The organism is Desulfovibrio piger, assembly GCF_951793255.1.
Lineage (GTDB): Bacteria > Desulfobacterota > Desulfovibrionia > Desulfovibrionales > Desulfovibrionaceae > Desulfovibrio.
The window spans coordinates 1,808,465-1,923,807 of the sequence record NZ_OX636706.1; the positions used below are offsets into that span (position 1 = coordinate 1,808,465).

The window sequence follows — 115,343 nt, forward strand, 5'->3', positions numbered from 1 at the left end:
TCCAGGATGATGGCCTGGGCCAGTTCCGGGTCCTGAAGCAAGATTTCATCCATTCTACCGCTCTCCCTTTGGGGCTAGTCGTTCCACTTCTTCAGGATCAGGCTGGCATTGGTGCCGCCGAAACCGAAGGAATTGCACATGGCGTATTCACAGGGGATATGGGCGGAACCGCCGGCCATGTAATCCAGATCGCAGTTGGGATCGGGATTTTCCAGATTGATGGTGCCGGGCAGCCAGCCGGTATGCAGGGCCATGGCGGTGAACACGCTCTCCACACCGCCCGCGGCACCCAGCAGGTGACCGGTCATGGACTTGGTGGCAGAGATCTTGATCTTGGAAGCGTGCTCGCCGAACACCAGTTTGATGCCCTTGGTCTCGGTCTTGTCGTTGAGCTGGGTGGAGGTGGCGTGGGCATTGATGTGCCCGATGGCCTCGGGGGCCAGACCGGCGTCGCGCAGGGCGTTCTGCATGGCGCGGGCCATGCCTTCGCCGGAATCGGCGGGAGCGGTCATGTGGAAAGCGTCGTCGGAGGCGCCGTAGCCCACCACTTCGGCGTAGATCTTGGCGCCGCGGGCCTTGGCGTGTTCCAGTTCTTCCAGCTGCAGCAGGCCGGCGCCTTCACCGATGACGAAGCCGTCGCGGTTGGCGTCGAAGGGACGGGAGGCCTTGGCAGGCTCATCATTGTAATGGCTGGAAAGGGCCTTCAGGGCCGTGAAGCCGGCCACGCCCAGAGGCGTCACCGTGGCTTCCACACCGCCGGTGATGGCCGTGCTGATGCGGCCCAGCAGGATCTCGCTGAAGGCGGTGCCGATGCCGTGGATGGCGGAGGCACAGGCGGTGGTGGTCACGATGTTGGGGCCTTTGGCGCCGGTGAAGATGGCGATCTGGCCGGGGCCCATGTTGGAGATGAGCATGGGGATCAGGAAGGGAGAAACCTTGCCGGGACCACCCTGCAGCAGCTTGGCGTGGTAGGTCTCGATGGTCTTCAGGCCACCCAGGCCGATGCCCAGGATGACGCCCACGTCGTAGGCGTTGTCGTCATTGATGACCAGGCCGGAGTCTTTGAGGAGCTGCTGGGCGGCCACCACGGCGAACTGGGTGAAGCGGTCCATGCGGCGGGCCTGTTTGGCCGGGATGAAATCTTCGGCAACGAAGTCTTTCACTTCGCCGGCAACGCGCGAGTCATAGTCGGTGGCATCGAAAAGGGTGATGGGGCCGATACCGGATTCGCCGGCAAGCAGGCGCTTCCAGGTAGTTTCAAGGTCATTGCCCAGAGGGGTGATGGCGGAAAGACCAGTGATGACAACGCGCGGACGACTCATGGATACTCCTTGGACAGGCGGGGGCTTGTGCCTGGAAAAAATACTCGTGTTGAGGCCGGAAGGGGAAAAACGCACCGGGCAAGCCCGGTGCGTTCCAATTTTCCGGCAGACAGGGAAAAACTTAGCCCTGCTTGCTTTCGATGTAGCTGATGGCGTCCTGCACCTTCAGGATCTTCTGGGCGTCGTCATCGGCGATTTCGATGTCGAATTCTTCTTCCATGGCCATGATCAGTTCGGTCAGGTCCAGGGAGTCAGCGCCCAGGTCTTCCACGAAGGAAGCTTCGGGCTTCACTTCTTCAGCGCTCACACCCAGCTGGTCCACGATGATTTTGGTCACTTTGGCTGCAACTTCAGACATGGTTATCCTCCAACTCGCTTTGTGTTTTCCGGTAGCGGGAGCGGCAGCGTGCGCGGCCGCAGTTTTTAGCAGTACATGCCGCCGTTGACGGCCAGCACCTGGCCGGTGATGTAGGCAGCCTTGTCCGAAGCCAGGAAGGCCACGGCATCGGCGATCTCCTGGGCGGTGCCCATGCGTTTCAGCGGGATGGCGGCTTCATAGGAGGCGCGCACATCGTCGCTCAGGGCGGCGGTCATGTCGGTTTCGATAAATCCGGGGGCCACGGCATTGACCGTGATCTGGCGCGCGGCCAGTTCCTTGGCGCAGGACTTGGTCAGACCCAGCAGGCCGGCCTTGGCGGCGCTGTAGTTGGCCTGTCCGGCGTTGCCCATCTGGCCCACGACGGAAGAGATGTTCACGATGCGGCCGTGACGGGCCTTGGTCATGATCTTGGCGGCTTCGCGGGTGCAGATGAAGGCACCGCGCAGGTTGATGGTGATGACGCGGTCGAAGTCATCGTCCTTCATGCGGACCAGGAAGCCGTCCTTGGTGATGCCGGCATTGTTGACCAGCACGGCCAGATTGACCTTGCCTTTGATATGTTCGGCAAAAAAGGCAGCCACGGCTTCGCCGTCGCCCACGTTGAGGGGCAGGGCCAGGGCACGGCCGCCGGCAGCCTCGATCTCCGCCACGGTCTTCTCGGCTTCTTCGGGACGGCTCACGTAGGTGGGGATGACCTGATAGCCGTCACGGGCCAGGGTCAGGGCAACGGCGCGACCGATGCCGCGGGAACCGCCGGTAACCAGCGCGGTAGGAGTGGTGGAATCAAGATTGCTCATGATGCTGCCTCAATGGATTTTATGATATAGCAGAAAGGGGCCGAGTTCAACGCCGCGGCAGCCTAGAACTGCAGCAGGGCCGCGCCCCAGGTCAGGCCGCTGCCGAAGGCGGTCACCAGCACACGGTCCCCGGCCTTGATGCGGCCCTGGGCCATGGCTTCCACCAGGGCCAGCGGCACGGAGGCGGAAGAGGTGTTGCCGTATTCGGCCACGTTGGTGAACACGTGATCCAGACCGATCTTCAGGCGGCTGCCCACGGCCTCGATGATGCGCATGTTGGCCTGGTGGGGCACGAAAAGATCGACGTCAGCGGCCGTGAGGCCGTTGCGCTCCAGCAGTTCCTGGCAGATGCCGGACATCTGGCGCACGGCATGCTTGTAGACTTCACGGCCCTGCATGGAGATGAAAAAGTCGTCGCCCACGGGATCGCCGGGCTTGTACCGGCAGCTGGTGCCGCCGCCCACGATGATGAGGTCGTGCAGGCTGCCGTCGCTCTTGCAGATGCTGTCCTGCACGCGGGCCAGGGCGTTCTCGGGATCGCTGTTCAGGATGCAGGCGCCGGCGCCGTCGCCGAAGAGCACGCAGGTGCTGCGGTCGCTCCAGTTGACGCGGCGGGTAAGGGCCTCGGTGCAGACGAAAAGGATCTGGGAAGCCGGATCCTGGCAGAGCAGGGCGTCCGCCAGATGCAGGCCGTACAGGAAACCGGAGCAGGCGGAGCCGAAGTCGAAGGACATGGCCGGGCCGGCACCGATGTTGCCGCCGATGATGCAGGAAAGCGAGGGGCTGAGATGGTCCGGCGTACAGGTGGCCGTGAGGATGTGGGTCAGCTTGGCAGCATCGAGACCGGCATCTTCCAGAGCCTTGCGGGCGGCATGGGTCCCGAGGTCGGAAGCATTCTCTTCCTGGGGCAGGCGGTGACGACGCTTGATGCCGGTACGGGTGGTGATCCACTCGTCGTTGGTCTCCACCAGTTTGCTCAGATCATCGTTGGTCAGGACCTCGGCGGGAACGTAGCTGCTGAGGGCGTGCAGATAGCAGTTTGGCTTCATAGAAATACCCGTGGCTTAAATGGCGCGTGAGAAGCGGGTGAGTTCCTCGTTGGCCAGGATGGTTTCGGCGAGACGGTCGTTGGTGCCCTTGCGTACGAAGGTACCGGCCATCTTGATGGCGTTCTGCATGGCGCGGGCGCTGGAACGGCCGTGGCAGACGATGGCCAGGCCCTGCAGGCCCAGAAGGGGGGCGCCGCCGTATTCGGCGTAGTCGATGGTGGTGGCGAATTTTTTGAAGGCGCCCTTGGCCAGCATGCCGCCCAGGGCGGGCAGGAAACCGGAGGTGAACAGGCGCTTGAGCATGCGGACCAGGGCCGAGGCCAGGCCTTCGCTCATCTTGACCACCACGTTGCCCACAAAACCGTCGCAGACCACGACATCGATATCGCCCGTAAAGATGTCGCGGCCTTCGGCATTGCCCACGAAGTTGAGATTCTGGGCGAGTTTGAGCAGTTCGTAGGCTTCCTTGACCTGGCTGTTGCCCTTGCCTTCCTCTTCGCCGATGCTCAGCAGGCTGACACGCGGGGCCGCATAGCCCAGCAGGTCACGCGCGAAGGCGTCGCCCATGAGGCCGAACTGGAAAAGATGATAGGGCCGGCAGTCCACGTTGGCGCCGGCGTCCAGCACGACCACGGGATTCTTTTCCGTGGGCAGCAGGGCAGCCAGCGCCGGGCGTTCGACGCCCGGCAGCCGACCCATGATGAACATGCCGCACGCGACCGTGGCGCCGGAATGACCGGCGCTGACCACGGCATCGGCCTTGCCGTCCTTGACGAGACGGCAGGCCACCTGGATAGAAGCGTTTTTCTTGCGGCGAAGGATGTCCGAAGGCTTTTCATTCATGTGCACCACATCATCAGCCTGGACGATGTCGAAATGCACGTTGGCAAGGTCGAGCTTGGCGAGTTCCGCTTCCACCTTGGGGGTATCCCCCACAAGGAGGACGTGCAAGTCATGAAGCCTGGCGGCGTCGATGGCACCAGGAACAACCACGGAGGGGCCAAAGTCCCCTCCCATGGCATCAACGGCTATGATGGGGCGCGCGTTCATTACTCAGCTTCGGTCTTGGCGATCACCTGACGGCCCTTGTAAGCGCCGCAGTTGGGGCACACGCTATGGGGCACGGTGGGCTCGCCGCAGGAGCAGTAGATGACGGTGGGGGTGGCCACGCGGTCGTGGGAACGACGCATGCCCTTGCGGGAACGGGACTTTTTGTTTTGCTGGACAGCCATGATGTTCTCCTTCTCCGAGAGATCGGAAATGATATGCTTTTTGGGCGTGAGTGACCCTATGGGCCAAGCTCAAGAGGCAAGAGCCTAGCAGAAAAAAATTTTGATGTCTAGTTTTTGCGCAATTTCAGCCCGCGCAGGACGGCCATGCGCGGGTCGCCCTCTTCCGGGGCGCACTGGCAGGGGCCGTCATTGAGGTTGGCGCCGCACTGGGGGCACAGGCCTTTGCAGTCAGGGCGGCACAGGGGATTGACCGGCAGGGCCAGGACGAATTCTTCCCAGCAGATGGCGCCCAGATCGAGATACGACACGCCATTCTCCACGACGACGCGACTTTCCAGCAGGTCTTCACCGGTGGTCGCGGCCTCTTCGTCTTCGGGTTCGGCGGCGGTCTCCTCAAAATTTTCGAAATGCGAATCCACGGTCACGGTCACGTCTTCGGCGCAACGGTTGCAGGGCAGCACCACGGTACCGGTGATGCTCCCGCGCACCAGATAGCCGCCTTCCAGGGGCATGATGCCGAGCTCGGCCTTCAGGGGATCGATGATGCGGCAGTCCATCTGGAACTCGGCCAGCGGTCCCTGCCAGATGGCGGGATCGTCCAGCGTCATGTCCTTGCCGGAAGGGGAAATCTCACTGAGCGGGATACGATAGTTCTGCATGGTCACCTCAATGCGGCCTTCTTACTCGGCGCTCAAGCCTGTGTCAAGCCCGGAAGGGGCGGCGTCACAGGCCTTTGCGCGGCTCAGGCCACGCAGGAAAAGATCAGCATCACGGCCAGGGCCACGAAGACCAGACCGGCCACACGGTGCATGAGCATCTGGCCGCGCGGCGAGCTGTTGAACCAGTGGGCCAGGCGGCCGCCCAGGGCCGAGACGGCCGTGAAGACGAGGAAGGCCGCCAGCATGAAGAGCAGGCCCAGTTCCATGACCTGCAGCGCCACGCTGCCGCGTTCCGGCGCGCAGAACTGCGGCAGGAAGGCCAGGAAGAAGAGCGTCACCTTGGGGTTGGTGATGTTCATGATGACCCCGCGGCGGTACAGGCCCCAGTAGCCCAGGAACCGGCTTTCCTGCAGATGGGCCATGCTGGCCCCGGCCCGGAAGGAGAGCCAGGCCAGATAGAGCAGGTAGGCCGCCCCGACGACGGTCAGCAGGGTGAAGGCCAGCGGCGAGGTCATGAAGATGCCCGCCACGCCCACGGCTACTATTGTTGTATGGAAGCACAGGCCGGAGATGAGCCCCAGGGTGGTGGCCACACCGGCCCGCATGCCGTAAAGGGCGGACTGGGTGAGGACGAAGATAATGTCCGGTCCCGGGGCAAGGGCCAGCATGAGGGCAGTCACGAAAAACGTCAGGACAGTATCCAGGGGCAGCATTGGGGAAACTCTTTCAGGGCCTGTTCCTTGCGGGAGCGGGGCAGTCGTTTGATATGATATTCCAGGCGCAGGGCCTCCTGCCGGGACGTGCAGGCCCGGGAGAGCAGCAGGGCCACGGGCCTGCGCGGGCGCGTATAGCGGGCCCCGCCGGCCAGGCGGCCGTTGTGCTGGGCCAGACGCCGGTCAAGGTCGGTGGTCACGCCGCAGTACAGGGTGTCATCAGCGCAGCGCAACAGATAGACATGCCATGTGGCATCACTGGAAGCCACCGGAGAGCCAGCCTACCAGCAAAAAGCTGATGGTCCAGCTGAGGATGCGGCCGGGCCACGGGTTGGGGGGATTGCCCGCCAGCATGGAGCGCATCTCGCGCATGGAGTTGAGGACAGAGCCGATGGCATGGAAGACCATGAAGCCGATACTGGCCAGCAGACCGAACTGGATCCCGGCGATGATGATCAGGGCCAGGGTGATGCCGGGCGCCAGACCGGCCTGCCGGCTGCCGCCCGAGGTCCAGATGGTCTGGAAATGGAGACCGCCGTTCCAGGGGCTGCGGCTGCCGCGGAACTGTTCCTGGCCGTAACCGCCCCGACAGGAGCGGCCGTAAGGCCCCTGGCCCCTGCCGTCGTCACAGCCGTCGTGGATGATCTCGGCCTCGATGACGCGTTCGTCATCGCGGGACTGACCGCTGTCGCTCCGGGGAGAGGGGTATCTGTTCTGGGAATCGGGATTGAAGGGGGACATGATACTCCTGTATCAGGTAGGAAGGTTATAGCGGGCGGCTATGGCCCGCAGCACGCCCCTGCCCAGGCAGCGGGCGCGTGAGGAAACTTTGTCCAGGGGCACGTGGTCCAGCGGCTCGATGTCGCACACCTTGGCCCCTGCACGCACCGGAAGACCGGAGCGCAACAGGCCGCGCAAACGGCCGGACAGGGGAGCCGGGACGGGAACACCGTCCACCCGGCCCACTTCCTGGCCCTGAAGGACATGGCTGCCCAGAGGCAGGGGGCTTGCGAAGACACCGGCACACGGGGCACGACCCACGCGCTGTTCGGAGCGGCCATGCTCGCAGGGGATGCCGGTATTGGCCAGGGCCTGTCCCTGCCGGAGGCAGCGGCCCATGTCCGGGCCGAAGCTTTCGATGACGCAGTGGACGTCCCGCCCGGCTTCGATGCCCGGGCCAAGGGCGATGACCAGATCCGCCATATTCGGGGAAAGGCCGCGGGCCTTCTTGCTCATGGTGGCGTCCACGAAGACCTGCGGACAGAGCTCGTGCAGGCTCGCGCCGTCTTCGTCCACCAGCAGGGGCAGGGCCTCTCCGGTCTGCCAGAGGGCACGGCAGGCGGCCGCATCGGGGCACAGACGGGCTTCGAGTCCTTCCACCCGGGCCTTGCCTTCGAAGACCGCCTCGGAAAAGACCACCAGACGGCGGATGGCACGCGGCCGGGCGCACTCCAGCAGCACGAGCCTGTGCAGGCCCGCGTGCCACAGTTCCAGGGCCACACCGGTGCCCATGTCTCCGGCACCCCGGATGACGATAAGGGGACAGAATCCTTTTTGCATCATGACAAAAATGCATCTTGCCGGGCCAGTCGTCAAGGGCCGGGGACGCGCGGACAGGATGCTTGTGTCCCGCCCCGGGGCGGCGTATGGTGGCCTGCACGCGTGTCCCCGGTCTGATGCCGGAAGAGGAAACGACACGCAAGGAGAGATCATGAACAAGATACTTGCGACAGGCCTGCTGGGCCTTGCCCTGGTGAGCGCCATCCCTGCCGTGGCCGCGGACAGCAAGGCGGACAAGACCTGGCAGGAAGCCTGGACGGCCTACAATATCGGCCAGTACAAAAAAACGCTGCGCCTGCTGCAGCCCCTGGCCTCGGACGGCGATGCCCGCTCGCAGGTGCTGCTGGGCCGCTGCTACGAGAACGGCCTGGGCGTCCCGCAGGATCTGGCAACGGCTTTCAAATGGTATATGCTGGCGGCGGAACAGAACGATGCCGAAGCCCAGACCCTGGTGGCCTATATGCTGCGTTCCGGTGCGGGCGTGCCGCGCGACACCAATGGCTATCTGCAGTGGATGCAGCGTGCGGCCCAGAGCGGTTATGCCGAGGCCCAGTTCAACATGGCGCTGATCTGCGCCGACGGCGAACTGGTGACCAAGGACCCCGAACAGAGCTTCGACTGGGCCAAGCGTGCCGCCGAACAGGGCAATGGCCAGGCCCAGCGCTTCCTGGGCGCCTGCTATGAAGTGGGCTTCGGCGTGCCGCAGGATGCCACGGAGTCCGCCCTCTGGTATGCCAAGGCCGCCCAGCAGGGACTGGAACGGGACGGCAGCATCTTCTCGCATATCCGCCAGTATCCCAAGCCGTAGACCGTGCTTATCCGTCACTGCGGCACGTCCGGTACCGCATCTGACGGACAGATAAAAAACAGGGCCAGTCTCCCTTGTGTGGGGACTGGCCCTGTTGCGCAGGCGGTCCAAAAAAACGATGGCCGGCAACATATCGTATGGTGCGCCGGAAGGGGGGCCGTCCAAACTGTCCGGCCGTGCCGCGTAGCGCATCCCATGCGCGGCGGCAAGGCGATGCATCTCTTTCCGGGGCGCCCCCATTCTTTGCCTTCATGCCGGACCTTGTCTTTCTCCCGCATCATGCCGGGGGACGGTGAGTCGCGCACAGCCTGCGCGACACGAGACCTTGCCGGTGATCCGGCCAAAAGTTTTTGGCAGGGATGGGGGAGTTTGAGGGGGAAGGGGAGACCTTTTTTCAAAAAGGGGCCCCCTTCCCCCTCATCCTTTTATTCCTGCTCTTCAGCTTCCATATCGGCCAGCAGCTGGCGGATGCCGTCCAGGCGGGCGGCCGCCGTGTCCTTGAGACCCGCATGGAGCTCATTGCCGACGATGCCTTCCAGGGTATCGGCCAGCCAGGGGAAGAGGCTGTCGGCCAGGGCTTCGGCCTGCGTCACCGAAGAAAGGCCGCTCAGGGCCTGACGCTGCATGCGGATGTAGATCTCTTCCGCCGTGGCCAGGTTACGATGACGGGCAGTGAACAGATCGCCCAGGCAGGGCGTGGTGCAATCCTGCGCGGCGGCTTCCAGCGACTGGCGCTGGGCCTGCATGGTCTGGCGGAAACCGTCTTCGGGCAGACCGTCCTTGTCTTTTTTGTTCTGGGCGTAGGTCTGGGCAGCGGCGGCATAGGCCTGGGCGTCACAGACCAGGGGCAGGAGCTCGGCGGCCTGTTCCAGGCTCTCGCGTTGGCGTTCCAGGCTGTGGATGATCTTGCGGGCAAAGGCGGCCATCTTGCAGGCTCCGGGCTGCCCGGCGGCGTGACCGGCCTCGGCGGCTTCGGCCTCCTGCATGGCCAGGTTCAGGTCTTCGGCCACATGCAGGATCTCCAGCCCCAGCATGGCCTGGAGGTTGTTCTCGGCACGGGCCTGCTCCAGCAGCAGGATGTCCAGACGGGTCTCCTGCTCCAGATCGAGATATTCGGGCGACATGCGGCAGACCTGATCCATGACCAGGGCCACGTGTTCTTCCCAGACCTGTTGCAGCACGCTCTGGTCAGGCTCCTTGGCGTGTTTCTGCTGGGCGGGCAGGGCGGCCACGTCGATGCCGTCCAGATTGAAATTCTCCAAGCCCTTGGGGCCGTAGCAGCGGGCCAGACGGGCGGCCAGGGCCTGATCCAGCGGGTACTGGCTGATGAGGGCGGTGATGGCATTCTCGTCAGCGCCCACGCGCTGGGCCTGGGCGATGTCCTGCAGGACGCTTTCCTTGTACGCGGACAGCTCTTCGGGCTGCTTCATGACGAACTCCTGAAAAGCCGGATGATCCCGGCGTGTGATCTGTTGAAGGTAAGGGCGCGGCGCAGTCCCCTTGCCTCGTGGGGGGGAGGGTGCCGCAGGCAGCCGTGGTCGCGGGCCTGTCCCGGACTGCCTGCCGGAGCAGGGATACGGGCGGGAGGGCCGGGCCGGACGGCGATGGCACGGGCGCGGGAAGCGCTCCCGGCGCTGCCGTCGGGGCTGCCGTGTTCAAAGGGTAAGCCTCAAATGGCATCTGTGAAGGATGCGGAAGGAAATTTCCGGGATTTTGTGGCAGCGGACAGGGCGCGCAGATACGGGGGATGCCATCCGCCCGGGGAGAAGAGGAGGTACGTCCTTGCACGGCGCGGCCCGGCGGTACCGCAGGGACATGGCTGACGGCAGTCTGGGGAGTGGCAGCAGGGCGATGGCTGCCCGGAACCTGCCGGCTGTGCGGGACGGCATCAGCTGGTGAAGAACGGAGATGCGTCCAGCGCTCCGCCAGAGGAGAAAGGAAAAGGGCCGCTTCCATACGGGAAGAAGGCCCTTCAACGATCCTTATCCGCGTGTGCTAGTCGGCCACGGGCTGCCAGTCCTTGATGCCCACGTCGATGGAGGCCACGCCCCGGTAGTAGTCCAGGCGCGGCGTGTAGGCCACACGGATGCGCGAGCCCACGGAGGAGGGCGGGAAGGCCGTGGCCATGTTCCAGCCCTTGGCCATGAGGGTGATGCCGCTGGCGCTGTCCTTCAGGCGCAGGCGCACATGGTCGCCGCTGTAGCCCAGCGGGCTGCGGTCCACCACCGTGAGTTCCGGGGAGGCGAAGACCGGTTCGGCATTGCCTGCCCCAAAGGGCTGCATGAGTTCCAGCTCCTGCAAGAAGGCGGAATCCGAAGCCTGCTGGAAATCCAGCTCGCATTCCAGCAGCAGGGCCGGGGTCAGGGGCTGCTCGCCCAGCTCGTCCGCCACGACCCGTTCGAAGGCCTCGCGGAAGCGTTCCAGCTGGTTGGGTTCCAGGCGCACGCCCGCGGCCAGCTTGTGGCCGCCGAAGCCCGCCAGCACGTGGGCCGTCTTCTGGAGCCCGGCGTAAAGGTCGAACTCGCGGATGGAGCGGCCCGAGCCCTTCATCATATTGTTGTCGTCGCAAAGGATGATGGTGGGCCGGTAGAATTCTTCCACGATGCGCGAGGCCACGATGCCCACGATGCCGGGGTGCCAGTCGCCGCCGTAGAGCACCAGGGCCGGGCGCTGGCGCTGTTCCAGCTGGCGGTGGGCCTGCTCGCGGGCGGCGGCCCAGATGCGTTCCTCTTCCTCGCGGCGCTGGGTGTTGAGGGCATCCAGATGCTGGGCCAGGCGGAGGGCCTCCACATGGTCCTTGCTGCGCAACAGCTGGAGGGCGGTGTCGGCCGCGCCCATGCGTCCGGCGGCATTGATGCGCGGCGCCAGACGGAAGACCACCTGTCCTGCGTTGAGGCGGGCGGCCGCGTCGGAACCGCTCACGGTCTTGAGGGCGGCGATGCCGGGACGGGCGGCCTCGGCCAGCTTGTCCAGCCCGCCGCGCACGAGGATGCGGTTCTGCCCGCCCAGGCGCATGACGTCGGCCAGCGTGCCCAGGGCCACCAGATCCAGCACCTTGTCCATCTTGAAGCGGCGGCCCGTATGCGGGGCCAGGGCCGCGTTGACGGCGGCCATGAGGAAGAAGGCCACGCCCACACCGGCCAGATGGGGGCAGGGCATGTCGTCTTCCGGGCCCAGACGGGGATTGCAGATGGCGTCGGCCGGGGGCAGTTCCGGCGGCGGCAGGTGGTGGTCGGAGATGACCACGGTCATGCCCAGCTCGCGGGCGCGGGCCACGGCCGCCATGTCGGAGATGCCGCAGTCCACGGTGAGCAGGATGCCGCAGCCCTGCGCGGCCAGTTCTTCGATGGCCGGGATGTTCAGGCCGTAGCCTTCGCTGCGGCGGTCGGGCACATGCCACAGGGCTTCCAGGCCGTGGGCTTCCAGCACGTCCAGCACCAGTGTGGAGGACGTGATGCCGTCCACGTCGTAGTCGCCCCAGACGGCCAGCTTCTTGCCGTCCAGCAGGGCCTTGCTGATGACCTCGGCCGCCTGCGGGAACTGGGGCCAGCGGGACGGCGGCACCAGATCGGGCAGACGCGCGGAAAGATAGGCGTCCAGCTCCTCGGGGCTGTCCAGGCCGCGCCGCCAGAGGATGTCCAGCAGCAGGGGAGAGATGGAGAGCTCACGGGCCAGACCGCGCGGCGGCGAACCGGCAGGGGGCTCACGAAACAGCCAGCGCTTCATGCCGCCACCTCCCTGACAGGCCCGCGACGCCGGATGCTGGGGCGACGGGGCGTGCTTGAGGTGCGGAAAAGGGCAAGAGGGGCGCTGGCTGTCATGCGGTCTCCTTTAGACGGCGGCTTTCATCTCGGCCTGGATGGCACGGGCGGCCTCGGCGGGCGAGGGGGCCTTGAGGATGGGACGTCCCACCACCAGGAAGTCGGCACCGGCCTGCACGGCACGGGCGGGCGTCATGATGCGCTGCTGGTCGTCGGTATCGGCACCCGCGGGACGGATGCCGGGGCACAGGCAGCGCAGGCCCTGACAGGAGGCCTTGATGCGGGCGGCCTCATGGCCGGAGCAGACCACGCCGTCCAGGCCCCAGCCGCGGGCCTTGCCGGCCAGCTCCAGGGCAAAGTCCGAAGGATCGGCGCTGATGCCGGGCATCTCGCCGGGGCCGAAGCTGGTCAGGGCCGTGACGCCGAAAAGCTGGGGAGCCTTGCTGCCGTAGCTGTCGGCGGCAATACGGGCCTCGCTGCACATGCGCTCGCCGCCCTGGCAGTGCAGGGTCAGCAGTTCCGCACCGGCGGCGGCAGCGGCCTTGACGGCCTGGGCCACGGTGTGGGGGATGTCGTAAAATTTCATGTCCAGGAAGACATGGAAGCCAAGGTCGTGCAGTTCGCGGATGATGTCCGGGCCGGCCAGGGTGAACAGTTCCATGCCCACCTTGCACCAGGGCACGGCGCCTTGCAGTTCGCGGGCCAGGACGAGAGCGTCTTCCTTGCGGGGCAGATCCAGAGCGACAATGAGTTGGGCAGCCATCGTTCTTCTTCCTTTAAAGGAGGTGTCCGTTGTTCAGGGCCTCCACCAGCCCGGGGCGACAGTGGGGCGCCAGGGTCGCGGCCAGGTAGGCGGCGCGCAGGTGGTCGTAAGCCGTGTCCAGGTCGTCATTGACGATGAGGGCATCGTAGTGGGGCGCTTCCTGCATCTCGGCACGGGCATTGGCCAGGCGGCGCAGGATGACTTCCTCGCTGTCCAGGCCGCGGCCGCGCAAACGGCGTTCCAGTTCTTCCATGGAGGGCGGCAGGATGAAGAGGAAGCGGGCATCGGGCATGTTCTTGCGCAGCTGGGCGGCGCCCTGCACGTCGATGTCGAACAGGATGTCCTGGCCTTTGGCCAGCATCTCGCGCACAGGGGGCAGGGGCGTGCCGTAGAAGTTGCCGTGCACCTCGGCCCATTCGGCAAAATGGCCCTGGTCGCGCAGCTCCACGAAGCGCTCGCGGCTCAGGAAGTGATAGTCCTTGCCGTCCACTTCGCCCTCGCGGGGGGCGCGGGTGGTGCAGGAGATGGAATAGCCGAAGTTGGGGAATTCCTTGCGCAGGCGTTTGATGAGCGTGGTCTTCCCCGTGCCGGAGGGCGCGCTGATGACCAGCGCGATGCCGAGTCTGTTCATGATGTCAAAATCTCCTTCCGCAGGCAGGGCCCGCGGAGCTCAGTGTCGGACGACCGTGACGGGAACCCGCCGGCTATTCGAGGTTCTGTACCTGCTCGCGGCACTTTTCCAGTTCGTTCTTGAAATCGACCACCATGCGCGAAAGCTGCACATCGGGGATCTTGTTGCCGCAGGTGTTGATCTCGCGGAAGCATTCCTGCAGCGTGAAGTCCAGACGGCGGCCGGCATCCTTGCCCGCATCCAGCAGTTCGTGCAGGCGGGCAAGGTGGGTGTGCAGACGGGTCAGCTCTTCGGTGACGTCCAGACGGTCGGCCAGGATGGTGACCTCCTGCAGGAAGCGGTTCTCGTCCAGGCCGTTGACGGCTTCCAGCGCCTCGTTGAGGCGTTCGCGCATGACGGCGGCGCGCTCTTCCTTGATCTCGGGCGCGCGTTCGGCGATGAGGCCGGTCCATTCTTCCATGCGCAGGATGCGGGAATGCATGTCGCGGGCCAGGGCGCGGCCCTCGGCGGCGCGGGCGTCGTTCCAGTCTTCCAGGGCCAGGGACAGGCCTTCTTCCAGGGCCAGGGTCAGGCTCTCGTCCACTTCGTCACCGGCATCGCCCCACAGGCCGGGCAGGGCGAGCAGGGCGTTGTAGTCGGGGGTGAAGGGCTCGCCACGGCGGGCAGCCAGTTCTTTCAGGCTGTCCAGCATGGCTTCGGCCTGCATGGCGTCAAAACGCGGCGCGGGGCCGGTGCCGCCGGTGTACTGGAGGGTCAGGCTGATGTCCACGCGACCGCGGGAGGCGAAGCGGCGCACCACTTTTTCCAGGCGCGGCTCAAGGCTGCGCACGCTCATGGGCAGGCGCCATTTGAGGTCCAGATGGCGGCTGTTGACGCTTTTGACTTCCCATTGCTGGGTGAAGCCTTCGCTCTCTACCAGGCAGCGGCCGAAGCCGGTCATACTGCGCAGCATAATATCCCCCTGAAGTGAAAATATTCCAAAAGAATAGGCCAAGCAGCTCCATAATGCAAGGAACGCGCCCGCGCGGCTGGATACATGCCGCGGAAGGCGCGTCCCCAAAATGAACGTATCCTGCCAGGATACGAGGAGCCTAGGCTCAGGAGAACTTGCCGTTGCCGCCGCAGGCGGAGCCGGAGCTGGGCGCGGCGGGGGTGCTGCTGCCGCAGCCACCGGCCTGACCGCAACCGGCAAGGCCCTTACCCATCTTGGAGGCCAGCGGATGCACCGGGCCGGGCTTGAAGGGGAAGGCGCCGGTCTTGAGCGGGCTGGGCACGCTCATCTGGCGCTGGGTCTCGGCATGGCCGCACTGGGGACAGGCGGGCGTCTCGTCACCGAACGCCAGCTCTTCGAACTGGGCCCCGCAGGCGGGGCAGACAAAATCATACAGGGGCATGGAGCACTCCTTGCCATGTTTTGGGCCGCAGCCGTGGCCGCGGGACAGTGGGGTGTATCGGCAGGCAGCCGCCGGGACGGAAAAGCTCCGGCCTGCCTCTTGTCTGTAACATTCCGCTGCTTATATAAGCAGTATATGAGCGATGGCAAGAGCGGGCCCGGCTTCTTTGTTCCGGACGGGCGACTTGCCGCACAGGAGTATACGATGAAAAAGATTCTGCTGCTGGCCGGCGATTATGTGGAAGATTACGAAGTGATGGTGCCTTTCCAGATGCTGCTGATGCTGGGCTACGAAGTCCACGCCGTCTGCCCCGGCAAGAAGGCCGGTGATTTCGTGCGCACGGCCATCCATGACTTCGAGGGCGACCAGACCTACAGCGAGAAGCGCGGCCACAACTTCGCCATCAACTATGACTTCGACAAGGTCGATGTGGCCGACTACGCCGGTCTGGTGGTGCCCGGCGGGCGCGCTCCCGAATATCTGCGCCTCAACGAGCGCGTGCTGGAGATCGTGCGTGAATTCGACGCCGCCGGCAAACCCATCGCCGCCATCTGCCACGGCCCCCAGCTGCTGGTGAGCGCGGGCATCCTCAAGGGCCGCACCTGCACCTGCTACGCTGCGGTCAAGCCCGATGTGGTGGCCGCGGGCGCCACCTGGCATGACTTCAACGCCACGGCCAGCAACGCGGTGGTGGACGGCAATCTGGTCACGGCCCCGGCCTGGCCTGCGCATCCGGCCTGGATCGCCGCCTTCGTCAAGCTGCTGGGCGCCCAGATCAGCATCTAGCCAGCGAATAACGATATCCCCTGACAGGGAAAGAGGGAGCCTGCCCTGCGGCACGGCTCCCTCTTTTTGTATGGATTCGTCTGTTGAGCCCCGAGGCGCGAAACCAAAGGCATGCGCCATACGGGGGCTGTGTGTATGCATGAGGCCTGGGCGGCAGGCGCTCCGGTCTTATCCGGCATGTGCCTGCCCCGGTGGCCGACAGGAAGATCCTGGGCTGCCGGTGCGGGCCTGTCTGCTTTCTCCGGCGGGGAAGAGGGTTGCCTCTCTACCTCGTGCGGGCAAGGAAGACGGCGTCATTGCAGTAACGCACCGCAGGCTGCGTGGACGGGCCGCCCAGGTTCCCGCTGTTGTCCTCGGCAAAGATGCCGCGCTGGCCGATGCGCGAGACGAAGCCGGGATGCGCCTGGTAGTGGGGCTTTTCCGGCTGCTGGGGGATGGGCGTCACGCTCTGGAGCACGAGGCAGGCACCCACACGGCCCGCCTGGGCGACGGCATCGTCGGCGGATGCGGGGACGGCGCTTTCCCATGTGGCCCGGCCCAGACGGACATAGCCGTCAGCAAGGGCCGCGGCAAGGCGTTTTTCCATAACGGATGCCGGGAGCTGTTCCACGCGGGGGGCGCTACAGGATTCAAGGGTATCCACGGGGCGGACATGGTCGTCCGCCGCCTGATAATGACGGGAAAAACCGCCGGCACAGCCGGATGCCAGCAGGGTGAGGCCCAAAAGGGCGGGGAGAGCATAGCGGCAGGACATGGCATTTCCTCTCTTGGTTACAGGGATGCGGCCGGAAAGGAGGGAAGGGAGAGCGTTCGCTCCAGTCTTGCATGCCGTGGCACGGGGCGGTGGCGGGCAGATCTTGTTGTCGGGAGCGGGACTTTCCCGTCCGGCCGTTGGGACGGGGAGTATGAAACATATTTTGTTGCTATGTTTTATTTCAGGAATCGGAACTTTTAGCAAGTTCTTTCCGGCAACCATCCCGCCGTATCACGCGGTATCTTGAGAGGATGGAGCCGGAGGAGGCGCTTGCCGCTGCTGCCACTGTCCTGAGTGCCTTGCGGGCATGCCCGGCAGGGCTTCGGACATCGACAGCGACGGGACGGCAACGCCCCTCCCCGGGCTCCGGAACAACGAGATCTAGTCCGCCAGCGGCTCCACCAGCAGCCCCTTGTCCGTGACGGACAGGGGACGTACGGCCAGCAGTTCGCGACCGGGATGGGCCCCGGCGGGCAGGATGCAGGGCACATAGAATTCATTGACGCCCTTGATGGCTTTGCGACGGCGGGCAGGGGCCTGGTCGGGAGCGGGGCTGTCGGCGGCCAGCAGCATGCGCGGCAGGGCCAGCTGTGCCTGCCAGAAAGCCTGACGGCGTTCTTCCACGGCGGCGCGGACGCGGGCGGCCCGCTCCTGCTTGACCTGCTGGGGCAGGTGGCCGTCAAAGCGGTCGGCGGCAGTGCCGGGGCGACGGGAATAGGGGAAGACGTGGGCATAGCTGAAGGGCGTCTCGCGCACGAAGTCCAGCAGGCAGGCCACATCTTCCTCACGCTCGCCCGGGAAGCCCGCGATGATGTCCGCCCCCAGCCCCATGACGGGCCAGTGGGCGTGCAGGCGTCCCACGGCACGCTGGAGCATTTCTGCCGTGTAGTGGCCGCGGCCCATGCGGCGCAGCACGGGCTGGCTGGCATGCTGCAGCGAGATGTGCAGCTGCGGGCAGAGCATGCGGCAGGCCATGAGGGTCTCCACCCCTTCGTCATCGAGCTGCGACGGCTCCAGGGAGCTGATGCGGAAGCGGCCGCGTCCGGCGAATTCCGGGGCCAGGGCGGCATCCAGACGGCGGAGCAGGCTCCAGAAATCACCGAAATCAGCGTTGTCCCGGCCATACTGGCGCAGATTGATGCCGGAGATCATGATCTCGGCATGTCCGGCCAGCAACAGGCGCCGGGCCTCGGCGATGACGTCTTCCGGCGGGCGGCTCAGGCAGCGGCCGCGGGTGAGGGGCACGATGCAGTAGGTGCAGCGGTGCTGGCAGCCGTCCTGCACCTTGAGCACGGGGCGGGCGCGCCGGAAGCCGCTGATGGCAAAGGGCGGGTAGGAAGGGGCCTGCGCTTCTCCTGCCGGAGCCTGGGCATCTTCCGTCCAGGGCCCGGCCAGCAGCAGGCGCTTGTCGCCCTGGGGCAGGACGAGGTCCGGCTGCACGCAGTCCTCGTGGCCGTGCCGGCGAAAGTCCTCGAACAGGCGGGCCGCACAACCGGTCAGGATCAGGCGGGCAGCGGGGGCCGCACGGCGCAGACGGAACACGGCATTGCGGGCATCGCGTTCGCCACGGGCCGTGATGGCGCAACTGTTGACGCAGACCACGTCCGCCTGGGCGGGGTCGTCGCATTCCACGCCGCCACGGGCCTGCCAGGCCTCGCGCAGGGATTGCGTTTCGTACTGGTTCACCTTACAGCCAAAGGTAATGAAGTAGAATTTCCATGCTTGCATGGCTGCTATGTAGGGCAAAGGCCGTCCCCTTGACAAGAGGCGGCCGGACCCGCTGGAGATGGATGATGAAAGGATGTGTGTGGCGGCATCCCTCCCGCTGGGGCGGGCTGCTGTTGTGGCTGTTGCTGCTGCCGCTGTGCTGTACGGCGGAGACGGCTGCCGGCGAACGTGGCGGCGAGCTCTCCGGGCTGTCCGCCGAGGACCGTATCAATCTGCTGTGCCTGCGTTCGGCCTACCCGCAGATCAGGGCGGTGGAATCCGGGCCTGACGGGATCTGGCTGCGCCTGGAAGGGGAGCGGCGGGTGCTCTATGCCTCGGCAGCGGAGCTGGCGGCCCATCCTTATGATGATGCGACCCTGCTGGACAGGGAACAGCGACTGGCCCGGCGTCTCGATCCCGCACGCATGGATGTCTCGCTGCGTGCCAGCATGCACTTGCCCTATCTGCCGGACCCGGAACGGGCGGCCACGCCTCTGGGCTATTCGCCCGGCCGCTGGCGCAGTTATGCCTTTTTGAAGGCCCTGTACGGTGCGGATGCGGCCACGGTCCGCCGGGGCCTGGGCGTGACGTCCCTGCAGGGGCGCAAGGTGCGGATGAGCGGGGCCGCCGTGCGGGCGCTGGCCGCCGTGGACGGCCGCCTGCGCGAGGCCGTGCGGCAGCGGCCGGAGCTCAAGCCCTGGCTGGTCTCGGCCGGAGGCTTTTTGTGGCGCCCCATTGCCGGAGAGCAGCGCCTGAGCCCGCATTCCTTCGGTATCGCCATCGACCTGAGCCCGCAGCGGGCGCCGTACTGGCGCTGGGCCAGGATGGAACGCCATCCCCTGCAACAGTCCTACGACAGCGAGATCGTCCGGGCCTTCGAGGCCGAGGGCTTCATCTGGGGCGGCAAATGGCACGAATACGATCTGATGCACTTCGAATACCGGCCCGAGATCATGGCCAAGGCCCGTGTGCTGCACCAGCTGGAGACGGCGGGCGGGAGCGGGCTCGAAGGTCTTCCCGGCGGGGCCGAGCGGGACGGCGGGACAGTCGCGTCCCCTCATGACCTGTCGGGAGTGGGGGCGGCAGAGGGGAGCAACGGCTGAGAGGCATCTGTCCCGACGGTCGTCCCTGGCGGGCAGCGAGCCGGGGCGGGGATGATGTGTCGTCGCGAACGTGTCGGGCAGGCAGAACCCGCAAAAAAAGGAGGGGTCCCGGTGGGGCCCCTCCTTTGTCACTCGTATGGCAGGACGGCCTAGTCCTGACCGGTGGCCGCGGCCTCGTCCACGACCCAGATCAGGTCGCCCACGCTGGGGCGCACCATCTGGGCAGGCAGGGTGGGCTCGGCCAGCAGATCCAGCACCTGGCCCAGCACCTGATGCTTTTCCTTGCCCGTGACCAGAAACATGCAGCAGCGGGAGTTGTTGATGACCGGCAGGGTCAGAGTCAGGCGGTCGGCCTTGCGTTCGGGCACATACTGGTCGATGACCAGACGCTTGCGCTCGGCCAGGGCCGGAGAGTTGGGGAAGATGGAACCGGTGTGGCCGTCATCGCCCATGCCCAGGATCATGAAGTCGAAGCGGGGCAGGTCGTTGGGACCGATATTGAAGTCCTGACGGATCTGCTGCTCGTATTTGACGGCGGCTTCCACAGGGTCGATGTCGCCGCGCATGCGGTAGAAGTGGGTGGCAGGCACATGGCTCAGCAGTTCGCGGCGGGCAAGGCCGTAGTTGCTGTCAGGATGGTCGGGACCCACGCAGCGTTCGTCCACCCAGAAAAAGTTCATCTTGTCCCAGGGCAGGCGGTCGGCCCAGTCACTGGCCGCCAGCAGACGGAACAGGGGGATGGGCGTCTGGCCGCCGGAAAGGGCGATGCGGAACACGCCGCGTTCGGCCACGGCTTCTTCACAGGCGGCGGCCAGGATATGGGCGGCGCGCTCGGCCATGGCGGCAGGATCTTTATGGATATGCACGGAAAGATGGATGGATCTGCTGCGCGCTTTCATGATGATCTCCTTATTGTGGACTGCGCAATAAAAACGGCGCGGCACAGGATACCGCCCGTGTTGCTGTCATTTCCTTCAGGACGTACCACCATAATGCAGGGCGGTGCCGGCGGCAAGCCCCCTGAGGCTTGTCTGCCGCTGCGGGCGGGAGAGGAATGCCGAAAATCCCCTGCGCTGTGGTCTCCGGGAACAGAAAAAATTTTTCCTGTGATTCAGGGATGCTGTTTTTGTGCCGGGGGCTGGCCGGTGGTACGCAGGGAGTCGTACTCCATGACGGGGCGGGCGGTATCCAGACGGGGGCGCAGACGCAGGGGCAGGGGGGTGCCCGTACGGCGGGGCGACATGTCCAGACGCAGGATGCACCAGGCCCCGAAGGGCAGGCGGGAAAGGGCCGCGGCATGGACGTGCGTCCCGTGATGCCAGCGGCAGGCGGGCCGCCAGAGGCAGCTTGCCGCGTGCAGTCGTCCCGGGCGGGCGGCCAGCAGGCGCCAGACGGTCCAGAAGGGCAGGCAGTGCCCGGGCCAGGCATGGCGACGCCCGTGCAGCCGCCAGGTCAGCCAGGGCAGGGAGGCGCTGTTCCAGAAGGTGAGGGCCAGACCGCAGGCCGCCACGCGGCAGGCCTCGCCCAAGGCCGCAGGCAGGGCGGCGGGCGGCAGTTCGTCGGCCCGCAGCAGTACCCAGTCGAAACTGTTGTCGGCAAAGGGCAGCCAGTCCGGGGACGCGGCTTCTATCTCCACGCCTTGCGGGGCCCTGCGCCGGGCCTGTTCCCGCAGGGCCGGAGAGGTCTCGCAGGCGCTCAGGTCAAAGCCGCTCTGCCAGAGCGGAGGCAGGACATGCCCCGCCCCGCAGCCGATGACCAGCAATTCTCTGCCCCGGCGCGGCCAGGGGGCCAGCATGGAGAGCAGCAGGGCTGTCCTTTCCGGCAGGGCGATGTGCTGATGGAACGGGCTGGGGGGCGGGAGGGGCATGCAGGCTCCTTGAAGGTGAGGGTTCTCTATCCTGCTAATGTAGGGCCTGCCGGAGCGGCAGGCAAGAGGGATGCGGGATGAAGTCCCGATGCTCCAGGGGATGTCCGGCCTGCGGGAGCGGGAAAAAAGGCGGGCAGACGGGCTCCGGGAGGGCGATGCGTCATCGCGGCGCGCGCAGGACCAGCAGCAGGATCTCGGAAGGCACGCCCAGGCGCAGGGGAAAACCGCCCCACAGGCCGCTGCCGGGGCCCACATACAGGCGGGCGTCGTCCCGGGCATACCAGCCGCGCACGAAACCGCCGTTGAACAGGGCCACGCCCTGATCCAGCAGCAGGGCCAGCCCGCCGTGGGTATGGCCGGAAAGCTGCAGGTCGATTTCCGGGGCCGTCTCATGGAAGAGCTCCGGCTTGTGGGCCATGAGGATGCGCGGTCGCGGCGTCCCCTCCAGGGCCCTGTGCGGATCGGGACCGGGCAGGCCGAAGCGACCGGCCACATTGTCGGTGACACCGGCCACGGTCAGGTGGCTGCCCCGCACCGGCAGCACCACGGCCTCGTTCTCCAGCAGGGTGATGCCGTGAGCGCGCAGGACGGGCCGCCAGGCAGGCAGGTCGGAGTAATATTCATGGTTGCCCGGGCAGGCGAAGACGCCCAGCGGCGCCCGCAGGTCGGCCATGGGCGCGAAGTCCTCGCGCCGCAGGGCGGGGCTGCCGTCCATAAGGTCCCCCGTGAGCAGGATGATGTCCGGCCTGAGGGCATTGGTCCTGTCCACCACGGCCCGGGTCCACTCGGCGGGGAAGTTGCGGCTGATGTGCAGGTCCGTGAGCTGGGCCACGCGCAGGCCGTCCAGGGCGGGAGGCAGGCCGGGCAGGACGATCTCCTGCGTGCGGACATCGGGGACACGCAGTGCCGCGGGCACGGCCATGACGGTCATCACCAGGGCCACCAGCAGCAGGGCGGCCATCTGCCGGTTGCTGCCGGGCAGGGCCGGAAGGCCCGGACGCAGGCGGCGCGCCAGCCACCAGATGAGGCAGACGCCGTCCCGAAGCAGCGAGAGCAGGGCCAGCAGGAAGAAAAGCACATGCGGCACGCCCGTGCTGACCAGCACCCAGCGCGGCAGCTCGGGATTGAAGGTGCCGTAGAGCAGGGAAAAAATGTGCAGGCGGAAGCCCACCAGCAGCACCAGCAGGGCCAGCAGCATCTTGAGCGGCCGCTTGCAGCGCAGGGGCAGCACGCAGCGGACCAGCATGTAGACGCAAAGGATGGTCGTGACGATCTTGAGCATAGGCAGGGAGCGGAGGAAGGCGCGGCTCCGGGACAGGCGGCAGGAAGCCGGCCGGGGGAACGCAGGGAGCCGGATGGAAAAAGGAGGGGCATCCCTTTGCAGGACGCCCCTCCCGGACAGGCTTAGAGGGCGGCGATGGCTTCCACTTCCACCTGGGCGCCCAGAGGCAGGCTCTTGATGGCCACGCAGGAACGGGCGGGGAAGGGTTCGCAGAAGTATTTCTTGTAGACTTCGTTGACCTTGGGGAAGTCGTTCATGTCGGCGATGAACACGGTGGTCTTGACCACGTTGGCGGTGGTCAGGCCCTGGGATTCCAGCAGGGCCACCACGTTCTTGCAGCACTGCTCGGCCTGGGCGCAGATGTCGCCTTCCACCAGCTTGCCGGTGGCGGGATCCAGCGGGATCTGGCCGGAGAGGAAGAAAATGTCGCCCACGCGGATGCCCTGGCTGTAGGGGCCCACGGCGGCAGGAGCGTTGGGGGTGCTGATGACGTCCTTGTTCATGAGGAACTCCTTGCGTATTGGCTGCTACTTGAAGACAGGCAGCAGGTTGAAGACATACAGGGTATGGCAGACGGCCACGATGATGCCGTAGACCAGCAGCAGGGGCACGGTGGTGGAACCGCCGGGCACGCGGTACAGGCTGGCCTGGAACTTGCGGCGGCTGGCGCGCAGCAGCAGGGCGGGCACGATGACCGACCAGATGGAGGCCGCCAGACCGGCCCAGCCGATGGCGGGCAGGAAGCCGTCGGGCCAGATGATGCCGCCGATCATGGGCGGCACGAAGGTGATGAGCATGGTCTTGGTGCGGCCCAGGCGGCTGTTGTCGAAGCCGCACAGGTCGGCCATGTAGTCGAACAGGCCAAGGCCCGCGCCCAGGAAGGACGTGGCGATGGCGAACAGGGCAAAGGCCTCCAGCATCTTGAGGATGATGCCGCCCAGGCTGGTGCCGGAAGCGGCCACCAGATCGCCCACGTTGGTGATGTGCTTGAAGTCGTCACGCGGGATGATGCCGTCGGCGGCGGCGATCCAGACCACGTAGCAGAGCAGGGCGATGACCGTACCGATGCGCAGGCAGCTGTTGATGGTGCGGGCGTCCTTGCCCAGATATTTGATGAGGCTGGGCACCGAGGCGTGGAAGCAGAAGGAGGTCAGGTAGGTGGAGGCCGCGCCGAAGATGAAGATGAATTCGCCGCTCTGGCCGTCCAGGCCCAGCATGGAATCCAGGCGGGCCTGACCGATCATGCCGCCGATGGACAGCAGGAAGGTGATGACCATGCCGCCCATGAGGATGGCGGACAGACGGTCCACAGCCTTGGAGCTCCACCAGACACAGGCCGTGAGCAGGATGGTGAAGATCAGGCTGGTGAGGACACGGGGCGGCGTGATGCCCCAGCTGGACTGCAGGGCATGCTGGACCACGGAGCCGCCGCTGCTGACGTAGGCATAGACCAGCGTGTAGAGCACGAAGGCCACGGAAAAGCCGTTGAGCACGCTCCAGAAGGAACCCAGCGTGTTCTGCACCAGGGTGTGCAGGCTGTCGCCGGGCTCGAACAGCAGGTTGACTTCAAGGATGGCCTGGCTGGCGCGCAGCATGCAGAACCAGGAAAGCAGCATGAGCACCATGGACCAGTTGAACCACATGCCGGCCGAGGTCATGGGCAGGGCCAGCATGCCCGCGCCGATGGCCGTACCGGCCACCATCATGGAACCGCCCAGAGTGCGTTGGAAACCCTCACCGAAAATGAACTTCATGAATCCTTCTCCCCGGAATCAGACGTTACGGGACGCGTTGCCCAGAAGTTGGAGAGCAGCGCGCCGGAAATGTTCTGCCAGACGCTGAACAGGGCGCCGGCAATGGCGGCGGCAGGCGTAAAGTGCGCCAGCGCCAGGGCTGTGGCCAGCCCGGAATTCTGTGTGCCTATCTCTATGGCCAGGGCGCGGCGGCGCGGCGGCGCAAAGCGCAGCCGGCAGGCGGCGAACCAGCCCACGGCCAGGCCAAGGAGGTTGTGGGCGATGACCGCCGCGAAGATGGCGGGCCCGGCCGAAAGGATGTTCTGCGCATTGACGGCGATGATGCCGGCGATGACCAGGGTGATGACCAGGGCCGAGGCCAGCGGCAGGAAGGGCATGAGCCTGTCCACCAGGCCGCGCTGGAAATGGTGCAGCAGCAGACCCAGCAGCACGGGCACCAGCACGATCTTGACGATGGACCAGAAAAGGCCGCCCATGTCCACCGGCACCCACACACCGCCCAGCAGCCAGGTCAGCGGCGGGGTCAGCAGCAGCGAGACCAGGGTGGCCGCTGCCGTCATGGCCACGGAAAAAGCCACGTCGCCGCGGGCGATGAAGGTCAGCACGTTGGAGGCAGTCCCGCCCGGGGCCGTGCCCACCAGGATCATGCCCATGGCCAGTTCCGGCGGCAGGGCGAACACATGGCACAGGGCAAAGGCCAGCAGCGGCATACAGCCGAACTGCACCACCAGTCCCAGCCCCAGATCGCGGGGATGCCGCAGCACATGGCTGAAGTCCTGCCAGTGCAGGGTCATGCCCATGCCCAGCATGATGATGCCCAGCATGGCGGAAATATGCGGCGCCACCCAGGAAAAGATCCAGGGTTGCCACAGGGCCAGCGCCGAGAAGGCGATGATGATGACACCCATGAAGCGGGTCAGAACGACACTGAGCCTGCGCAGAACCGACAGCATACGGCCTCCTCCTTTGCGGACATGATGAACCATGCATCTTGGCAGACTCAGGGCGGCAAATCAAGCCGTTCATCCGGCCGCGGGAACAGACAAAATCCTCGGCCGGGGGCGTGGGCAAAGGGGCGTCGCTCACGCATCCCTGACGCCGGGCATGTTCCCGTGGCTGCGGCGCGTGCTTGAAATGTGGCGCAAGCCCGGCTAGACTGTACGCCCTGCCGGCCCGGCCGGCACACATCACTTTTGAGGATACTATGAGCAACGAACCGGACAAGATCATTTATTCCATGATCCGCGTGTCCAAGCGCCACGGCCAGAAAGAAGTGCTGAAGGACATCTCCCTTTCGTACTTCTACGGGGCCAAGATCGGCGTTTTGGGCCTCAACGGCGCGGGCAAGTCCAGCCTGCTGAAGATCCTGGCCGGTGTGGACGAAGCCTTTGACGGCAAGACCGTGCTGGCTCCCGGCTACACCATCGGCTACCTGGAACAGGAACCCCTGGCCGGGGAGACCCGTACCGTGCGCGAGGTGGTGGAAGAGGGTGTGAGCGAACTCATGGCCATCGCCAAGGAGTTCGAGGAAATCAATGCCCGTTTCGCCGAACCCATGGAACCTGAGGAGATGGACGCCCTCATCGAGCGTCAGGCCCAGGTGCAGGAACTGATGGACCACAAGGGCGTGTGGGATCTGGACGCCCGTCTGGAAATGGCCATGGACGCCCTGCGCTGCCCGCCGGCCGACATGACCGTGGACAAGATCTCCGGTGGCGAACGCCGCCGCGTGGCCCTGTGCCGCCTGCTGCTGCAGGCCCCGGACATCCTGCTGCTGGACGAACCCACCAACCATCTGGATGCCGAATCCGTGGCCTGGCTGGAGCGTTACCTCTCCACCTTCCCCGGTACGGTCATCGCCGTGACCCACGACCGCTACTTCCTGGACAACGTGGCCGGCTGGATCCTGGAACTGGACCGCGGCCGGGGCATCCCGTGGAAGGGCAACTACTCCTCCTGGCTGGAACAGAAGCAGAAGCGCCTGGCCAATGAGGAAAAGGCCGAAGCCGACCGCCAGAAGACCCTGGCCCGCGAACTGGAGTGGATCCGCATGTCGCCCAAGGGCCGCCACGCCAAGGGCAAGGCCCGCATCAACGCCTACGAGGCCATGCTCTCCCACGAAAGCGAGAAGCGCGCCCCGGATCTGGAGATCTACATTCCGCCAGGACCGCGTCTGGGCAAGAGCGTCATCGAGCTCACCGGCGTCAGCAAGAGCATGGGCGACCGTGTGCTGATGGAAGATGTCAACGCCATCATCCCGGCCGGTGCCATCGTGGGCATCATCGGCCCCAACGGCGCGGGCAAGACCACGCTCTTCAAGATGCTGGTGGGGCAGGAACAGCCCGATACCGGCACCGTGAAGGTGGGCGATACCGTGCAGTTCGCCTATGTGGACCAGGGCCGCGAGTCCCTGGAACCGGGCAAGAGCGTGTACGACATCATCAGCGAAGGCCACGACACCATCAAGCTGGGCAGCCGCGAAGTCAACGCCCGTGCCTACTGCACGCGCTTCAACTTCCACGGTGCCGACCAGCAGAAGAAGGTGGACGTGCTTTCCGGTGGTGAGCGCAACCGTCTGCACCTGGCCCGGATGCTGAAATCCGGCGCCAACGTGCTGCTGCTCGACGAACCCACCAACGATATCGACGTCAACACCATGCGCGCCCTGGAAGACGCCCTGGACAACTTCGCCGGCTGCGTGCTGGTGGTGAGCCACGACCGCTGGTTCCTGGACCGCATCGCCACGCACATCATGGCCTTCGAGGGCGACTCCAGCGTCATCTTCTTCGAGGGCAACTTCAGCGAATACGAGGAAGACCGCAAGAAGCGTCTGGGCAAGGAAGCGGAGACTCCGCACCGGCCCAAGTTCCGCAAGCTGACCCGCTGATGTTCGCCGCGGCTGTCCCGTCGCTCCGTGCCCTTGCCGGCATGGGCGCGACGGGGCGGCCCGGCCCCGCCTTTCCTGCCTGGCCCGGGACGACCCGGCAGGCAGGGCTTTCCCGGAGGCACGGCATGGTGCCGTGTCCCCGTCCCGGCCGGGACGTCTTTCCCGGCTTTCCCCTACGCCTTCCTGTCCGGGGCGCCCGCCCCGGGATCCTTTTCCTCTTCCCGGCCTGGGCACAGGCCACCTGCCGGTTCCGGACAGGGCGGTATTACTGACCTGAAAAGTCAGGAACAGGATGATGAAACAAAAGACAACTGGACACCGTCGTATCCCTTCCCGCCTGCTGGGAGTCTCGCTCCTGCTGGCGGGCATGAGCCTTGTCCCCGTATCCGGGCCGGTCTGGGCCCGCGAAGGCGCCACCGCGGCCACGTTCGGCCTGGTGGACGAAGCGCCGCATACCTTCCTGCGTCCGAAGCAGGTCTCCCTCTTCCCCACCCACGCGCTGGTGCAGGGGGAGGAAGAGCTGGAGGTCCGTGTGCGGGACGGCGTGGGGCGTGTGGAACTTTTCGTGCCCGAGAACGCCCGCAACCTGCAGTTCGACCTGGGGGACGTGCGTCTTGCCAGCTGGCGCAGCCGGGTGGCCCCGGCCGCCGTGGCCGATGGTGACGCCCGCCGCCGCCAGGATCTGCTGGCCCGCAAGCGTGCCGTGGAAGGGGAGCTGGAAGCCGTCTCGGCCCGCCTTGGCCTGTGGACGGCCCATGCCGGGGAACGGAGCCTGGAAGCTCTGGAAAAGCTGGATGCCCGCATGGCCGAAGTCATCCCCCGTCTGCGTGAGCGTCAGGCCGCCCTGCAGCGCGAGCTGAAGACCATCAGCAATGTGCTGGCCAGCCTGCCGCGCGTGACGGAGAGCGGCCAGCTGGTGATCCTGCTGCTGGACGGCGCACCGGCCGGGAAGGTCCGCGTACGCTACGCCTACACGCTGGACAACAGCGGCTGGGATCCCGTCTATGATCTGGATGCCCGGCCGGAAGAAGGCACCGTCCGCGTGCTCCTGACGGCCCGGTTGCGCCAGAACTCGGGCATGGACTGGCGCGGGTGTGACCTGTCCATCGTCTGGCAGGACGCCCGTCCGCTGGATGCGCCCGCCCTGCCTGTCTGGCGGGTGGACGATGGCCCGGTGCCGCGTCCTTACGCCCGGGCCGCTGCGGAATTCAAGGCCGCCCCTGTGGTGCTGGCCGCCCGGGCCGACAGCGCGCCCAACGCTCCCGCCGCTCCTGTGCCGGTGCTGGACAAGGGCACCTATGCCCGCTGGGATCTGGGCCGCGTGACCCTGCCGCAGGGGCAGGAACGCCTTGTGCTGCGGCAGGAAGAATGGAAGGCCCCCTTGCAGTGGGTGGCCCGTCCTGACGAGCAGGGCAGCCCGGTGTGGCTGATGGTGGAACGGGCGCTGGACAGCACCCCCTGGCCTTCGGCCCAGGCCGAGTTCTCCGTGGACGGCCTGCCGGTGGGATCGGGGCGTTTCGTGCCCGAAGGCAATAAGGTGCGCCTCTATTTCGGGGTGGATCCCCGCGTGTCGGTGACCACCACCACGGACGACAAACGTCGCGGTGAGACCGGGATCATCGGCAAGCGCCAGACCTGGAGCTGGAACTGGACCTACACGGTGCACAACGCGCGTGCCCAGGCCGTGACGGTGCGTGTGGAGCGGCCCGAGCCCCTGCCCGTCAACAAGTCCGTGGAAGTGTCGCTGGACGGCACCCGGGCGCAGAAGGGCGAGGACCACAGCCTGTTCTGGAAGGTGGAGGTGCCCGCGGGCGAGAGCCGCAGCATCAGCCACGGCGTGAACGTCAGCGCACCGGCCGAGCTGGGCCTGAGCCCTGTGGCGCCGTAAAACGTTTTTTTGTTGTGAGGTCCCTTCCGTCGCCTGACGGCGGGAGGGACTGGAGGCCGGACAAGGGCGGGACATCCCGCCCTTTTTTCGTCTCTTCGCAGGCTGGTCGCCGGACAGGGATGGCGGGAAGAAGAGACTCGGTACTTGTCTGAAGGTGGGGGCAGGTCTGGTTTGCCGGGGGAAGGCGGGGACGTTTTTTGTAAAAACTGTCCCCGCCTTCCCCCGGGCCCCCATCCACCCCTGAAAAAAACTTTTGCTCAGGTCTGTCTGCCGGTCCCCGCCGCTGTCTGGAGAGGGGCAGGCGTGGATGTTGCGGGCTGTTTGGTTCGATCCCGTTTACCAAGGGCGGGAGAGGAGGGGGATCAATGGGCCGGGGCGCAGTCCGGCAGGCGGCACGGAATCAAAGCAAAGTGCTTGGTATGTGATATTTTATAAAATAAAATCGGATGGTTCCCCGGATTTTGGGCTTGCGGCCCGCGGGCGAGGGGCCTATAGTCGCAGACCTCTGCGGAGCTGTTCCGCTGTTTTCTGGCCTTAGAGGGAATGAGGTGCGTCATGTCAGAACATACGCTGCACTATGGTGATATTTCCTGGACCATGCCGGTGGCCGACAAGAACCTGGCGGCCGTGCTGGAGTCCAATCCTGTGTCCTTGCCGGTCATGGAACCGGATCAGGCCGTGCGTGAGGCCCTGCGCCATCCCATCGGCTCGCCCTGCCTGAAGGACATCGTCAACCCCGGCGAGAAGATCTGCCTGCTGGTGCCCGATGTGACCCGCTTGTGGCAGTCGCCCGCGGTCTACGTCCACGTGATGGTGGAAGAGCTCAACGCCTGCGGCATCCCCGACAGCGACATCCTCATCGTCACGGCCACGGGCACGCACCGTGCCCACATGGGCGACGAGCAGGCCCGTCTGCTGGGCGAGGACATCTGCCGCCGTATCCGCGTCATCGACCACGACTGCCGCGATACGGCCCATCTGGTGCACGTGGGCGATACCAGCCGCGGCACGCCGGTGTGGTTCAACAGCTACGCCATGGCCTGTGACAAGATCATCATCACCTGCGGCGTGGTCTACCACTTCCTGGCGGGCTTCGGTGGCGGCGGCAAGATGCTGCTGCCCGGCATCGCCGGTTACGAGACCATCCAGCGCCATCACAAGCAGGCCCTGAACCCCGGCTTCGGCAACGGCACCAACGCCGACGTGCGCAGCGCCAACATGGCGGACACCAACATTTTCCATGCCGACATCTTCGAGGCCGCGGCCATGGCCCGGCCCTGCTTCGGTCTCAATGTGGTGGTCAATGACGATTACCGCATCATCAAGGCCTTTGCCGGTGACTGGGTCCAGTCCCATGCGGCGGCCTGCCGTCTGGTGGACAGCATGGAAGGCGTGACCATCCCCGAGCGTACCCCCCTGGTGGTGGCCAGCGCGGGCGGCTACCCCAAGGACATCAACCTTTACCAGACCATCAAGCTGCTGAGCAACGCCCTGAGCGCCGTGCAGCCGGGCGGGACCATGATCCTGCTTTCCCGCTGCTCCGAAGGCTTCGGCAACCCCGATGTGGAGACGCAGATCTGCGCCTACAGCGACATGCAGGCCCGTGAAAAGGCCCTGCGCGATACTTTTTCCATCGGCAGCTATGTGGGCTTCCTCTTTGCCGAGGCGGCCGAGAAACACAACCTCATCCTGGTGACGGACATGGATGCCGCCCTGTTCGGCAAGACGAAGATGCATGTCTGCCATAGCCTGGACGAGGCCCTGGACAAGGCCCGCCATTTCCTGGGACAGGAGCTGGACGTGCGCACCATCATCATGCCGCACGGCGCCTCGACCCTGCCCAAGCTGGCGGTCTAGCGACCACAGGCTGGCGCGGGCACCTTCGGGTACCCGCGCCGGTTGAAACCGGGTCCCCGCCGGATGCGCGGTCCGTACGCGGGCTGTGCCATCCGGCAGGGGGCGTCTGGCAGGGGACCCGCTTCCCGGAGGAGAGCCCTTTTTTATGCGGAAAAGGGAGCTCCGGCAGGGCGGCAAGTTGTGAAAAACGACGCAGGCGGAGTGGTCTGTGGATTCAAAAATCCCGCCAGCCCAGAATTGGCGCGGACTTTGGCAAATTGCCTGTCTTGGCGCAGACTTGTAATTTTTTACAATTATTTCAAAATGTTGTAAAATACTTACAAAAACTCTGTGTTGACAGTTGGGGCTCCTTTTGCCATCTTGAGCGGGCAGAAGCGCTGCTACGAGCTTCATCGGGAATCCCGTGAGATCCGGGAGCGGACCCGCCGCCGTAAGTCGCAGAACCTGCTCCCCCCGTGCGCCACTGGCAACCGCCGGGAAGGCCGGGAGCAGGGTGACGAGCCGGAAGACCTGCTTCTGCCGCTTGTCCATGGGGACAGCCTCACGGCAACGGGTTTTTGCCGCTGGGAAGGGACGTCATGACACTCTGTCGACGGGCGTCCGTATCTTTTTTCCACCTTTTTTTCGCGATTTTTCAGGGCCTGAGACCTCCCCTACAGGGAGGGTCTTTTGTGTTGACCCTAAAACGGGTCAGGAAAACAAATATCTTTGGATCTGGAGCAGGAAAACATGCTTGCGAGCATCATCAAGCGGGACGGGACCGAGGTCGCCTTTGATTCCGTCAAGATTCTCAATGCCATTACCAAGGCCAACAAGGCGTCCGGCGAGGACATGTCCCCCACGGATCTCCTGTTCGTCACCGAAAAGGTCTGCCGCAAGCTCGAAGCCCAGAACCTCCGCCATGTGGAAGAGATCCAGGACGTGGTGGAAGAGACCCTGATCCAGTACGATTACGCCAAGACCGCCAAGGCCTACATCCTGTACCGCGCCGAGCACACCAAGCGCCGCAACGCGGAATCGTACCTGATGGAGATCTACAAGACCCTGACCTACGCGCCCGCCATCGAAGAAGACATCAAGCGCGAGAACGCCAACATCGACGGCGATACGGCCATGGGCACCATGCTCAAGTACGGTTCCGAAGGGGCCAAATATTTCACCGACAACTACGTCCTGCCCAAGGACGCCTCGGCCGCGCACATCAACGGTGACATCCATATCCATGACAAGGATTTCTACATGCTCACCGAGACCTGTTGCCAGATCGACCTGATCCCGCTGTTCCGCAACGGGTTCTCCACCGGTCACGGCCATCTGCGCGAGCCCAATTCCATCGAGAGCTATTCCGCCCTGGCCTGTATCGCCATCCAGGCCAACCAGAACGAGATGCACGGCGGCCAGAGCGTGCCGCACTTCGATTACGCCATGGCCGGCGGCGTGGCCAAGACCTTCCGCAAGGAATACCGCCACGCCTTCACCGCCTTCGTGCGCATCAGGACCGGCATGGATGCCGCCCAGGCCGAGGAATTCAGCCAGCAGATCCTGCTGCCCGTGATGCCCGCCATCCGCATGGCCGATGTGGACGAACTGGGCAAGCGCATGGAAGGCCTGGTGGCCGAAAACGAGCGCGATCTGGTGCGTGCCGCCCATGCCTACGCCGCCGAGGAAGCCCTGCGCATCACCGACCGCCGCACCTATCAGGCCATGGAAGCCTTCGTGCACAACCTGAACACCATGAATTCCCGCGCCGGTGCGCAGGTGCCCTTCAGCTCCGTCAACTACGGCACCGACACCTCCGCCGAGGGCCGCATGGTGGTGCGCAACCTGCTGCTGGCCACCCAGGCCGGTCTGGGCAGCGGCGAGACCTCCATCTTCCCGGTGCAGATCTTCAAGGTCAAGGAAGGCGTCAACTACAACGAAGGCGACCCCAACTACGACCTGTTCAAGATGGCCATCAAGACCTCGGCCATGCGCCTGTTCCCCAATTTCAGCTTCCTGGATGCGCCGTTCAACCTGCAGTACTACAAGCCCGGTGACTACAACAGCGAAGTGGCCTACATGGGTTGCCGCACCCGCGTGCTGGGCAACGTGTACGACCCCGACCGCCAGGTGACCTGTGGCCGCGGCAACCTCAGCTTCACGTCCATCAACCTGCCCCGCCTGGGCATCGAGGCCAAGGGCGATCTGGACCGCTTCTTCCAGCTGCTGGACGATCAGATCGACCTGGTATTCCGCCAGCTGCTGCACCGCTTCGACATCCAGTGCTCCAAGAAGGTGCGCAACTACCCCTTCCTGATGGGCAACGGCATCTGGCTGGATTCCGAAAAGCTGGACTGGGACGAGAGCGTGGCCGAAGTGCTCAAGCACGGCACCCTGACCGTGGGCTTCATCGGTCTGGCCGAGACCCTGGTGGCCCTGACCGGCAAGCATCACGGCGAGAGCGAAGAGTCCCAGAAGCTGGGCCTGCGCATCGTGGAACACATGCGCAAGCGCTGCGATGACGAAGCCGCCAAGACGCATCTCAACTTTACCCTGATCGCTACGCCTGCCGAAGGTCTGAGCGGCCGCTTCGTGGCCCTGGACCGCAAGAAGTACGGCGTCATCAAGGGCGTCACGGACCGGGAGTACTACACCAATTCCTTCCACGTGCCCGTGTATTTCCCCATCAAGGCCTTCCGCAAGATCGAGCTGGAAGCGCCCTACCACAGCTTCACCAATGCCGGTCATATCACCTATGTGGAGCTGGACGGCGATACCTGCAAGAACCTGGAAGCCTTTGAGACCATCATCCGTTTCATGCACGACAAGGGTGTGGGCTACGGATCCATCAACCATCCGCTGGACCGCGACCCTGTGTGCGGCTATGTGGGCGTCATCAACGGCCAGTGCCCCCGCTGCGGGCGCAAGGAGGGCGAGGCCGTGAGTCAGGAAACGCTCAAGATGCTGCGCCGCAAGTATCCGCACATGCCCAACTGCTGCCGTTAGTTTCCGTCACTTTTTACCCCAAGAGGAGGAGCCTGGACCATGCTGATGAAATCTGAACTGACCGAGACCAAAGCCGAAGTGAAAATGGTAGGCGAAGGCGTGGCTTTTGAACGCGTGCGCCGCATCACCGGCTATCTGGTGGGGACGCTTGACCGTTTCAACAACGCCAAGCGTGCCGAAGAACGCGACCGCGTCAAGCATGCCTAGGCTCCGCATCAGCGGTATTGTGGAAGAGTCCATCGTAGACGGTCCCGGACTGCGCTACGTGGTCTTCACCCAGGGCTGTCCCCATCATTGCCCGGGCTGCCACAATCCGCAGACCCATGACTTCGACGGCGGAGAGTTCCGGGATACGGACGACATCCTGCGTCAGTTCATGGAAAACCCCCTGTTGTCGGGCATCACGTTCTCCGGCGGCGAGCCTTTCGTCCAGGCCGAGCCCCTGTGCCACCTGGCCGATGCCGTGCACGCCGCGGGCAAGAACGTCTACGCCTACAGCGGTTACACCTGCGAGGAACTCTACAGCCTTGCCCAAAAGATCCCGGCCGTGGGCCGGTTGCTGGACAAGGTGGACGTGCTGGTGGACGGTCCCTATGTGGAAGCCCTGCGCGATCTGGAGCTGGATTTCCGCGGCAGCTCCAACCAGCGTGTCCTGGACAGGGCCGCCATCGAAGCCCTGCGCCCCGTGGAGGCGTGATTTTTGCCGGGGTGCCGGCTGGGGGAAGGAAGGGGCGTTTTTTGTAAAAACTGCCCCTTCCTTCCCCCAGGCCCCCATCCAACCCCGAAAAAACTTTTTTCAGGTCTGCATGCCGGTCCCCGTCGTTGTGTGGTGGTAGCTGGCGTCGCAGCCCGTATGTCAAAAGCCTGCCTTGCGCAGGCTTTTTTGTTATGGGCTTTAGCCTGTTGAGCGCCTGACAGGCGCGAAACAAAAAACCACCCGCTATGCGGGTGGAGACAATACGTTATACACACAAAAACACCTTTCCGCTACGATGAAGTTGTTCAAGCCCATCGCAACATTAACGGAAAGGTGTTTTTGTTATGGGAACCAAGGCTCATAGCCTAGCGCATACGAAATGGTTGTGCAAGTATCATATCGTCTTTACTCCAAAATATAGAAGAAAAATAATCTTCGCACAGCTCCGTGAAAGTATAAAAGAAATTCTGCAATGCCTCTGCAAATATAAAGGGGTTGAGATTCTGGAAGGGCATCTGATGCCGGATCATGTCCACATGCTGGTGTCCATTCCTCCTAAAATCAGTGTGGCAAATTTCATGGGCTACCTGAAAGGGAAAAGTTCGTTGATGATATTCGATAAGCACGCAAACCTTAAATATAAGTTTGGCAACAGAAAATTTTGGGCCGAAGGATATTATGTCAGTACGGTGGGGCGTAATGAGGCAACGATCAAAAAATATATCCAGGATCAGGAACGTCACGACATTATGAGAGACAAGCTGACATCACGCGAATATCAAGACCCCTTTAAGGGGTAGCCAAGGCGGCAAGGGCACTGGGCTTGAACAGCGTGAAAGCCAGCGTCTTTAGGCGCAGCCGGTAACAGGCCCTTACAGGGCCAGAGCAAACCACCCGCTTTGCGGGTGGTTCTGATTGGGCGCTCACCGGGGATACTCGGAATGCAGAAGCGCAAGGCCAGCTCGCGCCATGATGCAAGCCCGGATCAGGCATCCGCAGGAGAAGAGGAGGTGTCCCTGTGATGCGCTCCCCGGAGGCTTGGGGCGAACAGCTCCGACATCCGAAACCGTTATGGCGCCGTTCGTCGTCATATGTATGAAGGCCGGATGACGATCTGCCGTCAAAATGGGGACGTGAATTTTGTCGGAGTACCGACTGGGGAAAAGGGCGTTTTTGTAAGAGCTGGCCTTCTTTCTCCCAGTCCCCCGTCCAATCCCGAAAACATTTTCCTCGGAGCTGTGTACCTGTCCCCCTCGTTGTGCGACGGTGACCGACTTCACAGCCCGTATGCCAAACGCCTGCCTTGTGCAGGCGTTTGTTTTTTGGGCGCAGGCTGGTCTTGCAGGGGACTTGCCGAAAGAAAAAAGCCCGGATGCGACATCACAGACAGCGTGGGGCAGCATGCGCCTTCCACAAGAAAGCCCTCCGGGCCTGCAGGCCAGGAGGGCTTTCTTGTGGAAGTATGAGCGGTTTTTGAAGGAGGGAGGGGTGCAGGGGAGGGAGGGAACTTTTTTCCGCAAGGAAAAGTTCCCTCCCTCCCCGCATATCCTCGTTAGTTCTTGAAGGGCGAGATGGCGCGCAGGGTCTTGATGACCTGGGGCATGTTCTCGACCACGAAGTCGATCTCTTCTTCCGTGGTGTAACGGGAAAGGGAGAGACGGACGGAGCCGTGGGCGTAGGTGAAGGGCACGCCCATGGCGCGCAGCACATGGGAGGGTTCCAGGCTGCCGGAGGTACAGGCGGAACCGGAGCTGGCACAGATGCCCAGCTGGTCCAGCATCAGCAGGATGGCTTCGCCTTCCACGTTCTTGAACGCGATGTTGGTGGTGTTGGGCAGGCGGTTCTCGGGATCGCCGTTGACCATGCAGTCAGGGATGGCGGCCAGCAGGCCCTGTTCCAGCTTGTCGCGCAGGCGGGCCACCTGGGTGCGTTCTTCCTGCATGTGCTGCCCGGCCAGCTGGGCGGCCATGCCCAGACCGACGATGTAGGGCACGTTCTCGGTACCGGCACGGCGGCCGCGTTCCTGGTGCCCGCCGCGCAGGAAGGGACGGAAGCGCACACCCTTGCGCACATAGAGCACGCCGATGCCCTTGGGCGCGTGCAGCTTGTGGCCGGACAGGGAGAGCATGGAGATGGGCTGCTTGCCAAGGTCGATGGCTTCCTTGCCCACGGCCTGCACGGCGTCGGTATGGAAGAGCACGCCCTTTTCGGCGGCCATCTCCGCCATGCGGCTGATGGGGAAGACGTTGCCCACTTCGTTGTTGGCGTACATGATGGAGACCAGCGCCGTGTCGTCGGACAGGGCGGCGGCGTATTCGTCCAGATCCAGACGGCCCTTGTTGTCCACGCCGAGCAGGGTCACGCGGTAGCCCTGGCGTTCCCAGTACTGGGCCACGTTGAGGATGGCGGGATGCTCCACGCGGGTGGTGATGAGGTGGCGCTTTTCGGGCTGGGTCTGCAGGGCGGACCAGATGGCGGCGTTGTCGCTTTCGGAACCACAGGACGTGAAGATGATCTCGTCGGGATGGGCGCCCAGCAGGGCGGCCATGCGTTCGCGGGCTTCTTCCACGGCGCGGCCCACCTGGCCGCCGAAGGTGTGCATGCTGGACGGGTTGCCGTACAGATCCGTGAGGTAGGGCAGCATGGCTTCCCGGACTTCGGGAGCCACGGCAGTGGTCGCGTTGTTATCGAGATAGATGGTCTTCATGGCTAGGCTTCCTCGACGACGATATCGGCTTCCACATGTTCACGCAGGACACGTTCCACCAGGTTGCGGATGGTCACTTCGCTGGAGCGGCACTGGGCGCAGCGGCCGCGCAGGGACACGACCACGCGCTTGCCGTCCACGTCCACCAGCTCGATGTCGCCGCCGTCGGCGGCCAGCTGGGGACGGATCTCTTCTTCGATGGTCTTCATGACCAGCTGCATGCGCTGCACGTTGGTCATGCGGGGCTTGCTGACCGGGCGCAGTTCGGTAAGGGGCTTCTGCTTGAGCTCGGCGGCCAGGATCTCGGCGATCTGGTCCTGACAGTCACCGCAGGCGCCGCCGGCCTTGGTGTAGTTGGTGATCTCTTCCACGGTCTTGAGGCCGTTCTCGCGGATGGCGCGGATGATCTGGGCATCGGTGATGCCGAAGCACTTGCAGACCAGGCGGCCTTCCTCATGGGCGTGGGGCACGGGCGTCTCGCCCTTCCACTGACGGATGGCGGCTTCCAGAGCTTCCTGGCCCATGACGGAGCAGTGCATCTTTTCCTTGGGCAGGCCGCCCAGGGCTTCGGCGATCTCCTTGTTGGTGAGCTTGAGGGCGTCTTCGGCCTTCATGCCCTTGACCATGTCGGTCAGCACGGAGCTGGAAGCGATGGCGCTGGCACAGCCGAAGGTCTCGAAGCTGGCCTTTTCGATGATGCCTTCATCGTTGATCTTCAGATAGAGCTTGAGGGCGTCGCCACAGGCCAGGCTGCCCACTTCGCCGATGGCGTTGGCATCTTCCATGGGGCCGGCGTTATGCGGACGGAGAAAATGTTCATGGACGGCGTTAGTGTAGTTCCACATGATGTTCTCCCGGATCCTGGCAACAGGATCTTTCTGATTCGATGATGTTTTGCAGGGTCTGGTGGCGCAGGAAGTCGCGGACGTGTTCGTCCAGCTGATGCCAGAAGGCTCTGGTGGAGCAAAGCCCCTCGCGCTGGCAGACTTTGCCGCGTCCGAGGCAGGAAACGGGGGATATCTCGCCTTCCAGATGCAGGAAGACATCCTCCATATTGATTTCTGACGGTGGTTTGGACAGGGCATAGCCCCCGCCGGAACCGCGTACGGCACGCAGGATGCCCAGCGGCTTGAGGGCGCGCACGATCTGTTCCAGATAGCCGGGGGAGATGGATTCCTCCTGGGCTACCTGCCCCAGCTGGAGCAGGGAGTTGTCGGGCTGGGCCGCCAGGCACAGCAGGAAACGGAGACCGTAGCGGGTTCTGGTGGAAAACTTCATAGCAGCCTCGCTCAGGAGTTTTGACCCTGCATGACGAAGTCGTAGGGGGTTTCCTGATAAACGTAGTAGTTGAGCCAGTTGTTGTAGAACAGGTGGGCATGGGCCCGCCAGTTCATGCGCGGCAGCTGGCTGGGATCGTCATTGGGATAATAGTGGCTGGGCACATGGGGATTCATGCCGCGGGCCAGGTCCCGGCGGTATTCCGCGTCCAGGGTCCCGCGGTCGTATTCCAGATGACCGGTCATGAAGACCTGGGAGTGATCCAGGCTCTCCACCAGGGTCAGGCCCGCCTCGTCGGATTCGGCCAGGATGCGCAGGTTGGGCGTCCGGCGCACGTCTTCGGCGCGGACTTCGGTGTGGCGCGAATGCGGCGCCGGGAAGTCGTCGTCGAAGCCGCGGAACAGGCGACAGTCGGGGTGCAGGACCTGGTGGCGGAAGATGCCCGAACGCTTTTCAGGCAGTTCGTACTTGGGCACACCGTAAAAGTGGTACAGGGCGGCCTGGGCGGCCCAGCAGATGTAGAGCGTGGAGAAGACATGCCCGTTGGCATAGGTCATGATGTCCAGCAGTTCCTGCCAGTAGTCCACCTGTTCGAAGGGCAGATGCTCCACGGGAGCCCCGGTGACGATCATGCCGTCGAAGCTGCGGTGGCGGATCTCGCTGAAGGTCTTGTAGAAACGCTCCAGATGCTGCAGGGGCGTATTCTTGGACTGATGCTCCGCCGTGCGCAGCAGGGTGATGTTGACCTGCAGGGGCGAGTTGCCCAGCAGGCGCAGCAGCTGTGTCTCGGTGGCGATCTTGGTGGGCATGAGGTTGACGATCACGATGTCCAGCGGACGGATGTCCTGGCGGACGGCGCGTTCGTCGGTCATGACAAAGATGTTTTCACTTTCCAGAGCGCTGCGTGCAGGCAGGTCGGCGGGAATCTGGATGGGCATGGCTTCCTCGTTGGTCAAGATGTGTTCCGGAATAAAACATAGTTATCTGCTATGTTTTTGTCAAGGCTATTCCGGGGGTTTTTGTAAGGATTTACCGGGGCAGGCGGACGGTGTGGCAATGCAGGGCGGCGTGGCTGCCGGCGGCTTCCTGCGCCTGGCGGGCCAGATGTTCCAGCGCGGCGCAGCAGGGGACGCTCATGCGCAGCAGGGTGACGCTGGCAGGGCGCATGGCGAACAGGCGGGCCAGACGTTCGGCATAGTCACCGTTGTTGTCCAGCTTGGGGCAGGCGATGACGGGGATGCGGCCCTGCAGCCAGTCCGTATGCAGACCGGGCAGGACGAAGCCGGAGCACTGGGCGGCCAGCAGGACGTGGGCCCCGCTCAGGAAGGGAGCCTGGGGCGGCAGCAGACGCAGCTGGATGGGCCAGCTGGGGGTACGGGCACGCAGGCTGTCGGGGATGTCGTTGTCGGCAGCGGAAAAGAGAGGCGTCAGGGCGGGAGCGGCAGCGATGTTGCCGGGGGCGGCGAACGTGCGGGGCCGGCTGCCGGGGCAGCCTTGCGGACGGGCCTGGCCATCGCGGGCGGCCTTGGCCGCCAGGGCCGCCGCTTCGTCAAAGGCTTCGGCCTCGCGCATGACGATGCGCAGGGCTCCACGGGGACAGTTCAGGCAGGCGCCCAGGCCGTCGCAGTAACTGTCGCGGATCAGGCGGGCCTTGCCGTTTACGACGGCAAGGGCACCTTCGGCGCAGTCCAGCACGCACTGGCCGCAGCCGTCACATTTTTCTTCGTCGATCTCGATGATGGGACGTTCCATAACACCTCAGGCTTTCAAAAGGATATCTACAAGTTCTTCGGCATCGGCGGCCACCATGTCCGCTCCGGCGGCCTGTACCTCGGCCGCGCCCCGGAATCCCCAGGCCACGCCTACGGCCGTCATGCCCGCATTGCGTGCCGTCATCATGTCCACGTCGCTGTCGCCCACATAGGCGCAGTCCTGCGGGGCCACGCCCATGGAGGCAGCCATCTGCAGAAGGACCGTGGGGTCGGGCTTGAGGGGCGCGTCATGACGGCCGCCGCGCACCGCGTCGAAACGGATGCCGGGAAAATGCAGCGGGACCAGGGCACAGGTAAGGTCTTCCGGCTTGTTGGAGAGCACGGCCAGCCGGAGCCCGGCATCCTGCAGGCGGCCAAGGGCCGCGACAAGGCCGGGATAGGACGTGGTGCGGATGCTGAGGTGGGCGGCATAGTAGCGGCGCCCTTCTTCGGTCAGGGCATCCAGACGTTCCTGCGGTCCCTGGGCCACCACGGATTCGGGCAGGGCCCGGCGCATGAGGATGGGGAAGCCGTTGCCGACCATCCGCCGGTAGGCGCTGACAGGATGGACAGGGTAGCCGTGGGCGGCAAGGACGGCATTGCAGGCGCCGCCGATGTCGGCAAGAGTGTCCAGCAGGGTTCCGTCCAGATCAAAAAAACAGGCTTTCATGTGACCTCCGAAAGATGGGCCGGGCAGGGTGGCCGTCAAGGCAGGACGCAGTATAGCCGCAAAATCATCCGGCGGCAAATGTCATGCCGTTTTCACAAGTCGTGGATAGCCTGCAAATTCTGGACATGGATACGGGCTGTTTGCTATTCTGGAGTCCGGTGGCGGATCTCGCTGCCGTCTGATTTGGGAGGTTATGTATGCCCCGACACGTTTTGACTCTCAACGATCTTGGTGAAGAAGACTCCTGGCTGCTGGTCCAACAGGCACGCGGGATCCCTGATGCGAAGAGCCGTACCGACTTCATGACGGAACGCACGGTTGTACTGCTGTTCGCGCAGGATTCGTTCGCCGAGCGGCTGTGCGTTTCGGCGGCTGTGCGGCAGATGGGCGGGTCCCTCGTCTTCCAGGGCGCCACGGGCGGCTGGAAGTCCGAGGTGGAGCGTTACCAGCGCCAGATGCTGGCCGTCATCGACTATTTTGTGGACTGCATGTACGTCTACGGCATCCCCGGTCTGGCCACCTCGGTGGACAGGGACCTGGTGCAGTTCCCCATCATCAATGCCGGCAGCCCTGATGCCCATCCGGCCCATGTGCTGGCCGACGTGGCCTGCATGCTGCGCTATACCCGGGACGATCTCAAGAAGGCCCGCGTAGGCTGGCTCGGTTGCACCAACGGCACCCTGTTCTCCCTCATCGAGGCCCTGCGCTACTTCCCCTTCAGCCTGCAGGTGGCCCTGCCGCCGCTGGAGGACCGTCCCACGCTGGAGGCCTATGCCCGTCATTGCGGCGTGAAGGTGGACTTTGTGGATACGCCCCAGCAGGCCGTGGAAGGCTGCAACTTCGTCTATGCCGGTTGCCGTTCGGGACTGGATGACGAGCTGGCGCAGCAGTGGAAGGTGGATGATGCCCTGCTGTCCCATGCCGACCAGAAGGCCCGCGTCCTGCTGGGCACCAGCCCCATGCAGGCCATCGAGGTCGCCAGCGACATCCTTGCCAGCCCGGCATCGCTGCTGCTGTTGCAGTCGGAAAACCGCCTGCGCGTGCACAAGCGCCTGCTGCACTGGGTCTTTTTGGAAAACGAACGGGTCATCTAGCCCCCGATCATCCTTCAGATGTTCACGATGGCTGTCCGGTCTTGCCGGGCAGCCATCTTTCATTTTTGGGGCTCTTTCCCCTTCCTGGGCGGGAGCTCGTTCCCTGGGGCTTTCAGCGAAAGGGAATCTCCAGACGATGCCGGATGATGGGGCGGGGGGCTTCGTTCTTCGGGATGGCCAGAGCCACGGCATAACCATCCCGGCCGATGGCGCAGGGGGCCCACCAGTGTTCGCCTTCGTCCGGAAGGGCTTCCTGGATGCTGGCATGGTGCCCTCCGCTCTCAGCGGAGACGAGCACCCTGTCCAGACCGGTGCCCAGCCCCTTGCCGCATGCTTTCATCACCGCTTCCTTTCTGACCCACATGCGATAGAAGCCGCGGGCATAATCGTCCGGGGGCAGCGCATCGAGGGCCAGGCGTTCCCGGGGATGGAAAAAGTCCGCGATACCGCGTGCATCCACAGCGCTCCCCGTCCACTGGATGTCACAGCCGATGGGGCAGCCCTCACAGACGGCCAGCAGGGCTTCCGTACCGCTGTGGGAGATGCTGAAGGGAAGGTCGCGCCAGCAGGGTTTTCCCCACGGACCGTAGGAGAAAACGATGTCGCAAGCCCGGACATCCGGCCTGTGGGCGGCAAGGATGGTCTTTGCGCAGGCCCGGCAGAGAAGGAAGCGGCTGCCGTCGCGGGGCCTGCAGAAACGGGCCCCGCGTTCCAGCTCCTCGGGGGAAAGAAGGGGGCGCGCCCAGGAAATGCCGTTCTCCGCATGGGCCAGGCTGAACCGCCAGAGATGGATGGCGGCCGAGCGGTACACACGTTTGCGGCCGGAACAGAGGACACCAGTGGTCATCAAAGGAACTCCCGGAAGCGGATGGTGACATATTTGAGCATGCCGAAGAGCTGCACGATGGCGATGTTCACACGCGTAGACAGCGTCAGGCCGCTCAACGGCAGGCCGTGGAAGAAAGGAGTTTCGCTCACGGCGGCGAAACGGGGGGACAGGGAGGCCAGGGCCGGGACCTTGTCGATGCAGAACGTCATGGGCGCATTCCTGTTGCCGGAGCGGGCCACATAGCGGTTGCTGATGCGCATGCCGAGGGAGGACACCGCATCGAAAAAAAGCGTCCCCCCGGGAAAACGCCCGCTGAGGAAGGGCAACAGCGCCCCCATCAGGTCCGTGGGCTGATAGTGGAACACTCCAGCTGCCAGAAGGAGGACGCCCCGTTGCCCTGGGGCCTCCACGGCATCCGGCCAGAGGGGATCGAAAATGTCCCGTGCTAGGAGCCTGTGCCCTTTGGCAGGCGGCAGGAGCGCCTGCCGGGCCCGGATGACTTCCGGCAGGTCCACATCATACCAGACAGCCTCGGCAGGGGGCTTGCGGTAGACGGCGGTACTGAGGCCGCAGCCCAGGTTGATGATGGTTCCTTCGGGGTGGCGGGCAAGGAAATCCCGGACGGTGCGATCGATGTTCATCTCGCGGGCCAGGCAGCAGACCTGGCCGTATTCCTTGAAGGATCTCCTGATCTCCGAGAAATCGAAGTCCAGTTGTTTCAGAACGTCCACGGCGACGGGGTCGTAGGCGGCCTGCGGGTTGGCCCGGCAGGGGGTGGCGCAGCACCACAAGGGGATGAGGAGCGTTCTGGCGATATCGTCCGTGAGGCACGCTTCTATTTTCATGGCAGCTCCGTGGATCGGCATCCGTTTGGGGCTCAGAACGAGTACCGGACGCCGAGATAGAGATGGTCGTTCCTGTCATACTGGCCAAGGTCGTTGCGGCGGTCGCCGCCAAAAAGCATGTAGCCGGCCAGGAAGTGCAGGTCGTCGCTGTATTCGTATTCGGAAAAGATCTCCACGCAGTAATCCCCGTTGCTGGCGAAAAGCTCCCCGCGTATGCCGGCCGTCAGGCTCTCGTCCAGGAATTTGTCGGAGACGGACCAGCTGATGCCGTAGCGGTCCCTGTCCTTGCCGGGCACGGCATCGCCGTCGTGGCTGAAGAAGAAGGCCTGGAGGTTGACGTTCAGGTTTGTCAGAAAATTCCTGTCCCATCCGAGGATGGCCTCGTAGTCCGTGCGGCGCTCCACCGTGATCTCGTCGGACTGGAAGGGATAGCCCGCCTTGATGGTGAATTCGCCCCGGAAGGTGGAGTCCCACAGGGATACGGCGGTATTGATGCCGAACGCCGTATAGGGCTCGTAGATCTCCTTCACCAGGGCCTGCATGCGCTGCCTGTCCAGACTGGCCGTGTAGAGAGGCTTGTGCTCGTAGCCCCGGTAAAAAAGGAAAGCCACGTCATAGCCCGGGCGGAAAAATTTGAGCCGCGCTGCCGCTTCCGGCTCGAAAGGGCCGTCCTCACGCTGGCGGCGGACGAAACCCGCACGGGCGTACTGGCGCAGGGTCCGCAGCGAGCTGTCTTCCCAGGGCGAGCCGTATTCGGGCAAGCGGCTGAAACGGGGGAAGGGGATGAGCACAAGGTCGAGCAGGCCCGCGCCGTCGAGGTTGGCCCGCAGGTCGACGGCCCCCACCGAAAGCCTCTGGCTGCTGCGGGCTGTGGCGATGGGGTTGCGGAAGTCCACGGGATTGATGATGTCGAAGGTGCTCAGGCTGTCGGCTTCTCCCCAGCGTATCTGCTGCATGCCGATGATGAGGTCCAGATACCGGGAGTCCAGGGTCACATAGGCCTCGCCCAGTTCGGGCGTCACGATGGGTTCCTCGGAGTCCCGGCGCCCGGGCACGGAAAGGTCGGCATCCACATGGCCGCTGACGTAGCCCCGTATCCAGGAGTCCTGGTTGATATTGGCTTCGAGCCGGAAGCGCTGGGCCGCGGACAGGGGGGTCGCCTTGTAGGGCGACTGACGGTAGGTCGTTTGCAGACTGCCGGACAGTTTCAGCCAGTCCGGCATGAGGGGCTTGTCCCCGTCCGCTCGGGAAAGGGAGGGGAAGAGCAGCAGGGCGGCAGCCAGCAGCATGGCCGCGGTACGGAAGCGGACAGAGCGGCACAGGCGCATGCCTTCGGCTGCGGGGCGGGGAAAACTGGCAAAGGGCATGGTGGGCGATCCGACGGGAAAGGTTGTGGAGAAGGTCTGCCGGGGCGGGGAACCGGGAAGGGCCGTGGAGGCCCCTCCCGGAAGGACGGAGCTAGCGCTGCAGGGCGCTGTGCTCGAAATAGGCGTCGCTCAGGCCGACGTCATAGCGCAGGTTGGACCAGTCGATGACGGTGAAGGAGCCTTCCCTGGGGCGTTCGACGCGCATCTGCGTCACGGTCCAGATCCCGTCTATCTTTTCCTGGCGGGAGAAGAAGAGTTTTTTCACCAGACGGTCTTTCTTGTCATAGTAGTCCGCCCGCAAACGCAGCAGGGTATCCTTGCGCACCCACTGCACCTGGCGGGAATACTGGGTCTCTTTCCCCTTTTTGGGGGTGCGTTCCAGGACATAGCAGTCGATGCCGTCCACGTTCTCCTCGCCTTGCAGCAGGTAGTCGTACTCGTCCACGTCATCGAGGTTCTGGATGTCTTCATTGGAGAGGTCACTGCGCATGAATGAGGCGAACTTGCTGGAACCGCTGATGCGGCGGACAAGGCTCTCGGCCGGCAGGTAGACCCACATGTCGTCATCCTGCTCCAGGCCGCGGTAACTCCAGACGAGATATTTGGTGCCGTTGACGTCGGCGGGCCTGTCGAACACGATCAGGCTGTATTCGTCTTTGCCGTCCTTGCCGAAATGCTTGGAATAGGTCTTGAAGGAGCGCGTCAGCACCTTGCCGCCGCGGTTGATGCTCATGACGGCTTCGCTGTAGGAGTCCTGGCTCGTGTCGACCTGGTCCATCCGGACGGCCAGATCGTAGCCCGCCTTGACGGGGTCTGTGATCGCGGGAGCGGCCTGGGCGCTGCCGGCAAGGAGCAGCGTGCAGAAGAAAAGGGCAAAGAGTCTGTGCGATGCGATGGTCATGGAGTTCTCCTTTCGGGATGATGGTGATGCTCAGGCACGGACCTGCGGCTCGTGTTCCTTGCCCAGGGGCTTGAGGAAGGAGAGCAGGGCCGGGGAAAGGGTGAGGTCGGCGAGGCAGCCCCAGAAAAAGGCCGCTGCCCCAAGGATGCCGAATTGCCCCGTGGTCCTGACGGCAGAAAGCGTGAAGACCAGGAATCCCAGCATGAGGGATATGGTCGTGAAGGTGACGGGCTGTCCTACCGTGCGCACGGTCGCCAGCAGGCTTTCACGATAGCTCCCCTTGCGGGCGAACATGCGCTGGAAGGTGACGTAGAAGTGGGTGGTGTCGTCCACGCATACGCCGATGATGACCGAGGAGAAGATCATCAGGACAAGGCTCAGGTCGATACCGGCAAGCCCCATGAGGCCCATGGGCATGAGGATGGGCACGATGTTGGGCAGCATGCTGATGCAGCCCAGCACCACGGAGCGCAGGCACAGGATCATCATGAGGCCGATGGTGATGACGGCGCTGGCAAGGCTGGCGGCCTGGCCGGAACCCACATAATCGGCCACGGCGGTCAGCCAGGCCATCTGGCCCGTGTATTCCACGCGCAGCCGTCCGCCTAGCCGGTCGCGGACGAAGGCATCCATCTCCTGCATGAAGGCCCGTACTTCCTGGGTGCCCATATTCCGTGTCTGGATATGGATGCGCGCCACATCGCTGAGCAGGCTCAGCTCCCTGTCCAGGTTCTTCCCGCCCGACGTTTCGTAGAAGAACAGGTACTGGCCGGCCAGCTCCTGGGAATCCGGCAGGCGGTGGAAGGCCCCGTCATCCCCGTGCAGGACTTCATTGATGCGTTTGATGATGTCCACGATGCTGTGGGTCTTGACGGTGCCGGGCAGGCTTTCGGCGTGGCGCTGCAGGCGCTCCATGTCCTGCAGGAAACGGAGCTCGCGGGCGCCGTTGGCCTTGCCGCTGTCCACCATGATCTCCAGGGACATGGAGCCGCCCATGAAGGTATCGAAAAAGTCGGAGTCCCGGCGCAGTTTTTCCGAGGTGCTGATGTCCTTGACCGTGTTCGTTTCCACCACGACCCGCTGGTACAGGCAGGCACCGGCCAGGGACGTCACGAGGAAAAAGACGATCACGAGACGCGCATGATCGATGGACCAGCGGGCCAGTCCTTGCAGGGCCGCATCGAGGCGGCAGAGCAGACGGTCATGGACGCCCCGCCGGATGGTCGCCTCCTGTTCCGGGCGGATCATGTAGGCGATGGGCGTCAGCGTGATGGCCAGGACGAAGGCGATGGCCACGCCGATGGCGGAGTAGATGCCGGCCATGCGTATGGGGATGATGTCCGTGGTGAGGAAGGAGAGGAAGCCCATCATGGTCGTCAGCGACGTGAACAGGCAGGGGATGAAGACCTCCCGCATGGTCTCGACCATGGCTTCATGATGGACGGTCCCCCGACTGCGGTGCAGGTGGTACCCGGCGATGATGTGCACCGTGTCCCCGATGCAGACGGAAAAGAGCATGGTGGGCAGCATGATGTCCATCATGGAAACGGTCCAGCCCGCCAGGCTGATGATGCCCATGGTCAGGATGATGCTGATGCAGATCACGGCCACGGGAGCGATGACGGCCCGGATGCCGTTGCCCATGCGGAACAGCAGCAGGGCCTGGAGCATCAGGCAGACCAGGGTCAGCTTGACGGTCTCCTTGCGGGTGATCTTGTCGCTTTCGTAGTCCTGGACGGGCGGCCCGGCCAGATGGGTTTCCAGAGAGGCGAATTCCGGCCGTTGCAGGACGCGGTACACTGCCGGGGCGATGTCTTTGCGCGGGTCGTCGGCCCCGTCGGGATAGCGTTCGCATTCGAGCACTATGGTGGCGATGGTGGCGTCGGGCGAGATCAGGACGTTCACGAAGTCGTCCAGGGCCAGAGCTTCTTTTTTGAATGCCCTGATGGCCTCGGGATCATCAGGGATCTCTTCGAGGCCGGGACCCACCATGACCTCGTCCCCGTGAGCGCGGATGTATTCCGCCGACCCCAGCCACTTGACCTCCCTGATGTGGGGCACGTCCTTTTCCAGGGCCAGCGCCAGGGAATCCAGGAGTCGCAGCGTGTCACGGTCGAAGATGTCCCCGCCGTTCCTGACGGCCACATAGACGAAGTCTTCATTGCCGAAGAGCTCCCGGAAGCGTTCGATGGCCACGACGGCGGGATCGTCGTCCGTGAAGAAGGATTCATCGGAGTTGTCGAAGCGGAGGTCACGCATCAGGAAAAGGGACCCGAACGTGAGCACGGCCACCAGCAGAAGGACGCCGTAGCGCCAGGTCTCCAGAAAGCCGACGAACGTGCGGGCGCGGGTCAGGGCGCGGGACTCCTTCATCGGGTCTGCTCCAGCATGCGGCCGAGTTCCTCACGCAGGAGCATCAGGAAGGTGTCCTCGTCCTTTTTGAGGAAAAAGTGGTCGCCCGGCAGGATGTGCGCGGCGAACGCCCCGCGGGTCTGTTCCCGCCAGGCTTCGAGGTCCTGCCGGCAGACTTCGTCATCGGCATCCCCGGAAAAGACGCACAGGGGCACATCCAGGCAGGCATCGCAGACATAGCTTTCGTCCATGGCGAAATCCGCCCGCAGCAGCGGCCGGAACATGCGCATGAGATCCGGCTCGCGCAGGATCTCTTCCGGGGTCCCTGCCAGCTGCCGCAATTCCGCGTCGAAAGCCTCGTCGGGAAGGTCGCTGAGCAGTTTGCGGGGCGGCATGTGGACGGGGCGGCTCCCCGAGACCAGCAGCAGAGCGGGCGGACGGCCCTGGAGGACAAGGCGGCGCGCCACCTCGAAGGCGATCTTGGCCCCCATGCTGTGGCCGAAAAGGATGCAGGCGCCGTCGAACCAGCCGCGGCCTTCCTCGGCTTCGAACAACGCATCGGCCAGACGGTGGATGCTGTAATAGCGCGGTTCGCGGAAGCGTTCCTCGCGACCGGGCAGCTGCACGGCCCGGACATCGGCCAGGCCCCGGAGGTTCCTTTCCCAGTTGCGGTAAAAAGAAGCGCCGCCTCCCGCATGGGGAAAACAGAACATCTTCGGCCGGGCGGGGGAGGCGCCGGCGTTCCCGGAAATCTCCTGCGGCCCCGCGAGCCATTTGCCAGTATCCATGGTTCCTCCTTGTCGTCATGCTGCCCGTGCCGGGTCGTCCCCGGCACGGGCAGACCGGTTAGGCGTGTTTTTTCAGTAGACGGGCCAGTCTGGCGGCGATGGCATCCACGCTGCCGGGATCATGGAGCAGGTTCCAGTGGTCGGCATCCACGGCCAGCTCCTCGAAGCCCGATCCCGCCAGTCCGCGCCAGTAGGCCGTGCGGGCGTCGTCCTCTTCCATGCTGTTGCTGCGGACGTAGAGCACGGGCAGGCCTTCCAGGGGCTGCGGCGCATAGGAGCGCAGGGCCCTGAGGTTGGCGTCGATGATCTCCATGACCCGTCCGGCCATTTCCAGGTCGTCCTTTTCCACGGCAAGCTGTCCGCTGCTGCGCAGGGCCTCGGCCAGGACGCGGGCCCGTGCGGGGGCGTCCAGTGCGGCCAGGTCCCCTTCGCTCATGCCCAGGGCCGCAAGGGCCTTTTGGGGCGCGGGGGCCACCAGCCCGAGCAGGGCGGCAGGATCATGGGCGCGGCTGTCATAGAGGTTGTCCCAGGCGGGCTTTGAAGGCGGATCGAGCAGGACCAGCGGCAGCAGGTGTTCCCCCTGGCCGCCGGCCAGCAGACGGCGGGCCGTTTCCCAGGCCAGGAAGGCCCCCATGGACCATCCGCCCAGCAGCAGGGGCCGCGGGAGCCCCTCCACGGCCTCCAGGGCCGCGGTGACCATGTCCGGGAAGGCGGTACGCAGGGGACCACCATCAAGACCGGCGCTCTGGAGGGCATGGAAGGAGACCTCTCCGAGCTTGGCGGCCAGCGGGGCATAGGCGTTCACGAGGCCTTCCACGGGATGCATCATGCACACGGTCGCGGGGCCGTCAGCGTCATGCAGGCAGACCAGTTCGCCGGCAGAGGCACCCGGCTTGTGGTCCACGAGGGCGGCCTGTGCGGCCACGGTGGGGGCCTGCAGCAGGTCACGCAGGGTCAGACGGCAACCGAACTCCCGCTCCAGCTGCCGGAGCAGCTGGAAAGCGGAGAGGGAGTCCCCACCGCTCAGGAAGAAGCTGTCCGTCACGCCCACGTCGTCCACCCTGAGGACGTTTTTCCAGATGGCGGCCACGGCCTGTTCCGTCCTGGTCCGGGCGGTGACGCCCGTACGGGGGCGCTGCCGTACGGCACCGCCTGACAGGCGTTTCCTGTCCACCTTGCCGTTGCGGGTCAGGGGCATCCTGTCCAGCAGCGTCCACGAGACGGGGATCATCCAGGCAGGCAGGTGCCCGCGCAGATGGTCTTCCAGAGGACGGGGCGTGAAGCGTGCCACGGACGACGGGCCTTCGCTGAGGATGACCTCCAGCCCCAGACGGCTTTCCAGGGAAGCGGGGGGCATCAGGAAGGACGGCCGGGAAAGGCCCGCCTCCGTCAGCGCCTTCGTCCACAGTTCACGGGTCAGCAGCGGCTGCTCGGGACGGAATTCCTCGTCCCGGGCGCTGTCGAAGCCCTGCTGGAGCCCCATGCTCAGGTCGAAGGGCAGCTGGAAGACGGTCTCCTCCTGCATGAGCAGGACCCCGGACGGCTTGAGCAGGCCCGCCAGGTACTTCAGGCTCCGCCTGATGTCTGCCGCGTCATGCAGGACATTGCCCGCAAGGATGAGGTCATAGCCATGCGGCTCGAAGCCCATGAGGCGGGGATCCTCATCAAGGTCCAGCAGACGGTAGTTGACGAAGGGATAACCGGCGAACTCCTCGCGGGCCCTGTTCAGGAAGAAGGGGGAGATATCCGTGAAGTCATAGGTCACGCCGTCGTCCGGCAGGCCGGGCAGGACGAAGCGCGTCACGGTGCCGTAGCCGCCGCCGACTTCGAGGATGCGGAAACCGTTCCCGGAAGCCGCCGCCAGCCCGGTCACCAGATCCGCCGTCAGCCGGTTGCTGGCGCCGAAGATCTTCTGATAGAAGCCGGGCACTTCCGCGGACGTGTAGAATTCCGCCGAGTGCACGTCTTCCCTGAGGATGGCGGGGAGCTCGCGCACGGTGCGGGCCAGCAGGGCCATCTCCTGCGGGCTGTAGCCCAGTTCTCCGGCCCTGTCGGCGCAGAAGGCCAGGCAGGCTTCCCTGTCGGGAGCCGTGCCGCGACGCTGCCATACGCCGTCCCCGTCCCTGTCCGCGAGGCCCAGATCGTGCAGGGCCTTCACGGCCCGCGCCAGCCAGCGCCCGTAGCGGGGACTGATGCCGCTGTCGTGCAGGAAGGTCTCCGTGTCACGGTAGCCGTGCCCGAAAAAGCCGAGCTCTTCCAGGGCCGCGGTGACGGCAGCCGCATAGAGTTCCTTCATCTTGTCCCAGACAGGCAGGAAGCGTTCCTCGTCAAGGCCTTCCCGGCCGTCCGTCCGGAGCGGGAGCCCGTCCTCCAGACGGCTTGCGGCGCGTTCTTCCCGCACGATCTCGCCCCGGTGTCCGGGATCGGCTTCCACATAGGCTGCCAGCGACAGCTCGCCTTCCGCGCCCTTGTGGAGCAGGACGGCCGCATTGTTCACCGCAGGATGGGCCTTGAGCACGGATTCGATCTCGCCCGGTTCCACGCGGTAGCCGTGGATCTTCACCTGCTCGTCCTTGCGGCCGAGGAATTCGAGGGTGCCGTCGTCGTGGTAGCGTGCCGTGTCTCCCGTGCGGTAGAGACGGGGATGCCCGTCCCCGGCCGGCAGGAAGGCTCCGGCCGTCTTTTCGGGATCGTTCCAGTAACCGAGGGCCAGGCCGTCTCCGCTGATGTAAAGGTCTCCGGCGACCCAGTCGGGACGCGGCTGGAGGCGGTCATCAAGGACGGCGAAGGCCTGGTTGGCCAGCGGTCTTCCGTAAGGCACGGATGCCCAGCGGGCATCGTCCGGGCCCGTCTCGTGGAAGTTGGACCAGATGGAGGCCTCGGTGGCGCCGCCCATGGCCATGACCCGGATGCCCGGGACGAGCTGCTTCAGGCGCGGCGGCAGGGATTGCGGGATCCAGTCGCCGCTGAAGATGGCCAGGCGGAGGGGCAGGGGCTGTCCTTCCCCTTCGGCCGCGGCATCCGCCAGCAGCTGGCCGAGGGCCGGGACGGAGTTCCACAGGCTGACCCGGTGCTCATGCAGCAGGCGGACCCAGGCCTGGGGCTGCAGGCTCTCTTCCTCGTCCGGGATGACGACGGCGCCGCCGGCTGCCAGCAGGCCGAAGATGTCGTACACGGAAAGGTCGAACGACAGACGGGCGAGGGCGAGGATGCGGTCCCCGGCATCCACGCCGTACCGCCGGTTGACGTCAAGGATGGTGTTCATGGCCGCCCTGTGGGAGATCATGACCCCCTTGGGCGTCCCCGTGGAGCCCGAGGTATAGATGATGTAGGCAAGATCGTCGGGGGCGATATCCACCTGCGGCGGGAGCTCGTCCTCGCCCGCTTCGGCCAGCAGGTCTGCCGCCACGAGGCGGATGCCTTCAGGCAGGGGCGCGGCGTCCGAACGGCCCACGATGACACGCACGCCGGCATCGGCCAGGATGGTGGCGATACGGGCATCGGGCTGGCCGGTGTCCAGCGGCAGATAGGCGGCCCCGGCGCGCTGGATGCCCAGGACGGCCACGACCTGTTCCCAGCCTCTGGGCAGAAGGACGGCGACCCGGTCGCCATGCCGTACCCCGGCCGCGTCCAGTTCCCGGGCCAGGGAGCGGCTCAGGCGTTCGGTCTCGCCGTAGGAGAGGGTCCTGTCCGCACTGATGACGGCGGTGGCATCAGGCCGGGACCCCGCCATGCGCAGGAAGGGGGCGAACATGGGCTCGCCGGGCATGTCCAGGGCCGTGTCGTTGACCGCCGCGCGTACGGCAAGCTGCGATGCCGGGAGGCGTACCGGCACGGCATCGCCCCAGGCCGCATCGTCACGGGAGAGGCGGCGCAGGGCCTCGGCGTAGGCTTCGAACATGGCATCGATCATCCCGTCAGGGAAGAGATCGCGTACATAGTCGAAGACGATGCGCAGCTCGCCGTCCACTTCGAACAGCTGATGGTCGAGCCAGACCTGCGGGGTCTGGGAGATGCTGTAGACCTCGTGCCCCATCTGCCCGAGGGCAAAGGTGCCGGAAGAGGATTCCATGGACAGGGCGCTGGTGAAGATCACGGGCATGATGCCCGCCGCCGTGCCGCGTCTGCGGCCCAGTTCGCGCAGGACGCGGATGCCGCTGAAGGAACGGTGTTCCATGTCGTCCCACAGGCGGCTCCACAGCCGTCCAGCCCGGGTCTCGAAGCTCCCGCCCTGCGTCAGGTCCACCGCCAGGAGGCTGTTGGAGGTGAATTCGCCGACCAGGGCATTGACCTGACGATGCAGGGGCAGGCGGTTGAACAGGGTCAGATTGATGCAGAAGCGCTTTTCTTCGCTCCAGCACCCCAGGACTTCGGCGAAGGTCGCCAGGGCCACGGCCGTGGGGGCCAGGCCGCGGGCGTCGCCGCGCTGTTTGATGCGCTGCCATGTCTCCTTGTCGAGGGTCGTCATCCTGCGGCTGAAGACGGGGCGGTCGATGGCGGCAGGGCTGGTGGCCAGCGGCAGCCGCGGCGCGGCGGGCAGGTCATCCAGACGGGCGAGCCAGTAGTCGCGGTCCCTGGCATAGATCCCGGTGGCCCGGTAGCGTTCCTCGGCCAGACGGTAGTCCCGGAAGGTGATGTCCAGCACAGGGAGCTTGTCCTCCTGGCCATTGTAGATGAGCGAGAGCTCGGCGAGCATCTGGCTGATGCCGTGGAAATCGCTCAGGATAAGGTCGAAGCTGAGGTGGATGCGCAAGGCATCATCGGGCAGCAGGGAAACCTCCACCCGGAAGTTGGGCCAGCGGCCCACGTCCAGGACTTCGTGGGACATCTCCATGCGGATGCGCTCGAAGTGGGCCGCGGCTTCCTCCGGAGAGCTCTGGCGCAGGTCATGCCGCCGGATGGTGTAATGCGGGACTTTCTCCAGCACCTGCTGGCGTTCGCCGTCGAGGATGATCGTACGCAGCATGGGCTGGCGGAGGATGAGACGGTTCCAGGCCTCTTCATAGCGGTCGGCGTCCAGGCCTTGGGCCTGGGCTTCGAAGTAGAAGTGGCAGCTGACGCCGCCGAGGGCCAGGCCGGACTGGTCGCGGCCTATCCAGTAGGCCTGCTGCATGTCCGAGAGAGGGAAGGGCTCGAAAGCCTCTTCCGGCGCGGGGACGAGCAGGGCCGAAAGGCCGGCGCCTTCCTCCTTCGTGGCGGGGGTGCCGGACTGCACGGCCGGTGCCGTTTCCTCTTCGCCGGAGGCCGGGCCGAGGTCACGGGCGAACCTGGCCGCCATGGCCTGCACCGTGGGCGTGGCGGAGACTTCGTGCGGCGCGATGCGGATCTTCAGATCCCGGCTGATACGCTGGAACAGGTCGAGGCTGATGAGCGAATCCATGCCCAGGCTGGTCAGGTTGACATCCTCGGGGATGGCATCCTCTTCGAGGCGCAGGAAACCGGCGATCTCTTTCTTGAGATAGGCGCGCAACCGTTCTTCCCTTCCGCTCATGGGAAGGGCGCGCAGTTCCGCGGCAAGCCTGCTGTTGCCCGCGGTCTCGGCCGGGCGGGCGGCAGCGGCGGCGGGGCTGTGCCGGAGCTCTTCGTACATGGCGGCGCCGGCAGTGGCCTGCAGGATGGGCAGCATCCGGTTCCAGTCCATGCGGGTGACGACCTTGCTCCCCTCGCCGGACGCCATGAGCCTGTCGAGGACGGCAAGTCCTGTGGCCGTATCGAAGCCCTCTACGCCCTGCTGGCGGATGCGGTCGAGGATGCCCAGGCGCACCACGGTCCCCAGCTCGCCCCAGGCTCCCCAGTTGATGCTGAGGCCGGGGAGGAAGTCAGCGCGGCGGGCAGCCACAAGGGCGTCCATGAACGTGTTGGCGGCCACGTGGTTGGCCTGGCCGTGCGTACCGAAGACCGAGGCGATGGAGGAGAAGACCACGAAGTGGTCGAGCGCCAGATCGCGTGTCAGTTCATGCAGGAACCAGCTGCCGTCCACCTTGGGGGAGAGGACGGTATTGAAGCGGGCCCAGTCGAGACGGGACAGGGGCGCGTCGTCCAGCAGGCCGGCCAGATGGAAGACGCCCGCCAGCGGCATGGGAGAGGGCAGCAGATGCGTGCCGAACGCCTCGGCCAGGGCGGCCCTGTCCGTCACGTCCACTTGCAGGAGGCGGACATCGCATCCTGTGGCGGCGATCTTTTCCACCGCGGCCGCGCCGGCGGAACCGGCCTCAGGCAGGCGGCGTCCCAGCAGCCATACCTGTCCGGCACCGCGGGCAGCCAGGTGGGCGGCCAGCGCCAGGCCCAGGTCGCTCAGGCCACCAGTGACGAGATAGGCCGCCTCCCGGCGGATGCCTTCGTGCCTGGGGGCAAAGTCGTTGCGTACGACGACCTTGCCGATATGGCGTCCTTCGAGCATGTAGCGGAAGGCGTCCCTGGCGGCATCCATGGTGAAGACGCGCCGGGCTATGGGGGTGTAGTGCCCGGCGGCAAAACCTTCCATGACGGCGGCGAAGATGCCGCGCATCTGCGCCTCGTCCTCCTTGCCCAGTTTTTCAAGGTCGACGATGTGGTATTCGATATCGTCACGGATGGCCGCCACCTGTGCGGGCGTGCGCAGATCGGTCTTGCCGATCTCGATGAAACGGCCGCCTTCCGTCAGGCAGCGCATGCTGCTGTCGGCCAGCTCGCCGGTAAGGAAGTTGAGAACCACGTGCACGCCCTGTCCGCCCGTGGCCTTGAGGATCCGGGATTCGAAGGCCGTGGAGCGCGAGGAGAAGACGTGCTCTATACCCATGGAGCGCAGCAGGGCGCGTTTGCGCTCCGTGCCCGCCGTGGCAAGGATGATCGCGCCGCGTGCCCTGGCGATCTGGATGGCGGCAAGGCCCACGCCCCCTGTGGCCGAGTGCAGCAACACCCGTTCGCCGGGCTGGAGGCGTGCCGCATGGACGAGCGCCTGCCAGGCGGTCATGAAGACGGTGGGGATCACCGCAGCGTCGGTGAACGGCATGCCTTCCGGTATGGAGGCCGCAAAGGCTTCCCGGGCATAGACGTGGGAAGCGAAGGGGCCGTACACGGTGGTGAAGACCCGGTCGCCGGGGCTGAAGCGGGTCACGCCTTCACCAACGGCGGAGACCGTGCCCGCGCAGTCGAACACCAGGGTCCTGATCTTGTCGGCCACGCCCATGGCTACCATGACGTTCTGGAAGTTCATGCCGTAGGCTTCGGCCGCGATCTCGATCTCGCCGGGCCCGGGAAGGCGCCGCTGCAGCGGGGCGACCCGGATGTTCTCGATGCCCGCGCCGCCGAGATCCAGATGGTAGGCCTGCGTTTCGGGACGGGCCAGCGGGGCGTTGCGCACCTGGCGGGCGGCAGGCAGGCCGCGTACCAGACGGGGGGCCAGCAGGCTGCCGCCGCGCAGGGCCAGCTTGTCTTCCTTGTATCCGCGGGCGGTCAGCAGGCCGCACAGGGTGGAAAGCTGGGCCTCGGGAGCGGCCACGGGGTCCATGTCGATGATGACCGGCGCGATGTTGCCCAGTTCGTTGGCCACGGATTTTTCCAGGCCCCAGAGCAGGCTTTGCGCGGGGACGGGCTGATCCGAAGCGCGGGCGGCCTGTGCCTGGCAGGTCAGCACGGCCAGGCGCACGGACGGGCCGTCCTCCTGTGCCGCCAGAGCCTGGGCCAGATGCAGGAAGGCCTGGGCCGTATGGTTCTTGAAGGGAGCTTCGCCGCCGCTGCCCAGGAAGTCGGTCTCGTAGCAGTCCAGGCCCCAGAGGAACACGACGCCCCGGGGCGTGCCGCCCTGCCGCCAGTCGCGGATCAGGCGGGCGAAGGCGTCGGCATCGCCGGGATCGACGGCAGCCATGCCGTCAGGATGTCCCGTACCGGCGCAGGCCGCGAGCATGGCCGTAGCGCCCTGCTGTTCCAGCGAACGGGCGAGGGCACGGGCAAAATCCGTATCGCGACCGGCCAGGATGAGCCAGTGCCCGGCAGCGTCCCCGGCTTCCGGCATCAGGGCCTGGCGCCAGACCACGTCATAGCACAGGTCGGTATGCTGCCGCTGCCCGGCCTTGAGCAGTTCCAGCGTCTCCTTGTTGGTACGGCGCATGGTAAGGTTGACGATCTCGCAAACGGGCTCGCCTTCGGGGGTGAAGATGGTGAAACTGGCAGAGAACATCTCCTGCCGGAAGCTGTCGCCTTCCTTCATGACGGCCCGGCACCAGACCGTTTCGGGCGCACGCCCGTGGAAGATGACTTTTTCCACGCTGAACGGCATGAAACCGTCGCCCGTGAGGTCATCCTCGGTGGCGGCAAGAGCGGCGACCATGCTTTGCAGGCAACTGTCGAGCAGGGCCGGGTGGATGATGAAACCGCCTTTTTTGCCGCGTTCGGCGCTGTCCAGGGCCACTTCGGCCACAGCTCCGCCCCGGGTGCGCCACAGGCGCCGCAGGCTGCGGAAGGCCGGACCGTACTGCACGGCCCCGTAGGCATCGAATTTTTCGTAAAAGGCCTGTACGTCCACCTCGTCGCAACCTTCACGCAGGCGGTCCAGGTCGACGTTTTCGGCAGAGCGCTCGTGGGCGGGGGCGAGCTGGCCGGAGACATGCTGGTGCCATTCCCCCTGTCCTTGCCCGGCGCCCCGGCTGAAGATCTCGAAATCGGCCCCGTTTTCCGTGGGAGAGACAAGGACCTGTACGGTGCGTTCGCCTTCGTCGAGCATGAGGGCCTCGCGCAGCACCACATTCTCGAGCCGGATACGGTCCGTACCGAAATGATCCATGCCCGCGGCGGCGGCCAGGTCGAAATGCGCCGTGCCCGGAACGACCACGATGTCGAAAACGCGGTGCTGGGCCAGGAAGGGTTGCAGGGTACCGCTCACCGCCGCCGTATACTGGCTCACGGCCAGGGGGGAGGAGAGGCGCCGTCCCAGCAGGATATGGCCCGTGTCGTCTCCGTCCGGTGCGTCCGTCCGGGCGGGCGCGATCCCGGTACTGAAGGCCTGGCGGCTGCCGTTGCCGTTGCGGGCGATGATGACATGTTCGTCAAGGTCGCCGTCGGCGGGGGCAGGGTAGCAGGCCGTCCTGTCGAATCCTTCCGTGTCCAGCAGGCGGGTCCAGCCCTCGGCGGTCAGGAAGGGATTGTCGCCGCGCAGTTCCCCGTCACGCAATTTGTCGAGCAGGCAGCCGAAGGATATCTCGAAGCCCATGGCCGGCCGGGGCAGGGTGATCTCCCGCAGGAGGAGCAGGCCGTCCGCGGCCAGCACGGCGCTGATGTGGCGCAGGGCGGCGGTCAGGTCGGCAGTGGCGTGCAGGACATTGGCGCAGACGACGATATCGAACTCGTCGGCATGGAAGCCCTGAAGGAACGGGTCGCGGCTGATGTCCAGCGTGGCATATTCCACGAAGGGGAAGGCGGCGAAGCGGTCCCGGGCCCGGGCCGTGAACAGGGGGGAGACGTCCGTATAGACATAACGGGTGCGTCCTGCGGGCAGGACGGGCAGCAGGGCCGAGGTCGTCCCGCCCGTGCCGGCGCCGATCTCCAGGATGGAGAGGGCGCGGTCCATGGGCAGGGCATCGGCAAGGGCCTTCAGGCTCCTGGCCATGATCCCGTTATAATAACGGCTTTGCGGGGTATCCTGGTAGATGCTCTCCACGGCGTCAGGATTGCCGCCGGGGAACATGACCTGTCTGGGATCCTTGCGGCCTCCCAGTATCTCGCGGAAATTCTCGCCGCAGCGTTTCATGAACGAGAGCAGCGGGATGTTGTCCAGGACAAGGTCCTGACGTTTTTCATGGCATCCTTGTGGCATGGTCATTTCTCCATGTTTCCTATGATTGACGGTCAGAGAGGCCGGAGGCCTCCTGCCGGTCGAGCAGGCTGGTCACACGATCCCTGAGATCCCTGTCCGGAGCGGCCGGGCGGCCGTAAGAGCCGGCGGCGTCACGGGCCAGGAGGCCTTGTTCGGCCAGGTTCTCCAGCAGGCGCGGAAGAAGCTGGTCGAACCGTTCCGGCAGGCCTATGCGTGCGGCGATGTCCCGGGCGGTATGGAAGCCCTCATCCGGGAAGGCCCCCAGATCCGTCAGGGCCTCGAGGGCATAGCCGGAGCAGAAGGTCTCGATCATCCGGGCATGCTCCCGGTATTCGGTGCCGTCGGGGCGGTCGTCTTCAGCGCCGGAGGCGGATTCGGCAGCCCGGGTCAGGCGCTGCCAGATGTCGTCCTGCGAGGCGGCCGGGGCGGCGGTGCTTCCGCTGGCTATGCCGCGGAACGAGTCGTCCACCCAGTGGCGTTCCCCCTGGAAGGGGTAGAGGGGCAGGTGGAGGCGGCCCCAGTGCTGGTCCTGGGCAAATGCTGCCCAGTCGACATCCGCTCCACTGCGGTAGAGGGCGGCCAGGGCCTCGCCTGTCTGGCGCCATTCCGGGGTCCCGGCATGCATGGCGGCGACCCAGACGCCGTCTTCCCCGCTGTTCTCCAGGGCCTGTTCACGGCGGCAGAGGGCCGTCAGCACGCCGGACGGGCCCAGCTCCAGCCAGGACGCTGGAGCCATGTCCCGCAGCGTGCGGAAGCCGTCGAAAAAGCGCACGGTGGAGCGGATATGCCGCACCCAGTAGTCGGCCCCGGAGATCTCGGCAGGCCCGACCAGCCGGCCGGTGACATTGCTGACCACGGGCAGGCCGGGGGCGTCATAGGCGATGCTTTCGGCCACACGGGCGAAGTCGTCGAGGATGGGATCCATCAGGGAAGAATGGAAGGCATGGGAGACCGGCAGGTGACGGATGCTGATGCCCAGGCTCCCGGCCTTGTCGGCGATGCGGGCAAGGTCTTCCAGCGGGCCCGACAGGACGGTCTGCGTGGAGCCGTTGACGGCGGCGATGCCTGTCCGTTCCGGCGTGCCGCAGGCGGCGAGCAGGGCGAGGATGTCCTTTTCGGAGGCCAGCACGGCGCTCATGCCGCCCCCGGCGGGCAGGGAGGCGATGAGGCGCCCCCGTGCGGCCACAAGACGTGCGGCATCCTCCAGACTGAACACGCCTGCCAGGGTCGCGGCCACATATTCGCCGATGCTGTGCCCGGCAGCGGCCAGAGGCTGGATACCGAAGGACTGCCACATCCGGGCAAGGGCATATTCCAGACTGAACAGGGCCGGCTGGGTGAAGGCGGTGTTGTCGAGCAGCGCGGCCTTGTCGGCGTCCCACATGACGCGCAGCAGGGGCTCGGGCAGCAGAGGGTCGAAAAGGCGGGCGCAGCGGTCGAGCTCCGCGCGGAAGCACGGCTGCGCCTGGTAGAGTTCCTTCCCCATGCCCGAACGTTGCGCCCCCTGACCGGTGAAGAGGAAAACGGGCCTGTGTTCGTCGCCCGTGTTCGTGGTGGTCCACTCCTCGTGCGTCATCGCCGCGTCAAGGCCGGAGCGCAGTTCTTCCAGGCTCTCGCCTACCACGGCGAGACGGACGGCGTGATGTTCCCGGCCTTCCTGTGTGGTATGGCAGAAGTCGGCCAGATCGAGACCGTCGGCATCCTGCCCGGCCAGGAATTCCCCATAGCGTCCTGCCAGTTCCTTCAGGGCCTTTTCGCTCCTGGCGGAGACCACCATCAGAGGGTTGGCGACAGCCCCCGCACTGCGGGAGCTTTCCCGCTGCGGCGCTTCCTCGAGGATCAGGTGGGCATTGGTCCCGCCCACACCGAAAGAGCTGACGGCGGCGCGCCGGGGGGAGAAGCCCTGCGGCCAGTCGATGGCCGTCTTGTTGACGAAGAAGGGGGTGGACGCGAAATCGATACGGGGGTTGGGGCTGTTGAAATGGCAGGTAGGGGCAATCCGGGCGTGTTTGATGGAAAGGATGGCCTTGATGAGGCTGGCCACCCCCGCCGCCACTTCCAGATGGCCGACGTTGCTCTTGACCGATCCCAGAGCGCAATAACCGCGTGCGGGGTTGTTGCGGGAGTAGATGCGGTTCAGGGCCTCGACCTCCAGCGGGTCACCGAGATAGGTGCCGGTACCGTGCCCTTCCACATAGGCGATGGTGGCGGGATCGACGCCGCTGACGCCCAGGGCCTCGGCGATGACTTCGCTCTGGCCTTCGAGGCTGGGCGCGGAATAGGCGACCTTGGAATTGCCGTCGTTGTTGATGGCCGTCCCCAGGATGACCGCGTGGATGTCGTCGCGGTCGCGCAGGGCGTCTTCCAGGCGTTTGAGCAGCACGACGCCCACGCCGTTGCCCGAGACGATGCCTTCCGCCTGGGCGTCATAGGGGCGGCAATGCCCGTCAGGCGAAAAGATCATGCCTTCCTGGTAAAAATGGCCGTGCTCCTGCGGGATGTCGATGCCGCTGGCGCCGGCAAGGGCCATGTCGCACTCGCCGTTGAGCAGGCTCTGGCAGGCCAGATGCACGCTGACGAGGGAAGTGGAGCAGGCGCATTGCAGGTTGAAGGCCGGGCCCCGCAGGTTGAGCTTGTAGGAGACGCGGGTGCACAGATGGTCGCGGTCCGTACCGATATGGCCCTGCATGAAGCGCGCCGTGCCGTAGTCCGCCAGGTCGGCGCACATATAGTTGACGTAGTAGGTGCTCAGGCGCGTGCCGCCGAAGACGGCGACGGCGCCGGGATAGGTATAGGGATTGTAACCGGCATCCTCCAGGGCGTGCCAGCAGGTCTGCAGGAACTGGCATTGCTGGGGGTCGATGCAGATGGCTTCTGTCGGGGTGTAGCCGAAGAAAGCGGCATCGAACAGTTCCGCATCTTCCATGATGCCCGCGGCCCTGACATAGGTGGGGTCGGCTATGGTCTCCGGATGGATGCCTGCCCCGCGCAATTCGTCGTCCGTGAAAAAGGTGATGGACTCGGTCCCGCTGACGAGGTTTTTCCAGAATTGCCGGGTATCATTGGCACCGGGGAACCGGCAGTCCATGCCGATGACGGCGATGGCGTTCTCCGGGACCTTGTTCGTTTGTGGATGCATGGCATGCCTCGTGCGCATGGCGCTTTTGAAGGGTTGGTGAGAAAGGATCAGCGTCCGGTCCGTTGCCTGGAGCGGGTGCGCATGCGCCGTTCGGCCCGGTCCATGCCGCGGTCGAAGGCGGAGGCGCTCCCGCCGCCTTCCGGCGCGGATATCTCTTGCGCGGTCGTGCGCGGCGTCCTGTTGTCCAGCCAGGCTGCCAGTGCACGGATGCTGGTGTGCTCGAGCAGGGTCATGAGCGGGATATCCGTGCCCAGGCGTTCCCCGAGGGCGGCCTGTACGGCGACAAGATCAAGGGAACTCAGGCCCATCTCGAAGAAGCGGCTGTCGATGCTTATGTCGTCGCGGCCCAGGACATGCGCGATGGCTCCGGCCACCAGCCGTTCCGTCTCAGATCCGGGCTGTGCCCCCTTCATCCGGGGGAGTTCCTGGTCGGGGTCGAGTACGAGGCTCTTCCTGTCGACTTTGCCGGAGCTGGTCAGGGGAAGGCTTTCCCGCATCAGGATCATGCCGGGGACCAGGAAGGAGGGCAGACGCTCCGCCAGCCATTGCTGGAGCTCTTCCGGCGCCGGAGACGTGCCGGGCCGGCAGGCCACGAAAGCGGCCAGCACCTGGCCCGCCTGCCTGCCCCTGACCGTCAGGGCGGCGGCCTGTTCCACGAAAGGATGCTCCATGAGGGTGTTCTCCACCTCGCCCAGCTCGACCCGGTAACCGTTGATCTTGACCTGATTGTCCTGACGGCCGAGGAATTCGATATTGCCGTCGGGCATGTAGCAGCCCAGGTCACCGGTGGCGTAGAGGTCTTCCCCTGTGCCGGGGTGGCGTATGAAGCGTTCGGCCGTGCGTTCGGGATCCTTGAGGTACCCGTCGGCAAGACCGTCACCGGCGATGTGCAATTCGCCGGGGACCCAGTCCGGGCAATCGCTGCCGTGGCGGTCGAGGATGAAGAACCTCTGGTTGGCCAGCGGTTTGCCGTAAGGGATGCTCTTCCATTGCGGCAGGACGTCTTCCACGGGGAAGAAATTGGACCAGATGGAAGCTTCCGTGGCGCCGCCGAGGCTGAAGAGCTGCAGCTCCGGCCAGAAGGCCCTGATGCGTCCGGGCAGGCCCAGGGGGATCCAGTCCCCGCTGAGCAGGGCGCAGCGCAAGGGCGGCAGGGCAGCGGGATGATGTTCCAGATGGGCGGCAAGGATCTGGAGGAAGGGGGGGACGCTGTTCCAGATGCTCACCTGATGCCGGTGCATCAGCTCCAGCCAGTGGGCCGCTTCCAGACGTCTGGCGGGATCCGGCAGGACCAGGGCCCCGCCCGCGCCGAACAGGCCGAACATGTCCCAGACGGACAGGTCGAAGGTGAAGCGCGAAAGGGCAAGGACCCTGTCCGAAGACCGCAGCCCGGTCAGTTCGTTGACGGCCCTGATGGTGTTGACGGCGCGTTCGTGGCGGATCATGACCCCCTTGGGAGCGCCCGTGGAGCCCGAAGTGTGGATGACGTAGGCCAGCGCGTCAGGACGGCTGACGCATCTTTCGAAATCAAATTCGGAATTCGATTTCAATAAATCCTCATCCATGACCATGACGGGCAGGCCCGCGGGCCAGGGCAGGGACGCATGGCGGCGCTGCACCAGGACGGCCCCGGCCCCGGAATATTCGAGCAGATGCTTGAGGCGGGCAGGGGGGACAGCGGCATCCACGGGCATGTAGGCGGCTCCGGCACTGCTCACGGCCAGGGCCGCGACCGCTTCTTCCCAGCCGCCGTTGCTGACGACGGCCACAAGGCTGCCCTGGCCGCAGCCCCGGGCCATGAGCCTGCCGCAAAGGGCCTCGGCAGCCCTGCCCAGATCCCGGTAGCTCAGGCAAAGATCGCCGTCCGCCAGGGCCAGGGCCCCGGGGGCATCTCGCAGGGAACGGGCAAAAAGGCTGTCCAGCGTCCCGCGGCCCGCATGGGGGAACTCCCGGGTCGTGGCGTTGGCCGTGCGGCGGCGTCCCAGCTGTTCCTGCGGCAGCAGGGGCAAATGGGTCTGGTGCCAGATCCTGTCGTCCCGGGCCAGCATCCGGAGCAGGCGACAATAGGCGGAAAACATGCTGTCCACGAGCCCTTCGGGGAAGAGTTCGTCCACGGCATCCCAGTTGAACTCAAGGCAATCGTCCACCTCGCGGACCTGATGGTCGATCCAGACCTGCGGCGTCTGCGTGATGTTGTAGACCATGCGCCCGAACGTGCGCAGGGCCGGATGGGTGCCGTGCTCGTCGCCGAAGCCGATGGTACTGGTGAAGACGATGGGGATGATGTCGGCGCTGGAACGGCCCGTGCATCTGCTCCATTCGCGGATGACCTCCACGCCGGAGAAGGTGCTGTGATCCATGTCGGCCCACAGTTGGGCCTGCAGGGCCCGTGCGCGCCGGAGGAAGGATGCCGTGCCGTCGAAAGAGCAGGCAAGCAGGCTCACGGACGTGAAGTCGCCCACGATCTCCCCGACTTCGGGATGCAGGGGCAGCCGGTTGAAAAGCGTGACATTGAGAGTGAACTCGTCCCGGCTGCTCCAGCGGGCCAGCACCTCGGCATAGCAGGCCAGCAGCAGGCCGGAGACCGTCAGCTCGTGCGCGGCGGCCTTTTGGCGCAGGTCCGCCCAGGTCTTCCGGTCGAGCTGCGCCGCATGGCGGACGAAGCGCGGGCGCTCCACCTGCGCGGGCGGGACGGCCAGGGGCAGGTCCGGCGCGGGCGGCAGGGCGGCGACACGCTCCAGCCAGTATTCTTTGTCCTTCCGGTAGCGCGGGCTCTTCCTGAAGGCTTCCAGTGCCAGCACATAGTCCCGGAACGAAAGGTCCAGGGGGGCCGGTTCCCGTTCAGGATACCGGTAGAGGCTTTCGAGCCCGTTCATCATCAGGTTCATGCTGTGCAGGTCGGCTACCAGCAGGTCCAGGCTGATGTGCAGGCGGATGGAACCGCCCGGCATCCGGGTGGCGGCCACACGGAACAGGGGCCATTCCTTCGCGGAGAGCACTTCATGCCCCATGCGTTCCCGGCATTCCAGCACCATTTGTTCGGCAACCCCGGCATCCAGGCCCGTCGCGTCCTGTACCGTGACGGTGAAGGGCGGCACCTCGGGCAGGATGCGTTGCCGTCCGTCCTCCATGATGACGCAGCGCAGCATGTCGTGATGCCGGATCAGTCTGTTCCAGCAGGCCTCCCAGCGGGGAAGGTCCAGATCCTCCGTTTCCAGCTCGAGATAGACGTGGCAGGAGACATTGCCCAGCACGAGGGCGCCTGTCCGGCCCACCCAGTAGGCCTGTTGCATGTCCATGAGCGGGAAGGGCTCATGACGGGCGGCGCTGTCGGGATGGATGACGGGCAGGTCCCCGTCCTGAGCCCTTTTCCCGGCGTCGAGCAGGGAGGCGATCCGGGAGGCCAGGGCATCGATGGTAGGCTCCTTGAACAGCAGGCTGCGGTCCACCCGGATGCGGAACTGCTTTTCCAGCGACTGGAACAGGTCCAGGGCCAGCAGGCTGTCCACGCCCAGCTCGATAAGGTTGGCATCGCCGGGCAGGCTCGCGGCGTCGGTCCGCAGGATGGTCGCCACCTTGGCACGGACGGCCCGCATGACGGCATCCCGGCTGTCCCGGCCCGCGCTGTCCGCTTCGGGCGATACGGAGGCTTCGCTGTCGTCCGCTGTGGCGGGGCAGAGCGATCGCAGCAGGGGCGGCAAACGGTCGCTGTCGTAGCCTGCGGCATAGCGGGGCCAGTCCATATGCAGCACGGCGGCCCTGCACTCGTCGCGGGAGAGGAGGCGTTCCATGACGGCAAAGCCTTCCTCGGGCGCAACGGTATGGATGCCTAAACGGGAAAGGGTGCGGAGGTCGGCCTGACGTACGGCCATGCCGGCATCACGGAAGGCTCCCCAGTTGATGCTGAGGGCGGGCAGGCCCAGATGGCGGCGGTACAGCGCGAGCTCGTCAAGGAAGGCATTGGCCGCCGCGTAGTTGCCCATGCCCATGGGGCCGAGGAAGGAGGCCGTGGAGGAGAACAGGACGAAGGCTTCCAGCTGGTGGTCCAGCGAGAGCCGGTGCAGGTTCCAGGCGCCCTCCGCCTTGGGGGCGAGGACCCGTTTGAAGCGCGACGCGTCGAGGCGGAGGAGCCTGTCGTCATCCAGCGTCCCGGCCAGGTGCCAGATGCGCTTCAGTGGCGGCATGTCTTTCAGGGCGGAGTCCACGGCATGTCGCAGGGCGCTGCTGTCGGACACGTCGGCCAGGGCCAGACGGACAGTGCAGCCCTGTTGCCGCAGGTCTTCCAGCAGGGCCGCTTCCTCCGCCGCAGGCTGGCGGCGGGCCAGCAACAGCAGGTGACGGCAGCCCCGGCGTACGCGGTCGGCGCACAGGCGCAGGGCTATCCCGCCCAGGCCGCCGCTCACCAGTTCCGTGCCGGAGCATGCGGAATGCCCGGTTTGGACGGCGGCGGGCCAGCGCAGGATGATCTTGCCCGTGTGGCGCGCCTGCATCATGTGCCGGAAAGCAGCGTCATGGCGGTCGGCGGCAAAGACCGTGACCGGCAGCAGGGCCAGCTCTCCCCGGGCGCATCCCCGCATGGCACGCCGGAAGATCCCGGCCATCAGGTCGGGCCGGTCGCGTCCCAGCTCCACCAGATCCAAAGGACGGTAGCGCATGAGGCCGCGTTCTGTCCGGTAGTCGCCCGCCTGGCGCAGACCGCTCTTGCCCAGCTCCACGAAGCAGCCATTGTCCGCCACCAGCGGGAAGGAGGCTTCCTGCGCCTCGCCGGCCAGGGAGTTGAGGATGATGTCCACCCCCCTGCCGCCGGTGGCATCCAGGACTTCCTGGGCGAAGCCGGTGGAACGGGAGTCCATGACCAGTTCCGCCCCGAGCGATCGGACCAGCTCCCGCTTGGCCGGGGTGCCTGCCGTGGCGAAGATGCGGGCACCGGCCCTGCGGCACACTGCCATGGCGGCGAGTCCCACGCCGCCGGAGGCCGCGTGGATGAGGACGGTCTGTCCGGCGCGGATGCCGGCAAGCTCCTCAAGGCCGTAGCAGGCCGTGATGTAGGCGACGGGCAGCGCGGCGGCCTGTTCGAACGAGATGTCCGCGGGCAGGGGGCAGGTCATGGCGGCAGGCAGGGTGATGTGGGTCCGCAGGCAACCATAGGCGCTGACCGCCACGCGATCTCCTACCTGGATGCCGGAGACGCCGTCACCCACAGCGGTGACGATGCCGGCCCCGTCACTGCCCACGGCGGTCTCTTCGCCGGGGTAGATGCCCATGACCATCATGACGTCACGGAAGTTGAGGCTGGAGGCCGCAAGGGCCACTTCCACCTCGCCCGCTTCCGGGGAGCGGCGCTCCAGCGGCTGCCAGCGCAGGTTGTCGAGACCGGGACCTTCCATGACGAGGGCCCGGGGGCCTGTCGCTCCGTCGTCCCGGCCGTCGTCCGCCCTTTCAAGGCGGGGCAGGAGGCGGCGGCCGTCACGCAAGGCCTGACGGTCTTCCCCGTCTTCGCAGGCAAGGGCCCGGAACAGGGTATCGTCGGCCTCCGGGTGCTGAAGATCCATGAGGCGCACGCGCAGGGCGGGATGCTCCATGCACACTACCGGGCCGAGGCCCCAGACGAGGGACTGGCCGGGCAACGGCCGCTCCTGGGCGTCGGCCGCAATGTCGGGGCCGAAAGTCCCGCTTGTGAGGATCACGAGATCGAGGCGGGCCTCCATGTCCCGTGCCCGCGCCTGCCGGACGATCTCCAGCAGGGGCAGCACGCTGCGGTCATAGGTCCCGTCAGGATCAGCCATGCCCGGGACGCCCAGGGGCCAGGCATCCACCACATGCAGGCGGCCCTGTCCGTCAGCAAGGGCATCCAGAGCCGCAGGAAGGCCGTCCCGTTCCGCATGGGAAAGGACGCGGCAGTGGCAGCCGTCAGATTCCAGGCGCGCCGCAAGTGCCTCGGCCAGGGGGCCGGGATCTGCCAGTACGAGCCAGCGCCCGTCCAGCCGGGCCCGGCCGGGGAGCTGTTCCCCCTCGATCCAGCGGACAGCGTAACGGGCGGCCTCCGGGGAGCCGGCCTCTTCCTCGACGCTTTCAGGCGGCAGGGCACTCATGCGCAGGTCTTCCATGCGACCGACGGCTTCGCCGTTGCCGTCGAAAAGGCTGACGTCCAGCAGGAACGTGCCCGTATCGCCGGGATCCTCGGCCGGGCTTTCCCGCAGCTCCAGCATGACCTGCACATCAGCGGGGCACTGTTCCGGCAGGTCCAGATGCCGGCAACCCGCCGGGACGAAGATCCTGTCCGTATCCCTGTCCTGCTGGGGGATGCAGGAGAGCACACCCTGCAGGCAGGCATCCAGCAGGGCGGGATCCCAGCCCCAACCGTCGCTGGAGTTGCCGGAGGAGACACGGGTCCTGGCCCTGCCCCGGCCGCTGCGGATCTCCCGCAACAGGCGGAAGGAAGGCCCGTACGAGACGCCAAGACCCTGCATGGCGGCATAATAGGCCGCTATGTCCTCGGGCATGTCTTCGTCGCTTGCCGGTGCCGCCGCAGGCATGGAGCATGCCGGGCCTTCGATGCCGGCTCGCGCGGTCCTGTGCCAGGCCCCGGGAGCTTCGGGGGCGGTAGAGGTGAAGAGCTCCATGACGCCCCGTTCCCTGTCGCCTTCCAGGATGAGCTGGAAAAAGACGTCCCGGTCCCCGTCCAGCGGCAGGGGACGAAGCAGGGCCACATGACCGAGACCGCAGTCCGCGCCGTATTCCCGGGCGGCGGCCGCGCGCAGGAGCTCGAGGAGCAGGCTGCCCGGGGCGATGCTCCTGCCCGCTACCCGGTGTTCCCGCATGCGTTCCAGTTCCTTGCCGCCAAGGCGGCCCCCGTAAAGGATCTTTCCTTCCGCAGTTGTGAAGCGTTCGCGCCACACGGGATGGGAGAGGGCTTCACGGCCGGTGCCATCCGTGCCGGTGCTGTCTTCTTCAGGCCAGAAGCGGCGGCGCTGGAAGGGAGTCAGGGGAAGCCGGACGCGACGGGCGCCCAGACGCAGGGCTTTTTCCTGGAGGGCGTCCAATGCCTTGTCGTCACCGGCCATGTAGGCCAGGGCCACCCGCTGGAGTCCGTCATCCATGAGGTCGCCGGGCACGTCCCGCGCCTCCGTATGTCCGGAAAGCAGCATCCCCTCGGGCATCCCGCCCCGGGCAAAGGCGTGCAAAGCCTCCCGGAGCGCGCCGGTCGAGGTGGCGCGGACGGCCAGCCGGACCTTGTCCCGGCTGCGTGAGGCCCTGGCCGTGAAGCAGATGTCGGCAAGGGAGGCGGACGGGGCCTCCAGCGCCCGGGCCATGCGTCCGGCAAGGGCACGCAGCATGGTCCCGGTGCGCGACGAAAGGACGAAAAGATCCGGCGTGCCGTCAGGCAGGTGGCGGGAATTCACCGGCTCTTCGGGAGCCTGCATGATGACGGCATGGGCGTTGGACCCGCCGATGCCGAAGGAGCTGATCCCGGCGGCGCGTGGTCTTTCCGCATCCTTCCAGTCCGCAAGGGCCGTGTTGATGTAGAAAGGGCTGGCGTCGAGGTCCAGGGCCGGATTGGCTTCCTCGAACAGGGGGTGGGGCGGAATGTGGCCGGTATGGACGGCCATGACGGCCTTGATGAAACTGGCGATGCCCGACGCGGCATCGGCATGGCCGATGTTGGCCTTGACCGCGCCGAGGGCGCAGAAGCCCCTGTCCTGCGTGAAATGGCCAAAGGCCTTGCCCAGGGCGGCGAATTCGATGGGGTCGCCGAGGGCCGTCCCGGTGCCGTGGCTTTCGACAAGGCCGATATCACGCGCGGAAAGTCCCGAGAGGGAGATCGCCTCGCCGATGACGGCGGTCTGGCCGAATTCGCCGGGCGCGGTATAGCCCACCCGCCGGGAACCGTCATTGTTGACTACGGAGGCCAGCACCACGGCATAGATGTGGTCGCGGTCGCGCAGGGCATCTGCCAGCCGTTTCAGGACGACGACGCCCGCCCCGCCGGAAAAGACCGTGCCCGAGGCATTTTTGTCAAAGGGGCGGCAGTAGCCGTCGCGAGAGAAGATCATGCCTTCCTGGAACAGGTAACCTTTCTCCTGGGGCACATCGATGGCCACCCCTCCGGCCAGGGCCATGTCGCACGCGCCGCTGCGCAGGTTCTCGCAGGCCACGTGCACGGCGGAAAGCGAGCTGGAGCAGGCCGTCTGCACGCACAGGCTGGGCCCGTTCAGGTTCAGCTTGTAGGAGACGCGCGAGCACAGGTAATCCTTGTCGTTGCCCACCAGGCACTGGAAGGCCTCGGCACCGTTCCCGGCCTTCAGGCCTCGGCACGCATGTTCCAGATAGGCACTGATGCGGCTGCCTGCAAAAACGCCGACGCTCTTGCCTTCCAGCCCGCCGCCGGGCAGAGGCGTATATCCGGCATCCTCCAGCGATTCCCAGGCGCATTCCAGGAAGGTGCGCTGCTGGGGGTCGATCTTTTCCGCCTCGCTGCCGGCATAGCCGAAGAAGGCTGCGTCGAATTTGTCGATGTTCCCCAGGCTGTAGGTCGCCGGGACGTAGTTCGGGTCGCGCAGCAGGCCGTGATCCACGCCCGCTGCGGCAAGGTCTTTCCGGTCCAGGAAGGTCACGCTGACCTTGCCTTCGCAAAGGTTGCGCCAGTATCCGTCGAGGTCGGGAGCACCGGGAAAACGGCAGCTCATGCCGATGACGGCGATCGCTTCGTCAGTGATGTTCATGCTGTCCATGACTTTCTGTCCTGCGGCATCTTTCGCTGCCGGTTACGAATTGCTTTCCGTGCCGGGAAGGCTGTCCTGCGGGCCGAAGTTCCGGGGCGTGACGGCATGTGCCGGGCCGGGCCTGCGCATCTGCCTGCGCAGCCGGGCACGCCGTCCGGCCATGGACATGGCGTCCTCTGCGCTGTCCTCCCCGCCCTGCGGGGCCAGGAAGGCGGCAAGGTCCCTGATATTGGGATGGGCGAAGATGTCCGTGATGGCCACCTGCCTGTGGAGGAGCTCGCTGATGCGCCGCTGGAAAAGGACCAGCTGCAGCGACGTGGCGCCGAGATCGAAGAAGTTGTCCAGCACGCTGACCGTCTCCTTGCCGAGCATGTCCCGGATGATGGCGGTGAGCTGTTCTTCGGTCTCGCCCTCGGGATGCACGAATGCCGGTCCCGCAGCGGGGCCGGCCCCCAGCGCGGCCAGCTGCCTGCGATCGACCTTGCCGTTGGCGGTGAGCGGTATGGCATCGATGACCGTCAGGGTCTGGGGCACCATGTAATCGGGCAGCCACTGCCGCAAAAGACCTTGCAGGTCTTCGGGCGAGAGCCCCCCGGCCGCGGCCTGGTGGGGAAGGGATTCCGCCAGGGCACGGGTGAAGTCCCAGCCCGGTTCGCGGGTCACCGCCCCCCCTGTCAGGCAGTGCAGGTAGCGGTGCCCGGCTCCCAGGGAGAAGCTGTCGCGCAGCCTGCCGAAATCCAGCGCGCCTATCTGGCACAGACCGGCCCGCTGTTCCATGGCGGTCTCTTCCAGCAGCTGGCTCATGAGTCCGGCTTCGATGAGGACGAACTCTTCGGACCTGTCCCCGTAGAGCGGACGGATGGCCTCCATGTCGGCCACGAGGAACAGGGCGAAGGCACTGTGGGAGAAGATGTCGGCATTGTGGCCGGGGAAGACGGTGGCCGCATCTTCAGGGGCATCGGCCATGCGGACGAGGGCGTTTTCCAGCGGATGATAATAATAGCAGCCGCCATCCAGCTCCCGGATCCTGCCGGGCCTGACCAGGACATAGACCTGTACGGCATAGGTCCAGCCCGCGGAGCCGTAGCGGTGCCTGACCACCGGCCACTGGGGGATGTCCAGGCCGCGCAGGCATCCCAGCAATCTTTCGAACGCTTCCCGTTCCATGGGGGCTTCGGTGAAGCGGCGCGACGAGATGCGGCGGGAGAACAGGGACAGGCTGGTGGCCTCGTCCTCCGTGGCGAGACCGATGCGGGGCAGGCTGTCGAGGTCCTTGCGGAGGTTGTGCCCCGCCTGTTTGTAGGCCAGGCGTTCCACGTCATCCACAAGGGTGATGCCGGCGTCCCTCATGCTCCGGTACCGGGCTTCACGGGCTTCCGGGCTTTCATCGGACGGTGCCGGCATGACTGCCTGCGGTGCGGGAGACACGAAGCCGGCGAGCCTGTCGCCCTTGTCGCTCCTGAGGGCGATGACGGCGGCATTGCCCACGCCGGGGAGGGCGTTCAGGGCCCGTTCCACCTCGCCCAGCTCGATGCGGAAACCGTTGATTTTTACCTGGCTGTCTTTGCGGCCGAGGAATTCCAGAGTGCCGTCAGGCCAGTAGCGGCCCAGGTCTCCCGTGCGGTACAGGGCCTGCCCGCTGCGGGGATGGCGGAAAAAGGCCGCGGCCGTTTTGGAGGGATCGTTGAGGTAGCCGCGGGCCAGGCCCGCCCCGGTGATGTACAGGTCACCGGCCACAAGATCCGGGCAGGGGCACAGGTCCTGGTCGAGGACAAGATATCCCTGGTTGGCCAGCGGACGGCCGTAGGGGATGCTGTGCCATTCTGCCGGGATACGGTCCACGATCTGGATGTTGGACCAGATGGCGGCTTCGGTGGCCCCTCCGAGGGCGGCAACGGTCATGTCCGGCCACAGTGCGTGCATGCGGTCCGGCATGGCAAGGGGGATCCAGTCGCCACTGAGCAGGGCCAGGCGCAGTCGTTCCGGCCTGTCTTCGGGGTGGTCGTCCAGATAGTCGAGCAGCAGCTGCATGAGCGAAGGGGTGCTGTTCCAGACGGTCACGCCCTGTTCCCGCATCAGGCGGCACCAGGCCGCGGGATCCCTCTCCTGTCCGGGAGCGGGGATGACGACGGCGCCGCCCGCTGCCGTGACGCCGAAAAGGTCGAACACGGAAAGGTCGAAGGACAGGCTGGCAAGGGCGATGACGCGGTCACGGGGCCCGAGGCCCAGACGCTGCCCCAGGTCCGCCAGGGTATTGTGGGCTGCGGCATGGCTGACCATCACCCCCTTGGGCAGGCCTGTGGAGCCGGAGGTATAGATGACATAGGCCAAGCCCTCCGGCGATACGTCCGTATCCGGAAGGGGCGCCGCGGCCGGGGCCGCTTGTTCCGGGAAGGCGCGGAGGACGGGGACGGCCTCGCTGCCGCAGGCTTCGGCCCTGGCTTCCAGGCCGGGCTGCACGAAGCAGAAGCGGACACCGGCATCCTTGAACATGTAGGCGATGCGCTTGTCCGGCAGGGAGGGGGACACGGGCAGATAGGCGCCCCCGGCCCGCAGGATGCCCATGACGGCCACGACCTGTTCCCAGCCCTTTTCCATCATGACGGCTACGATCTCGCCGGGACGCAGGCCCCGCGAACGCAGCCCGTTCCCCAGCAGGCGGGAGATGGATTCGGCCTCGGCCCGGGACAGGCTGACGCCTTCGCCGATGACGGCGGCAGGGGCTCCATCCCGGGAGGCGTGGTCCAGGAAGGGGGCGAACAGCGTACGCGGCGGGATGGCCGCTTCTGTGGCATTGGCCGCATGGCGGACGTCTGCCTGTGATGCGGGCAGACGGTGCAGGGGCACAGGCTGCTGCCAGAGAGCGGCATCCTCGCACAGGGCCGTGAGGAAGTCGCCGTAGACGGTGAACACGGCATCGAGCATCCCCGAGGGGAACAGGTCTTCCACCGCATCCCAGGTATAGACGAGCTGGCCCCGGTATTCGCAGACCTGATGGTCCAGCCATACCTGCGGCGTCTGGGAGACGGCATAGGCCAGCTTCGCTCCCAGGCCGTCGGCCGCGGCGAACGGATCGTCACCGCTGAGGGGCAGGGCGCTGGTGAAGACGACAGCGGAGCGGGAGGACGTCATGTCCTCGCCGTGATCCTTTGCCAGTTCCCGCAGAACGTCCACGGCGGAGAAACGGCTGTGTCCCATGTCCCGGATCAGCTGCCTGCCGAGAGCCGTTGCGTGCTCCAGGAAGGTGGCGCCTTTTTCCCTTTGGACTTCGAGCAGCAGCAGGCGGGTGAAGTCCCCCACCACGGCCCCCATTTCCTCATGCCGGTACCGGCGGTCGAAGGTCGTGAGCATGAGGCAGAAGTGCGGTTGCGCCGTCCAGCGGGAAAGGACGAGGCTGAAGGCCGCCAGCAGCAGGCCGGAGGGCGTGAGCCCCTGTGCGCGCCCCATTTCCTTGAGGCGGGCCCAGCGTGCGGCATCCAGCATCGCCGTGCGACGATGGAAGCGGGGGGTGCCGAGGCTTTGCGGCGTCTGTGCCAGAGGCAGCTCGGGACCTGCGGGCAGGAAGGGCAGGCGCTGCAGCCAGTACTCCCTGTCCGCCTGCCAGGCGGGCGTGTCCTTTTCCGCCTCGGCCGCCAGGACGCAATCCCTGAAGGAAAGGGCCAGAGGGCTTTTTTCCATTCCCGGGTCGGCATACCAGGCGGCGAGATCCTGCATCAGGATGCCGAAACTGTAGGCATCGGCCACCAGCAGATCCAGTTTGACGTGCAGGCGTACGGTAGCGGCATCCAGACGGCTTGCCGTGATCTCCAGCAGAGGGGCCTTGTCCGTGGGCAGTACCTTGTGGGAAAGCTGTTCCCGTTTCTGCCGGAGGACGTGTTCCTTCTCCTCTTCGGCCAGGGCGGAAAGGTCTTCGAGCGGGATGCGGCAGGCAGGGACCGCAGGCAGGACGCGCTGCCGTCCGTCAGGCGTGATGACGCAGCGCAGCATGTCATGCCGCCTGACGAGGGCATCCAGGGCTTTTTCCAGCCGGGGGACGTCCAGTCCCGTGAAGTCCGCTTCCACATAATTGCTGCAACTGACGCCACCCAGCGTCATGCTGCCGTCCCGTCCGATCCAGTAGGCGTGCTGCACGTCCGTCAGGGGGAAGGGCAGGTGCCTGTCTTCGGGACGGGCAACGATGTCCGTCATCTCCTGAGGGGCGGGAGCGGTCTGTCCCTGCAGGCACAGACGTTCCCGCAAGGCGGCCAGGGTGGCAGTTTCCATGAGCAGGGCCGGAGGCAGCGTCATGCCGAGGCGTCTGCTCAGGCGTTGCGCCAGCTCCATGAACAGCAGGGAATCGAAACCGGCCCTGACCAGGGGCGTCTCAGGGGAGAGGGAGACGTTTTCGGGCAGGCGCAGGACGGCGCGGGCCTCATGGGAAAGCAGCGCCAGGAGCTCCGCATCGTCAAGACGGTCCGCACGCGCCGTCTCCTGCATGACGCACGATACGTCGGGGATCTCCAGCGGGGCGGGAGAGCGGCGTGCGGGCAGGGCGGCAGGGGCGCCGGTCATGTCCGTGCCGCCGAACCAGAAGCGCTCGCGTGCAAAAGGATAGGTCGGCAACGGTATGCGCCGGGCAGCACTGCCCGCATGGACGGCAGCCCAGCGCACGTTTGTACCGCGTGTCCAGCAGCAGGCCAGCACCGCGGCCATATGCTGCGGCGTCGCAGCGGCATCGGGAGCGAAGGCGGGGAGCAGCAGCGGCGTGTCTGCGGTATTGCCGTCGGGAAGGTCGCCGGGACGCATGGCCAGGATGTCGGCGGATGGGGCAAGGCGCCGGGCCTGGGCGATGGCATGGGCTTCTTCCGGGGCTCCGGTCGTGGGGGCATATGCCTGCCAGAAGGCGGGATCGCGGGCTTCTGCGGCGGAGATGAGCCTGCTGCGGCCCAGATCGAACAGGGGGATGGAGACGGTCCCGGCTTCCGGGGCGCGGACCTTGAACTGCGGGATGGGGGCTCCATCACCTTCAAGGGCCCGGTACAGGGCAAGGCCGTCTTCCGGGTCGAGATGGCCTGCAAGGCAGGCCGCCACAGACACCGTCGCCGGTGTGCAGAGGATGGCCGCAGGTTCGCCGAGCATGCGGCGCCAGGCTTCGGCCGTGGCCATAAGAGCCAGGAACGCCCTTGCCTGTCCATCCGTCTCCGTCCCGGAGGGCAGCTGCTCCAGCAATGCGGTGCGGGCGGAGGCCAGCGGCGGGACATCCGGGAGGGAAGCGTCGGGGCAGCTGGCCATGCTGTCGAGGAAGAAGACCACCGGACGGTGCGGCGCGCTGTCCGGCACATGGCCCATGAAGGGCACGGGCATCCCCGAGGCGAGCTGTTCCAGCCCCCGGACGATATCCGGGCCCGCGAGGGCCGCACGGCAGGGCAGGGAGGCCCGGCCGGCGCCGCAGGTCAGGCAGGCATCGGCCATCTCCCGTTCCGGCGCCCGGGCAAGGTGTTCCCTGTAGTCTGCCGCCAGCTCCCGCAGCTGGCCTTCCGATGCGGCCGCCAGCGGCAAAACGGGGAGAGGTCCGGGGAGCGTGCCGGAAGGCGCGTCTGTCAGGGGAGCTTCTTCGAGGATGACATGGACATTGGTCCCGCCAAAGCCGAACGAGCTGACACCGGCCCGGCGGGGCCGTCCCGGGGTCCGGGGCCACGGGGTGGTGGCGACGGGGATGGCGGCCGGGATGCCGTCTGTCCTGATCTCGGGATTGAGGCGTTTCAGGTGCAGGTGCGGCGGGATGGCCGCGGCCTGCAGGGAAATGAGGACGCGGCAGACCCCGGCAAGACCGGCGGCAGCCTCAAGGTGGCCGACGTTCGTCTTGATGGAGGAGACCAGCAGGGGGCGATCGGCCTCCCTGCTGCCGCTGTAGACATCGCTGATGGCGCCGAATTCGATGGGGTCGCCCAGGGGCGTGCCGGTGCCGTGGGCTTCGATGCCGTCGATGTCCGCGGCCGTAAGCCCGGCGTTATGGAGGGCTTCGCGCAGCAGGCGGGCCTGGGCCCGGCGGCTGGGGGCCGTAAGGCCGTTGCTCCGGCCGTCTTGGTTGACTGCCGAACCGCGGACGATGCCCAGGATGGGATCCTGGTCGTTCAGGGCCCTCTCCAGCGTTTTAAGAACGAGCACCACGCAGCCTTCGGCGCGGACATAGCCGTCGGCGTCGGCGGAAAAGGTCTTGCAGCGGCCGTCCGGTGCCATGAGATGGGCGTCGGTGAAGATATCCTGTCCTTCGCTTCCGGCCAGGATATTGACGCCGCAGGCAAGAGCGGTCTCGCATTCGCCGTCCCGCAGGCTGCGGCAGGCCAGGTGCAGGGCCAGCAGCGAGGACGAGCAGGCGCTGTCTACGGCCATGCTCGGGCCTTCGAGCCCGTAGAAATAGGAAAGGCGGTTGGCCGCGATGCTGTGGGCGTTTCCCGTCCCCACATAGGCGTTGAGGCTCTGGCCGTACTGGAGACGGCGGTTCTCGTAATCGGAAGAGCTGATGCCCGTGAAGACGCCTGTGCGGCTGCGGCGCAAGCTGTCCGGCGCGATCCCGGCCCGCTCCAGGGCCTGCCAGGAGACTTCCAGCAGCAGGCGCTGCTGGGGATCGATCTCCACGGCTTCGCGGGGAGAGATACCGAACAGAGCGGCATCGAAAGCGCTGATGTCATCCAGAAAACCGCCCCAGACAGCCCTGTCCCCGTCTTCAGGAGCGGCCGTACCGTCCCGGTGGGCGGGGTCGCGCCGGGTGATGGCATCCTTGCCGCCGAAAAGCAGTGCCTCCAGTGCCTCGGGGCTGTCGGCGCCCGGCAGACGGCAGGCCATGCCGATGATGGCCACCGCTTGTTGTCCGGCGCAGTGCGCGGGCAACGGGGCTTCATCGGAAAGGTCCCCGGCCATGAACGACGCCAGCGAGGCGATGTCGGCATGGTCATAGAACAGGGTCGCGGGCAGAGGACGGCCGCAGGCCTGCTGCAATTCCCCGGTCAGGGCCACGGCCGTGGCCGATCCCATGCCCAGGGAGCTGAACGGCGTGTGCAGGCCCACACTGTCCGGGGAAAGCCCCAGGCGCGCGGAAAGGCCGTCACGCAACCAGTTTTGCCAGGCCTCGCGGGAGGCGGGGGCATCCTGCTCCTGCGGGGGACGAGTCCAGGCGGGGGCCCCGGCGCGGGGCTCTTCCCGCCATTCCGCCAGTACGGGCAGTTCGCCGTGAAGGTACAGATGGCGGCACAGGGACTGCTGGATCTTGCCGCTGGTGGTCTTGGGCACGCCATGCCGCTTGCAGAGGACGACGGCGCAGGGGGAGATGTCGAATTCTTCGGAAAGGCTGCGCCGGATGGCCGCCAGCGTCGCCTCGTGGGCTGTCGCGGGCAGGCGGGTTTCGAAGACCATGACCAGCCGTTCGCCGGCATCGCTGTCGATGCCGAAGGCGGCAGCGCCATTCTGCTCCAGGCCCGGCACGTTCTGCAGGACGCATTCCTCAAGGTCCTGCGGGAAAAAATTGCGGCCGTTGAGGATGATCATTTCCTTGCATCTCCCGGAGACGAAAAGATGCCCCCCGGACATGAAGCCCATGTCACCTGTCCGCAGGAAGGGCCCTTCGCCGGATCCGGCCAGCACGGCATGCAGGACGGTCTTCGTGGCTTCGGGCTGTTCCCAGTATCCCGGAGAAACGCACGTCCCCCTGATCCAGATCTCGCCCAGCTCCTTTTCTTCGACCTCCCGGCATGTCTGGGGATCGACGATGCGCACGTCATTGTTGCGCCCGGCCGTGCCGCAGGAAAGCAGCGGCATGGCATCGGCGTGCTGCTCCTGTAGGAAGCGTATGCGGCCTGCGGCATATTCCTGCTTGTCGAGAAAAACGGCAAAATCGCCGTCATTTTTCCAGCAGCCTGTGGTGAACAGCGTGTTCTCCGCAAGGCCGTAGCAAGGATAGAAACTGGCAGGATCGAGACCGGCGGAACTGAAACGCTCCAGGAAACGGCGGATGGTCTTCAGGCGGATGGGCTCGGAGCCGCAGTAGCAGACGGAAAGCGAACTGAGATCCAGCTCCCGGAGCCGATCCTCCGGGATGCGGTCGCAGCAAAGGTCGTAGGCAAAGTTGGGGCCGCCCGTCAGCTGGGCGCGATAGTGGGTGACGGCGCGCAGCCAGCAGAGAGGTTGGCGCAGGAAGGCCATGGGAGGCATGGTGACGCACAGGCAGCCCAGATGGAGCGGCGTCAGGATGCCGCCCACGAGGCCCATGTCGTGGAAGGGGGGCAGCCAGCTGACGGTGGGAATATTTTCCCGGAGCCGCATGTGCCCGGCGATGCTGTCCAGATTGGCCATGATGTTGCCGTGAGTGATGATGACTCCTTTGGGGCTGCTGGTGGAGCCGGAGGTATATTGCAGCCATCCGGGCGTATGCGCAGTCAAAGGAAGTTCCTGCCAGGACCGGGACAGGGCATCGTCGGTCTCATCAAGGCAGATGATCCGTATGCTGTCGGCAAAATGGACGCGTTCGGCCAGTTCTTCCACCGCCTTGCGCAGACGTGCGGAAGTGATGAAGACGCGTGAGCCGGAGTCTTCCACAATGCGGGCCAGACGATTGAATGTGCGGGCCATGCGGGCCAGACCCGGAGGTGTCATGGGAACGGCGATGGCCCGCGCGTACAGGCAGCCGAAAAAGGCCGCGATGAATTCCAGGCCCGGCGGCAGCATCAGCAGGACGGGACGGCCGTCGCCCTGACCTGTGGCCTGGATGGCCGCGGCAATGGCACGCGCCCGCATGTCGAGGCGGCTGTACGAGCAGAGCTCGGCATTTTCCGCTTTTCCGTCGGGAAGAAAACTGAGCGCCGGAGAGTCGGGGTGGCTCAGGGCTTTTTTACGGATGCCGTCGATGATGGAGACGAAGGCATCATCTCCGGTCTTGTATGTCGTACCGGGACACTGCGTCGCCATGTTCCCTCCTTTTCTGGGTGGGCCAGAGCAAAGGGCATCCCGTGGGCACGGCGGACAGACCGGCGCAAAGCTCCGGTCATGCAGACCGGTAGCGGATAAGCGCACGAAGGAGCGGGGCCGTTACACCGGGGGGTGTTTGTTCTGGCAAAGTGCCCTGGAGCGTTCAGCTGGAAGCTGGCCCCGGGCATACAGGACAGCAGGGAGCTCCGCAGAAAGGAGCAAAGGAGGATCTTCTGGATATGATGCCGGGGAGAATCATGGAGGGCAGGACGGTGAGGGACACGGGGAGGCGTTTGCCGCGGGGCAGGCTGGATGCGGCGGAGAGCGAGCGGGAGGCAGGGTAGTGCATGGCAATGGGGTCTGGCTGAGGGTGTGGGAGGTTTCTTGATAAGACATATTGAAAAAGAATTTCAAAGTCAATAAGGAAAGCGTAATTCTTCAAAAAGTTATATTTTCGTAAAAAAGTCATGCCTCCTCGTGTAAACGAAGGCACGGCATGCTGAAAGTCATCGGGGGGGGCTGCTGGTGGTAGGGCGGGAGCAGGCAGGGACAAAAAAAGCCTGTCCCCAAGGACAGGCTTTTTTACATGCAATGTGTGTGTCGCAGCTAATCCGCCGCGATCTCGTACTGGTCCAGTTTGTCCCAGATGGCGGTGATGACCAGGGCCATGACCGCGGCCAGACGGGCCTGGATCTTCTTCAGGATCTCGGGCGTGATGCGGCTGTCCTCGTCATAGCCCAGGCGGCGGCAGAAGAGCACGGGGCACTGGTGCTGCTTTTCCTGCGCCAGCAAGGGCATGTAGGCGGCAAAGGGGCCGTCCACGAAGGCATTGAGGCTGTCCTCGGAGACGGGCACGGCCTGGGTATGCAGGCTGGCGCCTTCGGCTTTGGCCGTGGCGGCCAGCAGTTCGCCGGTGCGGCGCAGATAGCCCACCAGCACGCTATTGGGCGCGTGCTGCATGAGCCCGGCCGTGACCGTGGCGTGGACGAAGGCCCGCCACTCGGCGCAGAAGTCGGGCAGGGCGCCGGGCTCCGTCAGGCAGGCTTCGGGGATCTCCGCACCGAAAGCCAGATTGACGATATGCTCGCGCTTGCTGTTGAGCTCAAAGAGGATGCGGGCGGCATCCATGCCCTGGGCGGCGGTCAGTTGTTTCTTGGCTGCCATGACGGCCTCACTTCTGGTGATAGCGGGAAAGATAGACCTCATAGCCGTGGGCGCGCAGCTTGCAGGCCGGGCACTGGCCGCAGCCGTAGCCCCAGGGATAGCGCTCGCCGCGCGTGCCCTCGTAGCAGGTATGGCTCTGCTCAAGGATGCAGTCCACCAGCGGCATGCCGCCCAGATCTTCGGCCAGGCGCCAGGTATCGGCCTTGTCCAGCCACATGAGCGGCGTATGCAGCACGAAATGGCTGTCCATGCCGGTATTGAGGGCCACCTGCATGGCCTTGATGCTGTCGTCGCGGCAGTCCGGGTAACCGGAGGAGTCGCTCTCGCACACGCCCAGCACCAGATGGCGGATGTTTTTGCCGTAGGCCCAGGCTGCGGCGTGCATGATGAACAGCAGGTTGCGGCCCGGCACGAAGGTGTTGGGGATGCCTTCGCCTTCCTGCTCGATGGGCATGTCCGAGGTCAGGGCCGTGTCGGCCAGCTGGCGGAACAGGCTGATGTCCAGCAGGGTGTCGGGCCCCAGACGGTCCTGCCATTCCGGCTTGAGGGCCGCGATGGCGCTGCGGACCTTGCCGCGGCATTCCAGTTCCACGGAGTGGCGCTGGCCGTAATCGAAGCCCAGCGTATGGACGCGGGCAAAGCGGGAAAGGGCCCAGGCAAGGCAGGTGGCCGAATCCTGGCCGCCGGAAAAGATGACCAGGGCCTGCTGGTCGGAAAGGGGAGGCTGATGGGACATGATCTTATTTTTCCTCCGGCCAGAAGGGGCAGACGCGGGCCGGGGCATAACCGGCCATGAAGGCATCCATGAGGGTGCCGAAATGGATGCGGTTGCGGGGCTTCATCTTCTGGGCGTCAGGGCAGTCGGCAGGGAAGAAGCGCAGGGAATTGCGGTTGCCGGTGTAATTCTTCAGGGCTTCGGGGCGGGAGAGCACCTCGGCCCACATGCCGCGCCGTTCCTTGATGGCTTCGGCCTGCAGGCCCAGCAGCCAGTCCTGGTACTCCTTGTCCAGCCCCTTGTGGGGATAGAAGAAGGCCGCGCCTTCACGCACCATGATGCCGTTGAGCGAGCGCCCGTCCTTGAGGCGCACATCCGCGACGATGCGGCCGTACTTGTCCTTGCCTTCCTTGTCCACGGCAAAGAACCGGACCTCCTGGCCGCGGGCCAGACGGGTGAGCAGTTCCCGCGCTTCGCGGGCGTAGAACTGGGGCTTGCCCTTGCGGGGCTTGAGCTCCGGCGTGTCGATGCCGGCCAGGCGCACGCGGCTGCGGTTGGTCAGCTGCATGGTGTCGCCGTCCAGACAGGAGGCCACCGAGGTCTTGCCCCGGACGGCGATCTGTTCCAGATGGGGCAGGGCGTCCGTCTGTGCGCGGCCCGTGCCGGGGAAGGCCCCGGCCACGAGCACGCAGCACAGGAAAAGGATCAGGCAGAGGCTACGCAGCATGACTAGTTTTCGTAGTAGGAACGCAGGGGCTGGCTGCGCACGGGATGACGCAGCTTGCGCAGGGCCTTGGCCTCGATCTGGCGGATGCGTTCACGGGTGACGTTGAAGAGCTTGCCCACTTCTTCCAGGGTGTGGTCGCTCTTTTCGGCGATGCCGAAACGCTTGCGCAGCACCTGTTCCTCGCGGGGCGTCAGATCGGCCAGCACGGCCGCCAGCTGTTCGGACAGCTTGGTGTTGATGACTTCCTCGGCGGGGGCCACGGCCTTCTTGTCCTCGATGAAATCGCCCAGGCTGGAATCTTCCTCGTCGCCGATGGGCGTTTCCAGCGAGATGGGTTCCTTGGCGATCTTGAGCACTTTCTTGACCTTTTCCACCGGGTATTCCATGCGCTCGGCGATCTCTTCGGGCGTGGGATCGCGGCCCAGCTCCTGCACCAGGTAACGCGAGGTGCGGATGAGCTTGTTGATGGTCTCGATCATGTGCACCGGGATACGGATGGTGCGGGCCTGGTCCGCGATGGCGCGGGTGATGGCCTGACGGATCCACCAGGTGGCGTAGGTGGAGAACTTGTAACCGCGCTGGTACTCGAACTTGTCCACGGCCTTCATGAGGCCGATGTTGCCTTCCTGGATGAGGTCCAGGAACTGGAGACCGCGGTTGGTGTACTTTTTGGCGATGGAGACCACCAGACGCAGGTTGGAGCGGATGAGCTCCTGCTTGGCGCGCATGGCGGCGGTGTTGCCGCGCTTGATGCGCCACAGCACTTCTTCCAGGTCGTTGACGTTGTGGCAGCACTTTTCCTGCAGGCGGCTCAGGATCTCGATCTTGCCGATGATCATTTCCTTGAAGGAGAAGAGCTCGTCCACGCTGAGCTTGAGGTCGCGGGCGGCATCATTGGGATTGATGGTGCGCTGCTCAAGGCCGGTGAACATCTCCTGGATCTCGGCCTGGGTACGCCCGGTGGACAGGATGTAGGCCGAAAGGTCGCGCTGGCAGTTGTGCATCTGGCGCACGTAGTCCTCGACCGTTTCGATGATGCGGTCGATGAGGGTCTTTTCCAGCTTGATGTCGCGCAGGCGGGTGACGATCTCTTCCTTGTAGCTGATGATCTCCTTCTGGATGGCGGTCACCTTGCGGTCAAGGGTGTTGCAGTCGTCCAGCTTCTTGTAGATCTTGCGCTTTTTCTTGAAGATCTGCTTGATCTCGTCCAGCAGCAGGATGACGCGGGAGCGCTGGTTGAGCTCGTCTTCGCTGGGATCGTCTTCTTCGATGGTCTTGACCACGTCCTTGAGCTTGATGCGGTTCTGGCGCAGGTCCTCGCCCACGTTGATGAGCTCTTCCACGGCCACGGGCACTTCCACCAGGGCGTAGAGCACGTCCTGTTCGCCCATCTCGATCTTTTTGGCGATGACCACTTCACCATCGCGATCCAGCAGGGGCACGGCGCCCATCTCGCGCAGGTACATGCGCACCGGGTCGGTGCTGCGCGAGGAATAGTCGGCGGATTCTTCGTCTTCGGCCAGCTCCAGGGAGCCGTCCATGGCGTCGTCGTCGGTTTCGGTGGGCGTGGCGGAGATTTTTTTGCCGTCCTTTTCGGAATCGACGATGGCGATCTCCAGCTGCTCAAAGATGCCGATGATCTCCTCGAACTGCTCGGGGGTGTTCATCTCCACGGGAAGGGCTTTGTTGACCTCGTCGAAGGTCAGGTAGCCCATGCCCTTGCCCTTGGTGATGAGGCTTTGAATTTGCTGGATATCTTTAAGATTGCTCATGTCCCTGCTCCAAGGTTTCCTGCAGTGCGCGAAGATATTCCAAATCAGCGGCAAAGTCGCCGGTGCCGGTGTTCTGCCGCAGGGCGGCCGTCACGGACTGGCGCTGGGTTGCCGCATAATAGGCATCAAGATCATGGCGCAGGGCTGCCAGCTCCCTGTCGCCGTCATCACGGGGGGCCGCTTCGGCGCCCCGGCAGAAGGACCAGAAATTCTTTTCGCGCTGGTCCAGATGGTAGGGGGCCTCGTCAGAGCCCCATTCTTCGATCTTGTCCCACAACTGACGGGCGATGTCCGACTGCAGGGCCAGGTCAGCGCCCAGGTCCCGCAGATCGTCCAGTCGGTCGGGGTAGCGGACCGCATACATCATGATCTGGCGGTCCCGCATGTTCTGTCGCGCCCGGCTGGGGCGCGTGGTCTGTCCGTCAGGGCCGGGACGTCTGCTGTCGGCCAGTCCCTGACGCAATTCCGCCTCGGAAAGCTGCAGGTGGGTGGCCAGCCGTGACACATAGGGGCTGACCAGCTCCGGCACTTCCACATGGCGCAAAAAATTCTTGGCCCATTCCACGGTCTCGCGCGGGGCCAGGGCGCGCAGTACGTCCAGACAAAAACGCAGCCCGTCCGGCGCCTGGGCCTGCAGGGCCTCGAAGGCCTCCACGCCCTGCGTGCGCAGCAGGCTGTCGATGTCCTCGCCTTCGGGCATCAGGACAACGGTGCAGGCCAGACCACGGGTGAGCAGCATCTCGCAGGAACGCAGGGCGGCCTTGCGGCCGGCGCGGTCCCCGTCGAACAACAGGGTGAGCTGCGAGGTGAAGCCGGAAAGACGCTTGATCTGGTCCGGGGTCAGGGCGGTGCCCAGCACGCCCACGGCATTGTCGTAGCCGAACTGGTGCAGGGTCAGCACGTCCATGTAGCCCTCGGTCAAAAGGGCCCGTCCCTTTACAGTAATGCCTTTTCTGGCCTGGGCAAGACCGTAAAGATGTTCTCCTTTCTTGTAGATGGGCGTATCGGAACTGTTGATGTACTTGGCTTCGTCCTCGTCCGCGATGATACGCCCGCCAAAGGCGATGACCTGGTTGGAAAGGTTCTTGATGGGAAAGATGAGACGGCCCCGAAAGCGGTCATAGACCGAGCCCCGGTCCGAGCGTCCCACCAGTCCGGCCTCGGCGGCCAGGCGCATGTCGTAGCCCGCGCGCTGCAGGGCCAGGTCCAGCGAATGCCAGTCACGCCGCGCCCAGCCCAGACCGAAACGCTCCACGATCTCCGGGCTCAGGCCGCGCCGCTGTATGTAGGCCCGGCACTCCTCGGCTTCCGGGCTTTTGAGGGCCGCGGCAAAATGGGCCGCCGCCAGCTCGTACATGCGCAGCATGGTCTGGCGGGAAGAACGCCGCTGCCGGTCCTCTTCCTGCCGTTTTTTGTCAACGGGCCCGCGATCCAGCGTGATGCCGGCCTCGGCGGCCAGCTGCTCCAGGGTCTCGCGGAAATCCAGGCCGTTGATGCGGCCGTAGAAATCGAAGATGTCCCCGGACGCCTGGCAGCCGAAACAGTAGAACAGGCCCTGTTCCTCGTTGACCGAGAAACTGGGCTTGGTCTCCTGATGGAAGGGGCAGGGCGCCACCCAGCGCGGCCCGTTACGCTTGAGATCCACGTAACGGCGCACGATATCCGTGATGTTGAGCCGCTCCTTGATGGCGCGGATGGCATCTCTGGACTGCATGAGGCCCCCGCCGGACTGCCCGGCTGTGCTAGCGCAGGTTGACGATGGTCATGCCATCGCCGCCGCGATCCTCCGGAGCGGTGGCAAAACGGGCCACGGCCGGGAAGGAGCGCAGAAAATCATGGATCTGGCGACGCAGGGCGCCGGTGCCGCGACCGTGCACGATCTCCACTTCACTGAAGCCGGAAAGCAGGGCCTTGTCCAGGAAGCGTTCCACTTCGGCCTGGGCCTGGTCGGCACGCATGCCGCGCAGGTCGAGGCGCAGGGCGGGCGCATCGTCGTTGGCGATGGCGGCCTTGACCGGGGAGACGCGCTGCGGCGCACGGGGGGCCGCAGCCTGGGCGGACTGGCCGCTCTGGCGCACGTCCTTCATGGCGGCCCACAGGCTCACGCCGTTGAGGTCCACGCGCACGCGCTTGCGGCGTTCGTCCATGTCGGTCACCACGCCGCGCTTGTTGAACACGGTATGGAAGACCTGCTGGCCGGGCGCGAAATGTTCGATCTGCGGCAGCACCGAGGTCTCTTCCTGCACCACGGGCGCGGCCAGATCGGCACGCAGGCGCGACATTTCTTTCAGGGCCTGCTTGTGGGTGGCGCGGCCCTCCTTCCAGGCGCGCATGAGCTCGCCGGCCTTGGCGCGCACTTCGTCATGCAGGCGCAGGCGTTCCTTCTCGGTCTTCTCGCGCATGATCTGGGTGTCGCGGCGGGCCTTTTCCTGCTCCTGACGCAGGCGGGCGATCTCCTGTTCGCGCTCGGCGGCCAGGGCATTGAGGCGGCCCAGCAGGGCGCTGGTGTCCTGCCCGTCCTGCAGGAGATAATGCTCCGCACGGCGCAGGATGCTTTCCGGCAGGCCATGCTCGCGGGCCACGTCCAGGGCCTGGCTGGCGCCCACCTGGTCGTAGGCCAGCTTGAAAAGGGGCTTCTTGCTCTGCGGGTCGAAGAGCACCGAAGCGGCCCGCGCGCCTTCGCGCGACAGGGCGTAGGTCTTGAGGGCCGGGAAGTGGGTGGCGGCCAGCACGAAGGTCTGCTTGTCCAGCAGGCCGTCCAGCACGCCCTGGGCCAGGGCCGCACCCTGGGCGGGGTCGGTACCGGCGCCGAATTCGTCCAGCAGCACGAGGCCGGTGCTGTCCAGATGCTTCCAGGCCTTGGCCAGATGCTGGATCTGGGCCGTGAAGGTGGAAACGTTGTCTTCCAGGCTCTGTTCGTCGCCGATGAAGGCATCCACGCGGCCGAACCAGGGCAGGTGCGAACCGGCGGCCGCGGGCACGGGCAGGCCGCTCAGGGTCATGGCCACGCACAGGCCCAGGGTCTTGAGGCAGACGGTCTTGCCGCCGGCGTTGCCGCCGGTGATGATGAGGGCCCGTTCGCCGGGACGCAGCACGATGTCCAGCGGGCGCACCTGCTGCAGGCCGCCGCTCTTGCCGCGTTCGTCCTTGCGCTGGCGCAGGCTGACCAGGGCCAGCAGGGGATGGCGGGTCTCCAGCAGGCAGACGCCTTCCTCCACGGGCGAGAGCGGCACGCAGCGGCCGTCGTATTCGGCGGCCAGGCGGCGCTTGGCCTGCAAAACGTCCAGCTGGGCCAGGAGTTCCAGGGCGGCACGCGCCCCGGGCAGTTCGGCCAGCAGCAGGCTGCGCAGATAGGCCAGCACCTTGTGCTCTTCCTCGCGCTCCTCGCGCTTCAGCTCCTGGAGGCGGTTGTTGATCTCCACCAGGAACATGGGCTCGAAATAGCAGGTCTCGCCGGTCTGGGACCAGTCATGGATGATGCCCTGCATGCGGCCCTTGAAGTTGGCCTTGAGGGGCAGCACATAGCGGTCCGAGGACAGGGTCATGAACTCGTCCTGCAGCCAGGCCAGCATATTGTACTGCATGGCGTAGTCCTTGACCCGGCGCATGCAGTTCTGGTGCAGGCGGCGCAGTTCGCTGCGCACCTGGAAGAGTTCGGGCGAGCTCTCGTCGCGGATCAGGCCGTCATCGGAGATGCAGCGCAGCAGGGCCGCCGTGAGCTGCACGGGCAGCGGCGTTTCCTGGGCCAGGGCCAGCAGGTGCGGCCACTGGTCCTCGGCTTCGGGCAGGGCGATGGAGGCATGGGCGGCCTTGGCCAGCCGCAGCATCTCGCGCAGGGCCCAGAAGGCATCGGTATCGGGCTGCAGGCCGGGCTTTTCGGCCACCCGCAGGAAGGCGCCCACATCGGGGAAGGACCCCAGGGCAAAGCCGCCCTCGCCCATGGGGCGGGCGGCCCAGACGGCGGATTCGTCATACAGGCGCGCCGCGTGGGTGACGGCGGCGGCGTCTTCCAGCGGACGCAGCTCAAGAGCACGCTCGCGGCCGGCCGGGGAAAGGCACAGGCTGGCGAGGTGCTCCGTGATCTGCGGGAATTCGAGCGCGTGGAGAGTGCGGCTGTGGATCATGGATGCTCTTAGGCGGTCAGGCGGGCCTTGACGGCGGCGGAAAGGGCCTTGCCGTCCACACGGCCCTTGTGGGTGGCCATGATGGCGGAGATGACCTTGCCCATCTCGCGGGGCGAGGTGGCGCCCACTTCGGCGATGGTGGCATCGATGAGGGCGGTCAGCTCTTCTTCGGTCAGGGGCTTGGGCAGGTAGCTCTGGATGACGGCCAGTTCGGCGGCTTCCTTGTCGGCCAGATCCTGACGGCCGGCGGAGGTGTACTGCTCGATGGAGTCCTGACGCTGCTTGCCTTCCTTGATGATGAGGTCGAGCATCTCGGCATCGTCCAGGGTGCCGCCGGGACGGCACAGGTCCACCAGGCGGTTCTTGACGGCGGTCTTGAGCAGGCGCAGGACGGTCAGACGCACGGCGTCCTTGGCCTTGTAGGCCTGGACGTAATCTTTTTCGATAGTTTCAAACAGGCTCATGGCGTTGGGATGGGTAGGGGGTGAAAAGAGGAACTGCGGAAGACCACGAGGGCCTTCCGCAGTTCAAAGGTGACGTGCAAGGCCTGAGAACTAGGCCATGTTCATCTTTCTGATTTTCTTCATCAGGCGCTTACGGGCAGCAGCCTTCTTCTTCTTGCGCATCACGCTGGGCTTTTCGTAGTGCTGGCGCTTTTTCATTTCGGACAGCACACCGGCCTTTTCCACCTGCTTCTTGAAGCGGCGCAGCGCGATATCGAAGTTGTAATCGTCTTCGTTCAGAAACACTCCGGGCACGAATATCACCCCCTCCTGCGAGAGCTCCGGCCAGGCCGGGCAATGACGCGGGCGTCATTCGACCTTGTTTGCAAGGTCAAGGACAGTCTTGTAGTCCTGATGCCCAAAAAAGGCAAGCATTTTTTTACAGGACACATAAAGGAGAGGGCAGCGGGCGCGGGCCCCTGCCGGAAGGTGCCGAAAGGACGGAAAGGCTACTCGGCGTCGGAGTCGTCTTCTTCGCAGGCGTCAAAGACGCTTTCCTGCATGTCCAGCAGCAGCTCCACATAGCGGCGCAGGTTGCTGCGGAAGAGTTCCGGCGTGGCCAGGCCTTCCACACAGAAGCGGATCTCGAAGCATTCGTCTTCGATCTCGCCGATGTAGGCCTTGGCGATCCGGTATTCGCGGGAGGCTTCGGAAGCGGCGCTGTAGAAGAGCTCCAGCTGATCCATGTCGTCCACTTCGAAGGCGCAGACCAGAGAGAAGAAGTCCTTGTCTTCCTCGTCGAGGATGAGGGAAAGGGAGATCTCGCCCGCGAGGAAGGAGATGTCGCCGTCTTCGTCGATCTCAGGCTGGAAGCCTTCTTCAGCCAGGGCATCGAAACAGAATTTCTTGTCCATTGGGGGGTGATCCTTTTCCCGGCGTGGCCGGGGTCGGGGCTTGGCGGTCCTGGGGACCATGAGGAGGCGGCGGAGAAAAGATAAAACAGGCGGGGCCTGTTTTATCTTTTCCGGAAAATGGGGGTCGGCTAGTCGAGGGCGTCCTTGAGCATCTTGCCGGGACGGAATTTCACCATCTTGCAGGCGGGGATGGTCAGGGTCTCGCCGGTACGGGGGTTGCGGCCCTGGCGTTCCTTGCGGGTCTCCACCACGAAGGTGCCGAAACCGGTCAGGGTCAGCTTGTCGTCCTTGGCCAGGGATTCTTCCACAGAAGCCAGGAAGGCATTGAGCGCGCGTTCAGCAGCGGCTTTGGTCAGATTGGCCTTGGCGGCAATCTTTTCAACCAGGTCAGCCTTGGTCATTGGGATATCCTCCTCATCTCGTCAGTGATACGCCATGTCCGCCGCGGGGCGGATCCCCTCTGGCGTGTTGTTTTTGTAAAACTACGTGTCAGGCAATCAGTTTTTCAAGGGGTTGTCAAGCAAGGAAGCCCCGAAACGGCTGATATGCTGAAAGTCCGCCACAGTGAGCTGTTCCGGCCGCAGGGTGGGCGTGATGCCGGCCTGCTCGATGGCCGCGGACAGCCACGGGGCCAGCGGGCAGCGGCGGGCGATGCTGCCCAGCTGTTTGCGGCGCTGCTGGAAACAGACCTTGATGACCAGGGCCAGCAGATCCGGGCGCTCCGGGCGCTGGTCCGGGGGCAGGGGCTCGAAGGAGAGCACGGCGGAATCCACCTTGGGCGGCGGGCTGAAGGCGCCGGGGCCCACGATGAACTCCATGCGCGGCCGGGCAAAACTCTGCACCCAGACCGACAGGGCCCCGTAATGGCCGTTGCCCGGCCCGGCGGCCAGGCGCTGGCCCACTTCCTTCTGGACCATGAAGGCCGCCCGCACCAGGCCCGTGGCGCGGGAGAACAGGTCCCACATCATGGGCGAGGCCACGTTGTAGGGCAGGTTGCCGATGATCTTCCACGGATTGTCGGGCGTGATGCGGCTCCAGTCGAAGCGCAGGGCGTCCGTCAGCACGGCCTGGGTACGCGCCGCGCCCAGGCGCTGGCGCTCGGCGGCCCAGTGGCTGTCCTTTTCCAGCAGCACCAGCCGGGCATGGGGCTGGGCCTCGATGGCGCGGGTCAGGGCGCCGGGGCCGGGGCCGATCTCGATGACGTTGTCCGTGTCCTTGGGCAGCAGCAGGGAGGCGATGCGGTTGCAGATGCTCTCATGCCGCAAGAAGTGCTGGCCCAGACTTTTTTTGGCCTTGGGTTGGGTGCTTTCGTTCATCAGGGCAGGTCGAAGCGGTCAAAGGTGAGTACGAGCCCGGCCCGGCCCTGGGTGGCCGAGCGCAGGGAGGTCGAAAAACCGAAAAGTTTGCGCAGGGGCGCCAGTCCGCGCACATGCTTGAGCCCGGAGCGGTCCTCCAGGTCTTCCACACGTCCGCCGGCCGTGCCGAACAGGCTGATGGCCGCGCCCAGGAATTCGTCGGGCACGCTGATCTCCACTTTCATGAGCGGTTCCAGCGCCACGGGCGATGCCGCGGCCAGGGCCTCGCGCAGGGCCATGCCCGCGGCCATGTGGCAGCCGGGCACGGTGGTCTGGCCCTCGCGCCGTTCCACGGCGGTCAGGGTCACTTCCATGTCCTCCACGGGATAGCCGGTCAGGGCACCGCTCTGCAAGGCATCGCGCACGCCTTCCAGGGCGGCGTCCAGCAGGGGCTTGGGCAGCAGCTTGCGCGCTTCGGCCTCGTCGGCGGGCAAAAAGTCGCCCACCAATACGCGGTTGCCCGTGCCGCGCGGCAGGGGACGCACATGCAGCTCCACATGGCCGAAGTGGTGCTCCTTGCCCAGCTCGCGGTCGAATTCGCCCTGGCCGTCGGCCTCCTTGCGCACGGTCTCGCGCAGGATGACCTGCGGATGTCCGGCCCGGGGCGAGATGCCGTATTCGCGGGACATGCGTTCCAGCAGCACATCCAGATGCAGTTCGCCCATGCCGGAGACCATGCGGCAGGCCGTTTCCTCGTCCATGCGCACTTCCAGCGTGGGGTCTTCGGCGGCGTAGCGTTCCAGGGCCTCGTCCAGCACCTTGCCTTCGTCGGCATTGCGCGGCTCCAGGGCCAGGGTGATGACCGGAGCGTAGGAGTCGATGGCTTCCAGGGCCAGCAGGCGGCTCTTGTGGCAATAGGTCTCGCCGGTGTGCGCGCCGCGCAGGCCCACGAGGGTCACGATCTCGCCGGTGGAGGCGCTTTCCAGCTGCTCGCGGCGGTCGGCATGCATGCGGTAGATGCGGCTGATGCGGTCCTCGGTCTTGCCGGCGGTATTGGTCAGGGCGTCGCCCTCGTGCAGGCTGCCTGCGTAGATGCGGGCAAAAGCCAGCTTGCGGCCGTTCTCCATGAGCACCTTGAAGATCAGCACCACGGCGGGCGCGGCGGCATCGGGAGGCACGGGCACCTCGTTGCCCTCGCTGTCGCGGCCTACGGGCGCGGGCACGTCCAGCGGCGAAGGCAGCAGGTCGCAGACGGCATCCAGCACGGGCTGTACGCCGCTGTTGCGCAGGGCGGAGCCGCAGAACACCGGGGTCACGGCCCGGCTCAGGGTGGCCCGGCGCAGGGCGGCGCGCACATCGTCCAGGCTGTATTCCCCGCCCAGATACAGGTCGAGGAAGGGCGCGTCGGCCTCGGCCAGATGCTCCAGCAGGCTTTCCCGCCAGGGCTCGGCCACGGCGGTTTCCGCATCGCTCCAGGGGCGGCGGGTCACGGTGCGGCCCTGGTCGGCCTGGTCGAAGTCCAGATGCTCGCGGGCCAGCAGGTCCAGCACGCCGTCGAAGGCCTCGCCCTCTCCGTTGGGGATGGTCAGGGGCAGGGGATTGGCGCCCAGACGTTTTTTCATGCCTTCCAGCACATTGGCGAAATCAGCGCCCATCCGGTCCATCTTGTTGATGAAGGCGATCTTGGGCACGCCAAAGCTCTCCGACTGCCGCCAGACCGTCTCGGACTGCGGCTCCACACCGGCCACGCCGCAGAACACGCCCACCGCACCGTCCAGCACGCGCAGGGAGCGCTCCACCTCGATGGTGAAGTCCACATGGCCGGGCGTGTCGATGAGGTTGATGGTGTGCTCGTTCCACTGGCAGGTGGTGCAGGCCGACATGATGGTGATGCCGCGCTCCTGCTCCTCGGGCATGTAGTCCATGGTGGCGGTGCCGTCATGGACTTCCCCCAGGCGGTGGATCTTGCGGCTGTAGTAGAGCATGCGCTCCGAGAGCGTGGTCTTGCCCGCGTCGATGTGGGCGATGATGCCGATATTGCGGATGTTTTTCATGGCAGTCTCGTCAACGTATGGGCCGGGAAGTCCCGGCAGGATGGCGAAAGTATGCGCTTTCCCGCCGTTGCGCGCAAGCGGCGGGGCTGGTGGCGGCGATGGCGCCGCGGTCATCGTCTGTCCTGCCCGGGTGGTTTACAGCAGGCTGAAGGCCCGGCGACGGCAGCGGAAAAAGTCCGGCGTCAGGCCCGGGTGCAGCCAGAAGGCTTCGCAGCCGGGCGTGAGCAGCAGCTCCACCGGCCCCCCTTCGTCCTCCATGGCCAGGCGGGCGGCCTCGTCTTCCTCCAGCACGGCGGCGGGCAGGCAGGGACCGGGCAAAGGTCCGCCGTCCAGTACGGTTTGGGCGGCCTCGCCATGCAGGGCCTGTGCCGTACAGTCCGGGCCGTGGGCAAAGGCCAGCAGCTCTGCGTCCACGGCAGTGCCCTGCGGCAGCAGGAACAGGGGCAGGGCGTCTTCGCGCCAGATGCGTCCCGGCAGGTCGCCGCGTTCCGGCAGGGCGTCCCCGTCCAGACCGTGCAGCAGGACCACGCGGCACTGGGGCAGTTCGCGCGTCAGGCGCGTGAAATCAGCAGCCGGAAGGGCAAAGGCATCTTCCACACCGGCCAGCTCCAGGGTCACCAGCACTTCGGGCGTGGGCTCACCGCCAAGACAGAAAGCCCCTGTCAGCGGGACACCGGCCAGGATGGCGGGCATGAGGGCCGCCGCCAGACGGGCGGGCGAACGCAGCGAGGCCGGGAAGGCCACCAGGGCAAAGGGCGCCGGGCCGTCCGTAGCCGTCCGGCGGAATCCCCGGCGGGGGAAACGCTCGTCCCGGCAGGTCCGGCTGTCCATCTCTCCGGCGTGGGCCTGATGCAGGGCCAGCGCGGTCTTGATGGCGGCACGCAGATGTGCGGGCGTGTCCTCGTAAGCTGCGGCGCGCGGTTCGTCAGGTACCCGGAAGGCTTCCAGCCACTGGGGCCAGGCCGGGCCGCTGTCCTCTTCCGCGAAGATGTCCTCACAACCGGTGGGCATGCAGATGCTGTCCATGAGGGCTCCTACAGGCTGTCACAGGCCAGGGCGTACAGGCGGGCCTCCATGAGGCGGCGGGCCGCCAGCCGTTCCGGCCAGAAGGCCGCGGCACGGCGCAGGGCGGTATCCGAAGCCCGGTCGGCAGGCGCAAGGCCATGCCAGGAGAGCACGGCGGCGTCCTCGGCGGCCAGGGCCAGCAGCTCGTCCGTCAGGGGCCAGCCGCTGGTCAGGGGCGCGGCGGCGCACTGTTCCGGACCGTGGCCCATGTATACGGCATGGGCGCTCTCCAGCACCAGTTCGGGGTCGCGGCTCAAAAAGATCTTGGCGCCCGCGCGTAGGGCCATGTCCAGCAGGGAGTGATCGGGCTCGCCCCATTCGGGCAGGGCCATGAACAGTTCGAAGGGCGCGTAGATGGCGGCCGTGATCAGATCGCAGGCCAGGCCGCACTGGGCACCGCCCAGCCAGGAGATGCGCAGGCTCTCCCAGTCCCCGTGCCGGGCGGCCAGCAGGGCAAGGTCGGCCAGGGCCTGGCCCGGCGCGCCCTTGTCGTTGCCCGCATTGACCACCGCTCCCGGCAGACCGGCGGCCAGACAGTCCAGAGCGCCGCCCTTGAGGCCGGCGGTCAGGCAGAGCCCGGCATGGGCGTAAAGCGGGGCCTGAAGGTCACAGGAAGCCATGTCCTGGGCCCAGAGCGCGGGCGGCAGCATGTCCACGTCCATGCCCAGCTGACGGGCCGCGGCCGTGGCGGCCAGCACGTCCTGCGTGTCGGCGCCGTCAGCGGCCAGCAGCAGGGCCGTCTTGCCGGTCAGGGGGGCGGGCTGGCCCTCCATCTGCATCAGTTGCCAGAAGGTGGACTGTCCCAGGTCACGGATACGCAAGATCTGCCGGGCCATGATAACTCCTTGTGCTGTACTTGAAGGCGGCGAAAGGGTGGGACGAGGGGGAAGAGGGAAACCTTTTCCAAAAGGTTTCCCTCTTCCCCCTCGAGCTCCCCCATCACCCTTGCCAAAACTTTTTATTCAGGTCCATGCGACTGTGTCGCAGCGCCCCGGGCAGTCATCCCGCTCCGGTCCCCCGGTGCTGTGGTAGGTGCACGGTGGAAGGGCGTGCGGCCCTGCCGTGTCGTCATGTCCGTGTCGGCTATGCATCGTGTTCCGGCCAAACAGCGCAAAGCTCTTTCCGGAAGGCTGCGGGCAACAGACTCGGAGCGGGCACGGGGCGGCGGAAGCGGGACAAGGGCTCGGGCCAGCCTTTCCGGCTTCCGGGGCATGACGGGCAGCCGCCCGGCACAGCGAACAGTCTGGACAAATCCTGCGCTATGGTCTGCCACAAATCAAGGAAATTTCTTTTTTTCTGGGCAGGGGCCTGTGGGCGGCGCCGGCATCCTTCATGGGCGAAGGGCGGTACGGGCATATTTCCGCACAGCGGCAAGAACTCGATGGGCTGGTTCGGAGAGCGGGAGAAAAAAGGTCGTGGAGAGGGAAGAGGCCGGGCTGTAACGGTCGGGCGGTATGGATCCGTAGACAGGCAGGGATGCCGCACCGGGCCGTGGCGCAAAAGGCTTCTGTCTTGCCTGACCTGCCCGGAAGGACCATACCGGAAGAGGGAGCCCCGGCCGTGTACAGCACCAACGCTTCACAGCGTCTCGGCATGTCCCGGGCCGACGGATCACTGCATGCTGTAACGATGGGGGACCGTGCCGTCGTTTGCAGAAAAATTTGTCCTGGTAAAGCGCGCTGGGAGGGGGAGGGAGTTTGAGGGAGGGGGGACCTTCTCGCGCTGGCAGAAGGTCCCCCCTCCCTCAAGAAACAGCCTTTTCTGCTCAGGGCCGGGGGCATTCGCGCCAGCGGGCATTGAGCAGGAAGTGGGCGTCGGTCTGGACGCCGGGATCCTTCATGGCCTTGGCGGCAAAGGCACCCCAGGGCAGGGTGGCGCAGTCTTTGGCGGCGCTGCGGGCGATATGCATGAGCTTGCCCTCGCGCTTGTGCTGGTCGAACAGGAGAACGGCGGCCACACAGGCGGCATCGAAGCGGCCCATGTCCAGCGATTTGTCGATCAGGGCCGCCAGACGGGCGTCCTTGCTGTCATGGGTGGCAAAACCCGTGGAAGCGTTGGTGATGGACTCACGCAGCAGCTTGCCTTCGGGGCCGGCTTCCAGGTCGATGTGGTAGGTCTGGGCCACGGCCACGAGACCGGGCTCCAGCGGCGGAACCTCGGGCTTGCCCAGGTTGCGCCACAACCAGGTGCCCAGCACGGCTACGCCCATGACGGCGCAGAAGAGCAGGGGCACTTTCCAGCCGGTGGCTTTTTGCTGGCTCATGCGCGCTCCTGCAGCCAGCTGCGCAGCTGCTCGATCTGGCGGGCCACGGAACGGGGGCCGGTACCGGCGGGCGTCTCGCGGCGGCGCACGGCGGCGGCGTAATCCAGCACGGCATAGACGTCATCGGCGATGCGGGCGTCCAGCTGCTGGAGTTCGGCCAGCGAAAGGTCTTCCAGTCCCTTGCCCTGCTTTTCGGCCAGGGCCACGGCATGGCCCGTGACGTGATGGGCCTCGCGGAAGGGCAGGCCCTTGCCCACCAGATAGTCGGCCAGTTCCGTGGCGTTGAGGAAGCCGCGGGCGCAGGCGGCGCGCATGCGGTCGGTGCGGAAGGTCAGTTCTTCCAGCATGCCGGCCATGAGCATCAGGGAAGCATCCACGGTGTGGTCGGCATCGAGGAAGCCTTCCTTGTCTTCCTGCAGGTCGCGGTTGTAGGTCATGGGCAGGCCCTTCATGATGGTCAGCATGCCCATGAGCGAGCCGTAGACGCGGCCGGTCTTGCCGCGCATGAGTTCGGCCACGTCGGGGTTCTTCTTCTGGGGCATGATGGACGAGCCCGTGGAGTAGCCGTCGGAGAGCTGCACGAAGCCGAAGGCCGGGTTGGCCCAGATGATGAGCTCTTCACACAGGCGGGACAGGTGGGCCATGATGCAGGAGCCGGCGAACAGGGCCTCCAGAACGAAATCACGGTCGGAGACGGCGTCCATGGAGTTGCCGTAGATGCCGTCGAAGCCCACTTCGTCGGCCACGCTCTGCGGATCGAGGGGATAGGTGGTGCCGGCCAGGGCGGCGGAGCCCAGCGGGGAGATGCGCACGCGCTTGAGCACGTCGTCCAGGCGCATGCAGTCGCGGCGGAACATCCAGGCATAGGCCAGCAGATGGTGGGCCAGGCTCACGGGCTGGGCGGGCTGCATGTGGGTGCAGCCGGGCAGGATGTCGTCCTGATGGCCGTCGGCGCAGGACACCAGGGTGGCGCACAAATGGACGGCGCGCTGCTGCCAGGCCGTCAGGCGGTCGGCCACGAACAGGCGGAAGGTCAGGCCCACCTGGTCGTTGCGGCTGCGGCCGGTGTGCAGCTTTTTGCCCATGTCGCCGATGATCTCGGTGAGGCGGGCCTCGATGTTCATGTGCACGTCTTCCAGCGCCGGTTTCCAGACAAAGGCGCCGGATTCGATCTCCTGCTTCACGGCATCGAGACCGTTGACGATCTGTTCGGCCTCGTCGGGGGTGATGACGCCCTGACGGCCCAGCATGCGGGCATGGGCCTGGGAACCGCGGATGTCCTGGGCATAGAGGGCGCGGTCATAGGTCTGGGAATCGGTATAGGCGGCCACGGCTTCTCTGGGGCCTTCGGCGAAGCGGCCGCCCCAGCTCTGATTGGTGCTCATGGAAAGATCTCTCTGCCCCGGGAGGGGCCGGTGTATGCGCTGCGGCGCGCGATGACAGGGGGCCGGAAACGGCGGCGCCCCGTGCGGGATGCGGACGGGGCGGCCTTCCGGATGGAAAGAACGGGGCGGACGGGTCTCCCCGTCCGCCGTGAGGAAGACTTACTTGCCCAGCTTGTTCTGGACCGCGGCGTACATGCCGAGGCGCAGGCAGTTGAGGCGGATGAAGCCGGCAGCGTCCTTGTGGTCGTAGTTGCCGCCTTCGAAGGTGGCCAGGTCTTCGGAGAACAGGGAGAAGGGAGAGGTACGGGCCAGGGGCCACACGCCGCCCTTGTACAGCTTGGCGCGCACGGTACCGGTGACGGTCTCCTGGGACTTGTCCATGAAGGCCTGCATGGCTTCGCGTTCGGGCGAGAACCAGTAGCCGTTGTACACGGCGTGGGAGTAGGGCACGGCCAGCATGTCACGCAGCTGCAGCAGTTCGCGGTCCATGCACAGGCCTTCCAGGTCGCGGTGCAGGGCGTAGAGCAGGGTGCCGGCGGGGTTTTCGTACACGCCGCGGCACTTCATGCCCACATAGCGGTTCTCCACCATGTCGTCACGGCCGATGCCGTGCTTGCCGGCCAGTTCGGCCAGGGTCTTGATGATGGTGTAGGGCGACATCTTTTCGCCGTTGACGGCCACGGGGTTGCCGTGCTCGAAGCTCACTTCGATGATATCGGGCTCGTTGGGGGCCTGTTCCACGGGCACGCAGCGCTCGTGGCAGGACTCGTGGGGAGCGTTGCCCGGATCTTCCAGCTCGCTGCCTTCGAAGCTGGTGTGCATCATGTTGGCGTCCATGCTGTAGCGCTTGGCTTCCTTGGAGATCGGGATGCCGTGCTTTTCAGCAAAGGCGTTGAGGGCCGTACGGGACATCAGGTCCCATTCGCGCCAGGGGGCGATGACCTTCAGGTCGGGGGCCAGGGCCTTGGCGGCGAACTCGAAGCGCACCTGGTCGTTGCCCTTGCCGGTGGCGCCGTGGGCGATGGCGTCAGCGCCTTCCTTGCGGGCGATGTCCACCAGGGCCTTGGTGATGATGGGGCGGGCGATGGAGGTGCCCAGCATGTAGCGGTTCTCATACCGGGCGGCGCCGCGCATCATGGGGAAGACGAAGTCGCGGGCCATTTCTTCACGCAGGTCCACAACGTAGGCCTTGGAAGCGCCGGTCTTGTAAGCCTTGGCTTCCACACCGCTCAGGTCTTCGGGCTGGCCCAGATCGGCAGTGACGGTGATGACTTCGCACTTGTAGGTTTCGATCAGCCACTTGAGGATGACGGAGGTGTCCAGGCCGCCGGAGTAGGCGAGCACAACTTTCTTGATGTCTTTGTTCATCGTAAGGCCTCGTAAAAAAGATTGAGAGGGAAGCAGTATTCTCCAAAAGCCCGTCCTTGGCAAGTGCGAAAGGGGGCAAAAGGCCCGCAGGCGCACGCTTTGGCCCTGGCCGTGCCCTTGGCCGGACATCCTGCCGGGAAGGGCAGGCAGCATCTTGACGAAGGCAGCGCAAGCGGATAGAAAAAAACGTTTTAACCGGATGTCTTCCGTGCAATGCGCCATGGGGCGGCAGGGGAGGCACCCGGAGGGGCAGGGCCGCACCCCTGCGATTTTCCCAACCATACAGGAACATCCAATGCCCAAACGCACGGATCTACACAAAATTCTGGTTATCGGCGCAGGTCCCATCGTCATCGGCCAGGGCTGTGAATTCGACTATTCCGGCTCCCAGGCCGTGAAGGCCCTCAAGGAAGAAGGCTACGAGGTGGTGCTGGTCAATTCCAACCCGGCCACCATCATGACCGACCCCCACATGGCCGACGCCACCTATATCGAACCCATCGAGCAGCAGACCCTGGCGGCCATCATCCGCAAGGAACGCCCCGATGCCCTGCTGCCTACCCTTGGCGGACAGACGGCGCTCAACGCCGCTCTTGGTCTGGCCAAGAGCGGCGTTTTGGCGGAGTGCGGCGTTGAGCTCATCGGTGCGCGTGCCGAAGTCATCGAAAAGGCCGAAAGCCGCGAACTGTTCCGGCAGGCCATGGAGAACATCGGCCTCAAAGTGCCTGCCAGCGGCATTGCCCACAACATGGATGAAGTGCGCGCCCTGGGCGATGTGCTGCCCTTCCCGCTGATCATCCGCCCGGCCTTCACCCTGGGCGGCACCGGCGGCGGTATCGCCTACAACATGGCCGACCTGGAAGAAGTGGCCGGTCACGGCCTTTCCGCCAGCCCCGTGTCCGAAGTCATGATCGAGCAGAGCGTGCTGGGCTGGAAAGAGTTCGAGATGGAAGTCATGCGCGACAAGAATGACAACTGCGTCATCGTCTGCTCCATCGAGAACGTGGACGCCATGGGCGTGCACACCGGCGACTCCATCACCGTGGCCCCGGCCCAGACCCTGACCGACGCCGAATACCAGATGATGCGCGACGCTTCCTTCGCCATCATGCGCGAGATCGGCGTGGAGACCGGCGGCAGTAACGTGCAGTTCGGCATCAACCCCGCCAACGGCGAGATGGTGGTCATCGAGATGAACCCGCGCGTGTCGCGTTCCTCGGCCCTGGCCTCCAAGGCCACGGGCTTCCCCATCGCCAAGCTGGCCGCCAAGCTGGCCATCGGCTACACCCTGGACGAACTGCGCAACGACATCACCCGCGAGACCGCGGCCAGCTTCGAGCCGGCCATCGACTACTGCGTGGTCAAGATCCCGCGCTTCACCTTTGAAAAATTCCCCGGTGCCAAGGACGAGCTGACCACCTCCATGAAGAGCGTGGGCGAAGCCATGAGCATCGGCCGCACCTTCAAGGAAGCCCTGCAGAAAGGCCTGCGCTCCATGGAGATCGGCGCCTCCGGCCTGGGCTTCAACTTCCGTCGCGAGCTGCCGCCCCTGCCCGAGATCATGGCCGGTCTGCGCAAGCCCCATTCGCGCCGCATCTTCACCCTGCGCCAGGCCCTGCTGGCCGGCGTGAGCGTGGAAGACATCCACGAGGCTTCCGGCATCGATCCCTGGTTCATCCGCCAGATGCGCGACATCGTGGACATGGAGACCCGCATCCGCGACTTCGGTCTGGCCAACGACATGACGCCCCTGAACCCCGAGCTGCCGGAGATCCTGCGCGAAGCCAAGGAATACGGCTTCTCCGACCGTCAGCTCTCCGAGATGTGGAAGCGTCCCGAGACCGACATCCGCCGTCTGCGCAAGGAAATGGGCATCGTGCCCACCTTCTATCTGGTGGATACCTGCGCCGCGGAATTCGAAGCCTACACGCCCTATTACTACTCCACCTATGAAAAGGGTGACGAAGTGCAGACCAAGGACTGCCGCAAGGTGCTGATCCTTGGCGGCGGCCCCAACCGTATCGGCCAGGGCATCGAGTTCGACTACTGCTGCTGCCATGCCTCCTTCGCCCTGCGCGACGCGGGCATCATGGCCATCATGGTCAACTCCAACCCCGAGACCGTGTCCACGGACTACGACACCTCCGACCGCCTGTACTTCGAGCCCCTGACCTTTGAAGATGTGATGAACATCGTGGAAAAGGAAAAGCCCGAAGGCGTCATCGTGCAGTTCGGCGGCCAGACCCCGCTGAACCTGGCCGTGCCGCTGATGCGCGCCGGTGTGCCGATCCTGGGCACCTCGCCCGATGCCATCGACCGCGCCGAAGACCGCGAACGCTTCCAGGCCCTCATCGAAAAGCTGGGCCTGCTCCAGCCGCCGAACGGTACCGCCATGGACCTGGATCAGGCGCTGGAAGTGGCCGAGCGCATCACCTATCCCGTGGTGGTGCGTCCCAGCTACGTGCTGGGCGGCCGTGCCATGGCCGTGGTCTATGACAAGGAAGAGCTGGTGGATTACTTCCGCGAACAGGTGCCCGAAAAGCCCGAGCATCCCATCCTCATCGACAAGTTCCTGGAACATGCCGTGGAAGTGGACGTGGACGCCCTGTCCGACGGCAAGGAAGTCTATGTGGCCGGCATCATGGAACACATCGAAGAAGCCGGTATCCACTCCGGTGACTCGGCCTGCGTGCTGCCTTCCTTCTCGCTCTCCTATGACCACGTGGCCCTCATCGCCGCCCAGGCCGAAGCCCTGGCCCGCGAGCTCAAGGTCGTGGGCCTGATGAACATCCAGTTCGCCATCAAGGGCGACGACCTGTACATCCTTGAAGTGAACCCGCGTGCCTCGCGCACCGCGCCCTTCGTCTCCAAGGCCACCGGCGTGCCGCTGCCTTACATGGCCACCCAGGTCATGCTGGGCAAGACCCTGGACGAGCTGGATCCCTGGAGCATGCGCCGCGGCGGCTTCACCTGCGTCAAGGAAGCCGTGCTTCCCTTCCAGCGCTTCCCCGGCGTGGACATCATCCTCGGACCCGAGATGCACTCCACCGGCGAAGTCATGGGCATGGGCAGCGACTTCCCCGAAGCCTACTACAAGAGCCAGCTGGCCTCCGGTCAGGATCTGCCGCAGGGCGGCAATGTCTTCATCTCGGTCAATGACCGCGACAAGCCCATCCTGCCCGAAGTGGCGGCCATGTTCGCCGACCTGGGCTTCCACCTGCTGGCCACGCGCGGCACGGCCCGCTACCTGCGCGAGCGCGGTCTGGAAGTGGAAGAAGTGCTCAAGGTCTACGAAGGCCGTCCCAATATCGTGGACCGCATGATCAACGGCGACGTGGCCCTGGTCATCAATACGGCCTCGGGCAAGAACACGGCCCGCGACTCCAAGTCCATCCGTCATACGGCCGTGAGCTACGGCGTGCCTTACTGCACCACCGTGGCCGGTGCCAAGGCCTCGGCCATCGCCATCGGCAAGCGCCGCGAAGACACGCATGTGGAAAGCCTGCAGGAATACTACGCGCGGGAAGCGCGGGGGTAAGATATGAAAGCATTACTGGTACTTGAAGACGGTTTCTGCCTTCAGGGCAAATCCTTTACCGGCGATTTCGAAACCGGTGGGGAAGTGATTTTCAATACAGGCATGACCGGCTATCAGGAAGTGCTCACCGACCCCTCCTATTACGGGCAGATGGTGTGCATGACCTATCCGCTCATCGGCAACTACGGCATCACCGCCGAAGACATGGAATCCGGCCGCGTGCACATGCGCGCCCTGCTGGTCAAGGAATGCTGCAAGGAGCCCTCCAACTGGCGTTCCAAGGAATCCCTGCCGGACTTCCTCAAGCGCTGGAACGTGCCCGGCATGGAAGGCCTGGACACCCGCGCCCTGACGCGCCACCTGCGCATCAACGGCGCCATGCGCGGCATCATCTCCACCCGTGATCTGGATGTGGAGAGCCTGCGCGCCAAGGCCTGCGCCCTGCCCAGCATGGAAGGCCAGAACCTGGTGCCCTTCGTGGCCGCCCAGAAGCCTTACATCCTCACGGCCGACGGCCCCAAGGACGCCCAGTTCGACGCCAACGGCGCCTATGCCTGGCAGGGCACGGGCATCCCGCTGCTGGTCTATGACTTCGGCGTGAAATGGAACATCCTGCGCCTGCTGGCCGAAGTGGGCTTCGAGCCCCTGGCCGTGCCGCCTTCCTTCACGCCGGATCAGGCCCGCGCCAGCGGTGCCAAGGGCGTGTTCCTGTCCAACGGCCCCGGCGACCCCGCCACCCTGAAGGACGAGATCGCCATCATCCGCGAACTGGTGAAGGAATTCCCCGTGACCGGCATCTGCCTGGGCCATCAGCTCATCGGCCACGCCCTGGGCGGCACCACGGCCAAGCTGAAGTTCGGCCACCACGGCTGCAACCATCCGGTCAAGGATCTGGGCACGGGCCGCATCGAGATCTCGTCCCAGAACCACGGCTTCCATGTGGTGCTGGACGGCCTGGACGATGTGGAAGCCACCCACATCAACCTCAACGACCAGACCCTGGAAGGCCTGCGTCACAAGACCCTGCCCATCATGAGCGTGCAGTATCATCCCGAAGCGGCCGCCGGTCCCCACGACGGGCGTTACCTCTTCGAACGCTTCCATGAGATGATGAAGGCCGCTCTGGCCTAAGATCTGGCGGGATTTTTGAGGGGGGACCCCCTCGCCTAGCGCGAGAGGGGTTCCCCCCTCAAACTCCCCCCTCCCCAGCGCGCTTTATCAGGTATCTGTTTACAGGACTCTTCCCGTTCGGAAGGGCCCTGTTTTTTTATGCTGCGGAGGAGTAGGGACAGGGCGTTGGTAACACGCAGGGATGCCCTGTGAACAGAAGAGCGAAGACCGGGCGTGCTACAGGAATGCTTTCCCAAAGGGCTATTAATGCAGGGCTGATGTGGGGCCAGCGCTCAGGCCGTACAAGAGGGATGCGTTGCCGTCAAAGGACGGACATCTGGGGAGGGTGAAGGAAAACTACTGCGATACCGGGCACTGACGTTTCGCTCACGCTCTTGGTGCCAAGGTTCCGGCACAGGCTTGCCATCACCTGCGCACTTGGGCTATCGTCGTGATATCGGTCCGAATCTGCTGCAGGCAGGTCGGCCTTCAACTGTCCGCAAGGGCAACAGACCAAAGGAGTCTGGAGTGAAAAAAGCCATCATGAGCCTTTGTCTGGCTGCGGCGCTTGTGTTCGGGGCTGCCGGCGTTCAGGCGGCAGATCAGGACAAGGGCAACAATCCCGTGCTGCAATTCACGGGCAGCGTGTGGCAGAAGAGCAGCCTGGACAACAAGCTGAGTTTCCTGTTCGGCATGGATACCGCCATCGCCACGGAATACTTCGTCAACAGCCGGGAAGCTGAACTGGCCGCCAAGAACGGCAAGATGCCTGTGTCCAACCTGTCCAAGTTCGAAAAGGGCTGGATGAAGGCGTTCAAGGACGTGAAGCGCACCACCATCGTGGAAGAAGTGGATGCCTGGTATGCGGCTCACCCTGACAGACTGGACCGTCCTGTCCTGGGTGTGCTGTGGTTTGAACTCGTCGAGCCGCGTCTTGCGGCCGCTCAATAACGGATCGTCCCTCACGAACTGATACGCTGCTGCGTATTGTGGAGACTTCTATGAAAAAACTGTTTGCGATCATCTTGATGGCCGCCTTTATGGCGACGGGCGTCGCCTGCACCAATATGTCCCCCACCCAGCAGGGCGTGGCCAGCGGTGCCGCGCTGGGTACGCTGGGTGGTGCCGGCGTGGCCGCCATTTCCGGCGGTTCCGTGGGCTGGGGCGCTCTGGCTGGTGCCGGTATGGGTGCTCTGGCCGGTGGTATCGTAGGCAACCAGCAGGAAAAGAGCCGTTACCATCATCGCGGCTGGTAACCCCGCTTTTTTTGCTTTGTGACAGCGACCGCTCCCTTCGGGGAGCGGTTTTTTTATGGCCTTTATCCTGTTGCATTCCACGGTGCGAAAGGGAAAACCATCCGCCATGCGGATGGCCTTGATCCCCGGAGCATCATTTTTCTGCATCTCCGGCAGAAGCCCCTCCTGTTCCTCGTGCGTTTCCATACGAAAGATGCCGGATGGACCTTCCCCGTATTTCCGGGGGACAGGGGCGTCGGGCACGGTCTGTCGCGTTACTTCATCCTGCCATAGACCAGAGCAAAAGTTTTGGGGAGGGGATGGGGGAGTTTGAGGGGGAAGGGGGGGACTTTTTCCAAAAAGTCCCCCCCTTCCCCCTCATCACATATTTGCTTCAGCACCTCTCATCCGAAGGACCCTGCCAGCGGCGGCACAACTGGTGGGACAACCCCAGCTGATCGAAGATGCGGCCGCAGAACTGGCCCATGAGCCCTTCGAGGGTATCCTCCCCGCTGTAGAAGGCGGGCATGAAGGGCATGATGACGGCTCCGGCCTCACTGGCCCAGAGCATGTTGCGCAGATGGATGCGGCTCAGGGGGCTTTCCCGGGGGACGAGGATCAGGGGGCGGCGCTCTTTGAGGGTCACGTCGGCGGCGCGGTGCAGCAGGTTGGTTCCGGCACCGGTGGCGATGCTGGCCAGGCTGCTCATGGAGCAGGGGCAGACCACCATGCCGTCGTGCTGCCAGGAGCCGCTGGCCGGGGCGGCTCCCAGACAGGCCGCATCATGGCTGACGTCGGCCAGGGCATGCAGGGCGGACGGGGCAAGGCCGCATTCCGCTTCCAGCACGGCATGGGCCCCGGGGGAAAGGATGAGGTGGCTTTCCACGTCGGGCAGGGCAGCCAGATGGCGCAGCAGACACAGGGCCAGGGGCATGCCGCTGGCACCGCTGACGCCTACGATGATTCGTTTCATAAAAGCTCCTAGGCCGTACTCTCCCCGGAGGAGGGCCTCTGCCGCAGGCAGCGGAAGGGGTGCCCTTTGGCAGGATGGCATGAAAGCGGGAGCGGGGACGGAAAACTGAGGATACGGTGGGAGAGAGGAAAAGAAAAGTCCCCCCTGCCACACGGACAGGGGGGACAAAGCGACAAATCGCGCGGAACCTAGCCCAGGTTCACGATGGATTCTTCGCCGGTCTCAGCGTGCAGCACGTGCACGGCACAGCCCAGTCACGGGTCGAAGGCGCGGATGGTGCGCCCAACATTGACGGGGTTGTTGATGTCCGGGACCTGCACACCGATGAGGGCTTCTTCCAGAGGACCACGGCGGCCCTTGTCGTCGCGGGGCGAGCAGTTCCACAGAGTGGCGGAGATGATCTGGTAGCTGTCGATCTTCTGGTCCTTCACACGGATGTAGTGGACCAGAGAACCACGGGGCGCTTCGGTGCAGCCGTAGCCTTCGGCGCTCTGCGGGATCTCGAAGGGGGTGAAGGTCTCGCCGTCGGGCTTGACTTCCTTCAGCCAGCCTTCCACAGCATTGGCGATGAGCAGGGCTTCTTCGGCGCGGGCCACGTGACGGCCCATGATGGAGAAGACCTTGTCCCAGCCCAGGTCGCGGATGGTGCGGGCTTCGATGCCGAACTTTTCCTTCAGCATCTTCACGCCCACTTCGGACAGCGGCGCGTTGGCCACCCACATGCGGGCGGCGGGGCCCACTTCGATGACTTCGCCGTCGTAGCGGGGAGCCTTGACGAAGGAGTAGGCGTCCTTCTTGTCCAGGTTGGGGTTGGTCTCGGCGCCGGCAGCACCCTTGCCGGTGGTGGCGTCGTCGTACCAGGCGTACTTGAGGTCTTCGGTGATCTTCTTGGGATCGAATTCCACGTCACGGCCATTGAGGAAGATACCGGCCTTGAGCAGGTGGGTCTTGCCGTCGTCGGTCATGGGGAACACGCCGAAGCAGGAGCAGCCGTGCACGCCCTGGCCCTGTTCGAACAGGTCCTTGTACACGGAGCCCACGATGTAGGTGATGGGCAGGTATTTTTCGACGATGAACTGGCGCACCTTCTTGAAGCGGGCCGCGTATTCCAGCAGGGCTTCCTTGGTGGGCATTTCAGTGGCACCGCCAGGCACGATGCCCTGCACATGGGGCATGCGGCCGCCGAAGAGGGCGACCATCTCGTGGGCGATGCGGCGCACTTCCAGGGCTTCCAGGTACTGGTCCACGCCCACCTTGTTGGCTTCGGGGGGCAGGCGCAGGTCGGGCTGGGCGAAACGCGGCACGAAGGGCGCGGTATCGGGGCCGGCCACGAAGTCCAGAGCGGCCAGATGGTAGAAGTGCAGGATGTGCGACTGCAGGTAGTTGGCGCCCAGGATCAGGTTACGGGTGATGCGGCCGTTGCCGGTCACCTTGATGTTGAAGGCGCTTTCCTGCGCCAGGGCGGAAGCCATGGCATGGGAGGTGGGGCACACGCCGCAGATGCGCTGCACGATCTGGGTGGAGTCACGCGGGTCGCGCCCTTTCAAAATCTGTTCAAAACCGCGGAACATCCCACCGGTGAGGTGGGCGTCCACAACCTTGCCGTTCTCCACCACCACTTGGGCCTTGAGATGGCCCTCGATTCTGGTGACGGGATCGATGGCGATAGTGGCCTTGGCCATAAAGCTCTCCTTTGAACGTCAGAAAAAATGGAAAAGCCGGGCCGCTTCTAGTTGCTGTAGAAGGGGCTCTGTCCGTCGGGGAACGAGGGCTCGGTGCAGCCGATGCAGATGGCGTTGGCCACGCACCAGTTGACGCCGTTCCATTTACGTTCAAACGAGTCGCAGTACGCACCGGGGCCCTTGCAGCCCAGGTCGTAGCGGCAGCCGTCCTTCTCGGTGAAGGTGGCGGAGAACTTGCCTTCGTCGTACTTGCCCAGATAGGGGCAGTTCTCGTGCACGTTGCGACCGTAGAAAGGCAGCGGGCGGCCTTCGCTGTCCAGCAGGGAGACCACTTCGGCCAGCCCGGCTTCCAGGCCCTTTTCCTTGATCTTCTGGAGGGCCAGGGCGATGGTGCCCACGATCCAGTCAGGCTGGGGCGGGCAGCCGGGGATGTTGACCACGGGGGTCTTGATGCCGGCCTGCTTGAGCATGGCACCGGTACCCATGGCTTCGGTCACGGAACCCTTGGCAGCGGGGATGCCGCCGTAGGCAGCGCAGGTACCCAGGGCCAGCACGGCGGCGGCATCGGGAGCCAGCTTTTTGACCAGGTCGGCCATGGTGATCTCGGTGTGGCCCTCTTCGGCCACCACGCAGTAGCGACCATCCTTGGCCAGCGGGATGGAACCTTCGATGGCCAGGAAGAACTTGCCCTTGAAGTTCTTGGCAATGTTCAGCATGTGGGTGTAGGCGTCGTGGCCTTCACCACCCATGACGGTAGGATGGTACTCGAGGCTGATGATCTTCAGCAGCACATCAGCGATGGAGGGGTTGACGTTGTTCAGCAGCGACACTGAACAACCGGTACAGCCCTGTCCCTGCAGCCAGATGACAGGGGGGCGCTCGCCAGTCAACGTGCCGGCCAGGGCTTCGCGAACCGCAGGATGGAACATCTGCGCAACGCCGAAACCCGCCACTGTGCCGGTGCACAGTTTGACGAAATCACGCCTGTTGAGACTCATGCATGCCTCCTCATGTTGGCGTAGTGAAAAAAAACGGCAGTCGGGTTATGCCAAACGACATAAGTAATATGGATGTACCAAGGCCGGAAGATTGTGTCAACGTAACAATCCGAAGAAACAGGCTTAGGACAAGGGATTCCGAGCTCTTTGCTTGTTTTTTTGACGGACCTTTCAGCAGCTGAAGATACGCAGTCCGGCGTAGCCCACGACGTGTCCCGTATCGTGCGAAACAGCGGCGGACGTTTCGTGCATGACCAGGGTTGCGCGCACTGCCGCATCGGGCGCCCAGGCGTGCAGGGCATAGAATGCCAGAGCCAGCGGCGCGGCCCCGCACATGCTGATGCCCTCCCGGGCTACGGTGGCCAGCAGGGCGTCGGCATCGCCTTTGAGGGCGGCGTCCAGGGCCAGGTCGTCCTTGCGCAGGGTGGTCCGCTGGTCTTCGTAGTGGTTCATGTCCGAGCTGACCAGCAGCAGGGGGCGCTGGCCGTCGCGGCTCCGGCAGCGCTCCAGGACCCGGGCCAGGCGCTGTCCGGCCGTGCGCAGCACAGGGGCCTGGCCGGTGCCCACACAGACAGGCACCACATGCAGGGGCGCATCGCCCGCGCAGACCTGGAGGAAGGGCAGCAGGACCTCGATGCTGTGTTCCCGCACATGCCCCATGACATCAGCGCTGAAATCCTCGTCGGCCTCGCAGAGCAGGCGGGCCATCTCACCGTCCACGGGCACGGGGCCCAGCGGGGTCTGCCAGGCACCGGCGGGCCAGACGGACAGGGGCGTGCCCAGGCCGGTATGGTTGGGGCAAAGCAGGAAGACCGTGCGCGGCAAGCGCACGTGGGCCAGAGTGGCGCCGATGACCCGGCCGCTGTAGACGTGCCCGGCATGGGGGAGCATGAGGCCCGCCAGATGGGCCGCATCCCCGGCGGCAAGGGCCGAAGCGGGCAGGGCCGCCCCCTGTTTCAGGAACGACTCCACTTCGGCGCGCAGGTCGGCCGGGACATCAGTATAAAAACGGCCTGCGACAGCGGGCTGACGAAGATGCATGGCGGTATCCTCCCGAAAAAGATCTTGAACTGGAAGGAGCATAGCGCCGGCGGCGGACAAAGACCAGCAAGACCGGAGCAGCTTTTCCGGCGGAAAAGGGCAGGGGAGGGAAGATGGCGGCGAAGGCGGGGGAGGGCCTGCAAGGCTGTGTCAGCTGCTTTCCCCAAGAGACTTTTCGCCTCAGGGATGTAGGCGTGCCTCGTCCATCAGATTTTGGCGATGCAGGCAGTGAGCGGGCATAAGAAAGGCACCTTTGCATCTCAAAGGTGCCTTTCCGCATCATTTGTATTGTATGGAAGTTTTCGCTTCCCTGCGACTTGTTCCTGAAAAGGGAATCACAGGCCCATCAGACAGGCCATTGGCATGGCATCAATAAGGGTATCCCCATATGTCCTGGCAATAGGGCGCAGGATAAAAGAGAGGTGAGCAAGGTCAGGAGCAACATTCCTTTGGTAAGCCCGGTCGGCAGCGTCAGCAGTTTGTTATAAGAGCAGCCGTGAGCCACAACATGCTCAGACAAACATGCGCAAGCAGCAATGCACGTTTGAGAGCCCATCGACACACACAAAGCCATATTCCAGACAAAAACCAAACGATCAGGCAGACAAGGTGAAGCAAGTAAAGACTTTCCGAGGCATAGTACCACAGTCGAGCCACGGGCCCTTCACCACCCCACAAGCAAGCGTATTTCTCCGGTGCGGTTTTGATGTCCCAGACTTCACTCACCCATACTATGGTCATGAAGCCACAAAACAGCAGCCATATAAATTCCCATGAAAAAATCTTTATGGATGCTAACTTATTGTTCATTGTGATTTTTTAAGGAGATATACGTTCACGATATGTAGTTTTACGATGGTCTCTAAAAGGCTTGTCGGCTGCTTTCATGGCATAGATGGGAACGATACACGCACAAGCTCCAGGGATATCTTCGCTCATGATAAGTCCGGGAACAGGAGACATACGATAACCGACGTTTGGGGGATTAGTTTCGTCCTGTCCTGGGTCCTGAGCAGGGGACAGTCCTGTGCGTCATTGGGGAGGGGATGGGCCACGCCTCGTGCTGCCCGAAAGCAGGAGCAGGCCGTGACCGTTGCGACAGGGCATCTGCGGGCATCGACAGCAGCGCTACGGGGAGCCCTTCCTCCGATCCGAAAAAAAGTGCCATGCCCGTCGGCACGGACACCGTTCGGGCATGGCACAAAGTTACAAGGGCTTTTCCCTGTTTTTTAGAACAGCTGCACGCCGCCCAGCCAGTGATGGCAGACGCGGCCCTGCATCTCCCGGCCCAGGAAGGGAGTGTTGTAGCTCTTGGAGTACAGGGTCTCGCGGCTGACGGTCCACTTTTCTTCGGGATCGAAGAGGAAGAAGTCGGCCGGATCACCGGGCTCGAAGCGGTTGAGGGGCAGATTGAAGATCTCGGCCGGGCGCACGCTCCAGAGGCGGTGCAGGTCGGCCTCGCTGATGACGCCCTCGCGCACCAGCTGCCAGGTCAGGGTCAGGGCCAGATCCATGCCGGTGAAGCCGCAGGGGGCCTCGTCCAGGGTACGCTCCTTTTCATGGGCGGCGTGGGGGGCGTGGTCGGTGGCCAGGATGTCGATGGTGCCGTCCTTGATGGCCCGGCGCAGGGCCTCGCGGTCTTCGGGGCGGCGCAGCGGCGGGCTGACCTTGGCGTTGGTGTTGTAGCCGTCCAGCGCGGATTCATCCAGCGTCAGGTAGTGGGGGCAGGTCTCGGCCGTGACCTTGACGCCGCGGGCCTTGCCCCAGGCGATGATGTCCACGGTCAGGGCGCTGGAGACGTGGGCGATGTGCACGGGCAGGTTCAGGTATTCGGCCAGCATGATGTCGCGGGCGGCCTGCACGGCCTCGCCCACCGGGGGCTGGCCCTTGACGCCCAGGCTGCCGCTGAGGGGACCTTCGTTCATGACCCAGCCGCGGGCCAGGGTGCTGTCCTCACAGTGATCGATGAAGGTCAGGCCCAGGTCGGCGCCGTATTCCATGACGCGGCGCAGCAGTTCGGTGCCGGGCATGGGACGGCCGTCATTGGAGATGGCCACGCAACCGGCGTCCTTGAGCTCCTGCAGGGGGGCCATCTCTTCACCGGCCAGGCCCACGGTGGCGGCGGCGATGGGGCAGAGGCGCGGACCGTGGGGATGGGTCTGGGCGGCACGGTCCAGCATGAAACGGGTGACGCTGGCGTTGTCGTTGACGGGCTTGGTGTTGGCCATGCACATGACCGAACCGAAACCGCCGCGGGCGGCGGCTTCCAGGCCGGTGTTGATGTCTTCCTTGTATTCGAAGCCGGGCTCGCGCAGGTGGACGTGGGCGTCCACCATGCTGGGCATGAGGATCAGGCCGCGGGCGTCCACGATCTGGCTGCCTTCGGGCGCGGCGTGATGGCCGGCGGGGGTCATGGTCACGATCTTGCCGTCCCGCACCAGCAGGTCAACGGGGGCGTCCAGGTGACGGGCGTTCTTGATGCACAGGGTCATTTAGCAACCTCCATCGTTACGGGTGGCCAGCAGGTAGAGGACGGCCATGCGGGTGGCCACACCGGACGCCACCTGATCGAGGACCAGGCTGCGCGGGTCGTCGGCCACGTCGTTGGAAATCTCCAGCCCGCGGTTCATGGGGCCGGGATGCAGGACCTTCACGCCGGGGTGGGTGAGTTCCAGATGACGTTCGGTCAGGCAGAAGCGGCGGGAATATTCGGCCAGGTCGGGCAGCAGGCCTGCCTGCTGGCGTTCCAGCTGCAGGCGCAGGCACATGACGGCGTCGGTATCGCGCACGGCCTGGTTGAGGTCGCCGTACACGTCCACGGGCCAGGATTCCACACCGGCGGGCAGCAGGGTGCGCGGCGCGCACAGGCGCACCTTGGCGCCCAGCATGGTGAGCAGGTGCACGTTGGAGCGGGCCACGCGGCTGTGGGCGATGTCGCCCAGGATGAGCACCTGCTTGCCGGCAAAGGCATCGCCCCAGACCTGCCGCAGGGCGAAGCTGTCCAGCAGGGCCTGGGTGGGATGGGCATGCCAGCCGTCACCGCCGTTGACGATGCCGCAGGAGACACGCTCGGCCAGGAACTGGGCCGCGCCGCTGCTGGGATGACGGATGACGATGACGTCAGGCCCCATGGCCTGCAGGGTCAGGGCCGTGTCCTTGAGGCTCTCGCCCTTGTTGAGGCTGGAACCGGACTTGGCCAGGGAGTAGGTGTCGGCGGAAAGGCGCTTGCCGGCCACATCGAAAGACGTCTTGGTGCGGGTGCTGTTCTCTACGAAGAAGAGCACCACGGTCTTGCCCTTGAGGGTAGGCACCTTTTTGACGGGTCTCAGGTTGATTTCCTGGAAACTGGCGGCCACGTTCAGCAGGTGACGCACGTCCTGTGCGTCGAGCTGGGTGACGTCCAGCAGGTCTTTGTGCGGCCAGCGGTACGTAGTATCTGTAGTCATGGCGTCGTGGGGTTGCAGGATTAAAAAAAAGCCCGCTCAACGGCGGGACAAAAGAAAAACCGGGCAGAACCCCTGCGAACGGCGTTCACAGGGCGCAGATCACCGCGGTACGTTGCCAGACATTTCATGGGGGCAAACCTAGACGCTGCCGGGCGCTTTGTAAAGCAAAAAGTCAGTTGACGCTTTGGGGGGCTTTGTCTACTTTCTTGAGGTATTGCGCCGGACCAGCGGCAGGTGTCCGGTGCCTGTCCCGGGGGCGTGACGGGGCCCGTGGCCCCACGCCTTTTTGTTTTTTCTGCCGTTTCGTACCGCGATCGCGCCTCCGGGCACGACCTGCGCTGCCATGGAGGAAGGTCGTCATGCTCGTTTCAATCCTTGTCTATTTGTGCTGCGGCGCCGTGGCCGGTGTGCTTGCCGGTCTGCTGGGCGTGGGCGGCGGTATCGTCATCGTGCCCATGATGGTGGCGGTCTTTCCCAGTCAGGGCATCCCGGCCGAATATGTGCAGCAGATAGCCCTGGGCACCTCGCTGGCCAGCATCATGATCACGTCCATCGCCAGCAGCCGGGCCCACCACAAACGCGGCGCCGTCCACTGGGACATCTTCCGCAACATCACGCCCGGCATCCTGCTGGGCACCTTCCTGGGCGGTCTGGTGGCCACCCACATGCCGACCCTGTTCCTGAAGGTCTTCTTCATCTGCTTCCTGGGCTTTGTGTCCCTGCAGATGCTGTCCAACTACCGTCCCCCGGCCAGTCGTGAGATGCCCGGCGCCCTGGGCACCGCCGGTGTGGGCGGCGTCATCGGCCTCATCTCCAGTTTCGTGGGTATCGGCGGCGGGACGCTCTCCGTGCCGTTCATGAGCTTCTGCAACGTGCCTCTGCATCACGCCGTGGGCACCTCGGCCGCCATCGGCTTCCCCATCGCCGTGGCCGGTACGCTGGGCTATATCGTGGGCGGCTGGAATGCCCCCGGCCTGCCCGCCGGCTGTGTGGGCTTCGTGAACCTGATGGCCTTTTTCGGCATCGCTGCCGCCAGCTTCATGACGGCCCCCATCGGTGCCAGGCTTTCCCACTCCCTGCCCACGGCCAAGCTCAAGAAGGGCTTTGCCGTCTTCCTCATCATCGTGGCCCTGCGCATGCTGGTGGGCCTGTTCTAGGATCATCCCCGGGCGGACCGGGACCGTCACCGTTTCGGGGCCTCGCGTCCCTGCCGAGGCCGTCGTGCTCTTTTGCGGAGCGCGGCGGCCTTGGACGGAACGGGCCTGTCCGTCCTTGTTTCAAGGCTGGCACGCGGCCTTCCACCGTAACCATTTCGAATCGGGAGACCCATGAAGCTGAAAACATACAATAACAGGCTCGCTGAGTCCGTCTGGTGGAACCTGCTCTGGCTGACCATCGGCGCCTTTTTCGTCACCGTATGCGTCAAGAGCGTCGTGGCTTCGCACGCCATGCTGGCGGGCGGTGTCCTGGGCATGGCCCTGCTGGTGTTCTACAATACCGGCCTGCTGACGCCCCTGATCTGGTATCTGGTGCTCTCCATCCCCATCTGGGTCTGGGGCTGGTTCTTCGTGGGGCGCCGCTTCTTGCTCTATACGGCCTACGGCACCATCTGCACCACCATCTTCGGCATGTTCGTGGACTTCCAGATCCCCATCAACAACGAGGTCTACGCCGCCGTGGTGGCCGGGGTGCTGCACGGCACCGGCGTGGGCATGATGCTGCGCACCCTGGGCAGCGGCGGCGGTACGGACATCATCGCCGTGGCCCTGAAACAGCGCTGGAACATCCCCATCGGGCAGTTCAGCTTTGCGGTCAACATCTGCATCTTCCTGGTGGGCGCGTTCAGCCTGTCGCTGGACATCATCATCGCGTCCACCATCATGATGTTCATCTCGGCCAATACGCTGGAGTATGTGGTGGGCCTGTTCAACCACCGCAAGCTGGTGATGATCATTTCCGAGAAGGGCGAGGAGGTCAGCGAGGCCATCCTGGCCAGCGAGCGCTTCGGCGTGACCCTGATCCGGGGCAAGGGCGCCTATTCCGGCGGCGACAGGGAGATCCTGCTCACCGTCACCAACAACGTGGCCCTCAAGCGTCTGGAAAACCTGGTCTTCATGGTGGACCCCAAGGCCCTGTTCGTGGTGGAGAACACCTTTTACGTGTCCGGCGGACAATTCTCGCGCCGGAATTGATGCCCTATGCTGCAAGAACATGACGACCGG

83 protein-coding genes and 1 riboswitch (2 of these 84 running past the window's edge) are annotated in these 115,343 nt (G+C 65.2%); of the genes, 18 read left to right on the forward strand and 65 right to left on the reverse strand.

The features are described 5' to 3' along the window. The 12 genes from glyA to yqeB form a co-directional block, all read right to left on the reverse strand. Positions 1–53: the start of a serine hydroxymethyltransferase gene (gene glyA / locus Q4I12_RS08160; protein ID WP_302261294.1), read on the reverse strand. It extends 1,186 nt beyond the left edge of the window; only the first 53 of its 1,239 coding nucleotides appear in the window; its start codon is at positions 51–53; the stop codon falls past the left edge of the window. Between the two features lie 21 nt (positions 54–74). Continuing rightward, positions 75–1,322: a beta-ketoacyl-ACP synthase II gene (fabF, locus tag Q4I12_RS08165; RefSeq protein WP_204625032.1), complete on the reverse strand. Its 1,248-nt coding sequence runs from the start codon at positions 1,320–1,322 to the stop codon at positions 75–77. Between the two features lie 121 nt (positions 1,323–1,443). Further along, positions 1,444–1,680 (reverse strand): acyl carrier protein, encoded by a 237-nt coding sequence (acpP, locus tag Q4I12_RS08170; RefSeq protein WP_006003837.1) that lies wholly within the window; start codon positions 1,678–1,680, stop codon positions 1,444–1,446. Between the two features lie 65 nt (positions 1,681–1,745). Further along, complete coding sequence (gene fabG / locus Q4I12_RS08175) at positions 1,746–2,498, reverse strand: 3-oxoacyl-[acyl-carrier-protein] reductase (RefSeq protein WP_302261295.1); 753 nt, start codon at positions 2,496–2,498, stop codon at positions 1,746–1,748. 62 nt (positions 2,499–2,560) lie between these two features. Next, positions 2,561–3,547, reverse strand: a complete 987-nt coding sequence (locus tag Q4I12_RS08180; protein WP_204625034.1) for a beta-ketoacyl-ACP synthase III — start codon at positions 3,545–3,547, stop codon at positions 2,561–2,563. A 15-nt stretch (positions 3,548–3,562) separates the two neighbouring features. Then, positions 3,563–4,597 carry a phosphate acyltransferase PlsX gene (plsX, locus tag Q4I12_RS08185; RefSeq protein WP_072334025.1) on the reverse strand — a complete coding sequence of 345 codons (1,035 nt, stop codon included), beginning with the start codon at positions 4,595–4,597 and terminating at the stop codon, positions 3,563–3,565. Then, positions 4,597–4,779, reverse strand: coding sequence for a 50S ribosomal protein L32 (gene rpmF / locus Q4I12_RS08190; RefSeq protein ID WP_006003844.1), 183 nt, complete (start codon positions 4,777–4,779; stop codon positions 4,597–4,599). Before rpmF ends, plsX begins: the two co-directional genes overlap by 1 nt. Positions 4,780–4,886: 107 nt before the next feature. Further along, positions 4,887–5,438: a YceD family protein gene (locus Q4I12_RS08195; protein WP_168935418.1), complete on the reverse strand. Its 552-nt coding sequence runs from the start codon at positions 5,436–5,438 to the stop codon at positions 4,887–4,889. An 83-nt stretch (positions 5,439–5,521) separates the two neighbouring features. Beyond that, positions 5,522–6,151 (reverse strand): LysE family translocator, encoded by a 630-nt coding sequence (locus Q4I12_RS08200; protein ID WP_168935417.1) that lies wholly within the window; start codon positions 6,149–6,151, stop codon positions 5,522–5,524. Beyond that, the gene (locus tag Q4I12_RS08205) at positions 6,127–6,420 is read right to left on the reverse strand and encodes a GIY-YIG nuclease family protein (protein WP_168935416.1); all 294 of its coding nucleotides are present in this window, start codon (positions 6,418–6,420) and stop codon (positions 6,127–6,129) included. The genes Q4I12_RS08200 and Q4I12_RS08205 overlap by 25 nt, the downstream gene beginning before the upstream one ends. Next, on the reverse strand, positions 6,407–6,892 hold the full coding sequence (locus tag Q4I12_RS08210; protein ID WP_302261296.1) for a hypothetical protein: 486 nt from the start codon (positions 6,890–6,892) through the stop codon (positions 6,407–6,409). Before Q4I12_RS08210 ends, Q4I12_RS08205 begins: the two co-directional genes overlap by 14 nt. A gap of 12 nt (positions 6,893–6,904) precedes the next feature. Then, entirely contained in the window at positions 6,905–7,714 is an 810-nt protein-coding gene (gene yqeB, locus Q4I12_RS08215) for a selenium-dependent molybdenum cofactor biosynthesis protein YqeB (RefSeq protein ID WP_302261297.1), read from the reverse strand. Between the two features lie 148 nt (positions 7,715–7,862). Here yqeB and Q4I12_RS08220 point away from each other — a divergent pair, with 148 nt between their 5' ends. Then, a complete protein-coding gene (locus tag Q4I12_RS08220; RefSeq protein ID WP_168935413.1) occupies positions 7,863–8,519 on the forward strand; it encodes a tetratricopeptide repeat protein in 657 nt (218 codons plus the stop codon). Positions 8,520–8,944: 425 nt separating this feature from the next. Here the strand turns inward: Q4I12_RS08220 and Q4I12_RS08225 are convergent, their stop codons facing one another. From Q4I12_RS08225 to Q4I12_RS08250, 6 genes are all read right to left on the reverse strand, one after another. Further along, positions 8,945–9,949, reverse strand: coding sequence for a hypothetical protein (locus Q4I12_RS08225; RefSeq protein WP_168935412.1), 1,005 nt, complete (start codon positions 9,947–9,949; stop codon positions 8,945–8,947). Between the two features lie 565 nt (positions 9,950–10,514). Next, positions 10,515–12,245 carry a single-stranded-DNA-specific exonuclease RecJ gene (gene recJ, locus Q4I12_RS08230; protein WP_297138663.1) on the reverse strand — a complete coding sequence of 577 codons (1,731 nt, stop codon included), beginning with the start codon at positions 12,243–12,245 and terminating at the stop codon, positions 10,515–10,517. 105 nt (positions 12,246–12,350) lie between these two features. Next, complete coding sequence (pyrF, locus tag Q4I12_RS08235) at positions 12,351–13,043, reverse strand: orotidine-5'-phosphate decarboxylase (protein WP_006003862.1); 693 nt, start codon at positions 13,041–13,043, stop codon at positions 12,351–12,353. Positions 13,044–13,056: 13 nt separating this feature from the next. Further along, on the reverse strand, positions 13,057–13,674 hold the full coding sequence (gene gmk / locus Q4I12_RS08240; RefSeq protein ID WP_006003864.1) for a guanylate kinase: 618 nt from the start codon (positions 13,672–13,674) through the stop codon (positions 13,057–13,059). Positions 13,675–13,747: 73 nt separating this feature from the next. Next, a complete protein-coding gene (locus Q4I12_RS08245) occupies positions 13,748–14,626 on the reverse strand; it encodes a YicC/YloC family endoribonuclease (protein ID WP_204674027.1) in 879 nt (292 codons plus the stop codon). A gap of 145 nt (positions 14,627–14,771) precedes the next feature. After that, positions 14,772–15,068: an FmdB family zinc ribbon protein gene (locus Q4I12_RS08250; RefSeq protein WP_300705892.1), complete on the reverse strand. Its 297-nt coding sequence runs from the start codon at positions 15,066–15,068 to the stop codon at positions 14,772–14,774. 204 nt (positions 15,069–15,272) lie between these two features. Between Q4I12_RS08250 and Q4I12_RS08255 the strand changes: the two genes are divergently transcribed. Then, positions 15,273–15,854, forward strand: coding sequence for a DJ-1/PfpI family protein (locus Q4I12_RS08255; protein WP_040368924.1), 582 nt, complete (start codon positions 15,273–15,275; stop codon positions 15,852–15,854). Positions 15,855–16,119: 265 nt separating this feature from the next. On the opposite strand, the gene Q4I12_RS08260 is transcribed toward Q4I12_RS08255, so the two are convergent. Continuing rightward, entirely contained in the window at positions 16,120–16,608 is a 489-nt protein-coding gene (locus Q4I12_RS08260) for a hypothetical protein (RefSeq protein ID WP_302261298.1), read from the reverse strand. A gap of 381 nt (positions 16,609–16,989) precedes the next feature. Then, the gene (locus tag Q4I12_RS08265) at positions 16,990–18,336 is read right to left on the reverse strand and encodes a MiaB/RimO family radical SAM methylthiotransferase (RefSeq protein WP_297138681.1); all 1,347 of its coding nucleotides are present in this window, start codon (positions 18,334–18,336) and stop codon (positions 16,990–16,992) included. Positions 18,337–18,401: 65 nt separating this feature from the next. Here Q4I12_RS08265 and Q4I12_RS08270 point away from each other — a divergent pair, with 65 nt between their 5' ends. Next, positions 18,402–19,418: a M15 family metallopeptidase gene (locus Q4I12_RS08270; protein WP_302261299.1), complete on the forward strand. Its 1,017-nt coding sequence runs from the start codon at positions 18,402–18,404 to the stop codon at positions 19,416–19,418. A gap of 149 nt (positions 19,419–19,567) precedes the next feature. On the opposite strand, the gene pgl is transcribed toward Q4I12_RS08270, so the two are convergent. The 6 genes from pgl to Q4I12_RS08300 form a co-directional block, all read right to left on the reverse strand. After that, positions 19,568–20,317 (reverse strand): 6-phosphogluconolactonase, encoded by a 750-nt coding sequence (gene pgl / locus Q4I12_RS08275; RefSeq protein ID WP_168935403.1) that lies wholly within the window; start codon positions 20,315–20,317, stop codon positions 19,568–19,570. 212 nt (positions 20,318–20,529) lie between these two features. Then, positions 20,530–21,285 carry a class I SAM-dependent methyltransferase gene (locus tag Q4I12_RS08280; RefSeq protein WP_302261300.1) on the reverse strand — a complete coding sequence of 252 codons (756 nt, stop codon included), beginning with the start codon at positions 21,283–21,285 and terminating at the stop codon, positions 20,530–20,532. A 160-nt stretch (positions 21,286–21,445) separates the two neighbouring features. Then, the gene (locus tag Q4I12_RS08285; protein ID WP_302261301.1) at positions 21,446–22,567 is read right to left on the reverse strand and encodes a metallophosphoesterase; all 1,122 of its coding nucleotides are present in this window, start codon (positions 22,565–22,567) and stop codon (positions 21,446–21,448) included. Positions 22,568–22,689: 122 nt separating this feature from the next. Then, positions 22,690–23,070, reverse strand: a complete 381-nt coding sequence (locus Q4I12_RS08290; protein ID WP_006003888.1) for a RidA family protein — start codon at positions 23,068–23,070, stop codon at positions 22,690–22,692. 24 nt (positions 23,071–23,094) lie between these two features. Continuing rightward, positions 23,095–24,321, reverse strand: coding sequence for an aromatic amino acid transporter (locus Q4I12_RS08295; protein ID WP_006003889.1), 1,227 nt, complete (start codon positions 24,319–24,321; stop codon positions 23,095–23,097). Then, complete coding sequence (locus Q4I12_RS08300) at positions 24,318–25,274, reverse strand: bile acid:sodium symporter family protein (RefSeq protein ID WP_204674020.1); 957 nt, start codon at positions 25,272–25,274, stop codon at positions 24,318–24,320. Before Q4I12_RS08300 ends, Q4I12_RS08295 begins: the two co-directional genes overlap by 4 nt. A 251-nt stretch (positions 25,275–25,525) precedes the next feature. Here Q4I12_RS08300 and ettA point away from each other — a divergent pair, with 251 nt between their 5' ends. The 7 genes from ettA to tnpA all read left to right on the forward strand — a co-directional run bounded on the left by ettA (position 25,526) and on the right by tnpA (position 35,435). Continuing rightward, positions 25,526–27,208 (forward strand): energy-dependent translational throttle protein EttA, encoded by a 1,683-nt coding sequence (gene ettA, locus Q4I12_RS08305; RefSeq protein WP_006003892.1) that lies wholly within the window; start codon positions 25,526–25,528, stop codon positions 27,206–27,208. Positions 27,209–27,503: 295 nt separating this feature from the next. Further along, complete coding sequence (locus tag Q4I12_RS08310; protein ID WP_204625049.1) at positions 27,504–29,096, forward strand: DUF4139 domain-containing protein; 1,593 nt, start codon at positions 27,504–27,506, stop codon at positions 29,094–29,096. 555 nt (positions 29,097–29,651) lie between these two features. Further along, complete coding sequence (locus Q4I12_RS08315; RefSeq protein WP_239463798.1) at positions 29,652–30,953, forward strand: lactate racemase domain-containing protein; 1,302 nt, start codon at positions 29,652–29,654, stop codon at positions 30,951–30,953. Between the two features lie 355 nt (positions 30,954–31,308). Continuing rightward, positions 31,309–31,485, forward strand: a riboswitch (cobalamin riboswitch). 197 nt (positions 31,486–31,682) lie between these two features. Next, positions 31,683–33,938: an anaerobic ribonucleoside triphosphate reductase gene (locus Q4I12_RS08320; protein ID WP_204625619.1), complete on the forward strand. Its 2,256-nt coding sequence runs from the start codon at positions 31,683–31,685 to the stop codon at positions 33,936–33,938. A gap of 39 nt (positions 33,939–33,977) precedes the next feature. After that, entirely contained in the window at positions 33,978–34,145 is a 168-nt protein-coding gene (gene nrdD / locus Q4I12_RS08325) for an anaerobic ribonucleoside-triphosphate reductase (protein WP_006003899.1), read from the forward strand. Further along, on the forward strand, positions 34,138–34,635 hold the full coding sequence (nrdG, locus tag Q4I12_RS08330) for an anaerobic ribonucleoside-triphosphate reductase activating protein (protein WP_168934632.1): 498 nt from the start codon (positions 34,138–34,140) through the stop codon (positions 34,633–34,635). The genes nrdD and nrdG overlap by 8 nt, the downstream gene beginning before the upstream one ends. 344 nt (positions 34,636–34,979) lie before the next feature. Then, entirely contained in the window at positions 34,980–35,435 is a 456-nt protein-coding gene (gene tnpA, locus Q4I12_RS08335) for an IS200/IS605 family transposase (protein ID WP_302261302.1), read from the forward strand. Between the two features lie 752 nt (positions 35,436–36,187). Here tnpA and nifS read toward each other — a convergent pair. The 6 genes from nifS to Q4I12_RS08365 all read right to left on the reverse strand — a co-directional run bounded on the left by nifS (position 36,188) and on the right by Q4I12_RS08365 (position 41,041). Beyond that, the gene (nifS, locus tag Q4I12_RS08340) at positions 36,188–37,342 is read right to left on the reverse strand and encodes a cysteine desulfurase NifS (protein WP_168934631.1); all 1,155 of its coding nucleotides are present in this window, start codon (positions 37,340–37,342) and stop codon (positions 36,188–36,190) included. A gap of 2 nt (positions 37,343–37,344) precedes the next feature. Beyond that, the gene (nifU, locus tag Q4I12_RS08345) at positions 37,345–38,187 is read right to left on the reverse strand and encodes a Fe-S cluster assembly protein NifU (RefSeq protein WP_040368928.1); all 843 of its coding nucleotides are present in this window, start codon (positions 38,185–38,187) and stop codon (positions 37,345–37,347) included. Continuing rightward, entirely contained in the window at positions 38,171–38,620 is a 450-nt protein-coding gene (locus tag Q4I12_RS08350) for an RrF2 family transcriptional regulator (protein WP_302261303.1), read from the reverse strand. The genes nifU and Q4I12_RS08350 overlap by 17 nt, the downstream gene beginning before the upstream one ends. An 11-nt stretch (positions 38,621–38,631) precedes the next feature. Beyond that, complete coding sequence (metA, locus tag Q4I12_RS08355; protein ID WP_204625620.1) at positions 38,632–39,558, reverse strand: homoserine O-acetyltransferase MetA; 927 nt, start codon at positions 39,556–39,558, stop codon at positions 38,632–38,634. A 91-nt stretch (positions 39,559–39,649) separates the two neighbouring features. After that, positions 39,650–40,372, reverse strand: a complete 723-nt coding sequence (locus Q4I12_RS08360) for an ATP-binding protein (RefSeq protein ID WP_302261304.1) — start codon at positions 40,370–40,372, stop codon at positions 39,650–39,652. Between the two features lie 6 nt (positions 40,373–40,378). Further along, the gene (locus Q4I12_RS08365) at positions 40,379–41,041 is read right to left on the reverse strand and encodes an HAD family hydrolase (RefSeq protein WP_302261305.1); all 663 of its coding nucleotides are present in this window, start codon (positions 41,039–41,041) and stop codon (positions 40,379–40,381) included. A gap of 197 nt (positions 41,042–41,238) precedes the next feature. Between Q4I12_RS08365 and Q4I12_RS08370 the strand changes: the two genes are divergently transcribed. After that, positions 41,239–42,135, forward strand: a complete 897-nt coding sequence (locus tag Q4I12_RS08370) for a Rossmann-fold NAD(P)-binding domain-containing protein (RefSeq protein ID WP_302261306.1) — start codon at positions 41,239–41,241, stop codon at positions 42,133–42,135. Positions 42,136–42,247: 112 nt separating this feature from the next. Here Q4I12_RS08370 and Q4I12_RS08375 read toward each other — a convergent pair whose 3' ends face one another. From Q4I12_RS08375 to Q4I12_RS08505, 27 genes are all read right to left on the reverse strand, one after another. Then, entirely contained in the window at positions 42,248–42,982 is a 735-nt protein-coding gene (locus Q4I12_RS08375; protein ID WP_302261307.1) for a 4'-phosphopantetheinyl transferase family protein, read from the reverse strand. Then, positions 42,982–43,809 (reverse strand): class I SAM-dependent methyltransferase, encoded by an 828-nt coding sequence (locus Q4I12_RS08380; protein WP_278337762.1) that lies wholly within the window; start codon positions 43,807–43,809, stop codon positions 42,982–42,984. The genes Q4I12_RS08375 and Q4I12_RS08380 overlap by 1 nt, the downstream gene beginning before the upstream one ends. A gap of 32 nt (positions 43,810–43,841) precedes the next feature. Next, on the reverse strand, positions 43,842–45,176 hold the full coding sequence (locus Q4I12_RS08385; protein ID WP_302261308.1) for a DUF1302 family protein: 1,335 nt from the start codon (positions 45,174–45,176) through the stop codon (positions 43,842–43,844). A 91-nt stretch (positions 45,177–45,267) separates the two neighbouring features. After that, on the reverse strand, positions 45,268–46,077 hold the full coding sequence (locus tag Q4I12_RS08390) for an outer membrane lipoprotein-sorting protein (protein WP_204625581.1): 810 nt from the start codon (positions 46,075–46,077) through the stop codon (positions 45,268–45,270). Positions 46,078–46,107: 30 nt separating this feature from the next. Continuing rightward, the gene (locus Q4I12_RS08395; protein WP_302261309.1) at positions 46,108–48,450 is read right to left on the reverse strand and encodes an efflux RND transporter permease subunit; all 2,343 of its coding nucleotides are present in this window, start codon (positions 48,448–48,450) and stop codon (positions 46,108–46,110) included. Then, positions 48,447–49,217, reverse strand: coding sequence for a thioesterase II family protein (locus Q4I12_RS08400; protein WP_006003916.1), 771 nt, complete (start codon positions 49,215–49,217; stop codon positions 48,447–48,449). Before Q4I12_RS08400 ends, Q4I12_RS08395 begins: the two co-directional genes overlap by 4 nt. Positions 49,218–49,275: 58 nt before the next feature. Continuing rightward, positions 49,276–59,007 carry a non-ribosomal peptide synthetase gene (locus Q4I12_RS08405; RefSeq protein WP_302261310.1) on the reverse strand — a complete coding sequence of 3,244 codons (9,732 nt, stop codon included), beginning with the start codon at positions 59,005–59,007 and terminating at the stop codon, positions 49,276–49,278. 19 nt (positions 59,008–59,026) lie between these two features. Continuing rightward, a complete protein-coding gene (locus Q4I12_RS08410; RefSeq protein WP_302261311.1) occupies positions 59,027–62,146 on the reverse strand; it encodes a type I polyketide synthase in 3,120 nt (1,039 codons plus the stop codon). 47 nt (positions 62,147–62,193) lie between these two features. Continuing rightward, positions 62,194–70,878, reverse strand: a complete 8,685-nt coding sequence (locus Q4I12_RS08415) for a non-ribosomal peptide synthetase (RefSeq protein WP_302261312.1) — start codon at positions 70,876–70,878, stop codon at positions 62,194–62,196. 33 nt (positions 70,879–70,911) lie between these two features. Next, positions 70,912–79,809 carry a non-ribosomal peptide synthetase gene (locus Q4I12_RS08420; protein WP_302261313.1) on the reverse strand — a complete coding sequence of 2,966 codons (8,898 nt, stop codon included), beginning with the start codon at positions 79,807–79,809 and terminating at the stop codon, positions 70,912–70,914. 606 nt (positions 79,810–80,415) lie between these two features. After that, positions 80,416–80,973, reverse strand: coding sequence for a serine/threonine protein kinase (locus tag Q4I12_RS08425; protein ID WP_302261314.1), 558 nt, complete (start codon positions 80,971–80,973; stop codon positions 80,416–80,418). A gap of 7 nt (positions 80,974–80,980) precedes the next feature. Next, positions 80,981–81,709: a 7-cyano-7-deazaguanine synthase QueC gene (gene queC, locus Q4I12_RS08430; protein WP_204625588.1), complete on the reverse strand. Its 729-nt coding sequence runs from the start codon at positions 81,707–81,709 to the stop codon at positions 80,981–80,983. A gap of 4 nt (positions 81,710–81,713) precedes the next feature. Then, entirely contained in the window at positions 81,714–82,415 is a 702-nt protein-coding gene (locus tag Q4I12_RS08435) for a thermonuclease family protein (protein WP_204625589.1), read from the reverse strand. Positions 82,416–82,417: 2 nt separating this feature from the next. Beyond that, positions 82,418–84,187: an RNA polymerase sigma factor RpoD gene (rpoD, locus tag Q4I12_RS08440; protein WP_302261315.1), complete on the reverse strand. Its 1,770-nt coding sequence runs from the start codon at positions 84,185–84,187 to the stop codon at positions 82,418–82,420. Next, on the reverse strand, positions 84,174–85,901 hold the full coding sequence (dnaG, locus tag Q4I12_RS08445) for a DNA primase (protein WP_204625591.1): 1,728 nt from the start codon (positions 85,899–85,901) through the stop codon (positions 84,174–84,176). The genes rpoD and dnaG overlap by 14 nt, the downstream gene beginning before the upstream one ends. Before the next feature lie 28 nt (positions 85,902–85,929). After that, on the reverse strand, positions 85,930–88,311 hold the full coding sequence (locus Q4I12_RS08450; protein ID WP_302261316.1) for an endonuclease MutS2: 2,382 nt from the start codon (positions 88,309–88,311) through the stop codon (positions 85,930–85,932). Positions 88,312–88,319: 8 nt separating this feature from the next. Further along, positions 88,320–88,775, reverse strand: a complete 456-nt coding sequence (locus tag Q4I12_RS08455; protein ID WP_168934615.1) for a GatB/YqeY domain-containing protein — start codon at positions 88,773–88,775, stop codon at positions 88,320–88,322. Positions 88,776–88,865: 90 nt separating this feature from the next. Next, the gene (gene rpsU / locus Q4I12_RS08460) at positions 88,866–89,069 is read right to left on the reverse strand and encodes a 30S ribosomal protein S21 (protein WP_040368982.1); all 204 of its coding nucleotides are present in this window, start codon (positions 89,067–89,069) and stop codon (positions 88,866–88,868) included. Positions 89,070–89,263: 194 nt separating this feature from the next. Next, complete coding sequence (locus Q4I12_RS08465; protein ID WP_204625595.1) at positions 89,264–89,668, reverse strand: YbjN domain-containing protein; 405 nt, start codon at positions 89,666–89,668, stop codon at positions 89,264–89,266. Between the two features lie 128 nt (positions 89,669–89,796). Next, positions 89,797–90,069, reverse strand: a complete 273-nt coding sequence (locus Q4I12_RS08470; RefSeq protein WP_168934613.1) for an HU family DNA-binding protein — start codon at positions 90,067–90,069, stop codon at positions 89,797–89,799. A gap of 96 nt (positions 90,070–90,165) precedes the next feature. Further along, positions 90,166–90,984 carry a 16S rRNA (adenine(1518)-N(6)/adenine(1519)-N(6))-dimethyltransferase RsmA gene (gene rsmA / locus Q4I12_RS08475; protein ID WP_204625596.1) on the reverse strand — a complete coding sequence of 273 codons (819 nt, stop codon included), beginning with the start codon at positions 90,982–90,984 and terminating at the stop codon, positions 90,166–90,168. Further along, complete coding sequence (gene fusA, locus Q4I12_RS08480; RefSeq protein WP_302261317.1) at positions 90,984–93,017, reverse strand: elongation factor G; 2,034 nt, start codon at positions 93,015–93,017, stop codon at positions 90,984–90,986. Before fusA ends, rsmA begins: the two co-directional genes overlap by 1 nt. A 135-nt stretch (positions 93,018–93,152) precedes the next feature. Next, positions 93,153–94,043, reverse strand: a complete 891-nt coding sequence (locus Q4I12_RS08485) for a hypothetical protein (RefSeq protein WP_302261318.1) — start codon at positions 94,041–94,043, stop codon at positions 93,153–93,155. A gap of 8 nt (positions 94,044–94,051) precedes the next feature. Next, positions 94,052–94,918 (reverse strand): Rossmann-fold NAD(P)-binding domain-containing protein, encoded by an 867-nt coding sequence (locus Q4I12_RS08490; protein ID WP_302261319.1) that lies wholly within the window; start codon positions 94,916–94,918, stop codon positions 94,052–94,054. A gap of 929 nt (positions 94,919–95,847) precedes the next feature. Continuing rightward, positions 95,848–96,345 carry a hypothetical protein gene (locus Q4I12_RS08495; RefSeq protein ID WP_302261320.1) on the reverse strand — a complete coding sequence of 166 codons (498 nt, stop codon included), beginning with the start codon at positions 96,343–96,345 and terminating at the stop codon, positions 95,848–95,850. After that, positions 96,342–97,730 carry an argininosuccinate lyase gene (gene argH, locus Q4I12_RS08500; protein WP_302261321.1) on the reverse strand — a complete coding sequence of 463 codons (1,389 nt, stop codon included), beginning with the start codon at positions 97,728–97,730 and terminating at the stop codon, positions 96,342–96,344. The genes Q4I12_RS08495 and argH overlap by 4 nt, the downstream gene beginning before the upstream one ends. A 159-nt stretch (positions 97,731–97,889) precedes the next feature. After that, positions 97,890–99,098, reverse strand: a complete 1,209-nt coding sequence (locus Q4I12_RS08505) for an argininosuccinate synthase (protein ID WP_287439507.1) — start codon at positions 99,096–99,098, stop codon at positions 97,890–97,892. A 295-nt stretch (positions 99,099–99,393) separates the two neighbouring features. Between Q4I12_RS08505 and carB the strand changes: the two genes are divergently transcribed. From carB to Q4I12_RS08525, 4 genes are all read left to right on the forward strand, one after another. Further along, positions 99,394–102,636, forward strand: a complete 3,243-nt coding sequence (gene carB / locus Q4I12_RS08510; RefSeq protein ID WP_168934605.1) for a carbamoyl-phosphate synthase large subunit — start codon at positions 99,394–99,396, stop codon at positions 102,634–102,636. 3 nt (positions 102,637–102,639) lie between these two features. Further along, positions 102,640–103,767, forward strand: a complete 1,128-nt coding sequence (gene carA, locus Q4I12_RS08515) for a glutamine-hydrolyzing carbamoyl-phosphate synthase small subunit (RefSeq protein WP_006003958.1) — start codon at positions 102,640–102,642, stop codon at positions 103,765–103,767. Positions 103,768–104,274: 507 nt separating this feature from the next. Next, on the forward strand, positions 104,275–104,697 hold the full coding sequence (locus Q4I12_RS08520; RefSeq protein WP_168934604.1) for a hypothetical protein: 423 nt from the start codon (positions 104,275–104,277) through the stop codon (positions 104,695–104,697). A gap of 50 nt (positions 104,698–104,747) precedes the next feature. Continuing rightward, positions 104,748–105,002, forward strand: coding sequence for a YMGG-like glycine zipper-containing protein (locus tag Q4I12_RS08525; protein ID WP_040368933.1), 255 nt, complete (start codon positions 104,748–104,750; stop codon positions 105,000–105,002). 373 nt (positions 105,003–105,375) lie between these two features. Here Q4I12_RS08525 and Q4I12_RS08530 read toward each other — a convergent pair whose 3' ends face one another. The 6 genes from Q4I12_RS08530 to Q4I12_RS08555 all read right to left on the reverse strand — a co-directional run bounded on the left by Q4I12_RS08530 (position 105,376) and on the right by Q4I12_RS08555 (position 113,121). Then, complete coding sequence (locus tag Q4I12_RS08530; RefSeq protein ID WP_289616719.1) at positions 105,376–105,954, reverse strand: UbiX family flavin prenyltransferase; 579 nt, start codon at positions 105,952–105,954, stop codon at positions 105,376–105,378. 188 nt (positions 105,955–106,142) lie between these two features. After that, positions 106,143–107,636 (reverse strand): NiFeSe hydrogenase large subunit HysA, encoded by a 1,494-nt coding sequence (gene hysA / locus Q4I12_RS08535; protein ID WP_168934601.1) that lies wholly within the window; start codon positions 107,634–107,636, stop codon positions 106,143–106,145. A gap of 47 nt (positions 107,637–107,683) precedes the next feature. Next, positions 107,684–108,634: a NiFeSe hydrogenase small subunit gene (gene hysB, locus Q4I12_RS08540; protein WP_168934600.1), complete on the reverse strand. Its 951-nt coding sequence runs from the start codon at positions 108,632–108,634 to the stop codon at positions 107,684–107,686. Between the two features lie 171 nt (positions 108,635–108,805). Next, entirely contained in the window at positions 108,806–109,675 is an 870-nt protein-coding gene (gene amrB / locus Q4I12_RS08545; RefSeq protein ID WP_302261322.1) for an AmmeMemoRadiSam system protein B, read from the reverse strand. A 1,229-nt stretch (positions 109,676–110,904) separates the two neighbouring features. Beyond that, positions 110,905–112,167: a dihydroorotase gene (locus Q4I12_RS08550; protein WP_302261323.1), complete on the reverse strand. Its 1,263-nt coding sequence runs from the start codon at positions 112,165–112,167 to the stop codon at positions 110,905–110,907. Beyond that, positions 112,168–113,121 (reverse strand): aspartate carbamoyltransferase catalytic subunit, encoded by a 954-nt coding sequence (locus Q4I12_RS08555; RefSeq protein WP_006003985.1) that lies wholly within the window; start codon positions 113,119–113,121, stop codon positions 112,168–112,170. A 359-nt stretch (positions 113,122–113,480) separates the two neighbouring features. On the opposite strand from Q4I12_RS08555, the gene Q4I12_RS08560 reads away from it, so the two are divergent. The 3 genes from Q4I12_RS08560 to Q4I12_RS08570 form a co-directional block, all read left to right on the forward strand. Continuing rightward, positions 113,481–114,278, forward strand: coding sequence for a sulfite exporter TauE/SafE family protein (locus Q4I12_RS08560; protein ID WP_302261324.1), 798 nt, complete (start codon positions 113,481–113,483; stop codon positions 114,276–114,278). A gap of 171 nt (positions 114,279–114,449) precedes the next feature. Next, entirely contained in the window at positions 114,450–115,313 is an 864-nt protein-coding gene (locus tag Q4I12_RS08565; RefSeq protein WP_168934596.1) for a YitT family protein, read from the forward strand. Between the two features lie 6 nt (positions 115,314–115,319). Continuing rightward, positions 115,320–115,343 carry the beginning of an amidohydrolase family protein gene (locus Q4I12_RS08570; RefSeq protein WP_297159577.1) on the forward strand. The gene runs 1,179 nt beyond the window's last position, so only the first 24 of its 1,203 coding nucleotides appear in the window; its start codon is at positions 115,320–115,322; its stop codon lies beyond the right edge, outside the window.

Bases quoted from the DNA above. Each gene is read 5' to 3' on its own strand.
- fabF (WP_204625032.1), bottom strand. From the start codon at position 1,322: ATGAGTCGTCCGCGCGTTGTCATCACTGGTCTTTCCGCCATCACCCCT.
- acpP (WP_006003837.1), bottom strand. From the start codon at position 1,680: ATGTCTGAAGTTGCAGCCAAAGTGACCAAAATCATCGTGGACCAGCTG.
- fabG (WP_302261295.1), bottom strand. From the start codon at position 2,498: ATGAGCAATCTTGATTCCACCACTCCTACCGCGCTGGTTACCGGCGGT.
- Q4I12_RS08180 (WP_204625034.1), bottom strand. From the start codon at position 3,547: ATGAAGCCAAACTGCTATCTGCACGCCCTCAGCAGCTACGTTCCCGCC.
- plsX (WP_072334025.1), bottom strand. From the start codon at position 4,597: ATGAACGCGCGCCCCATCATAGCCGTTGATGCCATGGGAGGGGACTTT.
- rpmF (WP_006003844.1), bottom strand. From the start codon at position 4,779: ATGGCTGTCCAGCAAAACAAAAAGTCCCGTTCCCGCAAGGGCATGCGT.
- Q4I12_RS08195 (WP_168935418.1), bottom strand. From the start codon at position 5,438: ATGCAGAACTATCGTATCCCGCTCAGTGAGATTTCCCCTTCCGGCAAG.
- Q4I12_RS08200 (WP_168935417.1), bottom strand. From the start codon at position 6,151: ATGCTGCCCCTGGATACTGTCCTGACGTTTTTCGTGACTGCCCTCATG.
- Q4I12_RS08210 (WP_302261296.1), bottom strand. From the start codon at position 6,892: ATGTCCCCCTTCAATCCCGATTCCCAGAACAGATACCCCTCTCCCCGG.
- yqeB (WP_302261297.1), bottom strand. From the start codon at position 7,714: ATGATGCAAAAAGGATTCTGTCCCCTTATCGTCATCCGGGGTGCCGGA.
- Q4I12_RS08220 (WP_168935413.1), top strand. From the start codon at position 7,863: ATGAACAAGATACTTGCGACAGGCCTGCTGGGCCTTGCCCTGGTGAGC.
- Q4I12_RS08225 (WP_168935412.1), bottom strand. From the start codon at position 9,949: ATGAAGCAGCCCGAAGAGCTGTCCGCGTACAAGGAAAGCGTCCTGCAG.
- recJ (WP_297138663.1), bottom strand. From the start codon at position 12,245: ATGAAGCGCTGGCTGTTTCGTGAGCCCCCTGCCGGTTCGCCGCCGCGC.
- pyrF (WP_006003862.1), bottom strand. From the start codon at position 13,043: ATGGCTGCCCAACTCATTGTCGCTCTGGATCTGCCCCGCAAGGAAGAC.
- gmk (WP_006003864.1), bottom strand. From the start codon at position 13,674: ATGAACAGACTCGGCATCGCGCTGGTCATCAGCGCGCCCTCCGGCACG.
- Q4I12_RS08245 (WP_204674027.1), bottom strand. From the start codon at position 14,626: ATGCTGCGCAGTATGACCGGCTTCGGCCGCTGCCTGGTAGAGAGCGAA.
- Q4I12_RS08250 (WP_300705892.1), bottom strand. From the start codon at position 15,068: ATGCCCCTGTATGATTTTGTCTGCCCCGCCTGCGGGGCCCAGTTCGAA.
- Q4I12_RS08255 (WP_040368924.1), top strand. From the start codon at position 15,273: ATGAAAAAGATTCTGCTGCTGGCCGGCGATTATGTGGAAGATTACGAA.
- Q4I12_RS08260 (WP_302261298.1), bottom strand. From the start codon at position 16,608: ATGTCCTGCCGCTATGCTCTCCCCGCCCTTTTGGGCCTCACCCTGCTG.
- Q4I12_RS08265 (WP_297138681.1), bottom strand. From the start codon at position 18,336: ATGCAAGCATGGAAATTCTACTTCATTACCTTTGGCTGTAAGGTGAAC.
- Q4I12_RS08270 (WP_302261299.1), top strand. From the start codon at position 18,402: ATGAAAGGATGTGTGTGGCGGCATCCCTCCCGCTGGGGCGGGCTGCTG.
- pgl (WP_168935403.1), bottom strand. From the start codon at position 20,317: ATGAAAGCGCGCAGCAGATCCATCCATCTTTCCGTGCATATCCATAAA.
- Q4I12_RS08280 (WP_302261300.1), bottom strand. From the start codon at position 21,285: ATGCCCCTCCCGCCCCCCAGCCCGTTCCATCAGCACATCGCCCTGCCG.
- Q4I12_RS08285 (WP_302261301.1), bottom strand. From the start codon at position 22,567: ATGCTCAAGATCGTCACGACCATCCTTTGCGTCTACATGCTGGTCCGC.
- Q4I12_RS08290 (WP_006003888.1), bottom strand. From the start codon at position 23,070: ATGAACAAGGACGTCATCAGCACCCCCAACGCTCCTGCCGCCGTGGGC.
- Q4I12_RS08295 (WP_006003889.1), bottom strand. From the start codon at position 24,321: ATGAAGTTCATTTTCGGTGAGGGTTTCCAACGCACTCTGGGCGGTTCC.
- Q4I12_RS08300 (WP_204674020.1), bottom strand. From the start codon at position 25,274: ATGCTGTCGGTTCTGCGCAGGCTCAGTGTCGTTCTGACCCGCTTCATG.
- ettA (WP_006003892.1), top strand. From the start codon at position 25,526: ATGAGCAACGAACCGGACAAGATCATTTATTCCATGATCCGCGTGTCC.
- Q4I12_RS08310 (WP_204625049.1), top strand. From the start codon at position 27,504: ATGAAACAAAAGACAACTGGACACCGTCGTATCCCTTCCCGCCTGCTG.
- Q4I12_RS08315 (WP_239463798.1), top strand. From the start codon at position 29,652: ATGTCAGAACATACGCTGCACTATGGTGATATTTCCTGGACCATGCCG.
- Q4I12_RS08320 (WP_204625619.1), top strand. From the start codon at position 31,683: ATGCTTGCGAGCATCATCAAGCGGGACGGGACCGAGGTCGCCTTTGAT.
- nrdD (WP_006003899.1), top strand. From the start codon at position 33,978: ATGCTGATGAAATCTGAACTGACCGAGACCAAAGCCGAAGTGAAAATG.
- nrdG (WP_168934632.1), top strand. From the start codon at position 34,138: ATGCCTAGGCTCCGCATCAGCGGTATTGTGGAAGAGTCCATCGTAGAC.
- tnpA (WP_302261302.1), top strand. From the start codon at position 34,980: ATGGGAACCAAGGCTCATAGCCTAGCGCATACGAAATGGTTGTGCAAG.
- nifS (WP_168934631.1), bottom strand. From the start codon at position 37,342: ATGAAGACCATCTATCTCGATAACAACGCGACCACTGCCGTGGCTCCC.
- nifU (WP_040368928.1), bottom strand. From the start codon at position 38,187: ATGTGGAACTACACTAACGCCGTCCATGAACATTTTCTCCGTCCGCAT.
- Q4I12_RS08350 (WP_302261303.1), bottom strand. From the start codon at position 38,620: ATGAAGTTTTCCACCAGAACCCGCTACGGTCTCCGTTTCCTGCTGTGC.
- metA (WP_204625620.1), bottom strand. From the start codon at position 39,558: ATGCCCATCCAGATTCCCGCCGACCTGCCTGCACGCAGCGCTCTGGAA.
- Q4I12_RS08360 (WP_302261304.1), bottom strand. From the start codon at position 40,372: ATGGAACGTCCCATCATCGAGATCGACGAAGAAAAATGTGACGGCTGC.
- Q4I12_RS08365 (WP_302261305.1), bottom strand. From the start codon at position 41,041: ATGAAAGCCTGTTTTTTTGATCTGGACGGAACCCTGCTGGACACTCTT.
- Q4I12_RS08370 (WP_302261306.1), top strand. From the start codon at position 41,239: ATGCCCCGACACGTTTTGACTCTCAACGATCTTGGTGAAGAAGACTCC.
- Q4I12_RS08375 (WP_302261307.1), bottom strand. From the start codon at position 42,982: ATGACCACTGGTGTCCTCTGTTCCGGCCGCAAACGTGTGTACCGCTCG.
- Q4I12_RS08380 (WP_278337762.1), bottom strand. From the start codon at position 43,809: ATGAAAATAGAAGCGTGCCTCACGGACGATATCGCCAGAACGCTCCTC.
- Q4I12_RS08385 (WP_302261308.1), bottom strand. From the start codon at position 45,176: ATGCCCTTTGCCAGTTTTCCCCGCCCCGCAGCCGAAGGCATGCGCCTG.
- Q4I12_RS08390 (WP_204625581.1), bottom strand. From the start codon at position 46,077: ATGACCATCGCATCGCACAGACTCTTTGCCCTTTTCTTCTGCACGCTG.
- Q4I12_RS08395 (WP_302261309.1), bottom strand. From the start codon at position 48,450: ATGAAGGAGTCCCGCGCCCTGACCCGCGCCCGCACGTTCGTCGGCTTT.
- Q4I12_RS08400 (WP_006003916.1), bottom strand. From the start codon at position 49,217: ATGGATACTGGCAAATGGCTCGCGGGGCCGCAGGAGATTTCCGGGAAC.
- Q4I12_RS08405 (WP_302261310.1), bottom strand. From the start codon at position 59,007: ATGCCACAAGGATGCCATGAAAAACGTCAGGACCTTGTCCTGGACAAC.
- Q4I12_RS08410 (WP_302261311.1), bottom strand. From the start codon at position 62,146: ATGCATCCACAAACGAACAAGGTCCCGGAGAACGCCATCGCCGTCATC.
- Q4I12_RS08415 (WP_302261312.1), bottom strand. From the start codon at position 70,878: ATGGACAGCATGAACATCACTGACGAAGCGATCGCCGTCATCGGCATG.
- Q4I12_RS08420 (WP_302261313.1), bottom strand. From the start codon at position 79,809: ATGGCGACGCAGTGTCCCGGTACGACATACAAGACCGGAGATGATGCC.
- Q4I12_RS08425 (WP_302261314.1), bottom strand. From the start codon at position 80,973: ATGGCAGCCAAGAAACAACTGACCGCCGCCCAGGGCATGGATGCCGCC.
- queC (WP_204625588.1), bottom strand. From the start codon at position 81,709: ATGTCCCATCAGCCTCCCCTTTCCGACCAGCAGGCCCTGGTCATCTTT.
- Q4I12_RS08435 (WP_204625589.1), bottom strand. From the start codon at position 82,415: ATGCTGCGTAGCCTCTGCCTGATCCTTTTCCTGTGCTGCGTGCTCGTG.
- rpoD (WP_302261315.1), bottom strand. From the start codon at position 84,187: ATGAGCAATCTTAAAGATATCCAGCAAATTCAAAGCCTCATCACCAAG.
- dnaG (WP_204625591.1), bottom strand. From the start codon at position 85,901: ATGCAGTCCAGAGATGCCATCCGCGCCATCAAGGAGCGGCTCAACATC.
- Q4I12_RS08450 (WP_302261316.1), bottom strand. From the start codon at position 88,311: ATGATCCACAGCCGCACTCTCCACGCGCTCGAATTCCCGCAGATCACG.
- Q4I12_RS08455 (WP_168934615.1), bottom strand. From the start codon at position 88,775: ATGAGCCTGTTTGAAACTATCGAAAAAGATTACGTCCAGGCCTACAAG.
- Q4I12_RS08465 (WP_204625595.1), bottom strand. From the start codon at position 89,668: ATGGACAAGAAATTCTGTTTCGATGCCCTGGCTGAAGAAGGCTTCCAG.
- Q4I12_RS08470 (WP_168934613.1), bottom strand. From the start codon at position 90,069: ATGACCAAGGCTGACCTGGTTGAAAAGATTGCCGCCAAGGCCAATCTG.
- rsmA (WP_204625596.1), bottom strand. From the start codon at position 90,984: ATGAACGAAAGCACCCAACCCAAGGCCAAAAAAAGTCTGGGCCAGCAC.
- fusA (WP_302261317.1), bottom strand. From the start codon at position 93,017: ATGAAAAACATCCGCAATATCGGCATCATCGCCCACATCGACGCGGGC.
- Q4I12_RS08485 (WP_302261318.1), bottom strand. From the start codon at position 94,043: ATGGACAGCATCTGCATGCCCACCGGTTGTGAGGACATCTTCGCGGAA.
- Q4I12_RS08490 (WP_302261319.1), bottom strand. From the start codon at position 94,918: ATGGCCCGGCAGATCTTGCGTATCCGTGACCTGGGACAGTCCACCTTC.
- Q4I12_RS08495 (WP_302261320.1), bottom strand. From the start codon at position 96,345: ATGAGCCAGCAAAAAGCCACCGGCTGGAAAGTGCCCCTGCTCTTCTGC.
- argH (WP_302261321.1), bottom strand. From the start codon at position 97,730: ATGAGCACCAATCAGAGCTGGGGCGGCCGCTTCGCCGAAGGCCCCAGA.
- Q4I12_RS08505 (WP_287439507.1), bottom strand. From the start codon at position 99,098: ATGAACAAAGACATCAAGAAAGTTGTGCTCGCCTACTCCGGCGGCCTG.
- carB (WP_168934605.1), top strand. From the start codon at position 99,394: ATGCCCAAACGCACGGATCTACACAAAATTCTGGTTATCGGCGCAGGT.
- carA (WP_006003958.1), top strand. From the start codon at position 102,640: ATGAAAGCATTACTGGTACTTGAAGACGGTTTCTGCCTTCAGGGCAAA.
- Q4I12_RS08525 (WP_040368933.1), top strand. From the start codon at position 104,748: ATGAAAAAACTGTTTGCGATCATCTTGATGGCCGCCTTTATGGCGACG.
- Q4I12_RS08530 (WP_289616719.1), bottom strand. From the start codon at position 105,954: ATGAAACGAATCATCGTAGGCGTCAGCGGTGCCAGCGGCATGCCCCTG.
- hysB (WP_168934600.1), bottom strand. From the start codon at position 108,634: ATGAGTCTCAACAGGCGTGATTTCGTCAAACTGTGCACCGGCACAGTG.
- amrB (WP_302261322.1), bottom strand. From the start codon at position 109,675: ATGCATCTTCGTCAGCCCGCTGTCGCAGGCCGTTTTTATACTGATGTC.
- Q4I12_RS08550 (WP_302261323.1), bottom strand. From the start codon at position 112,167: ATGACCCTGTGCATCAAGAACGCCCGTCACCTGGACGCCCCCGTTGAC.
- Q4I12_RS08555 (WP_006003985.1), bottom strand. From the start codon at position 113,121: ATGACTACAGATACTACGTACCGCTGGCCGCACAAAGACCTGCTGGAC.
- Q4I12_RS08560 (WP_302261324.1), top strand. From the start codon at position 113,481: ATGCTCGTTTCAATCCTTGTCTATTTGTGCTGCGGCGCCGTGGCCGGT.
- Q4I12_RS08565 (WP_168934596.1), top strand. From the start codon at position 114,450: ATGAAGCTGAAAACATACAATAACAGGCTCGCTGAGTCCGTCTGGTGG.